General features: G+C 72.8%; 110 protein-coding genes, 1 pseudogene and 1 riboswitch (1 of these 112 cut by a window edge). Of the genes and pseudogenes, 55 read left to right on the top strand and 56 right to left on the bottom strand.

The window, feature by feature from the left end:
- The 3 genes in view from ACIA6A_RS19630 to ACIA6A_RS19620 are tightly spaced (at most 23 nt apart) and all read left to right on the top strand, a layout consistent with a single transcriptional unit that may run on beyond the window.
- Positions 1-2,038, top strand: the 3' portion of a protein-coding gene (locus tag ACIA6A_RS19630; protein ID WP_396099131.1) for a putative bifunctional diguanylate cyclase/phosphodiesterase. It extends 143 nt beyond the left edge of the window; 2,038 of the gene's 2,181 nt are visible here — the last part of the coding sequence; its start codon lies off the left edge, out of view; it ends in the stop codon at positions 2,036-2,038.
- A complete protein-coding gene (locus ACIA6A_RS19625; RefSeq protein ID WP_396099130.1) occupies positions 2,035-2,676 on the top strand; it encodes an HAD-IA family hydrolase in 642 nt (213 codons plus the stop codon). Before ACIA6A_RS19630 ends, ACIA6A_RS19625 begins: the two co-directional genes overlap by 4 nt.
- Positions 2,677-2,699: 23 nt before the next feature.
- Positions 2,700-2,906 carry a hypothetical protein gene (locus tag ACIA6A_RS19620; protein WP_396099129.1) on the top strand — a complete coding sequence of 69 codons (207 nt, stop codon included), beginning with the start codon at positions 2,700-2,702 and terminating at the stop codon, positions 2,904-2,906.
- Between the two features lie 27 nt (positions 2,907-2,933).
- Here the strand turns inward: ACIA6A_RS19620 and cydC are convergent, their stop codons facing one another.
- From cydC to ACIA6A_RS19605, 3 genes are read right to left on the bottom strand one after another with little or no spacing between them, the layout of a single operon-like run.
- A complete protein-coding gene (cydC, locus tag ACIA6A_RS19615; protein ID WP_396099128.1) occupies positions 2,934-6,389 on the bottom strand; it encodes a thiol reductant ABC exporter subunit CydC in 3,456 nt (1,151 codons plus the stop codon).
- Positions 6,386-7,366 (bottom strand): cytochrome d ubiquinol oxidase subunit II, encoded by a 981-nt coding sequence (gene cydB / locus ACIA6A_RS19610; RefSeq protein ID WP_396099127.1) that lies wholly within the window; start codon positions 7,364-7,366, stop codon positions 6,386-6,388. The genes cydC and cydB overlap by 4 nt, the downstream gene beginning before the upstream one ends.
- A gap of 9 nt (positions 7,367-7,375) precedes the next feature.
- Positions 7,376-8,764 (bottom strand): cytochrome ubiquinol oxidase subunit I, encoded by a 1,389-nt coding sequence (locus tag ACIA6A_RS19605; RefSeq protein ID WP_396099125.1) that lies wholly within the window; start codon positions 8,762-8,764, stop codon positions 7,376-7,378.
- A 75-nt stretch (positions 8,765-8,839) separates the two neighbouring features.
- Between ACIA6A_RS19605 and ACIA6A_RS19600 the strand changes: the two genes are divergently transcribed.
- The 4 genes from ACIA6A_RS19600 (at position 8,840) to ACIA6A_RS19585 (ending at position 12,348) form a co-directional block, all read left to right on the top strand.
- Positions 8,840-9,199 (top strand): BlaI/MecI/CopY family transcriptional regulator, encoded by a 360-nt coding sequence (locus ACIA6A_RS19600; protein WP_396099124.1) that lies wholly within the window; start codon positions 8,840-8,842, stop codon positions 9,197-9,199.
- A complete protein-coding gene (locus tag ACIA6A_RS19595) occupies positions 9,196-10,116 on the top strand; it encodes a M56 family metallopeptidase (RefSeq protein WP_396099123.1) in 921 nt (306 codons plus the stop codon). Before ACIA6A_RS19600 ends, ACIA6A_RS19595 begins: the two co-directional genes overlap by 4 nt.
- Before the next feature lie 135 nt (positions 10,117-10,251).
- Positions 10,252-10,388, top strand: a riboswitch (cyclic di-AMP (ydaO/yuaA leader).
- 14 nt (positions 10,389-10,402) lie between these two features.
- Entirely contained in the window at positions 10,403-11,392 is a 990-nt protein-coding gene (locus ACIA6A_RS19590) for an NlpC/P60 family protein (RefSeq protein ID WP_396099122.1), read from the top strand.
- Between the two features lie 71 nt (positions 11,393-11,463).
- Positions 11,464-12,348: an aminoglycoside phosphotransferase family protein gene (locus ACIA6A_RS19585; protein ID WP_396099121.1), complete on the top strand. Its 885-nt coding sequence runs from the start codon at positions 11,464-11,466 to the stop codon at positions 12,346-12,348.
- On the opposite strand, the gene ACIA6A_RS19580 is transcribed toward ACIA6A_RS19585, so the two are convergent.
- Positions 12,345-13,790 carry a diguanylate cyclase domain-containing protein gene (locus tag ACIA6A_RS19580; protein WP_396099120.1) on the bottom strand — a complete coding sequence of 482 codons (1,446 nt, stop codon included), beginning with the start codon at positions 13,788-13,790 and terminating at the stop codon, positions 12,345-12,347. The two genes, ACIA6A_RS19585 and ACIA6A_RS19580, sit on opposite strands and share 4 nt — an antisense overlap.
- 101 nt (positions 13,791-13,891) lie before the next feature.
- Here ACIA6A_RS19580 and ACIA6A_RS19575 point away from each other — a divergent pair, with 101 nt between their 5' ends.
- The 4 genes from ACIA6A_RS19575 to ACIA6A_RS19560 are packed head-to-tail and all read left to right on the top strand — an operon-like array spanning position 13,892 to position 18,103.
- Positions 13,892-14,668, top strand: coding sequence for an SDR family NAD(P)-dependent oxidoreductase (locus ACIA6A_RS19575; protein ID WP_396099119.1), 777 nt, complete (start codon positions 13,892-13,894; stop codon positions 14,666-14,668).
- 41 nt (positions 14,669-14,709) lie between these two features.
- Positions 14,710-16,020 (top strand): AAA family ATPase, encoded by a 1,311-nt coding sequence (locus ACIA6A_RS19570; RefSeq protein ID WP_396099118.1) that lies wholly within the window; start codon positions 14,710-14,712, stop codon positions 16,018-16,020.
- Entirely contained in the window at positions 16,017-17,168 is a 1,152-nt protein-coding gene (locus tag ACIA6A_RS19565; protein WP_396099117.1) for a hypothetical protein, read from the top strand. The genes ACIA6A_RS19570 and ACIA6A_RS19565 overlap by 4 nt, the downstream gene beginning before the upstream one ends.
- The gene (locus ACIA6A_RS19560; RefSeq protein WP_396099116.1) at positions 17,153-18,103 is read left to right on the top strand and encodes a DNA-3-methyladenine glycosylase family protein; all 951 of its coding nucleotides are present in this window, start codon (positions 17,153-17,155) and stop codon (positions 18,101-18,103) included. Before ACIA6A_RS19565 ends, ACIA6A_RS19560 begins: the two co-directional genes overlap by 16 nt.
- Here ACIA6A_RS19560 and ACIA6A_RS19555 read toward each other — a convergent pair.
- On the bottom strand, positions 18,036-19,412 hold the full coding sequence (locus ACIA6A_RS19555) for a sensor histidine kinase (RefSeq protein ID WP_396099115.1): 1,377 nt from the start codon (positions 19,410-19,412) through the stop codon (positions 18,036-18,038). The genes ACIA6A_RS19560 and ACIA6A_RS19555 overlap by 68 nt on opposite strands.
- Complete coding sequence (locus ACIA6A_RS19550) at positions 19,409-20,074, bottom strand: response regulator transcription factor (protein ID WP_396099114.1); 666 nt, start codon at positions 20,072-20,074, stop codon at positions 19,409-19,411. The genes ACIA6A_RS19555 and ACIA6A_RS19550 overlap by 4 nt, the downstream gene beginning before the upstream one ends.
- A gap of 158 nt (positions 20,075-20,232) precedes the next feature.
- Between ACIA6A_RS19550 and ACIA6A_RS19545 the strand changes: the two genes are divergently transcribed.
- Positions 20,233-20,886 (top strand): hypothetical protein, encoded by a 654-nt coding sequence (locus tag ACIA6A_RS19545; RefSeq protein ID WP_396099113.1) that lies wholly within the window; start codon positions 20,233-20,235, stop codon positions 20,884-20,886.
- Between the two features lie 115 nt (positions 20,887-21,001).
- Here the strand turns inward: ACIA6A_RS19545 and ACIA6A_RS19540 are convergent, their stop codons facing one another.
- Positions 21,002-21,562, bottom strand: a complete 561-nt coding sequence (locus ACIA6A_RS19540; protein WP_396099112.1) for a TetR/AcrR family transcriptional regulator — start codon at positions 21,560-21,562, stop codon at positions 21,002-21,004.
- A 139-nt stretch (positions 21,563-21,701) separates the two neighbouring features.
- On the opposite strand from ACIA6A_RS19540, the gene ACIA6A_RS19535 reads away from it, so the two are divergent.
- A complete protein-coding gene (locus ACIA6A_RS19535) occupies positions 21,702-22,283 on the top strand; it encodes a class I SAM-dependent methyltransferase (protein ID WP_396099111.1) in 582 nt (193 codons plus the stop codon).
- Positions 22,284-22,319: 36 nt separating this feature from the next.
- On the opposite strand, the gene ACIA6A_RS19530 is transcribed toward ACIA6A_RS19535, so the two are convergent.
- Both ACIA6A_RS19530 and ACIA6A_RS19525 read right to left on the bottom strand, forming a co-directional pair.
- Positions 22,320-22,712, bottom strand: coding sequence for an SCO5389 family protein (locus ACIA6A_RS19530; RefSeq protein WP_396099110.1), 393 nt, complete (start codon positions 22,710-22,712; stop codon positions 22,320-22,322).
- A gap of 97 nt (positions 22,713-22,809) precedes the next feature.
- Entirely contained in the window at positions 22,810-23,715 is a 906-nt protein-coding gene (locus tag ACIA6A_RS19525; protein WP_396099109.1) for a hypothetical protein, read from the bottom strand.
- A 139-nt stretch (positions 23,716-23,854) separates the two neighbouring features.
- On the opposite strand from ACIA6A_RS19525, the gene ACIA6A_RS19520 reads away from it, so the two are divergent.
- From ACIA6A_RS19520 to ACIA6A_RS19505, 4 genes are read left to right on the top strand one after another with little or no spacing between them, the layout of a single operon-like run.
- Positions 23,855-24,574 (top strand): SGNH/GDSL hydrolase family protein, encoded by a 720-nt coding sequence (locus ACIA6A_RS19520; RefSeq protein WP_396099108.1) that lies wholly within the window; start codon positions 23,855-23,857, stop codon positions 24,572-24,574.
- Between the two features lie 58 nt (positions 24,575-24,632).
- Positions 24,633-25,826: a tryptophan synthase subunit beta gene (gene trpB, locus ACIA6A_RS19515; protein WP_396099107.1), complete on the top strand. Its 1,194-nt coding sequence runs from the start codon at positions 24,633-24,635 to the stop codon at positions 25,824-25,826.
- A complete protein-coding gene (gene trpA / locus ACIA6A_RS19510) occupies positions 25,823-26,641 on the top strand; it encodes a tryptophan synthase subunit alpha (RefSeq protein WP_396099106.1) in 819 nt (272 codons plus the stop codon). The genes trpB and trpA overlap by 4 nt, the downstream gene beginning before the upstream one ends.
- Entirely contained in the window at positions 26,628-27,350 is a 723-nt protein-coding gene (locus tag ACIA6A_RS19505) for a GntR family transcriptional regulator (RefSeq protein WP_396099105.1), read from the top strand. The genes trpA and ACIA6A_RS19505 overlap by 14 nt, the downstream gene beginning before the upstream one ends.
- 4 nt (positions 27,351-27,354) lie before the next feature.
- Here the strand turns inward: ACIA6A_RS19505 and ACIA6A_RS19500 are convergent, their stop codons facing one another.
- Both ACIA6A_RS19500 and ACIA6A_RS19495 read right to left on the bottom strand, forming a co-directional pair.
- Positions 27,355-27,873: a GNAT family N-acetyltransferase gene (locus ACIA6A_RS19500; RefSeq protein ID WP_396099104.1), complete on the bottom strand. Its 519-nt coding sequence runs from the start codon at positions 27,871-27,873 to the stop codon at positions 27,355-27,357.
- Complete coding sequence (locus ACIA6A_RS19495; RefSeq protein ID WP_396099103.1) at positions 27,870-28,466, bottom strand: dihydrofolate reductase family protein; 597 nt, start codon at positions 28,464-28,466, stop codon at positions 27,870-27,872. The genes ACIA6A_RS19500 and ACIA6A_RS19495 overlap by 4 nt, the downstream gene beginning before the upstream one ends.
- A 70-nt stretch (positions 28,467-28,536) precedes the next feature.
- On the opposite strand from ACIA6A_RS19495, the gene ACIA6A_RS19490 reads away from it, so the two are divergent.
- Both ACIA6A_RS19490 and ACIA6A_RS19485 read left to right on the top strand, forming a co-directional pair.
- The gene (locus tag ACIA6A_RS19490; RefSeq protein ID WP_396099102.1) at positions 28,537-29,055 is read left to right on the top strand and encodes a winged helix-turn-helix transcriptional regulator; all 519 of its coding nucleotides are present in this window, start codon (positions 28,537-28,539) and stop codon (positions 29,053-29,055) included.
- A gap of 32 nt (positions 29,056-29,087) precedes the next feature.
- The gene (locus tag ACIA6A_RS19485) at positions 29,088-29,750 is read left to right on the top strand and encodes a pentapeptide repeat-containing protein (RefSeq protein WP_396099101.1); all 663 of its coding nucleotides are present in this window, start codon (positions 29,088-29,090) and stop codon (positions 29,748-29,750) included.
- A 13-nt stretch (positions 29,751-29,763) separates the two neighbouring features.
- Here ACIA6A_RS19485 and ACIA6A_RS19480 read toward each other — a convergent pair whose 3' ends face one another.
- The 4 genes from ACIA6A_RS19480 to ACIA6A_RS19465 all read right to left on the bottom strand — a co-directional run bounded on the left by ACIA6A_RS19480 (position 29,764) and on the right by ACIA6A_RS19465 (position 33,440).
- On the bottom strand, positions 29,764-30,627 hold the full coding sequence (locus ACIA6A_RS19480; protein WP_396099100.1) for an ABC transporter permease: 864 nt from the start codon (positions 30,625-30,627) through the stop codon (positions 29,764-29,766).
- Positions 30,614-31,546, bottom strand: a complete 933-nt coding sequence (locus ACIA6A_RS19475) for an ATP-binding cassette domain-containing protein (RefSeq protein ID WP_396099099.1) — start codon at positions 31,544-31,546, stop codon at positions 30,614-30,616. The genes ACIA6A_RS19480 and ACIA6A_RS19475 overlap by 14 nt, the downstream gene beginning before the upstream one ends.
- A complete protein-coding gene (locus tag ACIA6A_RS19470; RefSeq protein WP_396099098.1) occupies positions 31,543-32,664 on the bottom strand; it encodes an outer membrane lipoprotein carrier protein LolA in 1,122 nt (373 codons plus the stop codon). The genes ACIA6A_RS19475 and ACIA6A_RS19470 overlap by 4 nt, the downstream gene beginning before the upstream one ends.
- An 80-nt stretch (positions 32,665-32,744) precedes the next feature.
- On the bottom strand, positions 32,745-33,440 hold the full coding sequence (locus ACIA6A_RS19465; protein ID WP_396099097.1) for an SDR family oxidoreductase: 696 nt from the start codon (positions 33,438-33,440) through the stop codon (positions 32,745-32,747).
- Positions 33,441-33,513: 73 nt separating this feature from the next.
- Between ACIA6A_RS19465 and ACIA6A_RS19460 the strand changes: the two genes are divergently transcribed.
- From ACIA6A_RS19460 to ACIA6A_RS19440, 5 genes are all read left to right on the top strand, one after another.
- Positions 33,514-34,074 (top strand): TetR/AcrR family transcriptional regulator, encoded by a 561-nt coding sequence (locus ACIA6A_RS19460; RefSeq protein ID WP_396099096.1) that lies wholly within the window; start codon positions 33,514-33,516, stop codon positions 34,072-34,074.
- A gap of 4 nt (positions 34,075-34,078) precedes the next feature.
- Positions 34,079-34,762 carry a response regulator transcription factor gene (locus tag ACIA6A_RS19455; protein ID WP_396099095.1) on the top strand — a complete coding sequence of 228 codons (684 nt, stop codon included), beginning with the start codon at positions 34,079-34,081 and terminating at the stop codon, positions 34,760-34,762.
- Between the two features lies 1 nt (position 34,763).
- Positions 34,764-36,125 carry a sensor histidine kinase gene (locus tag ACIA6A_RS19450; RefSeq protein ID WP_396099094.1) on the top strand — a complete coding sequence of 454 codons (1,362 nt, stop codon included), beginning with the start codon at positions 34,764-34,766 and terminating at the stop codon, positions 36,123-36,125.
- A gap of 88 nt (positions 36,126-36,213) precedes the next feature.
- On the top strand, positions 36,214-36,957 hold the full coding sequence (locus ACIA6A_RS19445) for a YcnI family protein (RefSeq protein ID WP_396099093.1): 744 nt from the start codon (positions 36,214-36,216) through the stop codon (positions 36,955-36,957).
- A complete protein-coding gene (locus ACIA6A_RS19440) occupies positions 36,954-37,511 on the top strand; it encodes a sigma-70 family RNA polymerase sigma factor (RefSeq protein ID WP_396099092.1) in 558 nt (185 codons plus the stop codon). The genes ACIA6A_RS19445 and ACIA6A_RS19440 overlap by 4 nt, the downstream gene beginning before the upstream one ends.
- A 36-nt stretch (positions 37,512-37,547) precedes the next feature.
- Here the strand turns inward: ACIA6A_RS19440 and ACIA6A_RS19435 are convergent, their stop codons facing one another.
- Positions 37,548-38,186 carry an SRPBCC family protein gene (locus tag ACIA6A_RS19435; RefSeq protein ID WP_396099091.1) on the bottom strand — a complete coding sequence of 213 codons (639 nt, stop codon included), beginning with the start codon at positions 38,184-38,186 and terminating at the stop codon, positions 37,548-37,550.
- Entirely contained in the window at positions 38,183-38,545 is a 363-nt protein-coding gene (locus tag ACIA6A_RS19430) for an ArsR/SmtB family transcription factor (RefSeq protein WP_396099090.1), read from the bottom strand. Before ACIA6A_RS19430 ends, ACIA6A_RS19435 begins: the two co-directional genes overlap by 4 nt.
- A gap of 83 nt (positions 38,546-38,628) precedes the next feature.
- Here ACIA6A_RS19430 and ACIA6A_RS19425 point away from each other — a divergent pair, with 83 nt between their 5' ends.
- Entirely contained in the window at positions 38,629-39,456 is an 828-nt protein-coding gene (locus ACIA6A_RS19425; RefSeq protein WP_396099089.1) for a hypothetical protein, read from the top strand.
- Position 39,457: 1 nt separating this feature from the next.
- Here ACIA6A_RS19425 and ACIA6A_RS19420 read toward each other — a convergent pair whose 3' ends face one another.
- Positions 39,458-39,727, bottom strand: a complete 270-nt coding sequence (locus ACIA6A_RS19420; protein ID WP_396099088.1) for a DUF2277 domain-containing protein — start codon at positions 39,725-39,727, stop codon at positions 39,458-39,460.
- Between the two features lie 92 nt (positions 39,728-39,819).
- On the opposite strand from ACIA6A_RS19420, the gene ACIA6A_RS19415 reads away from it, so the two are divergent.
- Positions 39,820-41,463 (top strand): ArnT family glycosyltransferase, encoded by a 1,644-nt coding sequence (locus ACIA6A_RS19415; protein ID WP_396099086.1) that lies wholly within the window; start codon positions 39,820-39,822, stop codon positions 41,461-41,463.
- A gap of 47 nt (positions 41,464-41,510) precedes the next feature.
- Positions 41,511-43,106, top strand: a complete 1,596-nt coding sequence (locus ACIA6A_RS19410; protein ID WP_396099085.1) for a methyl-accepting chemotaxis protein — start codon at positions 41,511-41,513, stop codon at positions 43,104-43,106.
- A gap of 12 nt (positions 43,107-43,118) precedes the next feature.
- Here ACIA6A_RS19410 and ACIA6A_RS19405 read toward each other — a convergent pair whose 3' ends face one another.
- From ACIA6A_RS19405 to ACIA6A_RS19395, 3 genes are read right to left on the bottom strand one after another with little or no spacing between them, the layout of a single operon-like run.
- On the bottom strand, positions 43,119-43,913 hold the full coding sequence (locus ACIA6A_RS19405) for an alpha/beta hydrolase (protein WP_396099084.1): 795 nt from the start codon (positions 43,911-43,913) through the stop codon (positions 43,119-43,121).
- Positions 43,914-43,962: 49 nt separating this feature from the next.
- Complete coding sequence (locus tag ACIA6A_RS19400) at positions 43,963-46,416, bottom strand: AAA family ATPase (protein WP_396099083.1); 2,454 nt, start codon at positions 46,414-46,416, stop codon at positions 43,963-43,965.
- Positions 46,417-46,434: 18 nt separating this feature from the next.
- Positions 46,435-47,754, bottom strand: a complete 1,320-nt coding sequence (locus ACIA6A_RS19395; protein WP_396099081.1) for a S1 family peptidase — start codon at positions 47,752-47,754, stop codon at positions 46,435-46,437.
- A gap of 127 nt (positions 47,755-47,881) precedes the next feature.
- Between ACIA6A_RS19395 and ACIA6A_RS19390 the strand changes: the two genes are divergently transcribed.
- Entirely contained in the window at positions 47,882-50,689 is a 2,808-nt protein-coding gene (locus ACIA6A_RS19390) for a BTAD domain-containing putative transcriptional regulator (RefSeq protein WP_396099080.1), read from the top strand.
- Here the strand turns inward: ACIA6A_RS19390 and ACIA6A_RS19385 are convergent.
- Positions 50,676-51,440 carry a SigB/SigF/SigG family RNA polymerase sigma factor gene (locus tag ACIA6A_RS19385; protein ID WP_396099079.1) on the bottom strand — a complete coding sequence of 255 codons (765 nt, stop codon included), beginning with the start codon at positions 51,438-51,440 and terminating at the stop codon, positions 50,676-50,678. The genes ACIA6A_RS19390 and ACIA6A_RS19385 overlap by 14 nt on opposite strands.
- Positions 51,441-51,604: 164 nt before the next feature.
- On the opposite strand from ACIA6A_RS19385, the gene ACIA6A_RS19380 reads away from it, so the two are divergent.
- Together ACIA6A_RS19380 and ACIA6A_RS19375 are read left to right on the top strand one after the other, a co-directional pair.
- Positions 51,605-53,344: a cytochrome D1 domain-containing protein gene (locus tag ACIA6A_RS19380; protein ID WP_396099078.1), complete on the top strand. Its 1,740-nt coding sequence runs from the start codon at positions 51,605-51,607 to the stop codon at positions 53,342-53,344.
- 4 nt (positions 53,345-53,348) lie between these two features.
- Positions 53,349-54,629 carry a hypothetical protein gene (locus ACIA6A_RS19375; RefSeq protein WP_396099077.1) on the top strand — a complete coding sequence of 427 codons (1,281 nt, stop codon included), beginning with the start codon at positions 53,349-53,351 and terminating at the stop codon, positions 54,627-54,629.
- Here the strand turns inward: ACIA6A_RS19375 and ACIA6A_RS19370 are convergent.
- Entirely contained in the window at positions 54,609-54,986 is a 378-nt protein-coding gene (locus ACIA6A_RS19370) for a DUF427 domain-containing protein (RefSeq protein WP_396099076.1), read from the bottom strand. The two genes, ACIA6A_RS19375 and ACIA6A_RS19370, sit on opposite strands and share 21 nt — an antisense overlap.
- Before the next feature lie 57 nt (positions 54,987-55,043).
- Here ACIA6A_RS19370 and ACIA6A_RS19365 point away from each other — a divergent pair, with 57 nt between their 5' ends.
- Positions 55,044-55,502 (top strand): aminoacyl-tRNA deacylase, encoded by a 459-nt coding sequence (locus ACIA6A_RS19365; RefSeq protein ID WP_396099075.1) that lies wholly within the window; start codon positions 55,044-55,046, stop codon positions 55,500-55,502.
- On the opposite strand, the gene ACIA6A_RS19360 is transcribed toward ACIA6A_RS19365, so the two are convergent.
- The gene (locus ACIA6A_RS19360; RefSeq protein WP_396099074.1) at positions 55,486-55,956 is read right to left on the bottom strand and encodes a hypothetical protein; all 471 of its coding nucleotides are present in this window, start codon (positions 55,954-55,956) and stop codon (positions 55,486-55,488) included. The two genes, ACIA6A_RS19365 and ACIA6A_RS19360, sit on opposite strands and share 17 nt — an antisense overlap.
- 117 nt (positions 55,957-56,073) lie before the next feature.
- On the opposite strand from ACIA6A_RS19360, the gene ACIA6A_RS19355 reads away from it, so the two are divergent.
- The 6 genes from ACIA6A_RS19355 to ACIA6A_RS19330 all read left to right on the top strand — a co-directional run bounded on the left by ACIA6A_RS19355 (position 56,074) and on the right by ACIA6A_RS19330 (position 62,336).
- Complete coding sequence (locus ACIA6A_RS19355) at positions 56,074-56,271, top strand: hypothetical protein (RefSeq protein WP_396099073.1); 198 nt, start codon at positions 56,074-56,076, stop codon at positions 56,269-56,271.
- Between the two features lie 9 nt (positions 56,272-56,280).
- Positions 56,281-57,237, top strand: a complete 957-nt coding sequence (locus tag ACIA6A_RS19350; protein WP_396099072.1) for an HAD-IA family hydrolase — start codon at positions 56,281-56,283, stop codon at positions 57,235-57,237.
- A gap of 27 nt (positions 57,238-57,264) precedes the next feature.
- Positions 57,265-57,432: a hypothetical protein gene (locus ACIA6A_RS19345; protein WP_396099071.1), complete on the top strand. Its 168-nt coding sequence runs from the start codon at positions 57,265-57,267 to the stop codon at positions 57,430-57,432.
- 60 nt (positions 57,433-57,492) lie between these two features.
- A complete protein-coding gene (locus ACIA6A_RS19340; RefSeq protein ID WP_396099070.1) occupies positions 57,493-58,371 on the top strand; it encodes a hypothetical protein in 879 nt (292 codons plus the stop codon).
- Between the two features lie 149 nt (positions 58,372-58,520).
- Positions 58,521-61,682 carry a LamG-like jellyroll fold domain-containing protein gene (locus ACIA6A_RS19335; RefSeq protein WP_396099069.1) on the top strand — a complete coding sequence of 1,054 codons (3,162 nt, stop codon included), beginning with the start codon at positions 58,521-58,523 and terminating at the stop codon, positions 61,680-61,682.
- Between the two features lie 12 nt (positions 61,683-61,694).
- Positions 61,695-62,336 (top strand): GNAT family N-acetyltransferase, encoded by a 642-nt coding sequence (locus ACIA6A_RS19330; protein WP_396099068.1) that lies wholly within the window; start codon positions 61,695-61,697, stop codon positions 62,334-62,336.
- Positions 62,337-62,338: 2 nt separating this feature from the next.
- Here ACIA6A_RS19330 and ACIA6A_RS19325 read toward each other — a convergent pair whose 3' ends face one another.
- Positions 62,339-62,959: an ADP-ribosyltransferase gene (locus ACIA6A_RS19325; RefSeq protein ID WP_396099066.1), complete on the bottom strand. Its 621-nt coding sequence runs from the start codon at positions 62,957-62,959 to the stop codon at positions 62,339-62,341.
- Positions 62,960-63,103: 144 nt separating this feature from the next.
- On the opposite strand from ACIA6A_RS19325, the gene ACIA6A_RS19320 reads away from it, so the two are divergent.
- A complete protein-coding gene (locus tag ACIA6A_RS19320; RefSeq protein ID WP_396099065.1) occupies positions 63,104-63,712 on the top strand; it encodes a hypothetical protein in 609 nt (202 codons plus the stop codon).
- Between the two features lie 29 nt (positions 63,713-63,741).
- Here the strand turns inward: ACIA6A_RS19320 and ACIA6A_RS19315 are convergent, their stop codons facing one another.
- The 4 genes from ACIA6A_RS19315 to ACIA6A_RS19300 all read right to left on the bottom strand — a co-directional run bounded on the left by ACIA6A_RS19315 (position 63,742) and on the right by ACIA6A_RS19300 (position 71,039).
- Positions 63,742-64,677 (bottom strand): aminoglycoside phosphotransferase family protein, encoded by a 936-nt coding sequence (locus ACIA6A_RS19315; protein WP_396099064.1) that lies wholly within the window; start codon positions 64,675-64,677, stop codon positions 63,742-63,744.
- On the bottom strand, positions 64,671-66,149 hold the full coding sequence (locus ACIA6A_RS19310) for an SDR family NAD(P)-dependent oxidoreductase (RefSeq protein WP_396099063.1): 1,479 nt from the start codon (positions 66,147-66,149) through the stop codon (positions 64,671-64,673). Before ACIA6A_RS19310 ends, ACIA6A_RS19315 begins: the two co-directional genes overlap by 7 nt.
- 1,007 nt (positions 66,150-67,156) lie before the next feature.
- Positions 67,157-70,006 carry an MMPL family transporter gene (locus ACIA6A_RS19305; protein ID WP_396099062.1) on the bottom strand — a complete coding sequence of 950 codons (2,850 nt, stop codon included), beginning with the start codon at positions 70,004-70,006 and terminating at the stop codon, positions 67,157-67,159.
- A 55-nt stretch (positions 70,007-70,061) separates the two neighbouring features.
- The gene (locus ACIA6A_RS19300) at positions 70,062-71,039 is read right to left on the bottom strand and encodes a hypothetical protein (RefSeq protein WP_396099061.1); all 978 of its coding nucleotides are present in this window, start codon (positions 71,037-71,039) and stop codon (positions 70,062-70,064) included.
- 192 nt (positions 71,040-71,231) lie between these two features.
- Here ACIA6A_RS19300 and ACIA6A_RS19295 point away from each other — a divergent pair, with 192 nt between their 5' ends.
- Together ACIA6A_RS19295 and ACIA6A_RS19290 are read left to right on the top strand one after the other, a co-directional pair.
- The gene (locus ACIA6A_RS19295; protein WP_396099060.1) at positions 71,232-71,816 is read left to right on the top strand and encodes an FKBP-type peptidyl-prolyl cis-trans isomerase; all 585 of its coding nucleotides are present in this window, start codon (positions 71,232-71,234) and stop codon (positions 71,814-71,816) included.
- Between the two features lie 12 nt (positions 71,817-71,828).
- Complete coding sequence (locus tag ACIA6A_RS19290) at positions 71,829-73,091, top strand: phosphatidylserine/phosphatidylglycerophosphate/cardiolipin synthase family protein (protein WP_396099059.1); 1,263 nt, start codon at positions 71,829-71,831, stop codon at positions 73,089-73,091.
- A 9-nt stretch (positions 73,092-73,100) separates the two neighbouring features.
- Here the strand turns inward: ACIA6A_RS19290 and ACIA6A_RS19285 are convergent, their stop codons facing one another.
- On the bottom strand, positions 73,101-73,679 hold the full coding sequence (locus ACIA6A_RS19285; RefSeq protein WP_396099058.1) for a WHG domain-containing protein: 579 nt from the start codon (positions 73,677-73,679) through the stop codon (positions 73,101-73,103).
- A gap of 85 nt (positions 73,680-73,764) precedes the next feature.
- Between ACIA6A_RS19285 and ACIA6A_RS19280 the strand changes: the two genes are divergently transcribed.
- Positions 73,765-74,550: an SDR family NAD(P)-dependent oxidoreductase gene (locus ACIA6A_RS19280; RefSeq protein ID WP_396099057.1), complete on the top strand. Its 786-nt coding sequence runs from the start codon at positions 73,765-73,767 to the stop codon at positions 74,548-74,550.
- A gap of 9 nt (positions 74,551-74,559) precedes the next feature.
- Here the strand turns inward: ACIA6A_RS19280 and ACIA6A_RS19275 are convergent, their stop codons facing one another.
- The 3 genes from ACIA6A_RS19275 to ACIA6A_RS19265 are packed head-to-tail and all read right to left on the bottom strand — an operon-like array spanning position 74,560 to position 77,385.
- On the bottom strand, positions 74,560-75,336 hold the full coding sequence (locus tag ACIA6A_RS19275) for a YaaA family protein (protein ID WP_396099056.1): 777 nt from the start codon (positions 75,334-75,336) through the stop codon (positions 74,560-74,562).
- Between the two features lie 9 nt (positions 75,337-75,345).
- Entirely contained in the window at positions 75,346-75,690 is a 345-nt protein-coding gene (locus ACIA6A_RS19270) for an STAS domain-containing protein (protein WP_396099055.1), read from the bottom strand.
- A gap of 48 nt (positions 75,691-75,738) precedes the next feature.
- Positions 75,739-77,385 carry a copper resistance protein CopC gene (locus ACIA6A_RS19265; protein WP_396099531.1) on the bottom strand — a complete coding sequence of 549 codons (1,647 nt, stop codon included), beginning with the start codon at positions 77,383-77,385 and terminating at the stop codon, positions 75,739-75,741.
- A gap of 158 nt (positions 77,386-77,543) precedes the next feature.
- Here ACIA6A_RS19265 and pgm point away from each other — a divergent pair, with 158 nt between their 5' ends.
- Together pgm and ACIA6A_RS19255 are read left to right on the top strand one after the other, a co-directional pair.
- Complete coding sequence (gene pgm / locus ACIA6A_RS19260; protein WP_396099054.1) at positions 77,544-79,187, top strand: phosphoglucomutase (alpha-D-glucose-1,6-bisphosphate-dependent); 1,644 nt, start codon at positions 77,544-77,546, stop codon at positions 79,185-79,187.
- A 42-nt stretch (positions 79,188-79,229) separates the two neighbouring features.
- A complete protein-coding gene (locus ACIA6A_RS19255) occupies positions 79,230-81,551 on the top strand; it encodes a putative bifunctional diguanylate cyclase/phosphodiesterase (RefSeq protein ID WP_396099053.1) in 2,322 nt (773 codons plus the stop codon).
- Between the two features lie 98 nt (positions 81,552-81,649).
- On the opposite strand, the gene ACIA6A_RS19250 is transcribed toward ACIA6A_RS19255, so the two are convergent.
- Positions 81,650-82,084, bottom strand: coding sequence for a hypothetical protein (locus ACIA6A_RS19250; protein ID WP_396099052.1), 435 nt, complete (start codon positions 82,082-82,084; stop codon positions 81,650-81,652).
- Positions 82,085-82,263: 179 nt separating this feature from the next.
- Here ACIA6A_RS19250 and ACIA6A_RS19245 point away from each other — a divergent pair, with 179 nt between their 5' ends.
- Complete coding sequence (locus ACIA6A_RS19245) at positions 82,264-82,575, top strand: type II toxin-antitoxin system PemK/MazF family toxin (protein ID WP_396099530.1); 312 nt, start codon at positions 82,264-82,266, stop codon at positions 82,573-82,575.
- Between the two features lie 16 nt (positions 82,576-82,591).
- On the opposite strand, the gene ACIA6A_RS19240 is transcribed toward ACIA6A_RS19245, so the two are convergent.
- From ACIA6A_RS19240 to ACIA6A_RS19180, 13 genes are all read right to left on the bottom strand, one after another.
- On the bottom strand, positions 82,592-83,089 hold the full coding sequence (locus ACIA6A_RS19240; RefSeq protein ID WP_396099051.1) for a flavin reductase family protein: 498 nt from the start codon (positions 83,087-83,089) through the stop codon (positions 82,592-82,594).
- Positions 83,082-83,612 (bottom strand): NADPH-dependent FMN reductase, encoded by a 531-nt coding sequence (locus tag ACIA6A_RS19235; protein WP_396099050.1) that lies wholly within the window; start codon positions 83,610-83,612, stop codon positions 83,082-83,084. Before ACIA6A_RS19235 ends, ACIA6A_RS19240 begins: the two co-directional genes overlap by 8 nt.
- An 11-nt stretch (positions 83,613-83,623) precedes the next feature.
- Positions 83,624-84,073, bottom strand: a complete 450-nt coding sequence (locus ACIA6A_RS19230) for a hypothetical protein (RefSeq protein ID WP_396099049.1) — start codon at positions 84,071-84,073, stop codon at positions 83,624-83,626.
- A 35-nt stretch (positions 84,074-84,108) separates the two neighbouring features.
- The gene (locus ACIA6A_RS19225; RefSeq protein ID WP_396099048.1) at positions 84,109-84,504 is read right to left on the bottom strand and encodes a riboflavin kinase; all 396 of its coding nucleotides are present in this window, start codon (positions 84,502-84,504) and stop codon (positions 84,109-84,111) included.
- The gene (locus ACIA6A_RS19220) at positions 84,501-85,733 is read right to left on the bottom strand and encodes an MFS transporter (RefSeq protein ID WP_396099047.1); all 1,233 of its coding nucleotides are present in this window, start codon (positions 85,731-85,733) and stop codon (positions 84,501-84,503) included. The genes ACIA6A_RS19225 and ACIA6A_RS19220 overlap by 4 nt, the downstream gene beginning before the upstream one ends.
- Positions 85,733-87,067 (bottom strand): NtaA/DmoA family FMN-dependent monooxygenase, encoded by a 1,335-nt coding sequence (locus ACIA6A_RS19215; protein WP_396099046.1) that lies wholly within the window; start codon positions 87,065-87,067, stop codon positions 85,733-85,735. The genes ACIA6A_RS19220 and ACIA6A_RS19215 overlap by 1 nt, the downstream gene beginning before the upstream one ends.
- Positions 87,064-87,711 carry a cysteine hydrolase family protein gene (locus ACIA6A_RS19210; protein WP_396099045.1) on the bottom strand — a complete coding sequence of 216 codons (648 nt, stop codon included), beginning with the start codon at positions 87,709-87,711 and terminating at the stop codon, positions 87,064-87,066. Before ACIA6A_RS19210 ends, ACIA6A_RS19215 begins: the two co-directional genes overlap by 4 nt.
- A complete protein-coding gene (locus ACIA6A_RS19205) occupies positions 87,708-88,757 on the bottom strand; it encodes an LLM class flavin-dependent oxidoreductase (RefSeq protein WP_396099044.1) in 1,050 nt (349 codons plus the stop codon). Before ACIA6A_RS19205 ends, ACIA6A_RS19210 begins: the two co-directional genes overlap by 4 nt.
- 41 nt (positions 88,758-88,798) lie before the next feature.
- A complete protein-coding gene (locus tag ACIA6A_RS19200) occupies positions 88,799-89,908 on the bottom strand; it encodes an ABC transporter substrate-binding protein (RefSeq protein ID WP_396099043.1) in 1,110 nt (369 codons plus the stop codon).
- Positions 89,909-89,955: 47 nt separating this feature from the next.
- Positions 89,956-91,047 carry an ABC transporter substrate-binding protein gene (locus ACIA6A_RS19195; protein ID WP_396099042.1) on the bottom strand — a complete coding sequence of 364 codons (1,092 nt, stop codon included), beginning with the start codon at positions 91,045-91,047 and terminating at the stop codon, positions 89,956-89,958.
- An 83-nt stretch (positions 91,048-91,130) separates the two neighbouring features.
- Entirely contained in the window at positions 91,131-91,928 is a 798-nt protein-coding gene (locus ACIA6A_RS19190; protein ID WP_396099041.1) for an ABC transporter permease, read from the bottom strand.
- Between the two features lie 71 nt (positions 91,929-91,999).
- A complete protein-coding gene (locus ACIA6A_RS19185; protein WP_396099039.1) occupies positions 92,000-92,809 on the bottom strand; it encodes an ABC transporter ATP-binding protein in 810 nt (269 codons plus the stop codon).
- Positions 92,810-92,957: 148 nt separating this feature from the next.
- Positions 92,958-93,788, bottom strand: a complete 831-nt coding sequence (locus ACIA6A_RS19180; protein ID WP_396099038.1) for a transglutaminase domain-containing protein — start codon at positions 93,786-93,788, stop codon at positions 92,958-92,960.
- Between the two features lie 239 nt (positions 93,789-94,027).
- Between ACIA6A_RS19180 and ACIA6A_RS19175 the strand changes: the two genes are divergently transcribed.
- Positions 94,028-95,461: a SpoIIE family protein phosphatase gene (locus ACIA6A_RS19175; RefSeq protein WP_396099037.1), complete on the top strand. Its 1,434-nt coding sequence runs from the start codon at positions 94,028-94,030 to the stop codon at positions 95,459-95,461.
- 57 nt (positions 95,462-95,518) lie between these two features.
- The gene (locus tag ACIA6A_RS19170) at positions 95,519-96,289 is read left to right on the top strand and encodes an SDR family NAD(P)-dependent oxidoreductase (protein WP_396099036.1); all 771 of its coding nucleotides are present in this window, start codon (positions 95,519-95,521) and stop codon (positions 96,287-96,289) included.
- On the opposite strand, the gene ACIA6A_RS19165 is transcribed toward ACIA6A_RS19170, so the two are convergent.
- On the bottom strand, positions 96,282-97,391 hold the full coding sequence (locus tag ACIA6A_RS19165) for a serine hydrolase domain-containing protein (RefSeq protein WP_396099035.1): 1,110 nt from the start codon (positions 97,389-97,391) through the stop codon (positions 96,282-96,284). The genes ACIA6A_RS19170 and ACIA6A_RS19165 overlap by 8 nt on opposite strands.
- 84 nt (positions 97,392-97,475) lie before the next feature.
- On the opposite strand from ACIA6A_RS19165, the gene ACIA6A_RS19160 reads away from it, so the two are divergent.
- From ACIA6A_RS19160 to ACIA6A_RS19150, 3 genes are read left to right on the top strand one after another with little or no spacing between them, the layout of a single operon-like run.
- Positions 97,476-97,880: an NUDIX domain-containing protein gene (locus ACIA6A_RS19160; RefSeq protein WP_396099033.1), complete on the top strand. Its 405-nt coding sequence runs from the start codon at positions 97,476-97,478 to the stop codon at positions 97,878-97,880.
- Between the two features lie 38 nt (positions 97,881-97,918).
- Entirely contained in the window at positions 97,919-98,680 is a 762-nt protein-coding gene (locus ACIA6A_RS19155) for a DUF3152 domain-containing protein (RefSeq protein WP_396099032.1), read from the top strand.
- 21 nt (positions 98,681-98,701) lie between these two features.
- Positions 98,702-99,841 (top strand): PQQ-binding-like beta-propeller repeat protein, encoded by a 1,140-nt coding sequence (locus ACIA6A_RS19150; protein ID WP_396099031.1) that lies wholly within the window; start codon positions 98,702-98,704, stop codon positions 99,839-99,841.
- 6 nt (positions 99,842-99,847) lie between these two features.
- Here ACIA6A_RS19150 and ACIA6A_RS19145 read toward each other — a convergent pair whose 3' ends face one another.
- The 4 genes from ACIA6A_RS19145 to ACIA6A_RS19130 all read right to left on the bottom strand — a co-directional run bounded on the left by ACIA6A_RS19145 (position 99,848) and on the right by ACIA6A_RS19130 (position 101,595).
- Entirely contained in the window at positions 99,848-100,171 is a 324-nt protein-coding gene (locus ACIA6A_RS19145) for a hypothetical protein (RefSeq protein WP_396099030.1), read from the bottom strand.
- Positions 100,172-100,276: 105 nt separating this feature from the next.
- Positions 100,277-100,411 (bottom strand): hypothetical protein, encoded by a 135-nt coding sequence (locus ACIA6A_RS19140; RefSeq protein ID WP_396099029.1) that lies wholly within the window; start codon positions 100,409-100,411, stop codon positions 100,277-100,279.
- 301 nt (positions 100,412-100,712) lie between these two features.
- Positions 100,713-101,177: a hypothetical protein gene (locus ACIA6A_RS19135; RefSeq protein ID WP_396099028.1), complete on the bottom strand. Its 465-nt coding sequence runs from the start codon at positions 101,175-101,177 to the stop codon at positions 100,713-100,715.
- 1 nt (position 101,178) lies between these two features.
- On the bottom strand, positions 101,179-101,595 hold the full coding sequence (locus tag ACIA6A_RS19130; protein ID WP_396099027.1) for a hypothetical protein: 417 nt from the start codon (positions 101,593-101,595) through the stop codon (positions 101,179-101,181).
- Between the two features lie 247 nt (positions 101,596-101,842).
- Between ACIA6A_RS19130 and ACIA6A_RS19125 the strand changes: the two genes are divergently transcribed.
- The gene (locus ACIA6A_RS19125; RefSeq protein ID WP_396099026.1) at positions 101,843-102,700 is read left to right on the top strand and encodes a hypothetical protein; all 858 of its coding nucleotides are present in this window, start codon (positions 101,843-101,845) and stop codon (positions 102,698-102,700) included.
- Positions 102,701-102,719: 19 nt separating this feature from the next.
- On the opposite strand, the gene ACIA6A_RS19120 is transcribed toward ACIA6A_RS19125, so the two are convergent.
- A complete protein-coding gene (locus ACIA6A_RS19120) occupies positions 102,720-103,562 on the bottom strand; it encodes an MEDS domain-containing protein (protein ID WP_396099025.1) in 843 nt (280 codons plus the stop codon).
- A 142-nt stretch (positions 103,563-103,704) separates the two neighbouring features.
- Here ACIA6A_RS19120 and ACIA6A_RS19115 point away from each other — a divergent pair, with 142 nt between their 5' ends.
- Positions 103,705-104,430 carry a class I SAM-dependent methyltransferase gene (locus ACIA6A_RS19115; RefSeq protein WP_396099024.1) on the top strand — a complete coding sequence of 242 codons (726 nt, stop codon included), beginning with the start codon at positions 103,705-103,707 and terminating at the stop codon, positions 104,428-104,430.
- Between the two features lie 43 nt (positions 104,431-104,473).
- Positions 104,474-104,683 carry a hypothetical protein gene (locus ACIA6A_RS19110; protein WP_396099023.1) on the top strand — a complete coding sequence of 70 codons (210 nt, stop codon included), beginning with the start codon at positions 104,474-104,476 and terminating at the stop codon, positions 104,681-104,683.
- A 144-nt stretch (positions 104,684-104,827) separates the two neighbouring features.
- On the opposite strand, the gene ACIA6A_RS19105 is transcribed toward ACIA6A_RS19110, so the two are convergent.
- Positions 104,828-105,352: a TetR/AcrR family transcriptional regulator gene (locus ACIA6A_RS19105; protein WP_396099022.1), complete on the bottom strand. Its 525-nt coding sequence runs from the start codon at positions 105,350-105,352 to the stop codon at positions 104,828-104,830.
- A gap of 77 nt (positions 105,353-105,429) precedes the next feature.
- Between ACIA6A_RS19105 and ACIA6A_RS19100 the strand changes: the two genes are divergently transcribed.
- Complete coding sequence (locus ACIA6A_RS19100) at positions 105,430-106,989, top strand: CocE/NonD family hydrolase (RefSeq protein ID WP_396099021.1); 1,560 nt, start codon at positions 105,430-105,432, stop codon at positions 106,987-106,989.
- Between the two features lie 4 nt (positions 106,990-106,993).
- On the opposite strand, the gene ACIA6A_RS19095 is transcribed toward ACIA6A_RS19100, so the two are convergent.
- A complete protein-coding gene (locus ACIA6A_RS19095) occupies positions 106,994-107,881 on the bottom strand; it encodes an LLM class flavin-dependent oxidoreductase (RefSeq protein ID WP_396099020.1) in 888 nt (295 codons plus the stop codon).
- A 25-nt stretch (positions 107,882-107,906) separates the two neighbouring features.
- Positions 107,907-109,337 carry an MFS transporter gene (locus tag ACIA6A_RS19090; protein WP_396099019.1) on the bottom strand — a complete coding sequence of 477 codons (1,431 nt, stop codon included), beginning with the start codon at positions 109,335-109,337 and terminating at the stop codon, positions 107,907-107,909.
- 263 nt (positions 109,338-109,600) lie between these two features.
- Between ACIA6A_RS19090 and thrS the strand changes: the two genes are divergently transcribed.
- Together thrS and ACIA6A_RS19080 are read left to right on the top strand one after the other, a co-directional pair.
- Positions 109,601-110,875 (top strand): threonine--tRNA ligase, encoded by a 1,275-nt coding sequence (thrS, locus tag ACIA6A_RS19085; RefSeq protein ID WP_396099018.1) that lies wholly within the window; start codon positions 109,601-109,603, stop codon positions 110,873-110,875.
- A 56-nt stretch (positions 110,876-110,931) separates the two neighbouring features.
- A pseudogene (locus ACIA6A_RS19080) lies at positions 110,932-111,451 on the top strand (glycogen debranching enzyme); the annotation flags it as partial.

The raw sequence follows: 111,451 nt of genomic DNA, 5'->3' as shown, positions 1-111,451 counted from the left end.
GCTGGCGAGCATCCGGGCCGGCCGGCGCGGTGACATGTCGGCCTGGCAGATCGTGGCCGCGGGCCGGTTCTTCTCGCTGCTGTCGTTCGCCCTGGCAGCGGTGTGGGCAGCCACCGGCGACGTCACGTTCTGGTGGGCCGGCTGCGTGGCCCGCTACGCCATGTTCGCGCTGCTCTGTGCCGGTCTGCTGTTCGCCCCGGCGCGCCGGATGTCCCGGCGGCAGCGCCTCGCGTTCGCCGCCGAGGCCGTCACCGTGCTCGGCGCCGGGTTCATGGTCGTCTGGTATTTCGTGATCAACCCGACCGTCGGGGCGAGCACCGCGTCCCACGTCTGGGCCGCGTCGATCGGCTACCCGGTGGGTGATCTGCTGCTTCTGGTGGCGGTCAGCGTGACCCTGCTGCGCGGCACCATCTCGCATCTCGCCAGCCCGATGGCCTACTTCGTCGCCGGGATGGCCTGCTACCTCGTCGGCGACGGCCTCTGGTCGGCCCTGCGGGTGCACGGCGTCGGCGCGCTCGACAACCCGGTGGCCTGCTTCTTCGTCGTGCTGGGCTCGCTGCTGATGACGCTGGCGGCGTTGCGTTACGAGCCGGTGCCGGCCACGGCGCCGCCGGTCACCCGGCTCCCGGCCTGGTCGCTGCACCTGCCGATCGCCGCGGTGGCGCTCGGTGGCGGTCTCATGCTGACCGTCACGTTCCGCGAGGACGACCTGCTGCCCTGGGGCGGGCTGGTCTCCGCGCTCATCGTCATGACCGCCGCCATCATGGCCCGCCAGGTCATCTCGCTGCGCGACAGCCGGGAACTCGTGGTCACCGACCAGCTCACCGGCCTCGCCAACCGCACCGCCCTCGACAACGCGATCACCCGGACCCTGCGGCAGCGGGAGGCCGGCACCCTGCTGCTGATCGACCTCGACGGCTTCAAACTGGTCAACGACGCGTACGGGCACCCGGCCGGCGACCTGTTCCTGGTCACGTTCGCCGAGCACCTGCGGGCCAATGTGCGCCACGGCGACACCTGCGCGCGGATCGGCGGCGACGAGTTCGCGGTGTGGCTGCCCGGCGCCACCGACCCCGGGGCCGTCGTCGAGCGCCTGTCCCGGGCCCCGTCGGTCGCGCTCGACGACGACACCGTGCCGGTCCGCGCGTCCATCGGGATCACCACCGGCACCGGCCGGGACACCGTCAAGGACCTGATGCGCCGCGCCGACCTGGCGATGTACCACGCGAAGCGGGCCGGCACGCACACGTCGGCCACCTACGACCCGGCGATGACCGACCGCCGGGCCGAGGACGCCGCGCTGACCGAGGACCTGCAGCACGCCCTCGACCGCGGCGAGCTGGCCGTCGTCTACCAGCCGATCGTCGAGGTCCCCGGTGGCCGGCCGGTGGGCGCGGAGGCGCTGCTGCGCTGGGAGCACCCGACCCGTGGGCTGATCAGCCCGGCCCGGTTCGTGCCGCTCGCCGAACGCACCGGGGCCATCGGCCGGATCGGGTTGTGGGTTCTCGAGCAGGCCCTCACCGTACGGCCGGACGGCAGTTACATGTCGGTGAACCTCTCACCGCGGCAGTTGCAGGACCCGGCCCTGGTGCACGAGGTGCTGGCGGTGCTGCGCCGCACCGGCACCGACCCGCGCGACCTGGTCCTGGAGATCACCGAGTCGGCCCTGGTCGACGCGACCCACGCCCCGGCCATGCAGGCGCTGCGCGACCAGGGGATCCGGGTCGCTATCGACGATTTCGGCACCGGTTACTCGTCGTTGCAGTACCTGACCCGGTTGCCGGTCGACATCCTGAAGATCGACCGGGCGTTCGTCGCCGGCCTGAACGGCACCCCCGAGGGCCGGGCCATCGCCGAGGCGGTGATCCGGCTCGCCCAGGTGCTGCACCTGGACACCATCGCCGAGGGCATCGAGACCACCGCGCAGGCCACCGAACTGCACGGCCTCGGGTGCACCCGGGGACAGGGCTACCTCTACGCCCGGCCGCTCCCGGTCGCGGCGTTCACCGCGACCATGACCGCGAGGCAGGACGCATGAAGCACCTTCTGATCGATTTCGGCCAGGTCATCAGCGCCGAGCAGTCCCGCACCGACCTGACGTCGATGGCGTCGGCGTCCGGCATCCCGATCGCCGAGTTCACCGACCGCTACTGGGAATGCCGCCCCGAGTACGACCGCGGCCGCAGTGCGCTCGCCTACTGGACCGACGTGCTCGGCGTACCCCCGGGTGGTCAGCTCCTCTGTCACCTGGTGGAACGCGACGTGTCCAGCTGGATGCACCTCAACAAGGACACCCTGAGGCTGCTGGAGACGGTGCACGCGGCGGGCGTACCGGTGTCGTTGCTGTCGAACGCCCCGCGGGAGCTGGCCCGCGAGCTGGACCGGCACCCGTCGCTGCGGCCGTTCACCCACCGGTTGTTCAGCGCGGACCTTGCCCTGATCAAACCCGACCCGGCGGTGTTCACCCGCGCGCTCGCGGTGCTCGGCGTGGACCCCGCCGACGTCGTCTTCGTCGACGACCGCGCCGACAACATCGACGCCGCGGTGGCGTGCGGGCTGACCGCGATCCGGTTCACCGGCACCCCGGACTGCCTCGACGCCATCCTGGCCGCGGTGGTCGAGCTGCCCGCGTCCCAGCAGGCCGCTGACCTGCCGTTCGGGGCCCACAACGGGTGACCGCGGCTGGTACGGTGCCGCGCATGACCCGTACCCCCGGCTTCTGTTTCGGCACCGCTGCGGTGGCCGCGCTCGTCAGCGTCTGGCTCCTCTGGACACTGATCCTGGAGGAGGACTTCATCGCCTCCGACAGCGACGGCCTGCAGGACTCGGTCATCGCCGTCACCGTCCCGGCGGTGCTGGCGCTGGCCCTCGTGGTGGCCGGTCTCCGGCTCACCCGCCGGCGCTGATCCTCGGCCCCGCGTTCGGACTCCGTCCTACCCGACCAGGGCGCCCACCGGGGACAGGACGCCGTCGCGCAGCTCGTGCACGTCGTCGACCAGGTCCAGTCCCTCGGTACGGTGCGTCAGCAGCAGCACGGTGCGGCCCCGCGCGGCGCCGAGCAGGTCGGCCATCAGCTCGGCCGCCCCGGCCTCGTCCAGCCCCTCGGTCGGCTCGTCCAGCACCAGCAGCTCCGGACCGGCCAGCAGCGCCCGCGCGGTCGCGAGCCGCCGCCGCTGTCCACCCGAGACGGTGCCGCCGCCGGCGCCCAGCCACGTGTCGAGCCCGTCCGGCAGGCCGCCGGACCACGGGCCGAGCCCGACCCGGAGCAGCACCGCCCGCAGCGCGTCGTCGGTGGCGCCCGGGTCCGCGAGCCGCAGGTTCTCCCGCAGGGTCGACGCGAACACGTGATCGGCCTCGTCGCCGACGAGGATCGTCCGCGCCGGCCGCGACACCGTGCCCGCCCGGGGATCGAGCAGGCCGGCGAGCACCGCCGCCAGGGTCGACTTGCCGCCACCGGACGGTCCGAGGACCGCGGCGCTGCGGCCGTACGCAAGATGCAGGTCGACGCCCCGCAACGCCGGCGGCAGGTCCGGGTCCCAGCCCGCGACCAGGCCCCGCACCCGGACGTCGGCGGACACGGGAACGGGCCCCGAGCTGGACGGCGGCTGCTCCTCGACGGCGGCGAGGCGGATCTCGGCGGCCGCGGCCCGGCGCCGGGCGACGGCGGCGTCCGGCAGCGTCGCGACCGGCTCACCCAGCGCGACCACAGCGAGCAGCAGCACGGCCGTCCACTCGGCGGAGAGCCCGGTGGTCCGCTGCAGCACCACCGCCGTCCCGGCCACCGCGACACCCCATCCGAGCAGGCCCAGCGCGGCGGCGGACCCGGCGGTCCGCGCCGCCCGCGCCTCCAGGCGCTCCAGCACCAGACTGCACCGATCCGGTACGCGCAGAGCCCCGTCCCGGCCCGCCAGTTCCTCGATGCCCTCGACGGTCTCGACGACGGCGTCGCGCAGTTCGGCCCGGGCCCGGCCGGTCGCGGCCTCCACCCGGCCGGCCTGCCACGCGGCGAGGGAGGGCGCCACGAGCGCGGACACGAGGAGCCCGATCCCCAGCGGCACGATCAGCAGCGGGGTGACCCCGACGGCGACCGCGGTGGCGACGACCAGCGTGACGGCCGCGGACAGCAGCGGCAGCCGGCCCCGCAATAGCCCGTCGGTCCGGGCGTCCACGTCGTCGACGATCCGGGTGAGCAGGTCACCACGCCGGCGCAGGCGCGGGCCGGGCACCCGGGGGACCAGCCCGGCGTAGACCGCGGACCGCCACTGCCCGAGCCTCGCGAACGCGACGTCGTGCGCGACCAGCCGCTCGAGGTAGCGCAGCAGCGGACGGGCGACGGCCGATCCGCGCACCAGCACCACGGCGGTGGACAGCGTCAGCACCGGCGGCAGCGTCGCGGCCCGCACCAGCAACCACGCGGCGGCCCCGGTGAGCACGATCCCGGCCAGCGACGAAGCCACCCCGAGAACCACCGCTCCCGGCACCGAGGAACCCAGCCTCCTAGGACGCTCGAGGCGCGGTGACCCGGCTCCCGCCCACCGGTCACCCCCGGCCGGTCCACCCGCATCGTGGGGGGCGCCCGCATCGAGGGGGTCGCCCGCGCCGGCCGGGGCATCGCCGCCGGTTGATGGAACGGTCGTTTCTGGGATGGTCACCGCGCCGGACCGGGCAGCGAGGTCCGCACCCCAAGAAAGAACGGTCGTTCTCGCTGAGGCCGGGGCCGGGGCTGAGGCTGGGGTCGGGGTCGGGGCTGAGGCTGGGGCTGGGGTCGGGGTCGCGGCTGAGGTCGCGGCGCCGGTCTGTGGGCCGGGGGTGAGAGGTGCGGGCGTGGGTGGGTTGACGTCGACGACGCGGTCGGCGGCCGTGAGCAGGGCCGGGCGGTGGGCGACGACCAGGATGGCGCAGCCCCGGGCCGCCGCCGCGCGGAGCTGGGTCACCACCAGGCGTTCGGACTCAGCGTCGAGGTGGGCGGTCGGTTCGTCGAGGAGCAGGACGACCGGTTCGCGGGCCGCCGCGCGCAGCAGAGCCGCCAGCGCGAGCCGCTGGCGCTGGCCGGACGACACGCCGGAGCCGTGTTCGCCCAGCGGTGTCGACGGGCTGAGTTCGGTGTCCAGGCCGACCATGGACAGGGTGGCCCGGATCGCCGCCGGGTCGAGGCCGGGGAAGACGTCGGCGACCGTGCGGATGTGCGGCAGGGCCGGGCGCTGCGGGAGGTACAGCACGCCCGGGCCGGTCAGCTCGATCCGGGCGCCGCCGCCGGGGTGCAGGCCGGCCAGGACCCGCAGCGCCGTGGTCTTGCCCGCGCCGGACGGGCCGCGCAGTGCGACGATCTCGCCGTCGCGGACCGCCAGGGCGTCCAGGGTGAGCGCGTCGACCTCCGCCCCGGGGTAGCGGACCCGCAGGTGGAACGCGAAGGCGGACGGGCGGGGGCCGTGGGCCGCGGCCAGGGGAAGGTATCCGGTGTCGTCGATCAGCACGTCGTCCACATCTCCGATCACCGCGTTCGCGTCCGCGCTCGCGTGGAAACGGGCCGCCATCTCGCGCAGCGGCCGGTAGGCCTCGGGGGCCAGCAGGATCACCAGCAGGGCCGCGCCGAGTTCCATGTCGCCGCTCGCCACCCGCAGCCCGGCCTCGACCGCGATGAGGCCGACCGACAGGGTGCCCACGAGGTCCAGGGCGGTCGAGGAGAGGAACGCGACGCGCAGTACCCGTACGGTGGCGGTGCGGTGTTTGTCCGTCATGTCCCGCACGACGGCGGTCTGGCGGTCCGCGCGGCCGAAGACGCGCAGCGTGCCCAGGCCGCGGACGACATCGAGGAAGTGGCCGCTGAGACGGGCGTCGGCGACCCATGCCTCGTCGGCGCGTTTCTGGGTGGCCCAGCCGACCAGCGCGCCGAGGATCGGCAGCAGCGGCAGGGTGACCAGGGCGATCAGTGCCGAGCCGGGGTCGACCGACGCCATCGCGAGCAGCACCGCCGGGGGCAGCACGACGCCGAGGACCAGGGCGGGTAGATATCCGGAGAACCAGGGGCGCAGCGCGTCCAGGCCGGTGGTCAGCGTGGTGATCAGGCGGCCGGTGCCGAAACTCGCGACCCAGGCCGGGCCGTGGCGCAGGGTGGCGGCGAGGGTGGCCCGGCGCAGTTCGCCGGTGACGCGGGCGGCGGTGCGCTGCGCGACGACCTGTTCGGCCCAGGTGAGGCCGGCGCGCAGGACGAACGCCGTGGCCAGCAGGGCGATCGCGTCGCGGCCGGTGACGACGCGGGCCAGGGCGACCGCGAGGAGCACGGTGGCTGCCGCCTGGCCGGCGCCGATCAGGGACAGGACCCCGATTCCGGTACGCCCGGAGCGCGCGTGCCGTAGCAGCCGCGGGTCGACCGGGCCGCGCGTGGTCACGAGGGGACCCGGGCGCTGGCCACGCGGCGGCGGAAGACCCAGTAGGAGAACGCCTGGTAGACGACGACACCGGGGAGCACGACGACGCCGACGACGGTGATCAGCTTCAGGGCCGACGGGGTGGCGGCCGCCCCGGTCATGGTCAGCGACCAGGCCGGGTCGAGCGTGCTGCGCAGCACCACGTCGCCGTGGTAGGTGAACACCGCGACGACCGCGGTGGCCGCCCCGAGGGCCGTACCGGCGAAGGTGAGCGTTTCCCGGCCACCCCGGGCGGTGAGCGTGACGCCCAGCAGCAGGACCGCGACGGCCAGGGTGACCGGGGAGCCGGTGGCGATCCCGGCGACCGCGACTCCGGCCGTGCCGGCGCCGGCGAGCCGGACCGTCCACCGCTTCGCCCGGTCGTGCACCGGGCCGGTGGTGCGCAGGGTGAGGAAGGCCGCGCCGATCAGCAGTGCGCCGAGGAGAGCGAGGGCGGCGCCGGCCAGTGCCGGGCCGGAGGTGAGCGGGCCGAGGCTGCGGCTCACGCCGGTGCCGGTGACCTGGCCGTCGGCGCCGAGCGCGAGGCCGTGGGTGAACACGCCCAGGACCGCGCCCCAGAGCAGCACGATGCCGGCCGAGCTGGCGGCCAGGGCGGCGTCGCAGCGGCGGCGGAAGCGTTCCCCGTCGCCCTTGCCGCGGAACTCCAGGGCCACGCCGCGGATGGCGAGCAGCAGCAGGATGGCGACCATGGGCAGGTACAGGGCGGAGAGCAGGGCGGCGTACCAGTCGGGGAACGCGGCGAACGTGACGCCGATCGCGGCGACCAGCCAGACCTCGTTGCCGTCCCAGAACGGGCCGACGGTGCGCACGATCGCGCCGCGTTCGTGGTCGTCGCGGCCGAGGACCGGGCCGAGGATGCCGACGCCGAAGTCGAAGCCCTCGAGGACGAAGAACAGCACCCAGCAGAGGACGACGAGTGAGAACCAGAGGGTGACCATCGGTTGCTCCTAGTAGACGGGCGCGTCGGCGCGCTCGGGTGCGGCCTCGGCCGCCGGTGCCAGCGGCTGGCGGGAGAGGTGGCGGATCAGCCGGTACCAGACGACCGCGACGATGCCGTAGATGAGCGCGAAGCCGATCAGGGACGCGATCACCTCGGCGCGGGTCAGGCCGGGGGAGATGCCGTCGGCGACCTTGGAGATGCCGAACGCGATCCAGGGCTGGCGGGCGGTCTCGGTGAAGACCCAGCCGATCGAGTTGGCCGCGGTGGGCAGCAGCGGGATCAGCGGCAGGAAGCGGATCAGCTGGCGGTCGTACCATCGCCCGGGCTCGCGGCCCTTGCGGGTGACCCAGAGGTAGTAGGCCGCGACGAGCATCGCCACCATGCCGATGCCGATCATGAGGCGGAACGACCAGAACGCGACCGGGATCATCGGGATGTAGCTGCCCGGGCCGTACTGGGCGACGTACTGCTCCTGCAGGTTGTTGATGCCCTGCACGGTGGAGTGCGGGTCGCCGGTGGCCAGGATCGACAGCAGGTACGGGATGTCGACGGTGAAGAACGGTTCGCTGCCGTCGAGCTTGCCGAGCGCGAACGCGGAGAACGGCGCGCCGGTGGTGGTCTCGTACAGGGCCTCGGCGGCGGCCATCTTCATCGGCTGGACCTCGGTCATGACCTTGCCGAGGTGGTCGCCGGTGATCGCGGTGAATGCGCCGCCGGCGACGGTCAGCCACGCACCCAGCCGGGCGAGCGTACGGAATCCGGCCTCAGCGGTCGCCTTGAACCGCCAGACCCCGATGGCCAGCAGCAGCGAGCCGCCGACCATGACCGCCCCGGCGAGGGTGTGCGGGAACGCGGCGAGGTTGACCTTGTTGAGCAGCAGTTCGCGGAAGCTGTCGAGGTGCGCCCGGCCGGTGACCGGGTCGAGCGAGTACGCGACCGGGTGCTGCATGAACGAGTTGGCGGCCAGGATGATGAACGCCGACAGGACCGTGCCGACGGCGACGATCACGATGGTGGCGGCGTGCACCGTGCGCGGCAGCCGGTCCCAGCCGAAATACCACAGCGCGAGGAACGTGGCCTCGAGGAAGAACGCGAGCATGCCCTCGATCGCGAGCGTCGGGCCGAACACGTCGCCGTAGAACCTGGCGAAGCTGCTCCAGCCCATGCCGAACTGGAACTCCTGTACGAGGCCGGTGACCACGCCGACCGCGAACGTGACGATGAGCAGCTTGCCGACGAACTTGGTCAGGTCGCGGTACTTGTCGTTGCTGGTGCGCAGCCAGGTGAGGTGCAGCCCGGCCGCGGTGGCGGCGAGGCTGATCGACAGCGGCACGAAGAAGTAGTGGTAGATCGTCACGACCGCGAATTGCAGCCGGGTCAGGTCGAGCACGTCCACGGATGGCCTCCTCTACGACGTCCCGTAGTAGATACTACGCGTCGTAGTACGACGCCGTGCAGTAGAGTGGGTCACATGGCACTGGGCGACCTCGAACGCGACATCATGCGACAGCTGTGGGACGCCGCCGAGCCGCTGACCGTCCGGCAGGTCCACGAACGGCTCAGCGGTGAGCGCGGGCTGGCGTACACCACGGTGATGACCGTTCTTGACCGTCTCGCCAAGAAGGGCGTGGTCACGCAGCAGAAGGCCGACCGGGCCTACCGCTACGCACCCGCGCAGTCGCGCGAGGAGATGACCGCGGCGCTCATGCTCGACGCGCTCGGCACGGCCCCGGACGACGCGGCCCGCGACGCGGCTCTGGCACACTTTGTCGGGCGGATCGACCCGTCCGCCCTGGAAGCCGCGATCGAGGCTGCGAAAAGGAGACCGTGACCGCACTGCTGCTCGGCGCGCTGGGGCTGACCCTGTCGCTCGCCGTGCCCGGGATCCTCGCCCGCGCCCGCTGGACCGCCCGCGCCCCGGCCGCTGCGGTCGTGCTGTGGCAGAGCATCACGCTCACCGGCATCCTCTGCGCGCTCGGCGTGGTGCTCGCCGGCCCCCAGGAGCTGGTCGACGAGCTCGGCTCGGGCAAACCGGCCGGCGCCGCGGCCCTGATCGCCGCGCTCGGCGTGGCCACCCTGATCATCATCCGGCTGCTGGTGTCCCTCGCCGGGGTGAGCCACCGCTCGCGGACCCGCCGCGCCCGCCACCGCATGCTGGTCGACCTGCTCGACACCGCCGAACGCCACGGCGAACTGCCCGCCGAGGTGCCCGCCGGCCTGCGGGTGCTCGACGGCCCGCTGCCGTTCGCCTACTGCCTGCCCGGGCGCCGGCCGCGGGTGGTGCTCAGCGGGGGAGCGCTGCGGGTGCTCGGCACCGACCAGGTCGCCGCCGTGATCGCGCACGAACAGGCCCACCTGCGGCACCGCCACGACCTGGTCATGGAGTCCTTCACGGCGTTCTACCGCGCGGTGCCGCGCCCGTTGCGCAGCCGGGCCCCGCTCGACGCGGTGCACCTGCTGCTGGAGATGACCGCCGACGACGCCGCGCGCACCCGGGCCGGCGCCGGCGCGCTGCACTGCGCCCTCCAGGTGCTCGGCGACGCGGTCAGCCCGGACGCCCCCGACGAGATCGGGGCCGGTGCCGCTGAGGAACGCCGCCGTCGCCTGGACCGGCTGACCGGCCCGGACCCCCGGTCGGTGGCGGTCACCGTGCTGGCGTCCACCTCGGCGGTGTGCCTGCTGGTGCTACCCACGGTGATCCTGGTCGTACCCTGGCTCGACCGTGCGTTGATGGCCTGGCCGCTTTAATCCTTCATTAATTACTGTCCGTCACTGGGTCTTACGTGCCGTTGATGGTGGTAAGGCCGGGTTCAAATCACGGAAGATCCGGAGTACGGTGGTGCCCGGCTCGTCGGTCCCCCCTCGTCCGAACCCGGGCGAACTGACGGGTCACCGCCTAATCGTCGTACACGAACCGGGGACCCACGATCCTCTGGGGTGAAGCCGCAGCACGATCGCGGCCGGACGCGCTTCCCGTCCGAACCCGACAGCTAACCCGGTCGGCGGCTGAGGGAAGAAAGGACACAGCACCTACGTGAAACGGATTGGGGCGCCCCGCGCCGCAGTTCTGCGCAGTCTGCTCTGTGTCGTCGCCGCCATCGGGGTCGTGCTCGTACCCACGGCGGCGAACGCGACGCCGGCACCCTCGACCATCGAGAAGCAGATCGATGAACAGTGGAACAAGCTCGAGCCGCTTATCGAGCAGTACAACAAGGTGCACGGTGAGCTCGGCAGCAACCGGGCCCAGCTGAAGAAGATCGACAAGAAGCTCGCACCGCTGGAGCTCGAGGTCGATCTCGCCATGTCGCAGGTGGGCGCCATGGCATCCGACGCGTACATGCGGGGATCCCCCGGCGCGCTCGAGTCGATGGTCGTCACCGGGTCGCCGACCGGACTGACCGAGAAGCTCATGTTTCTCGACCAGCTCGCCCGGCGTCAGCAGCAAGAGGTGGCGGGCGTCGCCAAACTGCGCGACAAGTACGCGAAGCAGAAATCGGATCTGGCCACCCTGACCGACGCGGTCGCGGCCCGGGACAAGGACCTCGCCACTCGCAAGGACCAGATCCAGAAGAAGGTCGACGACCTGCAGGAACTGCGGATCGAGGCCTACGGTGCGTCCGGTGTCGACGATGGACCGCTGAAGCTCGGCCCCTGCCCCGCGACCTACTCCCAGGAAGCGGGCAACCGGGCGGCGCAGAAGGCTTGCGATCTGATCGGCAAGCCGTACATCTTCGGCTCCGCGGGCCCGACCGGGTACGACTGCTCCGGGCTGACCCAGGTCGCCTGGCGCACGGTCGGTGTCTCCCTGTCGCACTACACCGGCAGCCAGATCGGTGCCGGTCGCAGCGTCAGCCGGTCGAACCTGAAGGTGGGGGACCTCATCTTCTACGGCAGCCCGGTGCACCATGTGGCGATCTACGTCGGCGACGGCAAGATCGTGCACGCCCCGCACACCGGGGACTACGTCCGGATGGCGGACATGGACCGGCCGGGTACCCCGGTCGCCTACCGCCGGCCGGGCTGACACCCCCGTCGTAACCCCTGAGGAAGCCGCCACGGTCGTGGCGGCTTCCTCTTTTTCGCTACCCTCGGGCGATGCTGCCGGACGTGTTCGTCGCCAATGTGGTCGGCAACTGGGGCGAGGCGGGGCGCCGCTGGCTGGATACGCTGCCGCGGACCGTGGCCGCGGTCGCGGGCGACTGGGAGCTGACCGTCGGCGAGCCGTTCCCGCTGACGTTCAACTGGGTGGCGCCCGTGCGCCGGGCCGACGGGTCCGCGGCGGTGCTCAAGGTGGGCGTACCCGGCTCCCCGCACCTGGCCACCGAGGCCGCCGCCCTGACCGGATTCGCCGGGGAGGGCGCCGTGCGCCTGCTCGCCCGTGATCGGGTGCGCGGGGCCCTGCTGCTGGAACGCGCCGAGCCGGGCACCACCCTGCGGGCCCTGGTCCGCGACCACGACGAACAGGCCACCGCGGTGCTCGTCGACATCATCCGCCGGCTGCACCGCCCCGTGGTGCCCGGCGTCGAGGACATCGCCGGCCGGAGCGCGGACTTCGCCGCCCACCTCGAACGGTATCCGGGCGACGACCCGCTGCCCCGCGAGCTCGTCGTCCGGGCCGCCGGGCTGTTCGCCGAGCTCTGCCAGGACGGTGGCCGGGTGCTGCTGCACGGCGATCTGCACCACGAGAACGTGCTCGCCGGCACCCGGGAGCCCTGGCTGGCCATCGACCCGCACGGCGTCGCCGGACCGCCCGGCGCCGAGCTCGCGCCGATCCTCTGCAACCCGCTGACCGGCGACGAACCGACCCTGGCCCTGCTCCCGCGCCGGGTCGAACAACTCGCCGACGGTCTCGGCCTCAGCCTCGACCTGGCACGGGCCTGGGGCTTCGTGCTCGCGGTGCTCTCCGAGGTCTGGGACGCCGACAGCGGCCCGTCCACCCCTGGCCGGGCCCTGCGGGTGGCCCTGGCACTGCGCTCCTAGCTGACGTCCATCCAGGGGGCCTCGACCTCTTCCTCGACGTACACCGTGGCACCGTTGCGGCCGCGGCGCTTCGAGCGGTACATCGCGGCGTCCGCGTGGCGCATCAGGGCCTTGGAGTCCGAGCCGCCCGGGTACGAGATCGCCACGCCGACGCTGCAGCCCACGTCCAGCTTCAGCCCGGCCACCGACGCGTTGCCGGTGATGCCGTCGATGAGCCGCTGCGCCACGTTCAGTGCCTCCTCGGCGTTGCGGACCCGGGTCAGCACCACACCGAACTCGTCGCCACCGAGCCGGCCCGCCGAGTCGGTGTCGCGGGTCGTGCGCTTGATGACCGTGCTGATGGTCTGCAGCAGCCGGTCGCCGACGTCATGGCCGTACGTGTCGTTGACCGCCTTGAACCCGTCCAGGTCGCAGAAGAGCATCGCCACCGGGTGCTGGTACCGGGTGCCCTGCGCCAGGGCCCGCTCCAGGTCGCGCTTGAGCGTCGGCCCGTTGGCGAGGCCGGTGAGACTGTCGTGCGACGCCGCGTACGCGATCCGGTCCTGCACCGCCCGCCGCTCGGTGATGTCGCGCTGATGGCTGACGATCGCGTGCACCGCGGGGTGCGCCAGCATGTTGCGGGAGATGATCTCGTGCCAGTGCCAGGTGCCGTCCGCGTGCCGGACCCGCAGCTCCGCCGAGTGCTCGACGGTGCTGTCGGTCGCCAGCAGCCGGTTGAACAGCTCCATGGAAGCGATCTCGTCCTCCGGGTGGAAAAGCCCGCGCAGCACCTTGCCGCGCAGCTCGTCCGGCTTGTACCCCATGACCGGCTGGGCGGCCGGGCTCACCCACGACACGTTGCCCTCGGCGTCACTCATGGTGATGACCTCGGAACCGTCGCGCACCAGGGCCCGCAACCGGTCCTCGCTGAGCCGGGCGTCCTGCTCGGCCTCCTCGCGCTGGGTGACGAACGCACTCAGCGCCCGGGCGGTGGTCACCGTGCCGATGACGACCAGCGCGGCCAGGGCGTGCGACTGGGTGACGTCCAGGTAGCTGTGCACGAGACCGGCGGCGACCGCGAGCTGCCCGGCCAGGATCGACCCGGCACTGGCCAGTGCGGCCGGCTTCCAGGTACGCGCACCGCCCCGGCGCATGTGCACCGCCAGGATGTGCACGTGCGCCACGGCGAGCAGCGCACCCCAGCCCAGCAGGTACATCGTCGCGGTGGCGACGATCATCTGCAGGACCACGGCCGGTCCGAGCCGGTCCCGCCCGCCGGCCAGCGCGTCCTGGACCCGGGGCTGTTGCAGCACGGCACCGAGCCCCAGCGTCACGACGAACGTCCAGAGCGGGGCCTCACCGCCCACCCCGAGGCCCCGCAGAATCAGGACCACGACCAGTACCAGCAGGGGTTCCAGTCCGTGGCGGGCGAACCGCGTCACGCCGGCCGAGATGGTGTGCATCTACTCGTCGTCTCCCCGTGCGCCGCAGGTCTCTGGTGGTAGCCATCTCAATCGGCCACCACCGCGCGCATCAAAGGAACCGGACGGGAAAACTAGGGTCCATGCGACTCGACCTCAGTGGTAAGACGGCGTTGGTGTCCGGATCGACCCAGGGCATCGGGAGGGCCATCGCGGCCGGGCTGAGCGCGGCGGGCGCCCGCGTCGCCGTCAACGGCCGCGACGCGGCGAAGGTCGCCGAGGTGGTGGCCGGGCTCACCGGCGCGGTCGCGGCCCCGGGAGACCTTTCCACCGATGACGGTACGCAGGCAGTGCTGCAAGCCGTCCCCGAGGCCGACATCCTCGTCAACAACCTCGGCATCTTCGGCCCCACGCCGGCTCTCGAGATCACCGACGCGCAGTGGCGGCACTACTTCGAGGTCAACGTGCTCTCGGCGATCCGGCTCACCCGGGCCTACCTGCCGGGCATGCGCGAGCGTGGCTGGGGCCGCGTCCAGTACCTGGCCAGCGACTCCGCCATCGCCGTCCCGGCCGAGATGATCCATTACGGGATGACGAAGACCGCCCTGCTCGCGGTGAGCCGCGGGTTCGCCAAGGAGGCGGCCGGCAGCGGTGTCACGGTCAACAGCGTCATCGCCGGCCCCACCCACACCGGCGGCGTCGAGGACTTCGTCTATCAGCTCGTCGACAAGAGCCTGCCCTGGGACGAGGCCCAGCGCGAGTTCATGCGCGTGCACCGGCCGCAGTCGCTGCTGCAACGCCTCATCGAACCCGAGGAGATCGCCAACATGGTCGTCTACCTCAGCTCCCCGCTCGCGTCGGCCACGACCGGCGGCGCGCTGCGCGTCGACGGCGGCTACGTCGACGCGATCCTGCCGTGACCCGATTTTCTTGTCGGACGGTCCGGGCATAATCGCTAGTCATGAGCGACGCCCTGATCGACAGCCTCACCGCGGCGGTCGGCGCCCGGCCGGACGACCTGCCGCTGCGCCGGCACCTGGCCGAGCTCCTGATCGCCGCCGGCCGCCGGGCCGAGGCGGTCGCTCACGCCGCCCAGCTGCTCGCCCACGACCCCACCGACCCCGCGACCCAGCAACTCATGTCCGCGGCCCTGACCGCTCCGCCTCCCGCCGCTCCGCCTCCCGCCGCTGCCCCGGCTGTCTCCGGGCCGCCCACCGATCCTGCCGCGACCCCTTCCGCCTCCGAGAAAGAACGTTCGTTCTCCCGTGATCGGGATCGGGATCGGGGCGGCGTGGACTGGGACGCGCTCGAGGGGGAGTTCGACGGCGTCGTGCCGCCGCGGTTCGCCCGCGACGAGGACGCCGCCGAGCCGGTGCGCGGTGACCGGGACCGGGCGTTCGACGTCGAGCGCACCACCGTCACCCTCGCTGATGTCGGCGGCATGCAGGAGGTCAAGAAGCGCCTGGAGATGGCATTCCTCGGCCCGCTGCGCAACCCGGAGCTGCGCCGCCTGTTCGGCAAGAGCCTGCGCGGCGGCATGCTGCTGTACGGCCCGCCCGGCTGCGGCAAGACGTTCCTGGCCCGGGCCGTCGCCGGCGAGATGGGCGCCGCGTTCATCTCGCTGTCGATCACCGACGTGCTCACCATGTGGATGGGCAGCTCCGAACGCAACCTGCACGACCTGTTCACCGCGGCGCGCGGGCACGCCCCCTGCGTGCTGTTCCTCGACGAGATCGACGCGCTCGGCCACAAGCGCTCCCAGCTGGGCTCCTCGGCGATGCGGACGCTCGTGAACCAGCTCCTGACCGAGCTCGACGGCGTCGACGCCAACAACGACGGCGTCTTCGTCCTGGCCGCCACGAACGCGCCGTGGGACATCGACCCGGCGCTGCGCCGACCCGGCCGGCTGGACCGGACCCTGCTGGTGCTGCCGCCGGACGAGCCGGCTCGGGCCGCGATCCTGGAGTATCACCTGCGCGACCGGCCGGTGGCCGGGATCAAGCTGGCGAAGCTGGCCGCGGCCACCGACCACTTCTCCGGTGCCGACCTCGCACACGTCTGCGAGACCGCCGCGGAGTACGCGATGCGCGACGCCATCACCACCGGCGAGGTCCGGATGATCTCCCAGCAGGACATGACCGACGCGGTCCGGGAGATCCGGCCGTCCACCGACGCCTGGTTCGCCACGGCCCGCTCGGTCGCGCTGTTCGGCAACGACAGCGGGGAGTACGACGACCTCGCCGCGTACCTGAAGAAGCGCAAACTGCTGTGAGCGAGGCGTCCCGGCAGGCCCGGGTGCTGATCGGCGCCGGGCGGGACGCCGATGCCGAGGCGCGGCTGCGCGCGGCGCTGGCGGCGGCGCCGGACGAGCCGGAGCTGCTCGTCCTGCTCACGTTCGTGCTGCGGCGCCGGCGTGACTATCCCGGATCGCTGCGGGCCGGTGACGCCGCGGTCGCCGCGGACCCGGGCCGGTCCGACGCGCACGCCGAGCGGGCCGAGACGCTGCTGGCCCTGCTGCGGGACGCCGACGCGGGCGAGGCCGCCCGGGAAGCGGTCCGGCTGGACCCGTACCACCCGGACAACCATTTCGTGCTGGCCCGGGCGCTGGCCGCCGGCCGCCGCTTCGACGAGGCCCGCGCCGCGGCCGGGTACGGCCTGTCGCTGGACCCCCGGTCGGTGCCGGGCCTGCTCACCCTCGCCGATGTGGAACGCGACGCCGGTCACCGCGACGAGGCGGAGCGGGTCGCGCGGGAGGCGCTCGAGCTCGACCCCACCGATCCGTACGGCCGGTGGCTGATCGCGATGCTCGACGCCGAACGGTTGCGGGTGCGCCGGTCCCTGCGCACCTTGCGGGACATGGCCCGTGACAATCCCGCGCGGGCCGACGTGCTGTCGATGACGTGGCCGATCCGCAGCCTGCTGGCCGCCCTGCGCCGCTGGCTGGGCCCGGCCACGCTGCTCGTCGTGCTCGCCGCCCTCGCCGCCCTCGCCGCACGGCGCTGGCCGGTCGTGCTCCTGCCGGGCCGGGTCCTCGCGGTGCTGTTCGCCGTGGTGGTGCTGGGTTTCGGGCTGCGCGTGCTCGTCCCCGCCGGCCGGGTGCCGTGGCGCTGCCTGCGGCTGGTCCCGTGGGTGCTGCGCCGCGCCACCCGCGCCGCGGTGGTCGTGGTGGGCGTCATCGTCACCCTGCTCCTCGGGTACGCGGTCACGGGCGCCTGGTGGCTGCCACTGATCGCGCTCGCGGGTGCGCCGGTGCTCTGGCTCCTGGGCCTGGCGGAGATGGTCGGCGCGCGGATGGACGACCCAGGCTACCTGGAGGCGTTCCGGGATCTGCGCCGCGAGCTGCGCGAGTGGACCGCCGAGCTGCGGCAGTGGTGGGCCGACACCCGCCGCGAGCTGCGTGCGGTGTGGACCGGGAAGTGACCCCGCCGGTCGAGCTGCGCCTGACGTTGCGGCGCCCGTTCCTGCCGGACAGCCTGTTCGGGCACCTGGCCGCCACCGCCGTGCCGGGCGTCGAGGAGTGGCGTGGCGGTGCCTACCGGCGCACGCTGCGGCTGCGGGGCGGCCCGGCGGTGGTGGCGCTGACCCCGCACGCCGGGCACGTCGGGTGCCGGTTGTGGCTCACCGACCCGGCCGACCGTGACGAGGCCGTCGCGCTCTGCCGGTGGCTGCTCGACCTCGACACCGATCCCGCGCCGATCGCCGCCACGCTGGGCGCCGACCCGGTCCTGGCCCCGCTGCTCGCGGCCGCCCCGGGCCGGCGCATGCCCCGCTGCCCCGACGGTGCCGAGCTGGCCCTGCGCACGGTGCTCGGCCAGCAGATCAGCACCGCGGCGGCACGCACCCACGCCGGCCGCCTCGTCGCGTCGCACGGCACCCCGGTCGCCGACCCCGGGGGCGGTCTCACCCACCTGTTCCCGGTCGCCGGCCGCCTCGCGGACGTCGACCCGGACAGCCTCGCCCTGCCGCACGCCCGCCGGGCCACGTTCCGCACCCTCGCCCGCGCCCTGGCCGACGGCGACGTGGACCTCGACCGGCACGCCGACCGGGACACCGCCCGGGCCCGGCTGGCGGCCCTGCCCGGGATCGGGCCGTGGACGATCGAGACCGTGGCCATGCGCGCGTTCGGCGACCCCGACGCTTTCCTGCCCGGTGACCTGGGCGTCCGGGTGGCCGCCGGGACGCTGGGCCTGCCCGCCACCCCGGGCGCGCTGACCCGGCGGGCCGAGGTGTGGCGGCCCTGGCGGGCGTACGCGGTGCTCTATCTGTGGGGCAGCGGCACGCACGCGGTCAACTTCCTGCCGCCGGCAGGTCCAGCCGGAAACACGCCCCCGGCCCGCCGTCGTCGAGGTGGGTGAGGCTGCCGCCGTGTGCCCGGGCCAGGCCGCTCGCGATCGGCAACCCCAGCCCGGCCCCGCCGGTGTGCCGGGACCGCGAGGCGTCACCGCGGCCGAACCGTTCGAAGATGACCGTACGGTCGCCCGGCGCGACCCCCGGCCCGGTGTCGCGTACCTCCAGGTGGATCCGGTCGTCGTGGCGCCGTACGCGGACGGTGATCGTGCCGCCCGCCGGCGTCGCGTGCCGCGCGTTGTCGAGCAGGTTGGTGATGATCTGGCCCAGCCGCACCGGGTCACCGTCCACCTCGCAGCCGTGGCCGGGCACGTCGGCGACGACGGTGAGCGCGGGGGACAGGGTGCTCGCCCGGGCGACCTCCGCCCCGGCCAGCGCGGGCAGGTCCACCCGTTCCGGGAGCAGCGGCATGCCCTGGCCGAGCCGGGCCATGGTGAGCAGGTCGTCGACCAGCCGGGCGGCCCGCCGGGATTCGCGGACCAGCGCGACCGCGACCCGTTCCCGCTCGGCGCGCCCGGGGTTCTCGCGCAGCAGCAGCTCCGCGTTGGCCTGCATGCCGGCCAGCGGGGTGCGCAGTTCGTGCGACGCGTCGCTGAGGAACGAGCGCATCCGGGTCTCCGCCGCCTCCAGCTCGTCGAGCATCGCGTCGAACGCGGCGGCGGTGCGGCCCAGCTCGGAGTCCCGGTCCGGGCTGCCGAGCCGTTGTCCCCGGTCCCCGGCGGCGATCTGCCGGGCCAGGGCGGTCATGTCCTCCAGCGGGCGCAGCGCCCGCCCGGAGATCCGGGCCGCCGCCGCCCCGGCCAGCCCCAGCGCCAGCAGCCCACCGACGGTCTCGAACACGATGAGCCGGTGCAGCGCCTCGGTGATCTGGGTGGTGTCCAGGCTCAGCGTCAGCGTCTCGCCCCCGCGCAGCTCCGCGCGGACGATCAGCACACTGCCGGCGGTCTCGACCGGCAGGTCCGCGGCCTTGCCCGCCCGCCGCACCGGCCCTGTCCGGCCCGGTTCTGTGCCGGCCGGTCCCCCGCGGGCCGGGGGAGCGGGGCCGGCGGCCGCGGTCACGCAGGCCGTGGTTGCCGGGCCGCACAACCGGACCACCACGCCGTCGCCCCGCAGCCGGTCGGCGAGGTGCTGGGCGTCCAGGTCACCCTGCAACTCCCCGGCGAGGGCGGCCCGGTCGGTCAGCCGGGTCCGCGCGTCCGCGTGCAACCGGGCCGACAGCGCCAGGTCGACCGCCACGAACAGCAGCACCAGCACCACCGCGAGCAGTGCCATGACCGCCAGGGTGACCCGCCCGCGCAGCGACGCCGGCCCGCTCACGGCCGCAACACGTACCCCAGCCCCCGGGCGGTGTGGATCAGCCGGGGACCGTGCTGCTCGATCTTGCGGCGCAACGCGCTGACGTGCACCTCGACCAGGTTCGGGTCGTACTCGTCGTAGCCCCAGACCTGGGTGAGCAGCTGCGTCTTGGACAGTACCCGGCCGCGGTGCAGGCTCAGGTAGACCAGCAGCTTGAACTCGGTCGCGGTCAGGTCGAGCGTGCTCCCGGCACGTACGGCGACCCGGGCGTCCTCGTCCACCACCAGGTCGCCGACCTGCACGGTCGCCGGGATCCGGCCCAGCCGGCGCAGGATCGCCGCGACCCGGGCTAGCACCTCCACGGTGGCGAACGGTTTGACCACGTAGTCGTCGGCCCCGGCGGCGAACCCGGTGAGCCGGTCGGCGACCGCGTCGCGGGCGGTAACCATCAGCACCGCGCAGTCGCTGCGCATGCCCAGGGCCCGGGCCAGCGCGAACCCGTCCCGCCCGCCCGGCAGGTGCACGTCGAGCAGCGCCACGTCGGGCCGGAACGCGTCGACGACCGCCTCGAACCCGGTCCCGTCGGCGCACCCGCGGACCTCGTGCCCGGCGGCCCGCAGCGCCGCGGACAGCGGGTCCCGGATCGCGTCCTCGTCCTCGACCACCAGCACCCTCGCGACCATCCGCCGAGTGTCACCGCCGGTGCTGTGCGGGTGCCCTGTACCGGCTGAAGAGCACCTGAAGAGAACGCGGGTCTTCAGGTGCGCCTCAGGTGCGCGGGTGAGCCTGGTCCCCAGGCGCCGCGGTCCCGTGGCCCCCCCCCCGACCGAGGAGTGCTCCCTTGACCCCGACCGATCCCCGGACCAGCCGGATCCGCCGTGTCACCGTCGCCGTCGCGGCCGGCGGTGGCCTCGCGCTCGGCATCACCGGCCTGGCGTACGCGACCAGCGCGTCCGCCGCGGCCCCCTCCGCCGCTGCCCCTTCCGCCGCTGCCCCTTCCGCCTCGACCTCCTCCGCCGCGGCCCCCTCCGCACAGCCGTCCTCGTCGACCGCCCCCGACGGGCAGCGGACCCACCGGCCGCACCTGGACGGCACGGTGACCGCGATCGCCGGCGGGCACGTCGACATCAAGGACCGGGACGGGTTCACCCGCCGGATCAATGTCGCGACCGTCCCGGAGGGCGTCACCACCGGCGTCCGCGTGCACGCCGAGGGCACCGTCAACGCCGACGGCGTGTCCCTCGACGCCACCTCGGTCGTCGTCGCCCCGCAACGCCCCGAGGGTGGCCGCCCGAACGCTGCCCGGCCCGATGCTGCCCGGCCTGATGCTGCTCAGCCTGAGGGCGCGCTACCTGATGGTGCTCAGCCCGAGGGTGCCCGGCCCGATGGCGGCCCCGGCAAGGATGGCCACGGTCCGCGCGGCGGTGCGGGCCGTGGCGAGGCCGCCCCGGATCCCTCGGCCAGCGCCGCGCCCTCGCCATCGGCGACGTCCTGACCAGTGGCTGATCCCCGGGCCGGCACCTGATTCCGGGCCGGCGGCTGATCCCCGGCCAGCGGCTGATAGCCGACCCACGCCTGTGTCCCGGTCCCGCGCCTGATGCCGGGCTGGGTCACGGCCGTGGCGAGCCGTAGCGCAGGCCGTTGACCGTCAGGGTGATGATCCGGTAGGCGCGTTCCTCGGTGCCGGGCTCGTCGTGGGCGAGGCTGATGCCGCTCAGGGCCGCGGCGAGGTCCTCCGAGGTGGCTTCCGGCTGGATGAGTCCGTCGCGTCTCGCCGCCGCCATCAGCTCGTCCAGCGCCGCGAACATCCGGTCGTGACCGGTGCGCAGCGCGGTCGGGTCGGTGGCGGCGACGACCGACTTGAGGGCCATCGCCATGCCTGCCCGGCCCACCGCGAGGCCGATGAAGCGCCGCAGCCACGTCTCGATGGCCTGGTCGGCCGGCATCTCGTCGAGCAGGCCCGCCGCGCTCTCGCAGAACGTCTCGATGTCCTTCACGTAGGCGCCGGCGATCAGCGCCTCCCGGGTGGGGAAGTGCCGGTAGACGGTGGCGATGCCCACGCCGGCCCGGCGCGCGATCTCGTCGAGGGCCACGTCGACGCCCTTGTCGGCGAAGACCTCGAGCGCGGCGGCGAGCACCGCCTCGCGCTTGCGCAGTGCGTCGGCCCGCATCGGGCCACCCCCTTGCTAAGTGGAGGATTCTTCCATATCGTGTGCGGAGGAATCCTCCACTTAATCTAACCCCGCTGCGCCGGGCGTGCCAACCGCTGGGTGCGCCCGCGATGGCGGGCGTCGCGAGTAAGGCGGCCCGATGTCGTTCGTCCTGGAATTCATGCGCAGCCCGCTGACCGTCGGGGCGGTCGCGCCGAGCGGCCCGACGCTGTCCGAGGTGGTCACCGCGCCGATCCCGCGCACCGGGGACCCGGTGGTCGTCGAGCTGGGGGCCGGCACCGGATCCTTCACCGCGGCCATCCAGCGCCGGCTCGCCGGTCGCGGCCGGCACGTCGCGGTCGAGGTCAACGAGCGGTTCGCGGCCCGGCTGGCGGTGCGTCACCCGCACGTCGAGGTGGTCACCGGCGACGCGGTCCGGGTCCGGGAGATGATCACCGACCGCGGCCTCGGGGGTGCCGACGTCATCGTCAGCGGCCTGCCCTGGGCCGCGTTCACCCCCGGCCACCAGCGGGACCTGCTCGCCGCGGCGGTCGGCGCGCTCACCGCGGAGGGGGCCTTCACCACGTTCGCCTACGTGCACGCGCGCTGGACCGCCCCCGCCCGGCGCTTCCACCGGGCGCTGCAGGCGCGCTTCGAGGAGGTCGTCCTCGGCCGTACGGTGTGGTCGAACCTGCCGCCCGCGCTGGTCTACCACTGCCGCCGCCCGATCCCCGGGTTCTGATCGGGCGGCGATTCTGATCGGGCGGCGGCGGTGGCGTCAGCAGTTGCGCAGTTCCGGGGACTGGTTCAGCAGCTGGCCGCGCGGCGAGACGAACGCCCGGTGCCGGTCGCCGCCGACCGCGTCGCAGCGGAACGCCGCGACCCGGTGGCAGTTCTGGAACGCGAGCCGGGCGCCGAAGTGCCGTTCGAGCCCGCCCCGGATCGCGTCGCTGGCGAGGGCCCGCAGCAGCTGGCCGCGTTCGGCGTCGGACGGCGGCGGGATCTCGTGGTCGGCGAAGTCACCGCCGTCGCGGGCGAGGTCGGCCATCACGCCGCTGACCACGTCCCACGCGTAGGGCAGGGAGGTGCGCACGCAGTCGACGAAGTCCGCGTCGGAGACCTCGCCGCGCTCGGCGACGGCGAGCAGATCGGGGGACACGGTGAGAGACATACGGGTTCCTTTCCGGAGAAGACACCGCCGGGTGGCGGCGGAACCATCTTGTTGGAAACGATTTTCAGTTGCAAGCACGCCACGCCGGGCCGCGGGTTCACGAGCGCATGAGGGCCCAGCTGCGGCGGTCGCCCCAGATCGACCAGGGATCCAGGTAGGGCCGGGCGAGCGTCATGAGCTCGCTGTCGCCGTACCCGTGCAGCTCGTCCTGGGTGATCTTGCGAACCGTGCCGGCGAGAATGTCGGCGAGCTGGACCCGCGGCTCGGCCTCGGCCGCGGCCAGCTCGACCCGGGCGAGGTGCAGGTGGTCGCGGCGCAGCTGGAGCTGGAGCCGGGCCACCCGCTCCGGCGGCAGCATCGTCTGCCGGTCGTGGACGATCGTCACCGGCGTGCCGTCGCGGCCCCAGCGCGCCACCGCCCGCATCAGCGCGGGGATCAGTGGATCCAGCAACGACAGCCCCGGATCCTCGCGCAGCCGCCCGCGGAACGCCTCGGCCCGCTCCCGGCCGGCGAGCCCGCCCGCGATCCGGAAGAACGCCTCGACCGGCCCCGCCACGTCCTGCCGGTCCCGGCCGCGCAGCAGATTGTTCGCCGCGACCAGGAAGTCGTGGCTCGTCCCGTCGCTGTAGAGCGCCTCGGTGACCGCCCGGGCCCGGCCGTCGGGGGCGAGCCCGGTCTCCACCGGCTCGCTCAGCAGCAGGTCGGTGAGCTTGCCGAGCACGAAGTAGACCTTGTCGATCAGGAACACGTGCGCGCTGCGGAACAGCGGGCTGGACGGCCCGAGCAGCCAGACCAGGACCGGCCGGTGCTTCTCGCGCAGCAGGTGGTTGGCCTTGTACTCGGTGGCCGGGGAGCGGATGCGCTCCCGCAGCTCGGCCAGGCAGTCGGCGGCGACCCCGACGGGTAGCCGCACCCCGGCGTGCGCGAACACGTCGGTGGTGGTGTCGATCAGCCGTTCGCCTTCGTACCCGGATTCGTCGCACGCGATCTCGAGTGCCTGCACCCCACCATTATCGCCGACAGGCAGTGTTCCGCATCGATTTGTTCCCCACCGGCCGGCGGGAAAACGTGAATCGGGGTCAGTTCCACGCCGCGCCGGCCGAACGGTTCTGTGGAGGCTGATGATGCGGTTGAGCGGGCGAGTGACGACAGCGGTGGCGACCGCTCTGCTGGTGGCGTCGTGTTCGGCCGCCCCGCCGCCGGCCGCTCCCCTGGGCACGGCGCCGCAGCCGGTCCCGGTGACCACGCCGCCCCCGGCGACGAAGGCTCCCATGGTGCGGATCATGCCGCTGGGGGACTCGATCACGGCCGGGGCGAGGTCCAGCGACGAGAGCGGATACCGTACGGACCTGCTGCGCCTGCTGACCCGGGCCGGCTGGCGGGTCGACATGGTGGGTTCGCAGGAGTCCGGCGACGGCCCCGACCCCGACCACGAGGGGCACTCCGGCTGGACGATGACCCAGCTCGCGCGCCGGCTCGACGGCTGGCTCGCCCGCTCGCGCCCGGACGTGATCCTGCTGCACGCCGGCACCAACGACCTGCGCGACGACCAGGACGCCCAGCTCGCGCCGCAGGTGCTGACCCGGATCCTGGCCCGGATCGCCCGGGACCGCCCGGGCGCGCAGGTGTTCGTCGCGCAGATCATCGGCAACCGCGACCTCGGCGACGGGGCGGTGCGGCAGCGGCGCGCGGACGCGTACAACGCCCAGGTCCCGGCGATCGTCGCGGCGGCCGGCCCGAACTTCCACCTCGTCGACCAGCGTGCGGTGCGGGGCCGGGACCTGGCCGACAAGCTGCATCCCGCCGACCGCGGTTACCGGCGGATGGCCCGGACCTGGTTCGCCGCCCTCCAAGAGTTATAGAACTATCGCCGCAGTTATGACATGATGCGGCAAGAGTTCTATAACTTTGGAGGTCGTCATGACCCTGACCACCCCGCGGCTCGTCCCGCGCGCCATGCCCGAACCGGCGACCGGCGGCCGGTTCGGTGCGTACGGCGGACGGTTCGTCCCGGAGTCCCTGATCCCGGCCTGCGCCGCCCTCGAGGAGGCGTTCCGCGACGCCTGGGCGGACCCCGGGTTCCGCCGGCAGCTCGACCTGTTCCGGACCGTGCACGCCGGCCGCCCCACCGCGCTGACCCCGGCCTGGAACCTCTCCGCGGAGCTCGGCATCACGCTGCTGCTCAAGCGCGAGGATCTCGCCCACACCGGCTCCCACAAGATCAACAATGTGCTCGGCCAGGCCCTGCTGGCCCGCCGGATGGGCAAGACCCGGCTGATCGCCGAGACCGGGGCCGGTCAGCACGGCGTGGCGACGGCGACCGCGGCCGCCCTGTTCGGCCTCGGCGCCACGATCTACATGGGCGAACGCGACATCGAGCGCCAGGCGCTCAACGTGTTCCGGATGGAGCTGCTCGGCGCCGAGGTCGTCCCGGTGACGACCGGCACCCGGACCCTCAAGGACGCCACGAACGAGGCCATGCGCCAGTGGGTGGCCGCCGTCGACGACACCCACTTCTGCCTCGGCTCGGTGGCGGGCCCGCACCCGTACCCGTGGATGGTCCGGGAATTCCAGAGCGTCATCGGCGAGGAGGCCCGCCGCCAGTGCGCGGCCGAGCTCCCCACCGCGGTCCCCGACGTGGTGGTGGCCTGCGTCGGCGGCGGATCGAACGCGGCGGGCACGTTCGCGGGCTTCGCCGCCACGACCGCCCGGCTCATCGGCGTCGAGGCGGCCGGGGGAGCGGCGATGACCGACGGCGCCCCGGGTGTGGTGCACGGCTCGCGCTCCCTGGTCCTGCAGGACGCCGAGGGCCAGATCGGCGAGGCCCACTCGATCGCGGCCGGCCTGGACTACCCCGGTGTCGGCCCGGAACACGCCCACCTCGGCACGACGGGCCGGGCCCGCTACGTCACGGTCACCGACGACGAGGTCCTGGTGGCCCTCCGGCGCCTGGCCCGCACCGAGGGGATCATCTGCGCCCTCGAATCGGCCCACGCGGTCGCCTGGGTGCTGCGCGCGGCCGGCACCCCCGACCTGCCCGCCGGCTCCACGGTCCTGCTGACGCTCTCCGGTCGCGGGGACAAGGACATGGCCCAGCTCCAGGAGATGTCATGACCCTGCGCCTGCCCACCGACCGGCCGCTGCTGGTGCCGTACATGACGGGTGCCCTGACCGACGACTGGACCGACTACCTGCTCGCCTTCCAGGAGGCGGGAGCGGACGCCATCGAGGTCGGGCTGCCGTTCTCCGACCCGATGCTGGACGGCCCCACGATCCAGCGGGCCGCCGACCGGGCCCTGTCGCGGGGCGCCACGATCGAGGCGATCCTGACCGACCTCGAGGCGGCCCGCCCCGCGCTGACCGTGCCGATCATCCTCTTCGGATACGCCAACCTGCTGCTGCGCATCCCCGTCGACCGGATGACCCGGGCCGGCGTCTCCGGCCTGATCGTCCCCGACCTGCCCCTCGAGGAGTCCGCCGCGCTCGAGGCCGCGACCCGGGCCGCGGGCATCGACCTGACCCTGCTGGCCACCCCCGCCACCCCCGACGACCGCCTGCGGGAGATCTGCCGCCGGTCCCGCGGATTCGTGTACGCCGTGAGCGTCATGGGCGTCACCGGTGAACGCACCACGCTCGCCCCCGGCGCCCTCGACCTGGCCGCCCGCCTCAAGACGCTGCTCACCCCCGCGCCGGGGGGTCCGCAACGGTTGCCGGTGCTGATCGGGTTCGGGGTGTCCACCCCGGAACAGGCCGCCGCGGCGGGACGCGCCGGGGACGGTGTGGTCGTGGGCGCGGCGCTGATGCGTAGGGTGCTCGACGGGGCCACACCCGCCGATCTCCGGCACCACGTCGCGGCCCTGCGCGCCGCGCTCGAGCTGGGGGTGTCCACTGCAACGCCGTACGCCGAAATATCAGGTGATCGCCGATGACCTGACCGCGAAGATCCGGGCCGGGGAGCTCGCCCCGGGCGCCATGCTGCCCCCGCAGAAGGAGCTGAGCTCCCGGTACGGGGTGACGCTGGTGACGCTGCGCCAGGCGTTGCAGCGCCTCGAGGACGAGGGCCTGCTCTCCCAGGAGCCGGGCCGGGGCACGTTCGTGACCTCGCCCCGGCTGATGTACCGGCTCGATTCGCTGCGCGGCCTGGCCGAGGACCTGCGGGCCCAGGGCCAGAGCGTCGCGACCCTGATCGTCGCCCAGGAGCTGCGCCGGCCCCCGGCGTGGGCGGCGGCCCGGCTCGACATCCCGGCGACCCGGCGGGTCCTGCGCCTGGAACGCCTGCGCCTGCTGGCCGGGCGCCCGGCCGTGCACCAGCTGTCCTGGGTGCCGCAGCCCGCCGGGGTGCCGCTGGCCGAGCTCGACTACAGCGACGCGTCGTTGTACGCGATCCTGGCCGACCACGACATCGTGGTCCACCGGGCCTCGGAGGTGCTGCGCCCGGGAACGCTGGACGAGGAGACCGCCGCGACGATGCGCCAGCCGCCGGGCACCCCGGTCTTCGTGTCCGAGCGGGTCACGTTCGGCCTCGACGACCGCCCCGTGCTGGTGGACCGCGCGACGATCCTCGGCACCCTGATGGAGATCCGCACCGAACGCGGCGCCACCGGCATGTCGATGCAGTGGAGCCGCCATCAGCACTGACACGTCACGCGGACAGGCGTTGCTCCAGCACCTGCGCGGGCCAGCCGTCGACATCGAGGGAATGCGTACGCGTGAAGCCCTGGCTCTCGTAGTAGCCGACCAGTTTCCCGTCACCGCCGGCGAAGCAGTCCACCCGCACCAGTGACACGCCGGACTCCCGGGCGATCCGGCGCGCGTGCTCCAGCAGCTCCCGCCCGATGCCCCGGCCCTTGCGGGACCGGTCGGTGACCAGGAGCCGTACGAAGACCTCCGGTTCCCCGGCGGCCGGCATCGTGGGCAGCGCCGGGCCCACGGCGAGGGCACCGACCACCTCGTCGCCGGGCTCCTCCCCGGTCGTGGCGATCCACAGGCCGTCCATGGCGACGTACCCCTCGACCTGCCTGATCCGCCGCGGGGAGTCCGACTGCCGCGCGGTGCCCCACTGACCGGTCCGGCCCTGCGAGACCAGCCACGCGGTGGCCCCGTCCAGCAGGTGCAGCACCGCGGCCACGTCATCGGCCGTCCCGCGCCTGATCACCGTCATCGGACCACCCGGTAGGTGACGTGGGAGACGAGCGAGGCGGTGCGCCCGGAGATCTGCTCCAGCGTCAGCGGGGGCACGCCGTCGAACAGGCGGTCGCCGGTGCCGAGCGTGACCGGGGCGACGTGCAGCCGCAGCTCGTCGATGAGGCCCGCGGTGAGGAACTGGTTGATCGTGGTGGCACCGCCGGCGATCGAGACGCGGCCGTCGCCGGCGACCTCACGGGCGCGGCCGAACGCGTCCTCGACCCCGCCGGTGACGAAGTGGAACGTGGTGCCGCCCCGCATCTCGAGACTGTCGCGCTCGTGATGGGTGAGGACGAAGACCGGCTTGTGGTACGGCGGGTCCTCGCCCCACCACCCGGTCCACTCCGGGTCCCACTCGCCGCGCCCGGGGCTGAACATGTTGCGGCCCATGATGAAGGCGTCCGCCGCGGTGATCGCGTCGAGTTCCGCCTTGTTCTCGTCGGGCGTCTCGATCATCCAGCGGGTCAGCACGTCGACGGCGCCGTCACCGAACGGCCGGTCGAGCCGCTGGCGGGGCCCCGACGAGAAGCCGTCCACCGAGACGGCCAGGTCACAGGTCACGTATGTCATGATTTGGACCGTACCGACAACCGGTTGTAATGTGCAAGTGGTGTAGGGGTGATGCGGTGGAAGGGGTGCGGTGGACGACGACCATCGGTCGGGATGCCCGATCAACCTGTCGCTCGAGGTGCTCGGCGACACATGGTCGCTGCTGATCATCCGCGACATGATGTTCGGCGACCGGCGGCACTTCCGGGCGCTGCTCACCCGGTCCGAGGAGGGCATCGCCTCGAACATCCTCGCCGACCGGCTGCGGCGGCTCACCGCGCAGGGCATGCTCACCTCCGCCCCGGACCCGGGCCACAAGCAGCGGATCCTGCTGAGCCTGACCGAGCCGGCGATCCAGCTCGTGCCGGTGCTCGCCCACCTGGGGGCCTGGGGCCGGCGGCACCTGCCGGTCACCCCCGAGCTGGCCGTCCGCGCGGAGCTGCTGGAACGCGGTGGCCCCGCGCTGTGGGAGGAGTTCATGGCCGAGCTGCGCGAGCTCCACCTGGGCGTTGCCCGTCCGCCGGGCACGGCATCGGTGCTCACCCGGCTGACCGGTGCCTACCTCGCCGAGGTCGCCGCCCGGGAGCGGGGCCCCGTGACGCGGCCGTGAGCGGGCCCGGCCCGGCCGATATCCTCACCGGCATGCCCGTGGCCCAGGATCTCGCATCGTTGCCGTACGCCCGGTTCCTGCGGCCCCTCACCGGGGAGCTCGAACGCGACGGCGACTACACCGAGGTGCACCTCGACGCCGCCGAGATCGACGGGGCCGAGGCCGGTGGCGCCCGGTTCGCGCAGAGCGCGCTGACCGGGATGACCTTCACCGGCGGCGACTTCGGCCGGGTGAGCTTCAGCGACGTGTGGATCGCGCGGAGCCGGTGGATCGGCACCAGCTGGGCCCGCGCGGACCTGATGGACGTCACGGTGCTCGACGGGGTGCTGGCCGGGGTGGAGGCGTTCGGCGGCGGGTGGCGCCGGGTGGTGGTGCGGGGCTGCAAGATCGACAGTCTCAACCTGCGCAGCGTACGGCTGCAGAACGTCGAGTTCCGCGACTGCGACCTGTCCGAGGTCGACTTCGGTGGCGCGACCCTGGCCGGGGTGACGTTCCCCGGCTCGGCGATCCGGCGGGCCCGGTTCGGCAAGGCCGTCGTGCAGAAACTGGATTTCCGCGGCGCCCGGGAGCTCGACATCGCCCAGGGATGGGACGACCTGCGCGGGGCGCTGATCGACCACGACCAGCTGGCCGAGGCCGCGCCCGCGCTGGCCCGGGCGATGGGCCTCGTGGTCCGGGACAAGGGGCGCGGCTGAGCCGCACGGTGACTCAGCTGGTGACGTCGCGCCCGGCGAACCGGGCCCAGGCCGCCGACAGGAACACCACGATGTAGGCGAGGGCGGTGAGCAGGCCAGGCCGCAGGGCGCCCAGCGAGACCGGGTCGCGCAGCAGCTCGCCGAAATCGCGCCAGTGCTGGGTCAGCAGGTACGGGTGGAGCCAGTCGAGCTGGGGGACCTGCCCGAGCACGAAACTCGCCACCGTGAGCATGGTCAGCGCGATCGTCGCACCCATGGGCTGCTCGGTCAGCGTCGACAGGAACAGGCCGACGGCCCCCAGGGCGGCCAGGCACACCCCGAGGTACACGCAGACGGCTAGCAGCCTGAGCAGCGCCGCGCCGAGACCGATCCGGCTCCCCGAGAGGGTGGTCACGTCACCGCCGCCGAACAGGAGCAGGCCGGAGACGACGCCCGAGGCCGCCACCACCAGCGGGGCGAGGAACGCGCCGAGCAGGATCCCGGCGTACTTGACCGCCAGCAGCCGGATCCGGCCGACCGGGACCGTCAGCAGATACCGCAATGTGCCCTGGCTGGCCTCACCGGCCACCGCGTCGCCGCACAGCATGGCGACGGCGATCGGGAGGAACAGCGTGAGCTCCACGCTCAGCCCGGCCAGGGCGACGAAGAAACCGTTGCCGGCGATCTGGGCGAAGAAGTCCGGGCCCGCCCCGGGACCACCCTGCCGGTCCGGCGCGGCCACCTTGATCGCCACGGCCAGCACGACGGGCACCGCGGCCAGGGCGGCGAGCCCGGCCTGGTTGCGGCGGCGGGCGGCGATGAGGCGCAGCTCCGAGGCGAGGAAGCGGGCGGAGAACCGGCCCCGCACCACGGGCGGGGCGGGTTCAGCCGGAGACATCGAAACCCTGTCCGGTCAGGTGCACGAACACGTCCTCGAGGCTGGGCGCCTGGACGGTGAAGCCGCGCACCGGGACGCCGTCGTGGACCAGGGTCGCCACCACCTTCTCCGGGGCCACCGTGCCGAGCCGGCCGGAGGCCTCCGCCGCGGTCTCGGTGAGGCCGGTGAGGCCCAGGGCGCGCAGGACCGTGGCGGCCGCGGCCGGCTGGTCGGTGAGCACCCGGGCCCGGGGCTCGGCGTCTGCCCGCAGGTCACCGAGCCGCTGCTGGGCGACGAGTGCGCCGCGGTGCATGACGCCGACGTGGGTGCAGACCTGTTCGACCTCGGCCAGCAGATGGGTGCTGAGCATGACGGTCGCGCCCTCCGCCGCCAGCGTGCCGATCAGGGTGCGCACCTCACGGGTGCCCTGCGGGTCGAGCCCGTTGGTCGGTTCGTCGAGGATGAGCAGGTCGCGGGGGGTGAGCAGGGCCGCCGCGAGGGCCAGTCGCTGCTTCATGCCGAGCGAGTAGGTCCGGAACCGTTTGCCGGCCGCCGCGGACAACCCCACCCGGTCCAGCGCGGTGGCGATACGGGCGTCCGCGGTCCGGCCCGCGGCGGTCCGGTCGGCCGCGTCGACGCGGCGCAGGTTGTCCCGGGCCGACAGGTACGGGTGGAAGCCCGGCCCCTCGACCAGCGCGCCGACCCGCGGCAGGACCGCCGCGGCGTGGTCCGGCATCCGCTCGCCGAGCAGGGTGTGGCCGCCCGAGCTGGGGGTGATCAGCCCGAGCAGCATGCGGATCGTGGTCGTCTTGCCGGAGCCGTTGGGGCCGAGGAAGCCGTACACCGAGCCACGGGGGACGGCCAGGTCGACGGTGTCCACCGCGACCTGGCCGCCGAACCGCTTGGTCAGCCCGTGCGAGGCGACCGCGAGGTCGGTCATCTACCCGCTGCCTCGTACAGCTTCTCCGGGGCGACCGCACCGACGAGGATCCGGCCGTCGTCGGTGAGCAGGGCGCTGAACAGCGCGCTCTGCAGCAGGCGACCGCTGCCCCACGCGCCGCTCACCTCGGGCAGGGCCCCGGTGACGGCGTCGAGCTGCGCGGCGCCGGTCTTGCCGCCGGTCTTGGCGTCGTCCTTGGGCAGGGTGGCCACGAGGACCGAGGTCCAGCCCGTGCCGACGACCTTGGTGCCGGCCGGCGGCGCCGAGGGCTTGCCCTGGTGGGACCGCGGGGCCTGGCCGGCGTCCGCCGGTGCGGCCTGCTCGGTCACCTCGGTGCCGGGCGGGGCGTTGAAGACGAACTGCTCCGGGTCCGGCGTCTCGAAGCTGACCTGCTGGAACGCGATGCGTACGGCCGGGCTGTCGGCGTCCTTGGCGTACACGTCGACACCGAGCGGGATGTGCTTCTCGCCGTCGATCGCGAGGCGCACCTGCCCGACCAGCGACGCGGTGTCGCGCGGCGTGAGGACCAGCTCGTACGCGTCGCGGCCGGCCACCCGGGCGGCCCCGGTCGTGGTGATCGCGGTGGTCGGGTCGATCGCGGCGAGGGCCGCGTCGGCGGCTTCCTGCGGGGTCGACGGCACGCCCTGCGGCAGCGTCGTCTGCTTCCGGCCCCCGAGGGCCTGCGCGGGCAGCGTGTAGTGCGCCGCGGTGTTGCCGGAGCTGCGCCACAGCCACACGTCGGAGCCGTTGCGGATCACGTCGGTCTCGCCGAGCGTGCCCAGCAGCGCGAGGCGCACCTTGTCCTGCCCGGCGTACCAGACCCGGGCGGTGTTGCTGCCGGCGACGAGGTTCATCAGCTCGGCGCCCCCGGCGCCGCCCCCGGTGAGCCCGGGCAGAGCGGGCAGGCCCAGGTCGGCGGTCTGCACGACGGTGCCGGACAGTCCGTCGACCTTGGCGTTCTGCACGTCGACCAGCAGCTGGGCGGCGCTGCGCTCGGGCAGTGTGGGGTCCGCGCTGGCCGCGATCGTTCCCGCCGCCGCACCGCCCCCGATGACGACGACCGCAGCAGCGGCCGGTACGAGCCAGCGCAGCGCCGGCCTCGTCCTGAAGACACTCACGATGTCCACCTCCCGTGTTGTTGTGCCGCCATCGTGCTCCCGGCCGCCTGTGACGCCGCTGAGAAGGCCCCCTAAGGGTCTCACCCCTGAGCTGTCGGGCGGACCACGATCTCGTTGACGTCGACGTCGGCGGGTTGATCGATCGCGAACGCGACGGCCCGGGCGATGGCGTCGGCCTCCATGGCGATGGACTTCCACCCGGTGGCTGCGGCGGGCACGAAATCGGTGTCGGTGACACCGGGGGAGACCGCGGTGACGCGGATCGCCGGGCCCATCTCCTGGCGCAGGCCCTCGCTCATCGTGCGGACCGCGTTCTTGGTGCCGGCGTACACGACCTGACCGGGGACGATCCTCAGGCCGGAGGTGGACACGACGGTGACGAAGTGGCCGCTGCCCTGGGCGCGGAAGACCGGCAGGGCGGCCGCCACGCCGTACACGAAACCTTTGATGTTGACGTCGATCATGTCTTCCCAGTCGTCGACACCGAGGTCGTCGACCGGTGCGACGGTCGCGACGCCCGCGTTGGCGACCAGCACGTCGAGGCGGCCGAAGCGCTCCTGGGCGAGGCCGACCAGCGCGGTGAGGTCGTCGCGGCGGCGCACGTCGGTTCGCGACCACGCGACCTGGCCCCCGGCGTCGGTGATGCGTCCGGCGAGATCGGCGAGGCGGTCCTCGCGGCGGGCGCCGAGCACGACGGCGGCTCCGGAAGCGGCCAGCCGCAGTGCGGTGGCCGCGCCGATGCCACTGCTCGCGCCGGTGATAGCGATGATCTTCATGAGGTCTCCTATGATTAACCGGACAGCTGTCCGCAACGTTAGCGGACACGTGTCCACTTAGCCAGGGAGAGTCATGACACCACCGCGCGCCGACGCCGAACTCAACCGTGGGCGGCTCCTGGAGGTGGCCCGCGCGGCCCTCACCGAGCGCAGCGACGCGACCCTGCAGTCGATCGCGAAACAGGCCGGTGTCGGGCAGGGCACGCTCTACCGGCACTTCCCGACCCGGGAGGCGCTGCTGCTGGCCGCCTACCGCGAGGACGTCGTGGAGCTCATCGACGCCGCCCCCGCGCTGCTCGCCGCGCACCCGCCGGTCGCGGCGCTACGGCTGTGGTTCGACCGGCTGGCGTCGTACGGGAGGATCAAGCACGGGGTCGCGGAGGCCGTGCACGCCGCCACCCGGGCCGAGATCTCCGGTGACTACTACCCCCGGGTGACCGCGGCCATCACGCTGCTGCTGGACGCCGGCGCCGCGACCGGCGACCTGCGCGCCGACGTGACCGCCGACGACGTGCTGCTGCTCGTCGGGTTCCTGTGGCGGCTCGACAACGACGGGTGGGAGTCGCGCGCCCGGCACCTGCTCGACGTGGTCATGGACGGTTTGCGTGCCCCTGGGGCCGGCGTGCCAAGGTAGACGGGTGCGAGTTCTGGTGGTGGAGGACGAGGAGCGGCTGGCGGCCGCGCTGCGGCGAGGGCTGCAGGCCGAGGGATTCGCCGTCGACGTCGCGGCCGACGGGCAGGACGGGCTCGAGCTCGCCCGGCACGGCGACTACGACGCGATGATCCTCGACGTCATGCTGCCCAGGCTCTCCGGTTACCGGGTCGTGCGGCAGCTGCGGGCCGAGCGCAAATGGCTGCCGGTGCTCATGCTGTCGGCCAAGGACGGGGAGTACGACCAGGCCGACGGGCTCGACTGCGGTGCCGACGACTACCTGACCAAGCCCTTCTCGTACGTCGTCCTGCTCGCCCGGCTGCGCGCGCTGCTGCGCCGGGGCAGCCCGTCGCGCCCGGTCGTGCTGCGCCACGGTGACGTCGAGCTCGATCCCGCCGAGCGCCGGGTGACCGTCGCCGGTGCCGAGGTCGTGCTGACCGCGCGGGAGTTCGCGCTGCTGGAATACCTCATCTCCCGGCCCGGCGAGGTGGTGTCCAAGACCGAGCTGCTCGACCACGTGTGGGACGCGGCGTTCGAGACCGCCGCCAACGCCGTCGAGGTCTACGCCGGCTACCTGCGCCGCAAGATCGGCCGGGAGCGCCTGGAGACGGTCCGGGGCGCCGGTTACCGCCTGGCCGCCGCCGTGCCGTCACCCCCGCCCGGGACCTGACATGGGCTGGTTGCGCCGGCTCAGCCTGCGGGCGCGGCTGCTGCTCGTCTCGGTCGTCACCCTCGTCGTCGGGCTGGCCGGCGGCGGTGCGGTGCTGGTCGCCACCATGCACTTCGCGCTGCTGCGCACCGCCAACACCGAGGCCCTCGAGACCGCCACCGCGGTGGCCGGCCTGGTGAATTCCGGGTCGCTGTCCGAGGTCATCCCGGTCGCCCCGACGGTACGCGTGCAGGTGGTCGACGCGAACGACAAGATCCTGGCCGGCTCGCTGGGTGCCGACCGGCTGACCCCCATCCTGTACGACCGTGAGCGTGCGGAACTGGCCGACCGGGACGGCACGTACATCCCCGGGGCCCGGATCGGTCTCGAGGGCCGGGTGCGCGTGGTCGCCGTCGCCGCCGGCCCGGCCGGCCGGCGGGTGACCGTGCTCGTCGCCCGCCCGGCCGGGGACCTCGCGCAGAGCGTGCACCTGCTGCGCACCGCGCTGCTGGTGACGTTCCCGCCGCTGGTGGCGCTGCTCGCGCTGGTGTCGTGGCGGCTGCTCGGCGCGGCGTTGCGCCCGGTCGAGTCGCTGCGCGCGGGCGCCGAGGAGATCACCGGCGGGGCGCGGCCGGGACGGTTGCCCGTACCCGACTCCGGCGACGAGGTGCACCGCCTGGCCGTCACCCTCAACGACATGCTGCACCGCCTGGAGGCGGCCCGGGCGCGGCAGCGCTCGTTCGTCGCGGACGCGGCGCACGAGCTGCGCAGCCCGCTGACCAACATGCGCACCGAGCTGGAGGTCGCGCAACTGCTGCCGGACACCACCGACTGGCTCGCGCTGTCCGCGGACGTGCTCACCGACGTCGAACGGCTCAGCCGGCTGGTCGACGACCTGCTGCTGCTGGCCCGCGCGGACGACGCGACGACCCGGGCGCCGGCACCGCGCACCGAGGAGATCGAGCTCGGGCAGCTGCTCGGCGAGGTCGCGGCCCGCTACCCGGACGTCGAGTACGAGCGCCCCGCGGTGCCGCTGCTGGTCGCCGGGGACCGCGACGCGCTCGCCCGGGTGGTGGCGAACCTGCTGGACAACGCGACGAGGCACGCGGCCCGGGCGGTACGGCTCACCGTCGCGCCCGACGGGGCGTACCGCAAGATCGCGGTGACCGACGACGGCCCGGGCATCCCCGCGGCCGACCGGGACCGGGTCTTCGACCGCTTCACCCGCCTCGACGACGCCCGGGCCCGTGACGCCGGTGGCTCGGGGCTCGGCCTGGCCATCGTGCGGGAACTGGTGCGCCGCCACCACGGGACGGTCGCGCTGCGCGGCACGGTCCCGCCGCCCGGTCTGCGCGCCGAGGTCCGCCTGCCGGCAAGGTTGTAGGAAGTCGCGGGAACTTTCCGCGCCCGGGCATCGACCAATGCTCCGAGCCCGGCGCCGCCGCCGGGTGGATCCGAGTGGAAGGTCTGAGATGTCCCTGCTGAAGCGTTCGGGTGTGATCGGCGCGACCGTCGCCGCGTTCACCCTCGCCCTTGCCGTTCCCGCGTCCGCGCACGTGACCGTCAACCCCGGCACGGCCACCCAGGGCGGCTACGCGAAGGTCACGTTCCGCGTGCCGAACGAGATGGACACCGCGAACACCACCAAGGTCGAGGTCAACCTGCCCACCGACACCCCGCTCGCGTCGGTGTCGCTCAAGCCGGTCGCCGGCTGGACCGTGGTCGCCGAGAAGGCGAAACTGGCTACCCCGGTCGAGGTGCACGGCGCGCCGCTGACCGAGGCGGTCAACAAGATCACCTGGACGGCGACCGGGGACGCGGCGATCAAGCCGGGCCAGTTCCAGGAGTTCGACGTGTCGGTCGGCCCGCTGCCCGAGACCGGCCAGGTGGTCTTCAAGGCGCTGCAGACCTACTCCGACGGCACGATCGTGCGCTGGATCGACGAGCCCACCACCGACGGCACCGAGCCCGAGAAGCCGGCCCCGGTCCTCAAGCTCACCCCGGCCGCCGCCACCGACGCCCCCGCCGCGGCCACCGGCCCGACCGTGGACGCCTCGGCCGCCGACGACGAGGGCGACGGCAACGGCACCGGATTCGGCATCGCCGGCATCGTGCTCGGCCTCGCGGGCCTGGTGCTCGGGCTGCTCGCGTACCGCCGCTCGGGAGCCACCACCGCCCCGGTCGCCACCCCCGCCGCCCCGACCAAGGCGGAGTGACCGACGACGAGGTGACCCGGTGGGCGCTGGCCGCCGGCCGCGGCGACGCGGACGCGGCGGCGGCGTTCATCCGGGCCACCCAGCGTCAGGTCTGGCGCTTCCTGCGGCACCTGGCCGGTCCCGGCGACATCGAGGACCTCACCCAGGAGACCTACCTGCGGGCGCTGCGCAGCCTGCCGGGTTTCGCGGGCCGCTCCACCGCCCGCACCTGGTTGTTCACCATCGCCCGCCGGGTCGCCGCCGACCACGTCCGGGCGGCGGTCACCCGGCCCCGCACCGCGACGGTCGAGGACTGGCAGAGCGCGGCCGACGCCGCCACCGCCGCGGACCGGCCCCGCTTCGAGGAGGACGTCGCCCTGCGCGACCTGCTCGCCGGTCTCGCCCCGGAGCGGCGGGAGGCGTTCGTCGCCACCCAGCTGCTGGGACTCTCGTACGCGGAGGCGGCCGAGGTCTGCGACTGCCCGGTGGGCACGATCCGCTCCCGGGTGGCCCGGGCCCGCGAACAGCTCATGGTCACCCTGGCCGAGTCCGGCCACGACCGCCGGGTGGTTTAGCCGCTCGCCGACGGGCTCCCGCCCGCCGGCCCCGGCCTACTCGGTCGCGGTGTACGCCTCGTAGGTCCGCCCGGCGCTGGCCCGGGCGGCCTCCGGGTCGTCACCGTAGGCGATCGCGGCCGCGGCCCACGCGTCGGCGGTCAGCCGCATGAACTCCTTGCCCTGCGCGGTGGCGACCCAGGCCATGGCCACCCTCGGGTCGAGCTCCGCGGCGGGGTCGCCGGACAGATAGTTGGCCAGACCGAGGAAGCCCGAGTCCCAGCCCATGCCGACCGCGGCCGGACCGTACAGGTCCCACAGCTCGGCGGCGACCGGGGCGACATGCTCCAGCTCGAACCGGGTCCGGCCGGCACCCTCCGGGACCAGCCGCACCTCGACCCAGCTGATCTGGTCGCCCATCTCCCACGTCGCGGCATACCCGTTCGGCTTGTCGCAGCTGGTGATCGTGCCACCGGCGTTGCCCTCGAACTGGAACCGGCCGCCCTGCACCAGGTCGCCGGAGACGGGCAGGAACCAGCGCGGGATCCGCTCGGCGCTGGTGACCACGTCCCACAGATCATCGAGGCCGGTGTCGTAGACCTGGCTCAGGGTCACGACCCGGGCCTGCCCGGCCTCGAGGGTACGGTCGCCGAGTGTGCGCCGGACGGCGTTGACCTGCTGCTTCACATCGGTCATGCGGGATCTCCCGGTTCGTTGTCCGCCGCTGCGAGACGGCGTTGTCGTTTACCACGGGCCACCTCGGTGGCCATCGCGTCGAGGTGCGGCGCCCAGAACCGCCGGAACCGCCCCAGCCACACGTCGGCCTCGCGCAGCGCGGTGTCGTCCACCGCGTAGAGCCGCCGCGCCCCGTCGGCCCGCACGGTGGCGAAACCGTTGTCCCGCAACACTTTCAGGTGCTGGGAGACCGCCGGCTGGGAGATCCCGAACTCGGCCCGGACGACCTCGGTGACGGCCCCGGAAGCCTGCTCACCGCCGGCCAGCAGCTCCAGGATCCGGCGCCGCACGGGGTCGCCGAGCACATCGAACGCGTGCACGGACGCCACGATATCAGGCCACACTTATATAAGCGATGTCTTAATCCCCGGCGGGTCGCAGCCGTCCCTGCCAGGCTGAACCCATGCGACCAGCCGGCCCCCGACCCCCGGCGCCCCGGCCGTGGGTGGCCGGGCTGCGCATGGCCGGACTGCGCATGGCCGGGACGGTCTGGCTGCGGATGGTCTGTCTTGCGGTGTGTCTGGGCATGCCGGCGGGGTGTGGCGATCCGGACCCGCGGCCACCGGCAGCGGCCGGGTCGCCCTCCGCTGTGCTGCCGTCACCCTCGGCGAGTTCCGCGGCGACCTATCCGGCGGAGACCTCTCCCGCGGCCACGTCGGCGGCGACCACCCCGGTGCCGGAGCCGGCCGTGACCGTGAGCCGGGGGTGGGAGGTGACCGTCTACTACACGGCGGTGGAGAAGTTCCATGACGGGGCGGAGACGACGGTGACCGGGTGCCCGACGATCAGCTGTGCCAACGGTGACGACGACCTGGGGGCGTACCCGGAGGATTTTGTCGCCGCGGTCGAGGAGGAGGGCACCGGGCGCACGGCCGACGGGACGTACCTGAACTGGTCCTACGACACCGGGTACTGGCTCGACACCGCGCCCCGCGACACCGCCGGGCACGCGCTGCGGGCGTTCGCCTCGGCCGCCGCCGACCCGGGGGTGCTGGTCCGGGGCACCCGCTTCCGGATCACCGGCTGCGGCACCGCCGACGACGGCTCACGCCCGGCCGCCGAGGTCTGTGCCGCGTTGCGGGACGCCCGGTGGGAGGTCACCGACGAGTTCACGCCCGGGCTGGGCGGCAGCCGGCACATCGACGCCTACATCGGCGAGGAGACCGGGCCCGGGTTCACCGACTCGGCGTGGTACCTGACCCTGAGGAACGCGACGCTGGGCGTCGGGTGAGTCAGGACGCGTACCGTTCCCGGGAGCGTTCGCGGGCCTTGGCGGCCTCCACCTCGCGGTCCTTCGGCGGTGCGGCGGTGACCAGCTCCTCGAGCAACGCGGTCGTCGCCGCGGCCACCGCCGCGACGGCCCGGTCGTAGGCGGCCTGGTTGCGCTGCGAGGGCTTCGCCGCCCCGCCCACCTTGCGGACGTACTGCAGCGCGGCCGCCTGCACCTCGCCGGGCGTCGCGGGCGGCTCGAAGTTGTGCAGCTGACGGATGTTTCGGCACATGACCCGAGCGTAAACCCTCAGCCGGGCGGCAGCCGGCGGGCCGGGCCGACTGTGCCAGGGACGTCGGAGGGCGGGGCGGGTAGGTTCGCCCGGTGACCGTGGAGCTTCAGGAGCCTGTGACCGATGTGCCCACCGCCGGCGGGCGGTCCCCGGGGCGGCGGCGGTGGGTGGTGGCGCTGCTCGTGCTCGTGCTGCTGGGGCAGATGGCGGCGGTCATGATCATCACCGCGGTGCAGCAGACGCCGACGATCGACGAGCCGGTGTACGTCGGCACCGCGGTCACCTACCTCGAACAGCACAGCCTGCGCTACAACCCGGAGCATCCGCCGCTCGGCAAGCTGATCATGGCGGCCGGGCTGGCCGTGGTGCAGCCGAGGCTCGATCCCGCGTTCCGGGGCGACCAGAGCGCGCTGGGTCGGCACGTGCTGTATCAGGCGGGCAACGACCCGTACGAGATGATGTTCTGGGCCCGGTTTCCGATCATTCTGCTCACGCTGCTGTTCGGCCTGGTGGTGTTCCTGTTCGCGCGGGATCTGACCGGGCCGGGCGGGGGGCTGGTCGCGCTCGGGCTGTACGCGTTCTCGCCGGACGTCGTCACGCACGGTTCGCTCGCCACGCTCGACGTGCCCGCGATCGGGTTCCTGCTGACCGCGGTGTGGCTGACGTGGCGGGCCCGGAGCACGCGGCCGGTGCTGTGGCTGGGGCTGGCCGGGGTCGCGCTGGGCGCTGCCATCGGTACCCGGATGAGCGTGCTTCCCGCCGTACCCGTCGTCATGGTCCTGGCATTTCTGGCGGTGCGGAAGCGGGGGTGGCCGCGGGCCGCGGGCATCACGGTCGGGGTGGCGGTCGTCGCCGTGGCCGTCGTGTGGCTCACCTACCTGGCCGTCGACCCGCGGCTGCGCTTCCTCGAGCCGATCGGCATGCCGCAGGTCCACGGGTTGCGCGGGCTGTTCGTGAACCTGTTGCCGCTGCCCGAGCCCTACCGCGACGGCATGCGGATCCAATTCGGGTTCGAGGACTCGACGTTCAGCGGGTTCCTGTTCGGGCAGCGTTACGAGGGCTCGCTCTGGTATTACCTGCCCGCGGCGCTGCTGGTGAAGACGCCGCTCGGCATGCTGGTGCTGTGGGTGGCCGGGGTCGTCTCGGTGCTCGTGGTGCCGCGGCTGCGCCCCGCCGCGCTGTACGTGCTGGTGCTGCCGGCGTTGCTGCTGGCGCTGGCGATGACCGGGGCCCGGGATTTCGGCACCCGCTACGCCATCTTCCTGCCGATCTTCCTGGCGGTCGCCGCGGCCGGGGTGGTGACGCTGCGCTGGAGGTGGGCCCCGCTCGCCGCCGGGGTGCTGGTCGTGTTCGTGGCGGTCAGTTCGCTGCGGACGTTCCCGTACTACCTGCCCTACTCGAACGAGGCGTTCGGTGGGCCGGCGAACACGCACCTCAACCTGCACGACTCGAACGTCGACTGGGGCCAGGACCTCGGGCGCCTCGCCGACCACCTGCGCGCGGAGTACCCCGGCGAGCCGGTCTGGCTGGTCTACAAGGGCGCCGGGCTGCCCTCGGCGTACGGGATCGAGGGCCGCAACCCGCTGCGGGTGCCGCCGGCCGACGTGCACGGCCTGCTGGTGGTCTCGGACAGCTCGGTCGCGAAGGCCACCGGGGCGCTGAAGGCGCTGCTCGCGACCAGCGGCGAACCGGTCGACGAGGTCGGGCACTCGATCAGCATCTACCGCCGCCGGTAGCGCGGAAACGCCCTCGTGGTGGCGGATCCGTGCCGCATAGTGAAGCCGTGGTGGGCAGAGCGTTCGGGAACCTACGGGTCGGTGTCAAGATCGGGCTCGCGGTGGCGGTCGCCCTGCTGGCCGGGGGGCTCATCGCGGCCCTCGGGCTGATCGGGCTGAGCCGGGCGAACGACAACGCCCGCGAGATCTACGAGGGGAACCTGCGGCCCTCGGTCACGCTCGCCGAGGCGCAGGGCGCGTTCGACGACGAGATCTTCGACCTGTCGATGATGAACATCGCCGCGACCACGGCGGACACCGAGCAGCGGCGCAAGGGTGCGCTGGCCGACGACGTGACCGCGCGGGCGCAGCTGACCGCGTACGCGGATCTCGGGGTCGACGCCACCCAGCGTGCCGCGCTCGACCAGGTCACGCAGGCGCTGGACGATTTCGCGACGGTGCGCGACGGGCAGCTGATCCCGGCCGCGACCAGCAGTGACAACGCGGCGTTCGAGAAGGCCTACGACACCGGCGCCGCGCCGATCGTGGACCGGGTCAACGTAGCCCTCGACGCGTTGGAGGCGTTCGAGGCCAGGAGTGCCGCCGAGGCGGTCGCCGCCACCGCCGCGACGTACCGTACGAGCCGGAACCTGGTCTGGGCCTGCCTGGTCGCCGGCGTCGTGCTCGCCGCCGGGCTGGGGATGATCACCGTACGGCGCATCACCCGGCCGCTCGGCGAGGTCTCCGCGACCCTGAGCCGGGTCGCGGACGGCGATCTCACCGGGTCGGTCACGGTGCGCTCCGGCGACGAGGTCGGTGCGATGGCGGGTGCGCTCAACCGGGCCACCGGCAGCATGCAGGGTACGGTCCGGGCGCTGGGTGGCGCCGCGCACTCGCTGGCCGCGGCGGCCGAGCAGCTGCAGGCCACGAGTTCGCAGATCGCCGGCAGCGCCGAGGAGGCGAGCAGCCAGGCCGGTGCCGTGGCGGCCGCCGCGGAGCAGGTCAGCCGCAACGTCGACACCGTGTCGGCGGGCTCGGAGCAGATGGGCGCGTCGATCCACGAGATCGCGCAGAACGCCAACCAGGCCGCCGAGGTCGCCGGGCAGGCGGTGACGATGGCGCAGACCACGAACGAGACGGTGTCGCAGCTGGGGGTGTCGTCGGCCGAGATCGGCAACGTGATCAAGCTGATCACCGCGATCGCGGAGCAGACCAACCTGCTCGCGCTCAACGCCACCATCGAGGCGGCCCGGGCCGGGGAGATGGGCAAGGGCTTCGCGGTGGTGGCCAGTGAGGTCAAGGACCTGGCCCAGGAGACCGCCCGGGCGACCGAGGACATCGGGGCCCGGGTGACCGCGATCCAGAACGACACCGGGACGGCGATCACCGCGATCGGGGAGATCAGCGAGATCGTGGCCCGGATCAGCGACTACCAGACCACGATCGCGGCGGCGGTCGAGGAGCAGACCGCGACGACCGGTGAGATGAACCGCGGGGTCAGCGAGGCGGCCGGTGGGATCAACGAGATCGCCCGGGGCGTCGAGACGCTCGCGGCGGCGGCGACGATGACGACCGAGGGCGTCGCGGACTCGCAGCGCGCGGCCACCGAACTGGCCCGGATGTCCGGCGAGCTGCAGAGCATGGTCGGCGCGTTCCGGGTCTGACGGAGAGCATGCCTAGGCAGCGGTGCGGAGCCAGCCCAGGACGTGGTCGGCGACGCCGCGCCAGCCGGAGTCGACGGTCAGCGAGTGGCCCCGGCCGGGGAACTGCTTGAGGTCGGTGGTCGAGGTGGAGTTGCCGTACAGCTTGTAGGTCGCCCGGGTCACCACGTCCGGGACGGTGTGGTCCTCCTGGCCCGAGACGGGCAGCAGCGGGCCGCGGGCCGCACCGGTGTCGACGGCGGCGGGCGAGTTCGGACTGACGTTCGCGAACGCCGCCTCGAACAGCGGGCGGCCCGGCGACGGGATGGTCCACCGGTCGTACAGCTGCTGGGACTCCTCGGCGGTGATCGCGTTGCCGAAGCCGTACCGGAACTGGGCGGCGGTGAGCGAGACCGCCCGGCCCTTGTTGGCGGGGTTGCCCAGCACCGGGAAACCGGAGCGCAACTGCGCGAACGGCAACGGCCTCACGCCCTTGATCTGCGCCGGGTCGATGGCGACCCCGGCCGCGCCGAGGCCCTGACCGAGCAGTTTCTGTACGATCAGGCCACCGAACGAGTGTCCGACGAGGATCGGCGGGGACGGTAGCGCGCCGATCACGGCGGCGTAGTGGGCGGTGACGGCGTCGATGCCGACGCCGGCCACGGCCGCGGGGTCCCGGCGGGCGGCGGCCACGGTGTCGGGCTCCCCGGGCCAGCCGGGCGCGACCGGGGTGTAGCCCTCGGCGGCGAACAACTCGCCCCACGGTTCCCACGACGAGGCATGCAACCAGAGACCATGGATGAACAGGACCGGGGTACGCGGCTGAGTCATGCCGGGAACTCTCGTCGCGCAGTCATCACGCCGGGATCCGTCACCTGACCTAATCGAGCGCGTCGCGCAGGGCCGCGCGCGACGTGATGCCCAGTTTCGGGAAGATGCGGTACAGGTGGGCGCCGACCGTGCGCGGGGACAGGAACAGCCGCGCGCCGATCTGCTTGTTGCTCAGGCCGGTCGCGGCCAGCTCGGCGATGTGACGTTCCTGGGTGGTCAGCTCGGCCCGGGCCGGGACCCCGGAGGCCAGCTCGTGGCGGGCGCGTTCGCTCCAGGACGTCGCCCCGAGCGCGGCGAACGTGTCGTGGGCCCCGGTCAGCACCGCGCGGGCCTCGACGACGCGCCGCTGCCGGCGCAGCCACATGCCGTGCGCCAGCGCGATCCGGGCCCGCTCGAACGGGAACGCGGCCGCGGCCGGGTGCGCGGCCACCGCGGCGTACGCCTCGTCGCACGGACCGGTCATCGCGAGCGCGCCCAGGGTCAGCAGCGCGAGACGCGGGGAGATCCGGTCCAGGCGGGCGTCGCGGGCGGCCTCGGCATGGGTCCGGGCCGGCCCGTCGCGCCCGGTGTGCAGCCCGGCCTCCACCAGGTCGAGCAGGGTGCGCGGGGCCTGCTGGGCGTACGGCGCGAACTCGCCCGGGGTGGCCAGGCCGGTCGCGTACGCCCAGGCGGTCTCGTAGTCCCCGATGCTCTCGGCGTACCCGACGAGTTGTCCCACCCGCCGGGGCCGCGCCCACCGGTCCACCGTGGCCTGCAGCTCCGTGGCACGGGCGAGCTCGCCGCGCTGGGCGGCGACGAGCCCGAGGAAGACCCGGAACTGGTGGCCGAACAGCTCGTAACCGTGCTCGGCGGCGAGGCCGATCCCGCGCTCGCCGATCCGCACCGCCTCGTCCCACCGCCCGGACGCGGTGTGGTCGAGCATCGTCAGATGCATCATGGTCATCATGTTGGTGATCGCCCCGGCGTCGCGTTCCCGGTCGACGATCCGGGACAGGTACGGCCGGAAGTCCGCCAGCGCGTCGACCCGGTAGGCGCACACCCCGAGCCGCATCACGTGCCACGGCGGGTTGTCGTCGAGCGTCGCCGCCGCCCGGTGCAGCCTCTCGGCCACCCCCGCGCCGCGCCGCACGATGTCACCCCAGGTGTCCCGGAACAGCAGCGTCGTGGCGGGCAGCCGCCCGGCCAGCTCGTCGACCAGCTCGTCGGTCTGCGCCCACAGCACCGGATCGGTGGCGAACTGGGCGATCGCGAGCAACAGCGTGACCAGCCAGTCCACGGTGTCGTCGCCGGCCGTCGCGGCGTGTGCCCGCAGTGTCTGCGCGACGCTGCGGTGCAGCGAGACGTCCCCGTCGCGGTAGAGCCCGACGTATCCCGCGCTGAGCACCGCCGCCGGGGTGGCGACCTCCCCGGCGGCCCGCGACAGCGTCTCGGCCCGGGTCAGCAACCCGGCCTGCCCGGCGATGAACGCGGCGTCCCCGAGGCGCCGCGCCCGGTCGGCGGGCCGGTCGCTGAGCTCGGCGGCCCGGGTCAGCCACCCGACCGCGGTCGCCGCACCGCCGCGCCGGGTCGCGGCCTGCGCGGCCCGTTCCAGCGTGTCGGCGACGACCGGATCGGGGTCGACGGTCGCGGCGGCCAGGTGCCCGGCACGCCGGTGCAGGTCGTGGGGGTACCGCGCGGCCAGGTCGGCGTGTGCCGCCCGGCGCTCGTTCGGCGAGGCCAGCTGCACCACCGCGGAGCGCACCAGCGGATGCCGGAACCCGATCCGCCCGGTCGCCGGGTCCACGTCGAGCAGTCCGACCGCCCCGGCGCGCGGCTGGTGGCCGCCGACCGGCCGGTGCCCGTCGAGCGCGGCCCGCAGCAGGTCCGCGCGTTCGCCGTCGGGCAGCTGCCGGATCCGGGCCGCGAACACCCGCTCCAGGCGCCGGGGCAGCGGCAGGTGGGTCATCGCGGTCAGGTCGGCATCGTCGCCGATCGCCGCCGGCAGCTCGACCAGCGCGCCGAACGGCTCCCGCTCGCGGACCCCGACCGCCACGCTGATGCCCTGCTCGCCGAGCCGCCGGGCGACGAACGTCAGCACCTGCACACTCGGTGCGTCGAACCACTGCCCGTCGTCGGCGATCAGCAGCAGCGCCCGCTCGGCGGAGGCCAGCGCCAGCAGATCGAGAACGGCGATCCCCAGCGCCATCACCGACGGCGCGTCCCCGGTGCCGCGGAACGCGCCGTCGAGCACGGCACGCTGCGCGGGGTCCAGCCGGTGGGTCAGCGGCAGGAAGGTGTGCACCAGCTGATGCAGCGCCGCGTACGGGATCCCGGTCTCCGCCTCGACGCCGGCGGCCCGGACCACCCGTACGCCCCGGTCCCGGGCCACCCGCGCCAGCTCGTCGAGCAGCATCGTCTTGCCGACCCCGGCGTCCCCGCCGACCAGCAGGGCCCCGCCGGTGTCGAGCAGCGCCCGCAGCCGCGCCCGCTCGTCGGCGCGCCCCACGATCCCCGGTCCCGGCACGCGCGCATCGTAGCGTTGTCAGTCGGCGGTGCCGCAGACCACCGAGCTGCTCGCGGAGTCGCTGCCGGAGGAGTTGCTGACCGTCACCTTGACGGTCATCCGCTGGTTCTTGCGGCAGGTGCGGGTGAGGTTGGTGTCGTTGTCGACGACCGCCACCCCGTTGACGGTCCAGCTGATCTGCTGCGGGTCCGGGTGGTACGCGTTCACGTCACATCCGAAGTGGAGCAGCGGCAGGACCTCGCAGTTCAGCCCGAGGATCGTGGGCGGGGTGGTGGCGCCGGCCGCGGTGGTGAGCCGCAGTCCGTACCGGGCCAGCGTCGGGATCAGCGGCTGGTAGTACGACTCCCCGGTCGTGGTGCAGCCGACCACGCCGCCGGACAGCGTGCCCTGGGCCTGCGACCCGGTGAGGAACGGGCCGCCGGAGTCACCGTGGCCGCGGCAGACGGTCGTCCGGGTCAGGCCGGTGACCGTCTGCCCGCCGGCGTAGGTCACCGTGACGTTCTTCGCCTGGATCGTCCCGCACGTCCAGCCCGAGGTGAACCCGGACGCGCACACCGCCGACCCGATCGGTGCCTCGTTCCAGCCGGTGACCGCGAGCGTGCCACCGTCGTACAGGTCGACCGACGGCTGGGAGGTCCAGTCGCCGGTGGCCTGCACCCAGGCGAAGTCGTTTCCCGGGAAGGCCGAGGCCGAGAAACTGCCGCTCGGGTCGGACGTGACCGTGCCGGTGGTGCCGCAGTGGCCGGCGGTCACGAAACCCGGCGTGCCGGGTGCGCTGATCGGGGAGACCGAGAAGCCGACCGAGCACGCGGCGGACGCGGTGTCGAACCGGTCGCCGCCCCGGATGCCGGCCAGCGGTGTCGCCCGGTCGCCGGTGGTCTCGACGCGGGCCAGCGACGGGTCGGCCAGCCGGGCGGCCACGAACCGGGCCGCGGCCGGCGCGCCACCGGGTTCGGTGCGCACGACGACCTGGTCGGTGGGGACGTCGACGTACCAGGAGGTGACCGCCGCGGGTGGGGTACCCGTGTCGAGGGCCTTCTTCGCGGTGTCCAGGGCGGCGGCGCTGTGCCGGACCACCCGGGCCTGTCCGCCGTGCTCCCGGACCAGGGCGGCCCGGGCGGGATCGGTGACGGCGACGATCAGCGGGCCGCCGTCACCGGGGAGCCAGGCCCCGGCGAAGTCCGGCCCGAGCGCGGCGCGCAGGTCGTGCTCGGTGCGCCCGGCGGCCAGGTCCGAACCGGCCCGGTCCGGTCGAGGGGCGGCGGTCGCTGCCGGGGCGGTGGTCATCACGGTTGCGAGGACGGTGAGCGCCACTGTGGTGGCTCTGAGGATATGCATGGCCAGACAGTGCGCCGGGGACGTTGCGGGTTTGCTCGGAGAACGTGGAATCCGCAGCCCAGATACACAATGGCCGGATGCCGACAGAGCCCTCCCGGGCCAGGATCCGGCGGGGCAGCCTCGGGGGGTGACGATCGAGGTGCGCCTGTTCGGCGACGTGGAGGTCCGGTCCGGCGGCACCCCGCTCGACGTGGGGCACGCCCGGCAGCGCACGGTGCTGGCCGCGCTGCTCGTCGACGCGAACCGGGCGGTGCCGGCCGGCGGACTCATCGAGCGGGTCTGGTCGGACCGCCCGCCGCAACGGGCCCGGCCCACCCTGTCGAGCTACCTGTCCCGGTTGCGGGCCACCCTGACCGGCACCGGGCTGGCGCTGCGCCGCACGGGCGCCGGCTACCTGCTCGACGTGGAACCCGAACTGGTCGACCTGCACCGGTTCCGGGCCCTGGCCGCGGCGGGCCGGCACGACGAGGCACTGCGACTGTGGCGGGGCGAACCGTTCGGCCCGCTGGACACCCCGTGGCTGGCCGGCGTCCGCGCGGGCCTCGAGGCGGAACGTCTCGCCGTCGAGCTGGACCGCAACGATCTCGCGCTCGCCGAGGGCCGCCACGCCGTCCTGCTGCGCGAGCTTCCGGACCGGGTGGCCGCCCACCCGTACGACGAACGGCTCGCCGGGCAGCTCATGCTCGCGTGGCACCGCTCCGGCCGGCAGGCCGACGCGCTGCGGGTGTTCGAACGGATGCGCCGCCGGCTCGCCGAGGAGCTCGGCACCGACCCCGGGCCCGCGCTGCGCCGGATGCACCGGCACATCCTCACCGCGGAACCGCAGTTCACCGCCCCGGTGCCCCGCCAGCTGCCGCACCCGCCGCGGGCGTTCAGCGGTCGCACCCGCGAACTGGCCCGTCTGGACGAGCTCACCGGCGGCGCCGCGGCGGTGGTCACGGTCTCCGGCACCGCGGGCGTCGGCAAGACCACCCTCGCCGTGCACTGGGCGCACCGCGCGGCCGCCCGCTTCCCCGGCGGCCAGCTGTACGCCGACCTGCGCGGTTTCGACCCGCACGGCCCGGCGGCCGACCCGGCGCTGGTGGTCCGCGGCCTGCTCGGCGGCCTCGGCGTACCGGCGACCCGGCTCCCGGACGGCACCGACGCCCAGGTCGCGCTGTACCGCAGCGTGCTGGCCGGCCGGCAAGTGCTGATCCTGCTCGACAACGCCCGCGACGCCGATCAGGTCCGTCCGCTGCTACCGGGCGCGCCGGGCTGCTGTGTGGTGGTGACCAGCCGGCTGCGCCTCACCGGTCTCGCCGCCCTCGACGGGGCCCACGACCTGCCACTGGATCTGCCGTCGGAGCCGGAGGCGTACGCGCTGCTGGCGGCCCGGATCGGCGGCGCCCGGCTCGCGGCGGAGCCCGGCGCGGCGTACGAGACCATCGCCCGCTGCGCCCGGCTGCCGCTCGCCCTGGCCGTCACCGCCGCCCGGGCCGCCGCCCGCCCGGGCCACCCGCTGGCCACGGTGGCCGCCGAACTGCGCGCGACACCGGCGCTCGACGTGCTCGCGGGCACCGATCCGGCCGCCGACCCGCGCGCCGTCTTCTCGTGGTCCTACCGCGCGCTGCGCCCGGCCGCGGCCCGGATGTTCCGGGTCCTCGGCGCGCTCCCCGGGCCGGACACCGGCGGGCCGGCGGTGGCGAGCGCGGCCGGCGTCGCGATGCCCCGCGCCCGGCGGCTGCTGGCCGAACTCGTCGAGGCCCACCTGGTCACCGAGCCCACGCCCGGCCGTTACACCGCCCACGACCTGCTGCGCGAATACGCCGCGGAACTCAGCCGGACCCACGACCGCGCCGGCGAGGTGGGCTGCGCCGGCGAGGTGGGCTGCGGCGGTGAGGTGGGCTGCGGCCACGAGGGCGAGGCGGGTGGCCGGGCTGTCGTGCACCGGCTGCTCGACCATCTCCTGCACAGCACGCAGGCCGCCACCATCGCGCTGCACGGCCCGGCCGAGCGTCTCGACCTGCCGGCGCCCCGGCCGGGGGTCACCCCGGAGGCGTTCGCCGGGGAACGCGATGCCACGGCGTGGTTCACCGCCGAGCTCCCGGTGCTGCTCGCCGCCGGTGATCATGCCGTGCGGCACGGCTTCGACACGTATGCGTGGCAGCTCGGCGCGACGCTCGCGTGCTTCCTCGAGATGCAGGGCCGGCTGGCCGACTGGGTGGTGGTCCAGCGCGGTGCCCTGGCCGCGGCCGCCGGACCCGGCGGACCGGCCCAGGCGGGGTACGGACCGGCCCACGCGGGGTACGGACCGGCCCACGCGGGGTACGGACTGGGCCGCGCCCTGGCCGCCCTCGGCCGCTACGAGGAGTCCCGCGAGCACCTGAGCCGGGCCGCCACCGCGTACGCGACGCTCGGTGACCGGGCCGGTCAGGCCCGCACCGATCGCCAGCTGGGCCTGGTGTGCAGCCGGATGGACCGCGATCGTGACGCGGTCCCGTACACCCGGCGGGCCCTGCGGGGTTACCGCGTGATCGGTGACCGGCACGGCGAGGCGATCACGCTGAACAACCTGGGCTGGTCCCTGGCCCGGCTCGGGGAGCACGAGCGGGCGCTCGACGCGTGCGGGCAGGCGCTGTGGCTGGCCCGGGAGCTGGACGACCGCTGCAGCCAGGCCACCGCGTGGCACAGCCTCGGGTACATCAGTCACCGGCTGGACCGTCTGCGCCAGGCCGCGCAGTGTTACCGCAACGCCCTGGAGCTGTATCGCAGGCTGGGCGACCGCAGCTATTACGAGGCGCAGGTGCTGTCTGACCTGGGTGATGTGCTGGCCGCGGGTCCGGCCTCGGGTGACGCGCGCGCGTCGTGGCTCGACGCGCTGGAGATCTTCGAGCGCCTCGAGCACCCCGACGCGGCCGGGGTGCTCGAGAGGCTCGGCGGGATCAGCCGGCGCTGAGCTCGGTGCGCAGCTTGGCCAGGGCCCGGGTGATCAGCCGGGAGACGTGCATCTGGGAGACACCGATCCGCTCGGCGATCTCGGACTGGGTGAGGTTGCCGAAGAAGCGCAGCGACAGGATGGTGCGCTCGCGTTCGGCCAGGGTGGCCATCGCCGGGCCCAGGGCGATGTGCAGCTCGGCGAGCTCCATGTCGTGGTCGGTCTCGCCGAGCGTGTCGCCGAGGGTGGTGGTGCCGTCCTCGGACAGCGGGGTGGACAGGCTGCGGGCGCTGTAGGCGCGGGCACCCTCGAGGCCCTCGAGCACCTCGTCCTCGGTGGTGTGCAGGTGCGCCGCGATGTCGGCGACCGTGGGGGAGCGGCCCAGCGACTGGGTCAGCGTGTTGTTCGCGTCGGTGATCGCGATCCGCAGCTCCTGCATGCGGCGGGGGACGCGGACCGACCAGGTGCGGTCGCGGAAGTGGCGGCGGATCTCACCGAGGATGGTGGGGATCGCGAAGCCGGCGAACTCGATGCCGCGGGTGGTGTCGAACCGGTCGATGGCCTTGAGCAGACCCACCGACGCGGTCTGCAGCAGGTCGTCGTCGGGCTCGCCGCGACCGGTGTAGCGGTGGGCCAGGTGCCGGGCAAGGGGGAGCCAGGCCCGGACCGCCTTGTCACGCAGTGCGTCCCGTTCCGGGCCGGCCGGCAGGTCGGCCAGCTCACGGAGCAGGTCGGAAGCGCTGTCGGGCACCCGGGTGATGGTCTTCGTCATGTCGCATCCTCTCAGCGGAGCGGACGAGAACTACCCGTCTTCCACGACAGTAAACGACGCAGCAACCGACGCAACCTTTTCGGGCTGTGATGCTCCTGATGCCAACTTCGTCCAGGGGGTTCCCCTGAGCCCCCTGATAACCGCATAGTGATCGAGGGGGCACTATGAGTGAACATGACTTGCCATCGCGGGTGCTGACCGAGATCGGCAGCCCGGTCAAGGAGAACCGCCTGACCGGTGTGGACGAGCTCGCCCGGATCGCCGCCGGCGACACGATCACCGTGGCGGCCGCCGCGCGGGACGCGCTCATGCGTCTCGCGGAGGACGACAGCCGCAGCGTGTCGGCCGCCGCCGTCGCCGCGCTCGAACGCACGGCGGTGCGGGTGCGGCCCGACCGCGTCGACTTCGGGCAGGTCCCGGCCGGCACCCCGCAGCTGCTCGCGGACGTGTTCGTCGGCGGGCCACCGCTCGCCGTGGCCACCACCACGGTCACCGTCTCCGGCCCCGGGCTGCGGGCGATGATGGTCGGCCGCCGGCTGCGGATCCTCTGGCTGCCCGAGTCGGACTGGCTCGACGGGTCGGTCACCGTGCACGGCCCCGCGGGCTGGGCCGACGTCCGGGTCACCGGCCAGGTCGCCGCCGCCGAACCGGTGCCGCGGGCCGAGGTGGAGAACCAGCTCCGCACCGGGATGCCGGGGACCCGGCTGACCGTTCTGCCGCCCGAGGCGGCCCCGGCCCCGGCGCACCGGCGCCGTCGCGGGGCCCGGGGGACCGTACTCATAGCCGGATTTGCCGCCTTTGTTCTTCTGGGTGGGGCCGGCGTCGCGATGGCGATGACCCGCGCCGGCGACTCGACGGCCGCGGCGCCGCCACCGGCGGAACACCAGCACTCCACCTCGGCCGAAGGCCTGGCCGAAGCCCCGGCCGGTGCCCCGTTGACGGTCGCCCCCGGCCCGCTGCCGACCCTGATCGACCGGGTGCCGCTGGCCCGGGGGATCAAGAGCGTCGGCCGTCCGGTCGTGGTCGCCACCATCCGCGTCGGGGCCGAACCGGAAGGCGTCGCGGTCTCCCCGGACCACCGGACCGTCTACGTCGCCAACCAGAACTCCCACGTGCTGTCCGTGATCGACGCCCGGACCCGCAAGGTGACGCCGGTGAAGCTGCGGTCCACCCCGCGGTTCGTCGCCGTCTCCGGCGACGGCGACAAGGTCTTCGCCAGCATGTACGAGGACGACAGGACCGGCAGCGGCCTCGCCGTGATCGACGCGAGAACCCGCCGGGTCGAACGGTACGTGACCACGGGCGTCCAGCCGTACGCCCTCGCGGTCGGCCCGGACAACCGGGTCTGGGTGCCGATCCACAGCCAGCGCATGGTCGAGCTGTACGCGGTGAGCGACCAGCGCCCCGACGGCCGGATCCTGGTGCCGCCCAACCCGCACGCGGTCGCGTTCTCCACCGAGTTCTCCCGCGCGTTCACCCCCAACCACGAGTCGAACGCGGTCGCGGTCATCGACATGCGCGACGGCTCGATCGTCGGATCCGTGCCGGTCAGCACGTCACCGCACCACCTCGCGGTCTCCCCGGACGGCAAGGTGGTGCTGGTCGCCGGCTACGACGCCGGCACCGCCGACCTGATCGACGCGCGCACGCTGCGCCGCTCCGGGCCGTTCAAGGTGGGTGCGAAACCGCAGAGTGTGGCCTTCGCCACCGACGGCGCGCACGCCTACGTCGTCAACGAGGGCGACGGCACGGTCTCCGTCGTCGACGGCCACACCGGGGAGATCACCGCGACGGTACGGGTCGGGGGCAGCCCCCGCTCGGTCGCGGTGTCACCCGACGGCAGCTTCGCGTACGTCACCAACGGCGCCGACGACACCGTTTCCGTACTGCGGGTGGGGGAGTGATCCGATGACGTACGGGAGCCTGGTAGCACTGTCGATCGCCGTCTCCGGCTGCCTGCTGTACGCGACCGCCTCGATCCTGCAGGCGCTCGCGGCCCGCCGCAGCACCAGCACGGTCACGATGCTCCGGCACCCGCTGTACCTCGGTGGCGTCGCCGCCGACATCCTGGCCTGGGGCGGCTCGATGGTCGCGCTCAGCGTCCTGGCCGTCTACGTCGTCGAGTCGATCCTCGCCAGCTCCCTGGCCCTCACCGTGCTCGGCGCCCGGCTCTTCCTGCGCGCCCACCTGCGGCGCGTCGACGTCGCGGCGGTTGCGGTCACCATCACCGCGCTCGCGGTGCTCGCCATGTCGGCCGGCCCGCAGCACGCCGTCCTGGTCTCCGACGTGCTGCGCGTCGGCTTCTGCACCGCGGCGGTCACCCTCGCCCTGACCGGCTGGACCGTGGTGCGCGCCGGCGCCCCCGCGGGTGTCGTCGCGGCGGTCGCGGGTCTCGGCATGGGTGGCGCCGCGGTCACCGGGCGGGCACTGCCCGTCCCCGGCGCGACGCTCCTGGACAAGGCCCTCGCCCTGGTCACCGAGCCGATGGCCGGCGCGCTGCTGGTGTTCGCCGTGACCGGCATGCTGCTGTACGCCCAGGCGCTGCAACGCGGCCAGGTCGGCCCGGTCACGGCGGTGCTGTGGATCGCCGAGGTGGTCGCCCCGTCCGCGGTCGCGATCCTGCTGCTCGGCGACCGGGTCCGCCCCGGCTGGGAACTCGCCGCGGGCACGGCGGCCCTGGTCACGGTCGCGGCGGCGGTGCTGCTGTCGGCGGCACCGGCGACCGGGGCCACCGACGCGACCGTCGAGCAGCTGCCCGCCGCGCGCCCGGCCCGCGTACACATCCTGGCGACGTCGGTCCCGGGCGCCTGGCCGGGCCAGTCCGCGGGCGCCGACGCCGTGCGCCGGGCCGCGGCCCGGGTCATCTGGTGGGGCGCCCCGCCGGTCTGGAAACCCCCGGCCCGCGCCCTGGGCGCCGCCCCGGCCGCTTCGCCTTCGCCGGCCGTGCTGGACGCTTCGCCTTTGCCCGCCGTGCTGGACGCTTCGCCGGCGCAGGCCGTGCTGGACGCTTCGCCGGCGCAGGCCGCGCTGACCTGGAGTCCGCCGTTGGTGCTGCCGGACTGGGCGTCCCCGCAGCCCGCGGACGCCGACTCACTTCCCGCACCGGCCCCGGTCCCGGCGGCCCGGTGGACGGCCCCGGCGGCCGCCCACCCCTGGCACGACCTGAGCTCAGTCGCCGATGGTGATTGAGTCCACCCGGTCCGGATAGAAAGCGACGTGGTCCTTGATCTCGGCCACGGCGTCGAACGGCTGCTCGTACACCCAGATGGCGTCGACCGACCGGTCCCCGCCCGCCGGGATCGAGTAGTAACTGGCGTCACCCTTGAACGGGCAGTACGTCTCGGTCGCCGAACGCTCCAGCAGCGACGTGTCGACGTCGGCCATCGGGATGTACTGGGCACCCGGATACGTCGACTCCTTCAGCGTGAGCGCCCTGGTGGAGTCGGCGACGACCTTTCCCGCCACCGTGACGACGACCCGGCCGGGCGTCGGGGTCACCGTGATCGGGTGGTCGGCGTTCGGGAACAAGCGCGGCTTGTCAGCCATGTGATCCTCTTTCCGTCTGCTGATGCCCCCATTATCCGCCGGGCTATCGTGATCACCGTGTCAGCCGCCATCACCGCCGTCTCGGCCGCCGGTCTCCCGCACACCGTCACCCGGCACGGCCCCGTGTCCAGCGTCGCCGAGGCCGCCGCGGCCCAGGGCGTCGACATCCAGGACCTCGTGAAGAGCCTCGTGGTCCGCCGAGCCCCGGACGACTACCTGTTCGTCCTGGTCCCCGGCGACCGCCAGATAGGGTGGCCCAAACTGCGCACGCTGCTCGGCGTCAACCGCCTGTCGATGCCCGACGCGGCCACGGCCAAGGAGGTCACCGGCTACGAACGGGGCACGATCACCCCGTTCGGCTCGCTGCGCCCCTGGCCGGTCATCGCCGACGAACGCCTGCGGGGCCGCACGATCAACCTCGGCGCGGGCGAACGCGGCGCCGGCCTGCGACTGGCGGCGGACGACGCGGTCACCGCCCTCGGCGGCACCTGGGCGGACGTCACCGACCCGGCGTAGTCTCCCAGGCCTTGACGTCCATCGGCACGACATAATCCGGGAACGCGACCTCGTCACCCTCCGGGACCGGAGCGCCGGCGGAGGTAACCCGCAGCGCGACGGTGTCCCCGTCGCGGGTGGTGACCCGCAGGCCGCAGGGCTTGAGCGCGGTGCCGGCATAGCCGACCGTCTCCCACGCGGCGAAGGGCTCGGCGACCTCCAGCAGATCGGCGACCAGCTTCACCAGGTGCTGGGCCCGATGCCGGTACGACGTGAGCACCCCGGGCAGCGGCTGCGGCTGCGCAACCCCGCTCGCGATCCACAGGTATCCTTCCGCCCCGGACCGGTACCGGATCCCGATCCCGTCCGGGGACAGCGCGTTACCCTGCCCGTACCGGTAGACCTCGGCGATGTCCGGATGCGCACTGATCCGCAGCAACGTCTCGAGCACGTCCAGAACCACACCGTTGCGCATGATCTCCCCCGAATTCCACCCATCAGGAATCCGGGAGCCTAGGGCCCCGCTCACGGCCCGTTCCGCACAACCGGTGCGACGCCGTTCATTCACGCCGCCCGCTGGGCAACCGATGCTGTGGCCACGCTCGGGGGATCCGCGGCACTGGTCAGCAGCGTCGCGGACGCCGACCGGTTGCCGGCGACCGGTGGGGCGGGCATCCTGGCCCTGCTGGCGTCCGCGGTCTTCCGCCGTGACCCGAGGGCCGCGAAGCGCCTGGCTGACGTGCTGGCCGCCCGGCGCCGTGACGGAACGCCCGGTGGCGCGACGCGATAGTTTGGCGGGGTGACTGTGGCGGCGCTGATCTTCGATTTCGACGGCCTGCTGATGGACACCGAGACCACGCTGCTGGACAGCTGGCGCTGGGAATGGCGGCGCCACGGGCTGGAACTCGACGCGGCGACGTTCTTCGCCGACCACGGCGGTGACGCGAACGAACCCCGCTATGCCGAGCTGGCCGCGGCGGTCGGGCGGGGCTATGACCGTACGTCCAGTCACGAGCTCCGGATGGCGTACCGTGCGGAATTGAACGCGGCCCTGCAGCCGGCGCCGGGCATCGTGGCCTGGCTGGACCGGGCGGCCGCGCTGGGATTGCGGCTCGCGGTGGCGAGCAGCTCCCCGGCCCCGCACGTGCGCGCCCTGCTGGCGCAGGCCGGTCTGCTGGACCGGTTCGAGGTCCTGGCGACCGGCGAGGAGGTGGACGCCCACAAACCCGACCCGGCCGTGTATCTGCTGGCCCTGGACCGCCTCGGCCTCCCGGCGACCGGAGCCGTCGCGTTCGAGGACACCCCGCACGGCGTGACGGCGGCGCAGGCGGCCGGCTTACGCTGCGTGGCGGTCCCGAACCCGTACGCCGACCACGCCCGCTTCCCCCACGCGGACCTGCTCCTGCCCACCGCGAAGGCCCTGCCGCTGGACGACGCCCTGGCCGCGCTGCCCGACGAGCTCACCCTCGCCCGCCGCCGCTTCCCCGTCGGCGACCGGGTCCGCGGCCGGGTGAGCGCGGTGCCATGGGGCCCGGGCCGCACCGGCCTGTTCGTGGACCTCGGCGCGGGGCCGGACGGCTTCGTCGACGTGCTGCACCTGCCCGAGGACGACAGTCGCTGGCCGGCGGTCGGGCACGAGGCCGTCTTCGAGATCCTGCAGCACCGGCCGGGACAGGTGCGGCTGCTCCCGCTGGACCCCGCCGTCCCGCCCGCGACCCGCTCCGGCGAGGAATGGGCGGCCATCGCCGGAAAGTAACCGGTAGGCACCACGGTCACCGCCACCGTGTCCGATGTCTACCCCAGCGACCGGACGTACACCGTCCGCTTCGGTGAGTGCTGGTCCCTGGTCGAGTACGACGGCCCGCCCCCGACACCCGGCACCCTCGGCACATACCTGGTCACCAGGCATCTGGAATGGACCCGGCGGATCCTGCTCAAGCCGTTGTCGTGATCAAGACATTCATCATGCTCAGCGCGCTTCCGTCGGCAAGCAGCCGGTAGGTTCGGCTCCATGGGTGTCAGGAAATGGATCAACCTTCGCGTCGAACAGGCCCGTGACAGCTATCTCGGCGCTGCGTCTACGCTATCTGATGGGCTATCGGACAGGGACATGCTCGGCCAGTTGATGCTCGGTGCGGGCTTCCTGTTCTCGCTGGTTTCTGTATCGCTCGCCATCGCGCCGACCAACCTTCCTTTCCTTCGGGTCGACGGCACACCGGTGGCACTGATCAGTGTGGGTCTCCTCGTTGTCGGTGGCATCCTCCGGTCCGATTTCGTGGGCGCCGCCGAGCGCGCCACCCGCCGGGGTGTCGATATCGGTGAGTTCCGCGGAGGTGTGTACGTCGGAGAGGGAATGACCGGCGAGCTGCACGTCAACTACCCGGAGGGGTACAACCCGGCTCAAGATGTCCTGGCCCAGCAGCTTGCGCGATCGGCGGAAGGGCTCCGGAAGCAGGAAGCTATTCTCCGCGAGATCTACACCCTGGGTCTGGTGCAGGCCCGGCTCAGTTTCAATCTCAGTATGTTCTTCGCCGGGGTCGGCGCAGCTCTGCTTTTTGCCGGTGTCGGACTCGCCGTTTTCCGGGCGCCCACCGACGGTGCTGAATATGCGTCGATCGTCGCGGCGCTCTCCGGGGCGGTTGTCACCCTCACCTCCGCGCTGTTCTTCGCGCAGACCAACTCGACCCGGAAGAACATGGTCTCGCAGGCCGTCCATCTGCGCGAGGAAAGCCAGGACGATCGTCGGATCTCCACCGCCAGGGAGTTGGTCGTGGCCGTCACCGAGGAGGCGACGCGGAATGACTTGCATGCCGACATGGCGCGCTCGCTGATCGACAATCTGGTCGGCCGTCCTACTGAGCCGCGTTCAACCGGCGCGGCCTCGGCGTAGGTCAGCCGACGAGCGGTTCGGCGCGTCCGGCAGGGGCAAGTGCCGTCTGGATTAGCGAAAATGTCCGTTCCTGTTACCTTCTGTTGACATAGCGCATGCACTGGCGTCAATGTGGCTGTGTCATATCGTTGCCTGGAGGGACACCGCCGATGCCACGATCACCCCTGCGGCCACTGCTTGTGGTCGCCCTGCTGGTTCTCTCGATCTTCGTGATACCGCGGGGGGCCGCCGCGGCCACTGTGCACGGTCTGAAGGGGGAGTATTTCCGGATGTCCGCGCCCGGGGCCCGGGATTTCGCCGAGCTGGGCGGGGTGCTGCTCGATGCGGACATCGACCTTCCCGGGCTGGCCGGGACGTTCGGGTCGCTGACCGGGCGGACCGAGCACACGACCGCTCGGTGGACCGGCCGGATCACCGCCCCGGCGACCGGGGACTACACGTTCTCGATGGTGGGGGACAACGGGTTCCGCTTCCTGATCGACGGTCAGCCGGTCATCGATCACTGGGTCGGGGACTGGGACGTCGAGCAGACCAGTGCGCCGGTGCGGCTGGTGGCCGGTGCGGCCCATGACGTACGGGTCGAGATGTTCCAGGATGTCGGCGGCGCGAATCTTCATCTGCGCTGGGCCGGTGCGGGAATCGCGAAGCAGCTGGTGCCCGAGTCGGCGTTCACGCCGCCGGACGGTTTCCAGGTGTATCCGGTGGATCTCACCGTCGATCGGGCCGGCACGACGGTGGTCGCCGCTTTCGAGGGCGCGATTGACAACGTTGGCAGCGCCGCCGGGCACCTGACGGTGGAGGCCGATACGACCCCGATGCCGATCAGGTCGGTGCGGGTTTCAGGGAGCAGGCTCGTCGTGACGCTGTCCGAGCCGATCCAGCTGGCGCAACGGGTGCGGGTTTCGTACGACGGCAATGGTGGCCTTGTCGCCGGTGGTGCCGTTGTCCCGCAGATCGTGCGCTCCGCGGTCAACAATTCCACCCACCGGCTGACCACGCGGTGGGGCGACAAGGTCGATGCGAAAAAGCCACTGCAGGAATACCCCCGGCCCCAGCAGGTACGCGACGAGTGGCTGAATCTGAACGGCCAGTGGGAGTTCGCCGGTGCGACGGCCGGTGAAGTGCCGGTGTTCGGTACCGCCCTGAAGGAGCGGATCACCGTGCCGTTCCCGGTCGAGTCGCTGCTGTCCGGGGTGGAACGGCACGAGGACCACATGTTCTACCGCAAACTCGTCAGCATTCCGGCGACGTGGTCCGGGCAGCGCCTGAAACTGAACTTCGGCGCGGTCGACTACACGGCGAAGGTCTGGGTCAACGGGACCCTCGTCGCAGAGCACACCGGCGGATACATAGCCTTCACCGCGGACATCACCGACGCCGTACGCGGTCGTGGCCGGCAGGAGATCGTCGTCGCCGTCTCGGACACGACCGGGCCGGATCAGCCCATCGGGAAGCAGTCCACCAATCCTGGTGGCATCGTCTACACGCCGTCGTCGGGGATCTGGCAGACCGTGTGGATGGAGCCGGTGCCCACCGTCGCCGTCGACGACATCATCACCACACCCGATCTGGCGACCAGTTCCCTGACCGTTCTGGTGACGTCGGCGACCGCACCGGCCACCGCGAAGGTGACCGCCACCGCGTTCGACAAGAAAGGCAGGAAGGCCGGCACGGTGACCGGGGCCGCCAACACCTCGCTGCGGTTGCGCATCGACAAGCCGCACCTGTGGAGCCCGGACGACCCGTACCTGTACGACCTGGACGTGAAGCTGAGCAATGACACCGTCCGCGGCTATTTCGGGATGCGGTCGGTCGGCGTGCAGAACGTCGGCGGGTTCCCGAAACTGGTGCTCAACGGCAAGCCGATCTTCTCCCTCGCCACCCTGGACCAGGGCTTCTGGCCGGACGGGCTCTACACCGCGCCCAGCGACGAGGCCTTGCTGTTCGACCTGAAGGCGACGAAAGCGCTCGGTTTCAACGCGGTGCGCAAACACATCAAGGTGGAACCGGCCCGCTGGTACAAGCACGCCGACGAACTGGGCCTGCTGGTCTGGCAGGACTTCGTGTCCGCCACGATCCGCACGACCGCCGGGCAGCAGGCATTCCTCGATCAGGGCCGCCGGGAGATGCGGCAGTTGCACAATTCGCCCGCGGTCATCGGGTGGGTCGTGTTCAACGAGGGCTGGGGCGAATGGAACCGCGAGGAGACCGGGCGGATCGCCGCATCGGTGAAGGCCGCCGATCCCTCGCGCATCGTGAACGCGCACAGTGGGGTGAACTGCTGCGATTCCAAGGGCGACTCCGGCAAGGGTGACGTCATCGACCATCACGACTACCTGAACCGGGAAGCGCCCTATCCGGACGCGACGCGGATCGCGATGGACGGCGAGCACGGCGGTTTCACCCTGCGCACCCCCGGACACATGTGGCCCGGCGCGCCCGCGGCCATCTACAGCGGGGTCGCGGACAAGGCGGCGCTGACCGCCAAGTACGTCGACAACACCGAGACGTTCTACCGGGAGGCGGCCGGCGCGGAATTGTCCGGCTCGGTGTACACCCAGATCACCGATCTGGAGAACGAGCTGAACGGCCTCTGGACCTATGACCGGCGCGAGATCAAGGTCGACCGGGCAGCCGTACGGTCGGTCAACCGCACGGTGATCGCGGCCGGTGCCGACCCGGGTCTGTCCTTTCCCGGCCGTGGCGACTGGAATCTGGACGAGGGCCGGGGAACGACGGCCCGCGACAGCAGCACCAGCCACCGTGATCTGACGCTGAACGGGAACCCGGCGTGGGTGCCGGGAGTGACCGGAACGGCGCTCGCTTTCGACGGCGACGGCGATTCCGCGGAGACCGGTGGCCCGGTCGTCGACACCACCCGCGACTATTCGATCGCGGCCTGGGTGACGCTCGACGAACTGCCGGGCAATTACGCGACCGCGATCAGCCAGGAAGGGCGCCGGACCGAGAGCCCGTTCTACCTCCAGTACGGACAGGGCGCCTTCGCGTTCAGCACCCCCGGCGGGAACCGGGCCAGAATGGTGGTCACACCCGACCTGAACCGCTGGTACCACCTGGTCGGGGTGCGCGATCACACCACCGATGAGGTGCGCCTGTACGTGGACGGTGAGAGGGCCGGCACCGCCCCGGCCGGACCCGATGTCGTGAGCACCGGTGCGCTGTCGGCCGGCCGGGCGACATACGCGGGCGCGAGGACCGACCACTGGTCCGGCTTGATCGACCAGATCCACGCCTACGACCGGGCACTGACCGACGAGGACGTGGCCACGCTGTACGCGAACCGGACATGATCTACTCCCCGGGTGACTGATCTGCGAGAACACGTCGTGAGCTGGCAGCGCGGCTGGGGAGTGGCCCGGGCGCTCCCCGCCGCCGTCGACGTCGGTGGCGGCCTGCGGGTGCACTGCGCCCAGAAGAGCCGCGAGATCGAGTACGTCGCGTACGACGCCGGGTCGGTGCGGGAACTCGCCGGCCGGGTCGCCGAGGAGGAAGCGGTGACCTGGCTGACCGTACCCACCACCGACCCGGCACGGGCGCTCGCCGATCTCGACGCGGCGGGTCTGACCCTGCTCGCGCGCGCGGAGTGGTTGATGATCACGGACCTGCGCGCGCACCCCGTCAGCACGGTCGCCGAGCCCTACCACCTCCGGCAGCGCACTGAGGGTGGCGTGCTCAGAGCCACGGTCGAGCACCCGTCATGCGAGGAGGCCGCCCGCGCGACGATGGGCCTCTGCGGTACGGACGCCGTGGCCGACAAGGTCCGCACCGCCCCGGAGCACCGCCGCCAGGGCCTGGGCGCCGCGGTCATGGGCACCGTGGCCCGCACCGCCGTCGGCCGGGGCGCCGTCCGTGGTCTGCTCATCGCCAGCGACGAGGGCCGGCTGCTGTACACCAGGCTGGGCTGGCACCCGGTCGCCGAGGTCCTGATCGCGGCCAAGCCATAGCGTCAGTGCCAGGGCCGGTAGTACGGATTGCTCTCGCAGTCGCTCATGATCTCGACCTTAGTGACCTTGTCGACCGGGCACACCCCGATGATGTACTTGCGCCGGATGCCGCCGGGGAACGCGACCTCCACCTGGGCCGCCCACTGGTGGGTGTCCCCGATGGTCTCGTTGACGTCCACCCCGCCGGGGGCATCGATGTAGTAGTTGAAACCGGACTTGTACCAGATCTTGTACAGGTCGTGGTCGTAGGTTGTGGACACGTACGGTGAAGGCTGGTTGACGAGCACGTACTTCTCGATGTCGTACTGCCCGGTCACCACGTCCTTCGGCGCGAAACCCTCCTCGAAGACGATGTCCGGTCCCCGGCTGTCACTGCGGTACAGCGTGCCGCAGCTGGTGCGCCACACCGGTTCCGGCGTGATCCGCTCAGGATCGACCTTCCGGTTCACCGCCGCCTTGACCTTGTTGTCGAACTGCGGGCACTCCGGCGCCGCGGCGGCGAGCTGCCGGGCCCCGGGCCGGGCCTCGGACGCCGCGGCGGGCGTGACGACCGGAGCCGCGAGAACGGTGCCGAGACAGAGCGCCGCGGCCAGGAACCGCCGCCGGGTCACAGTAATGATCATGACCAGCACGATGTCGGCCCGTCCCCACGCCACGATGGACCGTCACCCGGTTGCCGCGTGTCCACCCAACCTCCGTCCGGCGCGACCCGGCGATGGTAGGGACCGCACATCCACCGTCCGGTGAGGGCGTCTAGTCTTCGCGGCATGGCGTTACGACCGGACGAGTTCTACGACCATGCCCTCGCCGCCGCCGACGGTGAGCATCGGCTCCCGCTGGCCCGGATGACCGGCTGGGAGATCAGCCCGTTCGAGGCCGGCGGGCTTCGGGTCGCCCCGTTGCGCCCGCCGGTGCTGCCCGAGCCGCCCCGGCACGGCGAGGACCCCGCCGACTGCGTCTCCTGCCGCCACCGCGACGACGGCCTCTGGCTCAACGACAACTGGCGGCTGACCCGGGTCCCGGGGGTCGGCGTGCCGCTGGTGCTCATGCTGCACCCGCGCGACCACCACGACATGGCCGACCTCCCCGACGAGCTGGCCGCCGAGCTCGGACTGCTGAGCACCCGCATCGTCCGGCACATCCAGGCGCTGCCGCACATCTCGCGCGCCCACCTCTATCGCATCGGCGACGGCGGTGCCCACCTGCACATCTGGTTCTTCGCCCGGCCGCTGGGCCAGTCCCAGCTGTTCGGGTCGTGGCTGGTCGTCTGGGACGACCTGCTGCCGGAGTACCCGGCCGACATCGCCGACGCGGACGCCGCCCTCGTGGTGGACGCTCTCCTGGCCTCCCACGGCGGCACCCGCCCGGTCCGGTAAGGACCGGCCGAATCAGCAGAGGCGGCCGGTCAGCAGAGGCGGGCGAGCAGTGCGGCGCCGGCCATCTCGCTGGTGCCGTCGCGGTCGTGGTGGGCGAGCCAGAGAGCGGCCTCGACCTTGCGGGCGACGGCCCAGGCCGCGATGCGGCCGGGATCAAGGTCGAGTTCGGCGGCGAGCACGGCGATCCGCTCACGCAGGGAACGGTCCGGATCAGGCTCCGCGTACGGGTGCCCGGTCTGATCGAGCAGCGGCCAGAGATCGTACGCGGGGTCGCCGATCAGTGGTTTCGGGTCGATGGCCACCCAGTTGTCACCCGAGGACAGGATGTTGCCCGGGTTGAAGTCGCCGTGCAGCACCACCTCGCGGGGCGCCGACGCGGGGAGGTCGTGCAGCAGCCGGGCGCCCTGCTCGACCAGGCCGGGATCGAAGCCGGCCGGCCGCAGCCGCGCCATGCGTTCGGTGACCAGGTCGCCGAGGTCGCCGGCCACGTCGACGAGGGGCTCGATGGTGCCCACGTCCTGGGTGGGGCGCAGCTCCGGCACGCCGGCCGACCAGAGCCGGCGCAGCACGTCCGCGGCGATGCGCAGGCTCTCCGCCGGCCGCAGGATCTGGGCGGCGAGCTGTTCGCCGGGCAGGCACCGCTCCAGGACCAGCGCGTGCCGGCCGGGGTCGTGCCGGAACAGGCGGACCGCCCCGTGACCGTCCCAGAGGCGCAGCGCCGCGGGTTCGGCGTACATCTCGCGGTGCGGCCAGCCGATCTTGAGGATGACCTCGGTGCCGTCGGCCAGCGTGGCCGGGGCGACCCAGCTGCACGACCCGCCGTGCAGCGGCGGCCCGAGGACCAGGCCGAAAGCGTCACTGACCTCGTCGATCAGCCGGGGCAGCGTGGCCAGCCAGCGGCGCCCGGAGACGGTGCGGGACAGCTCACGGACGACGGGGAGATCGCCGGGGACGGTGGTCACCACGCGACCGGGGCGTAATCCTTGAGGAAGATGCCGTACAGGTCCTCGCCGGCCTGGCCCCGCACGATCGGGTCGTAGACCCGGGCCGCGCCGTCGACCAGGTCGAGGGGCGCGTGGAAGCCCTCGTCGGCCAGGCGCATCTTGGTCGGGTGCGGCCGCTCGTCGGTGATCCAGCCGGTGTCCACACTGGTCATCAGGATGCCGTCGGCGAACATGTCCTCGGCGCTGGTACGGGTGAGCATGTTCAGCGACGCTTTCGCCATGTTGGTGTGCGGGTGACCGGCACCCTTGTAACCGCGGTTGAAGATGCCCTCCATCGCGGACACGTTGACCACGTACCGCCGCGGGAACGACGATTGTGTCATCGCCGCACGCAGCCGGCTGACCAGGATGAACGGGGCGGTGACGTTGCACAGCTGGACCTCGAGCAGCTCCAGCGCGCCGACCTCGTGGACCCGGTCGCTCCAGCTGTTGGTCGGCGCCAGGTCGGGCACCAGGCCACCGGCGTCGATCGCGGTCAGCGCGGCCACCCGCGCGGCGGTCGCGGACCCGCCGGTCAGCGCCAGGGCGGTGAGGTTGTGCGGGCTGAACGTCTCGGCGCTGTCGACCGACCCGGCGCCGGTCAGCGCGGCCGGGTGCAGGTCCGAGGCGTGCCCACCACCGAGATACTCCAGCTCGGGCAACGGACCGGACGGCAGGGGAGCCGCCTCGGCGGCCGCGATCGCCGCGTACGAGCCCGCCGACCTGCGTACCGTCTGGGCTGCGTTGTTGATCAGGATGTCGAGCGGCCCCTGGGCCGCGACCGAATCGGCCAGGGCGACCACCTGGGCCGGGTCCCGCAGATCGAGACCGACCACCCGCAACCGGTGCAGCCAGTCGGCACTGTCCGGCATCGCGGCGAACCGGCGCACGGCGTCGTGCGGGAACCGGGTGGTGATCGTCGTGTGGGCGCCGTCCCGCAGCAGCCGCAACGCGATGTACATCCCGATCTTGGCCCGGCCACCGGTGAGCAGCGCCCGCCGCCCGGTCAGATCGGTGCGGGCGTCCCGCCGGTCCCGGTTCTTCGTCGCACAGGACGGGCAGAGCTGATGATAGAACGCGTCGACCTCGACATAGCGCTGCTTGCACGTGTAACAGCCCCGCGGCTGGCGCAACACCCCCGCGGTCTGCCCCGACGTCCCGGTGGCCAGCGGCAACCCGGCGGTCTCGTCGTCGATCCGGGTCGGCGCCCCGGTGGCGGTAGCTTCGGTGACGGCCCGGTCATGGGCGAGAATCGCGTCCCGCCGCTCCCGGCGGCGCTGCAGCTTCGTGGTCTTGAACAGGGCCGCGGTGGCCCGCCGGACGGCGACCGCGTCAGGGTGCTCCGGATCCAGCGCCTCGGCCTCGGCGATGACATCCAGGCACAGGGCCAGCCGCCCGGGATCGATGCCCGCCGCGCTCGGCGTGGTCGCGGTCTCGTCAGCTGTTGCGGTCATGCCCATCCCGTCCCGGTAGAAGCCGGCTGATACCGCCCGGCGGGCCAGAATAGCCGTTTCCGCCCCCACCCCGCCAACCGGCAGCCCTCACCCACCCACGCCACGGCTGCCTCACACCGCTCACCCACGTGCGCCCATCGCCCGCCCCGGCCCATCGCCCGCCCCGCTGGTCGCCCGCCCCGCTGGTCGCCCGCCCCGGCTCATCGCCCGCCCCGGCTCATCGCCCGCCTTAGCCGGTCGCCCGCCTGCGTCGGCTGTTTGCCCTCGCCTGCTGCCCGCGCCGCAGCCAGCCGGCCCGAGCCGGCTGCTTGCCTCGCTGGTTGCCAACGCACTCCTGCCACCCAACCTGGGCGCCCGCGTACGCCGGCGGCTTCCCCCGGACAACCCTCACCGCCCCATGGCTCGCCTGCCTCGGCCGCTTGTCCTCACCAGCTGTTTGCCCTCACAGGCAGCCCGCCCGGACAGGCCGCTTGCGCTGCGGCTCGCTTGCCCGGGCCGCTCGCGTCGTAGTCCGCCGTTCTCGCCGGCCACCCGGCGGCGCCGCAGCCACCTGCGTTGGCCGCTTGCTTATCAGTCCGCCCGTTCTCGCAGGCCAGTCAGTCTCGCCGCAGACTGCCGGCCTTTCGCTTCCGCCGCTGTCTCGCCTCTGTCGGCCGCCCGCTCCTGCCGATCACCCCGGAACCGCAGTCTCCACCACCCGCACCGGGCCAGCTCCGCGGGCGGCGGATGTCGGTGGTTCGGTCACGCGTTGCGGGCTGAGAACGAGGTCCGATTTCCGCCAGCGCGCGGGCCGTGGATGTGGTGGTTGCTCATACCTGGGCTGCTGCGCCGCAGGTCACGGACGTGCTATCCGGCGCGGTGATGGAAAGTTGCGCGGAACTCGCACCATTCGCAACGTCCTGCTGCCTGATCGGGGTGCGGCGCAATATCGAGTCCGAGCATCACATGTATGCCCCCTGCGTTCATCACCCGTTGTGACGTGACGAACGCAGGGAGGCAGTGCGCGTTCAGGGGGTGGGTTCGTCCGGGTCGCGGTTCGGGCCCGCCGGCAACGCCCAGCGGGCCGGGGCCGCACCGAGCTGGCGCGGGCCCTCGGGCGGGGCCTGGTGGCCGAGCACCACCTGCGCCGGACCGGGGCGGGGAGCCGACCCCGCGAACGGCAGCTGCGGCATCGGTGCGGACCCGGCCACCGGCATCTCCGGCAGGGACGCGGACCCGGCCACCGGCATCGACGGCAGCGGGGCTGAGCCGGCCACGGGCAGTTCGCGCATGGGCGCGGAGGGCAACGCGCGGGCCGGACCGGAGGGCAGTTCCAGCATCCGCCGGTGTCCCGCGGCCGGGGAGCCGCCGGGTCCCGCCGGTGAGGCCAGGGACGGCCCCGGTCCGGCCGAGGGCAGCTCGAGCATGGGGTGTCGCCCGGCGGGCGGCCGATCGGACAGCCCGGCAGTGGGCCGGTCAAAAGCGGGCCGGTCGAGGGCAGGCCGGTCAAAAGCGGGCCGGTCGAGGGCGGGCCGGTCAAGGGCAGACCCGGCAGCGGGCCGATCGGACAACCCGGCCATGGGTAGCCCTGCAGCGGGCAAACCTGCAGCGGGCAAACCGGCTGTGGGCGACCCGCTCGTGGGGCGGTCGGTGGTGGCGGGCTGGAAGGCTACCGAGATTGCCGGGGGCGGGGTGGCCTGGAGGAACTCGGGGGTGAGGCCGGGGGACGCCGGTGCCGGGGCGGCGTGCCTGCCTGTGGGTGCTGGGGCCGGGTCGTCGTCGGTCTCGGTCAGGCCGGCTCGTTGCTGGAGGCGTTTGAGGGGGCCGGGGGCCCACCAGGCGGCGTTGCCGAGCAGTTTGAGGACCGCCGGGACCAGCAGCATGCGGACCACCGTCGCGTCCAGGAGCAGGGCGATGATCATGCCTACGCCGATGAAGCGCATGGTGGTGACCGAGCTCAGGGCGAAGGCTCCGGTGACCACGATCAGGAGCAGGGCCGCCGCGCTGATCACGCGGCCGGTGCGGGCCAGGCCGGTGGTCACCGCCTCGGTGGTGGAGGCGCCCTTGGTGCGGGCCTCGACCATGCGGGACAGCAGGAAGACCTCGTAGTCGGTGGACAGGCCGAAGACCACGGCGGCCATGAGGACCACGATGCCCGACTCGAGGGGCATGGGGGTGATCCGCAGCAGGTCCGCGCCATGGCCGTCCTGGAAGATCCAGACGAGGACGCCGAACGTGGCGGTGAGGCTCAGGGCGCTCATCACCACGGCCTTGACCGGCAGCAGGATCGAGCCGAACGCGAGGAACATCAGGATCAGCGTCGCGCCGGTGAGCAGGCCGATCATCAGGGGGAGCCGGTCCGCGGTGGCCCGCAGGCTGTCCATGTTGCGGGCCGTGGTGCCGCCGACCAGCATCTCCGCGTCCAACGGTGGCAGCAGGTCGCGGATGCCCTGGACCGCGTCGCGGGCCGGGGTGCCGAACGGGTCCTTGCCGGTGAGGGTGGCGGTCCAGGAGACCACCGCGCCGCCGGAGCCGGCCGGGGTGACCGCGGCGACGCCCGGCACCTTCGCGATCCGCTCGGCGAACGCTGTCACGGCGTTCTCGGCCGGGGGTGCGCCGTGCGGGCCGCGCAGCACGACCAGGACGCCGGCGCTGCTCAGGGCCGGGAAGTCCGCCTTGAGGGTCTCGACGGCGGTCCGGGCGGGTTCTCCGGCGGGCAGGACACGCTCGTCGTTCTCGCCGAAGCGGACGCCGGCGATCGGGGCCGCCAGCACCAGCAGCCCGGCCAGGATCGGCACCGCGAACAGCACGGGGTGCTTCAGCACGATACCGGCGAGCCGCGCCCAGCCCGTACCGTCGCGGGGTGCCCGGGACCGTCGCGGCAGCCGTACCGGAAGCTTGTCGACCCGGGGACCCAGGACGGCCAGCAGCGCGGGCAGCAGCGTGAGCGACAGCAGGGCCGCGAGACCGACGGCCGCCAGGCCGCCGTAGGCGAGTGATTTGAGGAAGCCCTGCGGGAAGAGCAGCAGACCGCCGAGGGCGATCATCAACAGCGAGGCCGAGAAGACGACGGTACGGCCGGCGGTCGCGACCGTGCGCCGCACCGCCTCCGCGGGGGTGCGCCCGGCCGCCTGCTCCTCGCGGAACCGGCCGACCATGAACAGGCCGTAGTCGATGGCCATGCCGAGGCCGAGCAGGCTGGCCACGTTGACGGCGAACGAGTTGACCTCGTGGGTGTTCGCGACCGCGTGCAGCACGCCGAGCGAGCCCAGCACCGCGCAACCGCCCACCAGTACCGGCAGTGACGCGGCGACCAGCGAGCCGAACAGGAACAGCAGCAGGACCAGCACGATCGGCAGCGAGATCATCTCGGCGAACGCGAGGTCGTCGGTGGACCGGGTCGCCGAGGCGTCGTTGAGCGGGGCGGCGCCGGCCAGCCGCACACTCGCGCCGGGGACCGCGAAATCATCCGAGATCTTGCGGTACGACTCCAGCTTCGCGCCGTCGTCGGCCCCGGCGAGCGTCACCACCGCCACGGCGCTGAGGCCGTCGGCGGCCGCGAACTGCGCGACGTTGCCCGGCCAGTAGCCGGTGACGCCGCTGACCGTGGACGACGGCAGCTCCCGCAGGCGGGCCTCGATGCGCGCGCCCAGCGCGGCGTCGTCGATCGTGCCGGTCGTCGGGCGGTAGATCGCGATCAGGTCGCCACCCGGGGCGCCCAGCTCGGAGCGGACCGCCTCGGCGGCGCGGCTGGACTCACTGCCCGGATCGGTGTAGCCGCCCTCGGAGAGCTGGCCGAAAACGCCCAGACCCCACACCCCGGCGGCCACGACCGCCACGACCGCGGTCGCCAGCACCGGCCACCGGAACCGGGCCACCCAAGATCCCCACGCGGCGAACACACTTCCCCCTCACGAACCCGTACCCGACCCGTCAGCGCAGCGTCGCCGCCTCGAGCGCCACCCCGCCGCAGTCGTCGTCGAACGAGTCGTCGGTGACCCAGCTGAGGGTGAGTCTGCCGTTCTTCGGGGCCCGGTAGGTGACCACGAACGCGGTGGTGGCGAGGTTGTTGCTGCGCTCGGTGAAGGTACCCGTAGCGGTCGGGCCGCCGGTCGAGAGCTTCGCGGTGAGTTTGCCACGGGCACCCCGGGCCCCCACGTAGACCTTCAGCGTGCGCGGCGACGTCCCGGCCGGCGCGGACAGCGTGAAGCCGTTGCCCTTGTCGCAGGTGCGGATGCCGGTCGGCGTGCCGTCGGAGTGGTCCACCGGTTTCCCGCCGGTCCAGCTGAACCGCTGCGGGCTCAGCCCGTGCCGGAACCGGGGCGCGGTCGGCGCACCCTCGAGGATGGCGAAACCGCCGTCGGCCTTGCGTTCGAGCGAGAACGTGCCCTGCTCACCCCAGTGCACCCAGTCGCGGCTGCCCTCGGCGGTCAGGTCGACCAGCGCCGGGACGCCGGTGCTGGTGACGGCCACCGCGCCCTCGAAGCGTTCCTTGCGCGACGGTGCGGTGGCGCTGGTGCGGCTCGGCGCCGGTGTGGTCTTCGACGGGCTCGGTGACGGGGTGGGTGAGGGGGTCGGCGACGGCGAGTCGCTGGCCAGGGGGATCGGGAACTGGTCGGCCGGGTTCAGCGGGAAGTCGCCCAGCGCGGGCGGCTGCGCCGCCGGGAGCTCCGGCGTGCTGTTGCTGGTCGCCGCGCGGCTGACCACGAATCCGGCCGCGACCACGACCAGCACCCCGGCCAGGATCACCGCCGCCGGCACCAGGAATTCGCCGAGTCGCCGCGACCGGGTCTCCAGCAGCATCGGCGGGACGGGGGCGCCCCGGCGGCCGGTGCTGCGATAGCCGTAGCCGCCGCGGGGGAGCGCCGACCCGTCCGGACCGCTGTTGCCCGGTCCGTTGTCGTCCGGCACCCCGGCCCTCCTTCGAGTCGTGTCCCAGAAGATCACACCGACCTGTGGGGAGGTACACCGTCTCACCTTGCGTGAGTGACGGAGAAGAGCGAAATGAGTAACCGGGCGATTCGGCGAGTGATCGCGCCGGGACGGCGAGTACCGTGTCCGAAGTTTCCCCGGCGTCCCATCGATGAGGAGAAGTCTAAAATCATGAGTGTCCAGGACAAGACCGCAGGCAAGCGTCGCGGCCAGGCGCTCACCGGCGCGCTCGCCGGGGTGGCCGTGATCGTGGTGCTGATCGTCGTGTTCATCGCGATCCAGACCTCCGGCGACGACAAGAAGGACACCACCCCCGCCGCCGCCCCGCCGGCCACCGCACCGGCCACCTCCGCGGCGGCCGAGCCGGCGCCGCAGACCGCGATCGACCCGGCGCTGCAGGAGAAGCCGGCCGTCGAGGCGGGCGGCGCGGGCAAGCTGGACAAGCTCGTCGTCACCCCGATCATCGTCGGCACCGGCCCGAAGGTCGTCGCCGGTCAGACGATCCAGGCGAATTACATCGGCGTCACATACCCCGACGGCAAGCAGTTCGACTCGTCGTGGGACCGGGGTCAGCCGGCCACGTTCCCGGTCGGTGCCGGTCAGCTGATCCAGGGCTGGGACCAGGGCCTGGTCGGCGTGCCGGTCGGCAGCCGGGTGCAGCTCGACATCCCGTCGGCGCTGGCCTACCCGAACCCGCAGAACGGCCAGCCGGCCGGCGACCTGCGCTTCGTGGTCGACATCCTCGCGGCCCAGTAGCACATGACGGGGATGAGCGGACGCCGGTGGCCGGCGATGGTGGCGGCCCTGGTGATCGGGGCTGCCACGGTGGTCGCGGCTCCGGCGGGGCCGGCGCTCGCCGTGGTGGCGCCGTACACCCATGCGGTCTTCACCGACCCGGTCGGTGACACCGCGGCGAAGGACCGGATCTTCACCCGGCTGGTCGAGTTGATCGACGGTGCGGAGACCGGCTCGACCATCCGGGTCGCCACCTACAAGATCGCCTCCCGGGTCGTGCCGGACGCGCTGGTGGCGGCGAAGCAGCGCGGCGTCAACGTGCAGATGATCGCCGACTCGGACACCAAGCCGAACACGCTCAGTCTCGGCCTGCTCAGCGACGGGCTGGGCACCGATCCGACCAAGGCGTCGTTCTTCCTGGTCTGCCCGGACGACCGGGGCTGCATCGCGAACTACGCCGACTGGTCGATCATGCACAACAAGTTCTACCTGTTCACCCGGACCCTCGGCGTGGACAACGTGGTCGTGCAGACGAGCATCAACCTGGGTGGCACCACCTGGCGGGACGGCGGGATGGGCTGGAACGACGCCCTGGAGGTCACCGGCAACACGGCGCTGTCCGACTCCTACACCGGCTACTTCGGTGACCTCAAGGCCCGCAAGGCGAACAACAACTACTACGACACCCGGGTCCCGGTGCAGGCCGGCGCCGCCAAGGTGTTCTACTACCCGCGGGCCGGCTCGTCGCTGACCGGGGACCCGGCCGAGGACACCGTGATGACGGTCCTCAACAACACCGAGTGCTTCGGGAACACCACCGTCGGCACCACCGACGGGACGAACCGGACCATCATCCGGGTCACGGCGACCGAGCTGGCGCTGCCGTACATCGCCGACAAGCTCGTCGCCCTCGACGCCGCCGGCTGCTACGTCGTGGTGAATCTGCGGTACGACCCGGCGAACGACGGGCAGGGGACCGCACTGCGCAAGCTGCTCACGAAGACGTCCAGCGTCTACAACGGTGTCGTGGTCCGCTACTACTGCACCGACGATCCGATCTGGATCCACTCGAAGTACTTCACCGTCGAGGGGAAGTACTACGGCCGGGGCGACCGGAAGATCGTCTGGACCGGCAGCCTGAACTGGAAGGGCGGCAGCCTGCGCGGTTCCGACGAGACGATGCTCCAGCTGGAGGACGCGGTGGTGCACGCCGCGTACGTCCAGCAGTCCAGGGCGGAAGCGGCGGCCGCCACACACCAGCCCGCGAACACCGACGACGCCACCCCCACCTGCTGAACCGGCGGGTCAGGGCAGTTCGTCGATGAGGTGCTCGGCCTCGCTCTCGGGGTCCGACACCCAGCTCTGGTCCGGCTTGTGCACGCGGAGCGACACCAGCCCGTGCAGGCCGGACCAGAGCCGTTCGGCCCGCACGGCGGCGTCGTCCCTGGTCGCCGCGCGGGCTTCCAGCAGGGCCCGGGTCAGTCCCAGCAGCTCGCTGGCGGCGTCGGCGTCGAGGGTGCTGTCCGGGTCGAGCTGGTCCGCGCTCTCGAACAGCAACTGGTACATCCCCGGATTCGTCAGGCCCCAGCGCACGTAGGCGCGGGCGAGGCGGCGCATCCGGGTGTCGACGTCCAGTGCCGGGTCGTCCGCGCGCAGCACGGCCGTCTCGATCTCGGTGAACCCGGCCGTCAGCAGTGCCCGGGTCAGCGCCGCCTGCGACGGGAAGTGCCGGTAGACCGCGGCCGCCGAGACGTCGCAGGCCCGGGCCACGGCGCGCAGTGACGGGATCGCCACCGGCCGCGGGGTCGCGGCGAGCGCGGTGGCCGCGGCCAGGAGCTCCCCGCGCAGTTGATCGCCTTCCCGCCGAGGTTTCGTGGTTGCCATGGACACCATTCTGCCCGATGTGGTTGACAGCTGTTCACCGGATCTGGTTAACATGTGTTCACCAACTCTGGACAGGGGAAATTCTGTGCGTTACCACGGCAAGACAGCACTCGTGACCGGTGCCAGCTCGGGCATCGGCGAGCAGTTCGCCCGTGACCTCGCCGCCCGGGGGACCGGCCTGGTGCTCGTCGCCCGCCGGGCCGACCGGCTCGAGGCGCTGGCCGGCGAACTGCGCGACGCGCACGGCGTACCCGTCACCGTGCTCGCCGCCGACCTGGCCCGGCCTCGCCCGGGTGCATCGGTGCGCGCGGCGCTGGCGGACCGGGGCATCGCCGTCGACATGCTGGTCAACAACGCGGGATTCGGGTCCATCGGGCCGTTCGCCGCGGCCGACGAGGCCTCGCTCAGCGACCAGATCGCGGTCAACGTGGCCGCGCTGACCGACATGACCCGGGCGTTCGTGCCCGACCTCGTCGCCTCGGGCGACGGGGTGCTGGTCAACGTGGCGAGCTTCGTCGGCTACCAGCCGGGGCCGGGCATGGCGGTGTACGCGGCGACCAAGGCGTACGTGCTCAGCTTCACCGAGGCGATCGCCCACGAGCTGCGCGGCGAGCCGGTACGGGTGCTGGCGCTCTCACCCGGGTCGACCCGCTCCGAGTTCTACGCGACGGCTCAGGGCAGCGAGGCGGGTCTGGCGTTCGAGACGCCGGAGCAGGTGGTGGCCACCGGGCTGCGGGCGCTCGACGCGGCCCGGACCCCGGCCCGGGTGATCTCGGGCCGGCGCAACCGGATGAACCACGCGATCCTGCGCGGCCTGCCCCGCCGCCTCGTGCTGGACATCATGGCCCGCAACACCCAGCCGGCGCACTGACAGCGGGGCTCAGAGCTCGCGGACGATCACGTCGGCCTGACGGGCCGGGCCCGGGCGTTCCTCCACGGTCCACTTCAGGTCACGCAGCGCGCCGAGCAGCTCGTCCACCGATGACGGGGCGACGCCGGCGAGCGCCAGGTCACGTACCATCCGGCCCTTGGTGGCCTTGTTGAAGTGGCTGACGACCGAGCGGCGCGGCTCGCCGTCGACGATCCGTTCGTGCAGCACGCGCAGCGCCAGGGAGCGCGGCCCCGGCGCCCACATCGCTGCGTAGGCGCCGCTGCGCAGATCGAGGACCAGCTCGTCCGCCGGCATGGCCCGGGTCAGGGCCGTCCTCCAGTACGGCGTGAGCCCACCGAGCCCGGGCAGCGTCACCCCGGCGGAGCACCGGTACGCGGGGATCCGGTCGCCGAGCCGCACCGCGCCCCACAGCCCGGAGAACACCACGGCCCGCTCGTCGACCCAGCCCCGGGCGGGACCGGGCAGCCCGGCGTGGTCGAGCGCCTCGTAGAGCACCCCGGTATACACCGAGGCGGCGGGCGCCGCGGCGGCGGTGACCAGGGCCGCGTTGCGGTGCAGTTCGTCGCGCTGACCGGCGCTGAGGCCCAGCGTCGCCAGCGAGTCGGCGACCGCGCGGGCACTGGTGCGCCTGCTCAGCGTGACGAGCCGGCTGAGCACCCGTTTGCGGGCGGTGGCGAGCCGGGGCAGCCAGAGCGTGGTGAGATCGGTGGGTTCCCCGGTGGCGGGTGCGGTCTTGCCCTCGGAGGGTGGCAACAGGATGAGCACGCCGAGACGTTATCGCCCGTCGTGCCCGCCCAGCGCATCGGCCACGGTCGGGTACACCACCAGCGCGGGGGACAGGCCCGCGGACTCCATCAGGCTGTGCAGCCAGGCGCTGGGCGCGGCCAGCCGGACCCAGCCACCCGTACGGTCCGCGGTGGTGTGGGCCACCACGAACGAGCTCAGGCCGGTGGAGTCGCAGAACTCGACCCCGGACAGGTCGACCACGATGTGCGGCGCCGGCCGGTCGAGGATCTGACCGAGCGTGGTGGACAGGACCGGGGCGGAGTCCAGGTCGAGGTTGCCCCGCACGGTGACGACGACGGACTCGTCCGGGTTGCCGAGGACGGACACGTGCACGGCGGGCCTCCAGGCATCGGCGGGTGTGGAAGCCCTTCTTCTGCCCACTCAGGAGCCCGGCGGAACCTGCGGCACGGTGATCGTCGTCTTCACCGTGGCCTGGTCGATCTCGGTGGTCCGGACGGTGAACGTGACCTCGTACGTGCCGGGGAGCGGGAACGTCAGCGTGCCCATCGCGTCGTTCCGGGGCGCCAGCGGCAGCATCGGCGCCGAGTACGCCTCGACGTCCTGGTCGCGCAGCCGGGTGGTGACGGTCCACTCCTGGGCCGCGAGCGGGCTGCCCTCGGGCGTGTAGGTGAACCCGTGCACGGTGTTGTTCTCCCCGATCTCGACGGGGTACACGGAGTACTGCAGCGTGAACAGGTCCGAGGTCAGCGTCTGCGAGACCCCCTTGGTCACCGGGCGGTTCTTCTCGTCGGTGACGTTGCGGCCGGGCGTGGTCTGCACCAGGACCGAGCTCAGGCCGAGCACCACGACGGTCGCCGCGACCTCGATGCCGACCGAGCGCCGCAACGCCGCCGGGCCGTGCGTGACGACCCGCGACCCGAGCACGAACCGGCGGGCCAGCGCGGCGACCCCCAGCACGGCGGCCAGCACGACGATCTTCGCGAGCAGGAGCTTCCCGTACGCCGTGGTCCACAGCGCCCCGACCGAGCCGACCTGGACCACGGCCTGCACCGCGCCGGCGCCGACCAGCCAGACCACCGACAGCGCGGCCCAGCGTGACCAGACCGGCAGGATCCGCCCCAGCACCCGGGGGTGGGCCCGGCGCAGCAGGAACACCGACAGCGTGACCAGTCCGCCCAGCCAGACCGCCATCGCGGCCATGTGCACGACGTCCGCGCCGACGATCACGGCCGGCAGCGGGGACTCGCCGGCGTGCCCGGTCAGCGGCCAGGTGGCCAGGCCGCCCAGACCGAGACCGATCAGGACGAGGGACCGCCACCGGCGCTGCTGCCCGCGCAGCACCGGGGGCAGCAGCGCGGCGACGGCGACCAGCACCGCGAGCCGCGCGAGCAGCGTCAGGCCGAACGGGCTGCCGAGCACGTCGGCGAGCTCCATGACCGAGACGTCCCAGAGCGGCGCGCCGCTGGCCGCCGGGGCCTGGACCCACAGAGCGCCGAGCGTGGCCACGGCGGTCAGCGCGAGCCCGGCCCGGGTCAGCAGGACCGGGCCGCGCCGGGACAGCCGCCGGGGCCAGAGCAGCGAGAGCAGCAGCGCCGGCCCGATGATCAGCGTCAGGCCCGCGTACCCGAGGGTGCGCAGCGTGGGCGTCGCGGCCGCGACCGACGGATGCACGCCCAGCGGATCGCTCTCGGCGGGCCGCGCCGAGGGTGCGCCGACCGAGAAGATCATCGCCCCGCCGACCGGATGGCTGTCGGCCGAGACGATCCGGTAACTGACGAGGTACGTGCCGAGCGGCTGATCGGCCTTGCGCAGCTGGATCCGCAGCAACGGCCCCTCGGTGGTGACCGTGCCGGTGACCCGCTTGCCGTCCGGCGCGAGGACCTGGGTGCGCCCCGGCACCACGGCGATGGTCTCGGAGAACCGCACCACGATCTCGTCCGGCGCCGACCGCACCACACCGCCCGGCTCGGGAACGGCGCTGAGCAGGGCGGCGTGCGCACTCGCGGGGGCGGCGGGCAGCACCAGCGCGGCGAACACGATCGTCAGCAGCGTGGCAAGACGGAACATCACAGCGGCCCCCCGACCGCGCACAGGTGTCACGGCAGGTAGTTCGGATCATCGGCGGGAAAGGTTCAATCCTGGCGTGGCGGCTTACCGATCGCCGGTGCCGGGTACGGGCGAGGATACGATCCCGGGCAGCAGCACGCCCACAAGGAGGCCCCTCGATGTCCGTGCACCCCCGCGCCGGCACGCCCGCCGATTCCCGCGACACCATCGATGTGCCCCGGGTGATCCTCAACTACTACACCGAGCACCCCGACCCCGGGGAGACCGCGCAGCGCGTCGCGTTCGGCACGTCCGGGCACCGCGGGTCCAGCCTGCGCACGGCGTTCAACGAGGACCACATCGTCGCCACCAGTCAGGCGATCGTCGAGTACCGCCGCGACCAGGGCACCGACGGCCCGCTGTTCCTCGGCCGCGACACCCACGCGCTGTCCGAGCCGGCGACGATCTCCGCGCTGGAGGTGTTCGCCGCCAACGACGTCACGGTGCTCATCGACAGCCGCGACGGTTACACCCCGACGCCGGCGGTGTCGCACGCGATCCTCACCTACAACCGGGGCCGCACGAGCGGGCTCGCCGACGGCGTGGTCGTGACACCGTCGCACAACCCGCCCGACGACGGCGGTTTCAAGTACAACCCGCCCAACGGCGGCCCGGCCGACACGGATGCCACGAAATGGATCCAGGACCGGGCCAACCAGCTCATCGCCGGGGGCCTCAAGGACGTGCGCCGGGTCAGCGCCGCCCGGGCCCGTACCTCCGATCTCGTCTCGGGGTACGACTTCCTGGCCACGTACGTCGACGACCTCGGCTCGGTCATCGACATGGACGCCATCCGCGCGGCCGGTATCCGGATCGGCGCCGACCCGCTCGGCGGTGCGTCGGTCGCCTACTGGGGCGAGATCGGCTCCCGGTACGACCTCGACCTGACCGTGGTCAACCCGGACGTCGACCCCACGTTCCGGTTCATGACGCTGGACTGGGACGGCAAGATCCGGATGGACTGCTCGTCGCCGTACGCGATGGCGTCGCTGATCGCCCAGAAGGACCGGTTCCAGCTGGCCACCGGCAACGACGCGGACGCCGACCGGCACGGCATCGTCACCCCCGACGCCGGGCTGATGAACCCCAACCACTACCTGGCCGTGGCGATCGACTACCTGTTCCGGGCCCGCACCGACTGGCCGGCCGCCGCCGCGATCGGCAAGACGCTGGTCTCCTCCTCGATGATCGACCGGGTCGCCGCCGACCTCGGCCGCCGCCTCGACGAGGTCCCGGTCGGCTTCAAGTGGTTCGTGCCGGGCCTGCTCGACGGCTCGGTCGGCTTCGGCGGTGAGGAGAGCGCCGGCGGGTCGTTCCTGCGCCGCGACGGCAGCCCGTGGAGCACCGACAAGGACGGCATCCTGCTCGACCTGCTGGCCTCGGAGATCCTCGCGGTCACCGGCCGCACGCCCAGCGAGCACTACACCGACCTGACCGCGAAGTTCGGCGCGCCCGCGTACGCCCGGATCGACGCCCCCGCCACCCCGGCGCAGAAGGCGGTCCTCGGCAAGCTCTCCCCGTCGCAGGTCAGTGCCAAGGAGCTGGACGGCGACCCGATCACGGCGGTGCTGACCACCGCGCCGGGCAACAACGCCCCGATCGGCGGCCTCAAGGTCGTCACGGAGTCCGGCTGGTTCGCCGCCCGGCCCTCCGGCACCGAGGACGTCTACAAGATCTACGCCGAGTCCTTCAAGGGCCCCGACGCCCTGGCCCGGATCCAGGAGGAGGCCAAGGCGGTCGTCTCCGCGGCCCTCGAGGGGTAACCGAAGTCTCAGCTCGGGCGGGGTACGGCCGACTGTTACACCGTGACCGCAGACGTTGCGCGCCGCCCGGGCCGACCCCGCCCCGTACCGCTGATCATGGCGGTGCTGGCGGTGGCCGGGGTGCTGGTGTGGCTGCTGACCGGTCACCCCGGGGCGCTGCGCCTCGGCTACGCGGGCGGCCCGGTGGCGCTGGCCGCCGCGTTCGTCGCGTGCCGGGGGATCGGTGCCCTGAGCGACGTGCCCGGGCCGGTCCGCGAGTTCTGGCGGATGTTCTCGTGGGCCGCGCTGAGCGTGGGCACCGGCGCCGGCGTCAGCTTCGCGATCAGCAACAACAAGCCCGGTCTGTCACCGTTCGTGGCCGTGCCGCAGGTGCTCGGCGTGGTCTTCTTCGTGCTCGCGTTCCTGCTGCTGCCCCGGGAACGGCGCAGCGCCCAGGCCTGGGCCCAGATGCTGCTCGACGGTCTCACCGTGTCGCTCGCCGGTGGCCTCATCTTCTGGTACGTCATCCTCGACCTCGCCGGCCCGTCGACCGACGCCGTCACCCAGCACGGTGCGGCGGCCGTCGGCGTCGGCGGCCTGATCGCCCTCGTGGTGATCGGGCGCGCCGCGATGAGCCCGGCCAGCGTCGTCGACGCCGTGGCGCTGCGCATCCTGGCCATCACCCCGCTCGCCGCCATCGCCGTCGCGGTGCTGCTCATCGCCGGCGGGGAGGCCGGCCGGTTGTGGATGTCGGTGCTGGCGGCGCCGGTCGTGGGCGTGTCGATGTGCCTCGCGGCGTACCGTCAGCGGGTCGTCCTGGCCCGCCCCGGCCGGTCCGTCGCGGCACCCGGCGGGCGCCGCCTGTACAACGCGCTGCCGCAGGTGGCGGTCGTCGCGACCGCGGCCCTGGTCGTCTTCGTCTCGGCCCGCCAGCTCGGCTGGGACCAGCGCATCGTCATCATCGGCGCGGTGCTGATCGCGGCGTGCGTGGTCGCGCGGCAGCTGATCGGGCTGCGGGCCACCGACCGCCTGCTGGTGGACATCCGGCGCCGGCAGGCCGAACTCACCCACCTGGCCCTGCACGACCCGCTCACCGGCCTCGCGAACCGCCACCGCTTCGCCACGGAACTGGCCGCCCGCCTCGCCGCGCACCGCCCGGCCACCGTGCTGCTCATCGACATCGACGACTTCAAACTGGTCAACGACACCATGGGCCACGTGGTCGGGGACCGGCTGCTGGTCGAGGTCGGCGAGCGGCTGCGCCAGAACTGCGCGGACACCCACCTGCCGTCCCGGCTCGGCGGCGACGAGTTCGCGGTGCTGCTCGGCGACGGCCCCACCACCGCCGAGGACGTGGCCGCCGGCCTGCTCGCCGCGCTCGCGGTGCCGTTCGTGGTCGGCGAGCACCAGCTGCTCGCCGGCGCCAGCCTCGGCATCGCCCCGGCCGGGCCCGGTGACAGCGGCGACGAGGTGCTGCGCAACGCCGACATCGCCATGTACGCCGCCAAGGCCGCGGGCAAGGCGGGCTGGGCCCGCTTCGAGCCGGAGATGCGCAACGAGGTCGTCAACCACGCCCGGGTCGGCAGCGAGCTGCACGACGCGCTCGTGCGCCACGAGCTGTACCTCGTGTACCAGCCCGTCTTCGACCTCACCACCGGGCGGATGTCCGGCGCCGAGGCCCTGGTCCGCTGGCACCACCCGGTCCGTGGCCACGTGTCCCCGGCAGAGTTCATCCCGGTCGCCGAACGCTCCGGCCTGATCGTCCCGCTCGGCGCCTGGGTGCTGCGCGAGGCCTGCGAACAGCTGGCCGCCTGGCGCGAGCGCTACGGCGACGCGTCCATCTGCTCGATCAACGTCAACGTCGCGGCCCGCCAGCTGCGCGACCCCCGCTTCGTGGACGAGGTCGCGGCGGTCCTCAACGACGCCGGCCTGCTGCCGGTCGACCTCGTCCTCGAGGTCACCGAGTCGTCCGTGGTCGAGGGCCGCCACGTCCGCGAGACCCTGACCGCGCTGCACGAGCTGGGCGTGCGCCTCGCGCTCGACGATTTCGGTACGGGCCAGAGCAGCCTCAGCCTCCTGCGCGCCTTCCCCGTCGACGTCCTCAAACTCGACAAGTCCTTCGTCGACGGCATCTGCGACGGCGAGGACCGGGGCAGACTGGCGGTCGCGGCGGCGGTCGCCCAGCTCGCGGAATATCTCGACCTGTACACCGTGGCCGAGGGCATCGAGACGGCCGCGCAGATGGAACGCCTGCGCACCATGGGCTACCGTCTGGGCCAGGGCTACCACATGGCCAGACCCCTGCCCCCGGCCGAGATGGCCGACCTGATGACCACCAACCTGCGAGCCGTCTCCCCGGCCACGGGCGCCGTCGCCGCGGGCTGAGGTACGACCACCCGTCGCCTGGCGTTGTCGAGCGGGGTTGACGGGGGCACGGTGTGCTGCTCGGGAAGACGACCAGTCAGCCGGCTGCCGGGACGGGGCTATCGGGCCGGTGGCAGGGATGCCGCGTGCAGGACGCGGGGGAGCAGGGCGCGGTGCGCGGCCGACAACGGGGGCCAGGCGTGGCGGGCCAGGCGGTGGCGGTAGTGCACGAACGTTGTCACCGTGACCCGGCCCGGGGTGGTCCGGGTGATGAGGTTGGCCGACAGCAGCCAGGACGTGGCCTCCATGCGGATCCAGTCGTCACCGCGGCCGCTCACCTGCCAGCCTGCCACGGTGGACGGTGCCCGCCGGCGGTCCAGGCGGAAGCCGAGGATGCCCCGCCAGATCACCAGCTGGCCGGCGTCGGGGACATCGCCGAATGTCGCGCGGGCCCATTGTTCCGGCGTGGCGGCCCGGTCTGTCTCCCGGGTGAAGCGGTCGGTGTAGTCGATGCCGGGCAGGGAACTGAGCTCGCGCGTGTCCGAGGGGCTCACCGCACGAGTCTAGGTCCCTGCACTGTGGTGCATTCGGCGCGACGGCCTGCGCGGTGACCGTGGGTTGACCGGGCGCAGGGCCCTCCAGCTGGGATTGTGCACCCGCGGGCGGGCACGGCGGATCGACGGCCGACGGCGGCGCGGTGCGAAGATCGGTCCAAAGGTACGCTCGCAGCGTGATGCGCGGCGAGATCTGGACCATCGGCAGCCGCACCGACCTGCGCTACCGGGTCCTTGTGCTCTCGGCCGACAGCTACAACGAGCGGGTGAACGCGTCGCCCTACTGTGCCCCGATCGTGCGCCAGCGCGGTGTCACGGAGCTCCCGCCGTACGCGGTGGCCCTCACCGAACAGGACCCGATCACCGGGGTCGTCGTGATCAACCGGATGCGGCGGCTGCCGGCCTCCATCGGTGCGGAACGGATCGGGATGGTGACCGGGGCGAGCATGGCCCGGCTCACGGAGGCGATGCGCAACCTCTTCGAGCTGTGAGCCGGGCCTCGCGTCATCAGGCGGCCCGGGTGCCGCTGAGGTGCTCGTAGGAACCGTTGAAGAACAGCAGCGGCTGGCGTCCCGGGGTGCTGTCCAGCTCCAGGACCCGGCCGATGGTCAGGTAGTGGTCACCGGTCTCCAGCTCCTGTTCGAGCCGGCAGTCGATGGACGCGAGCGCGCCCTCGAGCAACGGGCTGCCGGTGACGCCCGGGCGCCACTCGACGCCGCGCCACTTGTCCGTACCGGAGCGGGAGAACTGTTCGCACAGCGGGCGCTGGCTCGCCTCGAGGATGTTGACGGCGAACGAACCCGACTGCCGGATCCGCGGGTACGACGTCGAGTTGAGCGACGGCGAGAACGCGATCAGCGGCGGGTCCAGCGACAGGCTGAAGAACGACTGGCAGGTCATCCCGACCGGCTCACCGTCGACGACGGCGGTGATGATCGTGACGCCCGAGGCGAAACCGCCCAGGACCCGGCGGAACTCGCGGCTGGGGATCGGGACATCAGGCACGGCCGGCCTCCAGGCGTCCCTTGATGGCCGCGCGGAGCACGGTGGCCGCGCCCTCGCCCCAGGCCGCGGTGATCTCGTCGAGCTGGTCCATCCTCGGCATCACCATGTACAGGCCGCGGGCCGGCACGGTGGCGCCGAGCTCGACCAGCAGCGGGCGCAGGAAGTTCTCCACGCTCAGCGCGTGCAGGCTCGCGGCGCCGGTCATCACCGGGATCGCGACGACGCCGGCCAGGCCGTCGTTGCCGTAACGGTCGAGGAACGCCTTGAGCAGGCCGGTGTACGTGGCCTTGTACGTCGGCGACGCGACGATCAGCACGTCACTGCCGGCGACGGCCCTGCCGAGCTCGTCCACCGTCTCGTCCGGCCAGGTGAACAGCGACCCGGCGACCTCGGCGAGGTCGATGACGAGCCGTTCGGTGGTCTCACCCGGCAGCAGCTTCTCCACGACCGCGGCGACCGATTCGGCGGTCTGCAGGGTGCGGGACTGCGGCTTGGGGTTACCCACCACGATGGCGATCTTCATAGTGCTTTCCTTTACGTGAGGGGCCGTACTAGCGTCTCGAGCTTTCCGTCGCCGGTGTAGACGCGGACCTCGATGCCGAGGTCGCGCGCGGCCTTGGTGCTCCACCCCGAGGGGCTGAAGACCTGGGCGACCGTCTCGGTCACGCAGAGCACGATGCGGCTCTGCGGGAACAGGGCGGTGCGCAGCCAGGTCAGCTTGAACATGTCCGCGAGCACCTTGTTGCGGTGCTGGGACCGGAACGTGCCCTGGTTGCCGATCATCTGAATGAGCACGGTGTTCGCCTCGTCGGCGCCCTCGATCTCGAGCCAGGTGCCGTCGTCCAGGTCGATGGACCGGGGCCGCAGCTCGACGCCGAACGTCGTGCTGAGCTCCAGCAGCATGGCCCGCTCGATACTGTCGGGGCCGAAGCGCCGCCAGCCTCGTTCGGGTACGGGACCTGGTTCGTTGGCGTCCTCTGACATGGTCATCAGACTACGGCTCCGCACCAGGATATCGATCATCGCAGCCCCTCGGCGAGCATCCGCCGGCCCTCACGCTCGTCGGCCAGCATCTGTTCGACCAGGGCTGCTGTCGACTCGAAGCGGACCTGCCCGCGGATCATCGTGATGATCTCCACTTCGGCGGCGCTGCCGTACATGTTCTCGTCGACGTCCAGGACGTAGGCCTCGGCGGTGCGCCCGCCGGGGCCGAATGTCGGGTTGGTACCCACCGAGAGCAGTGCCGCGGTGGGTGATTCCCAGCCCGCGAGGCGGAACCACGCGAGGTACACGCCGTCCTCGGGCAGCAGGTGGGGCTCGGTCACGTCCAGGTTCGCGGTCGGGAAGCCCATCGGCTTGCCCCGCCCGGCGCCGTGCACCACGCGCCCGGCGATGGTGATCCGTGCGGCGGTCACCGTGCACCGGCCAGGGCCGGGACGCGGCGGGGGAGTGCGACGATCAGGCCCCCCACGGAGACGACCACGAGGACGGCCAGCACCGCGCACGCCGCGAGGTTGCCGGCCACCCCGGCGACGGCGAACACCGTCACCGGACCGACCGCGGCGCCCAGGTCACCGGCGGTCCTGGTGAGCCCGACGATGCCCCCGGCGGCGGCCGCCGGGAAGGCGTCCCCGGTGATCACCCCGGGCAGGATCCCGGCCACGCCGGTGCCGACGGAGTACACCACGATCGCCGCCGCGAAGCCCACCGGCACGTGCAGCAGCGGCAGCACCGCGAGTCCCGCACCGGCGGCGAGCCCGGCCGGGAGCAGCAGCCGGGTCCGTGCCCCGCGGTCGACCCACCGGCCGACCAGCGGCATCGCCGCGAGGCTGACCAGGGTGCCGGCCGCGGTGGCCAGCCCGAGCGTGAACGGGGTCAGCCCGCCGGTGTCGTACGCCATCACCGGGACCAGGCCCTGCTCCCCGGCGAAGCGGGCGAAGAACGTCGCGAACGACAATCCGCAGAGCGCCACCAGCAGCGGGGTCCGTCCGGTGCCCCGCCAGCTGCCCTTCGTGACGCCGGACGGCGACGCCGCGGGGGCGGGGGCGACCCAGTAGTGCGCCGCCGGCCGGGCGGCGTCCCAGAGCAGGCACGCCAGGATCGGCAGCGCCGCCACCGCGAACGTCCAGGCCGGCCCGATCAGGCCGACGATCGCCCCGCCCAGCACCGCCCCGGCCGCCGCGGCGCTCATCTGCACCACGGTGGCGGTGGCCATCACCGAACCGCGCTTGCCGGCCGGGGCCCCCGCGACCAGCACGGCGAACCCGATCGTCACCGCGGCCCCACCGAGCACACCCGCCACGAGCCGCAGCCCGATCAGCGCGGCACCCGTGTGGGCCAGCCCGGTCAGGGCCGTCACCGCGGCGAGCGCGAGCGACACCACCCGCAGGTACGGCCGGGCGGACAGGCGCCGCAACGCCAGCCCGGCCGGGATGTTGGCGATGACCCGCCCGACGCCGAACGCGGTGACCACGGTGCCGAGCAGGCCGGCCGCGATGCCGTAGCTGTCGAGATACAGCGGCAGCACCGGGACGACCACGCCCCAGGTCATCTGGGCCGTGCCGATCATGGCGCAGATCAGCACGGTCTGTTCGAGGCTCGGCGTGGACGCCGCCGGCGGTGGTGCGATCGTGGCGCTGGACATCAGACCGCGAGGTTCTCGCGCAGGGTCTTGCCGGGGTAGCGGGGCGCCAGTGCCCCACGGCGGCGCAGCTCCGGCACCAGCAGCTCGGAGATGTCGGCGTACCCGCCCGGCATGGCCAGCGGGCTGGACAGCATGTAGCCGCCCCGCGCGCCGGTCGCCGCGAAGTTCTCCTCGAGGATCCCGGCGACGGTGCCCGGGTCGCCGCACACGGTGTGGTCCATGCCGGTGGCGCTGGTCCAGCCGTGCTCGAAGAACTCGGTGCGGCTCATCGTGTAGTCCTCGCCGTGCTCGCCGATCAGCTTGCCGATCAGCCCGCCCGGGGAGGCGTTCGCCGCGGCCGCCTGCGCCTTGAGCTCGCCCAGCGGGAACGACGCCGGGAGCTGGGAGAAGTCGATACCGGCGTTGTGCGCCAGGTACGCGCCGACCGCCTCCTCGCTCCAGAAGTTCAGCACCTCGCCGCGACGGGCCTCGGCCTCGTCCTTGGTCCGGCCCACGATGACCTGGGTGGCCCAGAGGATGCCCACGGCCGCCGGGTCCCGGCCCTGCTCGGTGAGTGCCGTGTCGAGCATGGTGCGGTGCCGCTGCTGCGAGGCCAGGTTGCCGCCGAACCCGAAGATCAGGTCGGCGAACCGGGCCGACGCGGCGATGCCCCGCGGTGAGTTGCCGGCCTGGACCAGCACCGGCGCCACCTGCGGGCTGGGCACGCTGGGCAGCGGGCCCTTGACGTCGAAGAAGCGCCCGTGGTGGTCGATCGCGCGCACCTTCGCCGGGTCCGCGAAGCGGCCGGTCTCCCGGTCCCGCACGATCGCGTCCGGTGCCACCGAGTTCCACAACGCCTGGCAGACGTCGATGAACTCTTCCATCCGCTCGTAGCGTTCACCGTGGGCCATGAGCTGCTCGAAGCCGTAGTTCGCGGCGTCCGCGCCCCGGGTGGAGGCCACCACGTTGAACGCGATGCGCCCGCCGGTGACGTGGTCCAGCGAGTTGAGCAGCCGGGCCACGTAGAACGGGTGCATGAACGTCGACGAGTACGTCAGGCCGAAGCCGATGTGTTCGGTGGCGGTGGACATGGCCGCGATGATCGGGCTCATGTCGTGGCGCGGCCACTGGACGCCCCACTCGACGGCGGCGTCGATCGAGCCCTTCCAGGTGTCCGGGATGCCGGTGCCGTCGCCGAAGAAGAGCATCTCGATGCCCGCGCGCTCGGCGGTGCGGGCCAGCTCCATGTACATCCGGGTGTCGGGGAAGTCCATCCCCACCCAGGAGCCGGTCCGGGCCCACTTGCCCTCGGTGTGCGAGAAGGAGAGGTCGAGCGCGAGGTGCATGCCGCTCATGGGGTGACCTCCTTCGCCGCGAACAGTTTGGTGAGCTCGCCGCTGTCGGTGAGGACGGCGACGTTGAGGGCGAGCTGCGCGAGGGCGGCCTCGTGCACCTCCGGGTCGTACGCGGCGACCGCGTCCTGAGGGATCAGGACCGGCCACTCCAGCTGGAACGCGTCGGTGGCCGTGGCGGCCACGCAGCACTCCGTGGTGAGCCCGCAGACCGCGAGCCAGCCGATGCCGGCGTCGCGCAGCTGCTGCTCCAGGGTGGTGCCGAGGAAGCCGCTGTAGCCACGCTTGACGACCCGGATCTCGTCGTCCTGCGGGGCCATGCCGTACCACTCGGCACCGGTGGTGCCCAGCACACAGGGCTCCTCCGGACCGTACGGGGCGTCCGGGTCCCCGCCGCGCAGCCACTGACTGGCCCGCCAGCGGTTCTCCGGCTCGCTGCCCAGCTCCACCCACACCACCGGCACGCCGGCGTCACGGGCGATCCGGACCAGGTCCGCGATCCCCTCGACGGCGCCGGCGACCGCCTTCAGGTCGGGCTGGTAGTCCGCGATCATCACCGGGTCGGCGAAGGAGCGCTGCACGTCCACCACGACCAGGGCCGGCCGGGCCGGCAGCGTCGCGAGCTGCTGGTCGCGCAGCGCGCTCACTGCGCTGCTCGTAGCGCCGGCAGGACGGTCTCGCCGAACGGGAGGAGATCGGCGTGGTAGTCCGGGAAGATCAGCATGAGGCCGTCGAGCTCCGCCTCGGTGGTGATCCGCTGGATGTGCTCGGTGACCTTCTCGACCCCGCCGGTCACGTACGGGCTCTGGAAGGCCTCCTTGCCGCTGGCGCCCTCGGCCCACGCCCGCGCGGTGTCGGCCGGGATGCCCCAGGAGGTACGCATGTTGAACAGCGCCTCCTTGTCGAGACCCTCGCTGTACCGGGCGGCCTTGGCCTCGGCCGCCGCGTCGGTCTCGTCCAGCACCACGGTCAGCATCGAGTACGTCTTGACCGTGCGCCCGTGCTCCTCGGCCTTGCGGTGCACGTCGCGGCTGAAGTCGCGCATCTGCTCCATGCTGTCGGCGCTGAGGAACGCACCGTCGGCGTACTTCGCCTGGAAGCTGCGGCCCTGCTCGGAGCGGCCGGCGCTGATGATCGAGGGGCGGGTGGCCGGGTGCGGGCGCGACTCGCACTCGTCGAGGGTGAAGAAGTCACTCTTCATCGTGACCTTGTCCTCGGTCCAGAGCCGTGACACGGCCTGGGTCCACTCCTCGGTCATCCGGTACCGCTCGGCGTGCGAGAGCGTCGGGTCCCAGAGGCCCATCTGCTCGAACTCCGCCGCGTACGCGCCGTTGACGATGTTCATGCCGGCCCGGCCACCGGAGACGTCCTGCAGCGTGGTGAACATCTTCGCCGCGATCGCGGGGTGATGCACGTTGGCGTGCATCGTCGCCCAGATCTTGACCGTCGAGGTGGCCTCGGCGAGCGCCGACATCAGCGTCATCGACTCGAGAGTCTGACCCCAGTGGTCGGTGGTGCCGCCGAAGCCCTTCCACTTGGCCATCGACATGATGAAGTCGAGGCCGATGGCCTCGGCGTCCACGGCTACCTTGCGGTTGTAGGCGTAGGTGGCCTCGGGGTGCGGTGCTGTCTCCGAGAGCATCCATCCGCCGTTGCCGATGGGCAGGAAGACTCCGTATTCCTTCGCCGACATGGGGTCCGGCTCCTTTCGTGGTTCCGCTGGTCCGGCCCGTGTTACGGGGCGGGCCAGATCAGCTTGTCGCCGTCGTAGATGTTCTTGATGTACTGCGGCGAGAAGTCGCCCTGCGCGTCTTCCGGGCTGATCTTCGTGTTGGCGTACTCGTTGAGCATGTTCGCCAGCGCGGAGACGTTGTCCGTGTCGATCGTGCCGAGTGGGACACCGGGCTTGCGGTTGTCCTGGACGACCTTGGACTCGGTCTGCCAGATACCGGTGTTGGCGCCTTCGTCGTACGGGAACTCCGCGTAGTCGGCCTTGCTGTACCCGGCCGCGGCGCTGACGCATTCGGCGGCCTTCTGCACACAGTATTCGTACGCGTGCAGAGCGGCGCGGAGTACGTCCTCGACCGCGGTCGGGTTCTTCTCGGCGAATTCCGGGTTGACCGCCATGGCGCCCATGGACGCGGGCACCTGGTAGTCGTACGGGCGCCACACGGTGACGTCCTTGCCCTGCGCCTTGAGCTGGGCCGGCTCGTTGGAGATGAAGCCGGTCAGCGACTTGACGTCGCCGGCGGGCAGCACCGACGGGTCGTACCCGACCGTGGTCTGCTGGATCGAGTCGTACTTCGCGCCGGCCTTGACCAGCATGGCCTGGACACCGAGGGGCATGGCGCCCTTCTGGCCCAGGGTGCTGTTGTTGAGCTTCTTGAGGTCCTTCACGTCGGGCATGGTCATGAGGATCTCGAGACCGACGTTGGAGTAGGACGAGATGCCCTGGATCTCGATGTAGTTCGCGTTCGAGAGCAGCACGTCCTCCTGGCTGACCGGGCTGAACTGAACCTGGTCGGCGGAGAGGAGCTTGGTGTTGCGCACGGTGTCGCCTGTGCCCCCCTGCAGGGTCACATTGAGGCACAGGTCGTCGAAATAACCGAGCTTCTCCGCCGCCGCGTACTCCAGGATCGACGCCGAGGCCTGCCACTGGTAACCGGACAGGTAGACGATCTCGCCGGCGGCCTTGTTCTTCTCGCACCGCTCCGGCGAGATCAAGGCCCCGGGTGACCGGGTCGATCCTGACCCCGCGTCGCCCGAGGTGCAGGCGGCGCCTGAGGCGACCAGGACGGCCGATGTGGCCAGGGCCAGCGTAGTGCGGATGCGATTGGCCGACATGGTGTCCGGCTCCCTTCTGTTGCCTTACTGGAGAGCTGCCTGACGCCTTACGGTGCGGGCCAGATCAGCTTGTCGCCGTTATAGATGTTCTTGATGTACTGCGGAGCGAATTCTGCCTGAGCGTCCGCGGCGACAATTTTGGTACCCGTGTAGGTGTTCAACATCTCCACGAGCGCGTCGATGTTGGCGGTGTCGATGGAGCCCAGCGGCGTGCCGGCCTTGACGCCTTCCTTGACGACGCCGACCTCGGTCTCCCAGATGCCCTTGTTCGACTTCTCGTCGTAGCCGGCGCCGGTCAGGTCGGACGCGGCCTTGACGCACTCGTCGGCCTTGGTGCCGCAGTACTCGTACGCGTGCAGGGCCGCGCGGAGCACGTCCTCGACCGCGGTGGGGTTCTTCGCGGCGAAGTCGGGGTTGACCGCCATGGCGCCGAGCGAGCCCGGGACCTGCTGGTCGAACGGGCGCCACACGGTGACGGCCTTGCCCTGCGCCTTGAGCTGGTTCGGCTCGTTGGAGATGAAGCCGGTCAGCGACTTGACCTGGCCACGCGGCAGGATCGACGGGTCGTAGCCGACCACGACCTGCTTGATCGACTTGTAGTCCGCGCCGGCCTTGACCAGCATGGCCTGCACGCCGATCGGCATGGCGCCCTTCTGGCCCAGCGTGGTGCCGTTGAGCTGCTTCAGGTCGGTGACGTCGGGCATGGTCATGAGGACCTCGAGGCCGACGTTCGAGTACGACGAGATGCCCTGGACCTTGATGTTGTTGGCGTTCGCCGTGAGCACGTCCTGCTGGCTGACCGGGCTGAACGTGACCTGGCCGGCGGCGAGCAGCTTGGTGTTCTGCGCGGTGTCACCGGTGCCGGGCTGCATCTTGACGTTGAGGCACAGCGACTTGAAGAAGCCGAGCTTGTCCGCCGCGGCGTACTCCAGGATCGAGGCCGAGGCCTGCCACTGGTAGCCGGACAGGTAGGTGATCTCGCCGGCGGCCTTGTTCTTCTCGCACCGCTCGGCGGAGATGGCGGACCCGGCCGAGGCGGCGGGCGAGCCCTCGGCGTCGTCGTCCGTCGAGCAGGCGGCGGTCATGAGCAGCGCCGCTGACGCTGCCACGGCCACGGCGGCACGGATCGGGTATCTCATGGTTGGAACTCTCCCGGGGGGTTTTGTGCGGGCAGGACGAACCTGCCGCCCATCGTGGGCGGCAGGCTTGTTACGAGGGGACGTCAGCTGCCGGCGCCCTGCCGGGTCTCGTGCCAGTGCAGGACGCGCCGTTCGAGAACGGTCACGCAGAGCAGCAGCAGCGAGCCCAGCAGTGCGAGGATGGCGATGGAAGCGTAGACAGCGGCCAGGCGGTTCATCGAGGAGGCGAGGCTGATAGCCGTACCGAGCCCCTCGGACGAGCCGGCGGCGGAAAGTTCGGCAACCACCGCACCCACCACGGAGAGTGGGAAGACGATGCGCAGTGCGGCGAACAGGTACGGCATCGCGTGCGGGATCCGGATGAACCAGAGGGTCTCGAGGCGCGACGCGTTCACGGTCTGGTAGACCTGCAGCACCGGTTGCGGCACCGTGCGCAGGCCCATCGACGTGTTGATCAGGATGGGGAAGAAGCAGATCAGCCCGGTCACGATGAGCTTGGGCGCCGGGCCGAAACCGAACGCGACGACCAGCGCGGGGGCGATGGCCACCAGCGGCGTGACGTTGAGGATCACCGCGACCGGCATGATCGCGCGCCGGGCGAGGGGGAACTCGCTGATCACGATGGCCAGCACGAACGCGGCGAGCAGCCCGAGCCCGAGACCGCCGAGCGCTTCCTTCAGCGTCACCCACGCGTTACGCAGGTAGTAGTCGGCGTCCTCGGACAGCGTCGAGCCGATGTCACCGAGCGGCGGGAGAAGGTACGGCATGGAGCGCGCGCCCCACGTCCACAGCGCCGCCAGCACGGTGAGCATGAGCACCAGCGGCAGCCACATCGACGGGCGCAGGAAGCCCAGGCTAGGGCGCCAGAGCGGCTTGCGCACCGGTGGGACTACGGTAAGTTCAGGTTCGGTCACGGTGGTGGGTTCCTCGGTCACGGTCATGCGGCGGCCCGTCACGCGGCGTTCGCGTGGAAAGCGCCACGGAGGCGGTCTCGGACGAGGTCCTCGTAGTGGTGGAACTCCGGCGTCTTGAGCAGCTCCGCCCCACGCGGCCGGGGCAGGTCCACCTGGATGACGTCGGTGATGCGTCCGGGCCGCGGTGCCATGACCACGATCGTGTCCGACAGGCGGACAGCCTCGGTGACCGAGTGCGTGATGAACAGGACCGTGGACTTCAGCTCGTCCCACAGGTCGAGCAGCTGCTCCTGCAGGCTCTCGCGGGTGAACTCGTCGAGCGCGGAGAACGGCTCGTCCATCAGCATCACCTCGGGGCGCAGCCCGAACGCGCGGACGATCGCCACGCGCTGCTGCATGCCGCCGGAGAGCTGGGACGGCAGCTTGTGCATGGCGTCCTGCAGGCCGGCCTTGCGCAGCAGCTCCTCCATCGAGGGGCCGGGCACCGCGGCGCGCTTGCGGCTCGCGGCCCGGTTGACCCGCAGCGGCAGCGTCACGTTCTTCAGCACCGACAGCCACGGCAGCAGCGCCGGCGCCTGCGGGACGAGCCCGAGCAGCTTGGCGGCGGCGGCGTCCTTGGGGCTGAGCCCGGAGACGGTCACCTCGCCCTGGTCGGGGCTCTCCAGCCCGGCGACCAGGCGCATGAGGGTGGATTTGCCGCAGCCGCTGGGCCCGATGACGCTGACGAAGCTGCCCGCGCGGATGGTCAGGTCCACGTTGTTCAGCGCGACCAGCTCAGCGCCGCCGCGAACCTGGTACACCCGTCTCGCGCCGGCGACCCGGATCGAGTCTCGAGCAGGAGCATGCATATGCGGTCTCCAGACATGGGGCTAACGTCAATGGAGCCGGAGAGCGTGCGAAGCGAATACGAGGATATGCGTCGCGAGACCCGAGCTGGAGAGAAAACTAGAGATGTCTTGATTCTGGCGCAAGTAAGCTCGGTTTCCGATTTGTAAACTACATCAGGTTCGCGACGGTTACTTTGCGTGAGCCTGTCAGATTTCCGCCCGGTGCGCCGACGTATGTCCCAGATGTGGGGGCTACCTCGGCGTAGTCACGCCCGAGTGCGACCGTGAGATAGCCGTTCCCGGCCCGCCGCCCGTGGCAGGGGTCGAAGGCCAGTGCGACCACCGCTCCCGAGCGGGGGACCAGCACCTCCACCCATGCGTGGGTGCCGCCCTGGCCGACCAGGTGACCCGAGACATATCGGGACGCAATGCCCAGGGCCCGGCACGCCGCGAGCATCACGTGGGCGAAGTCCTGGCACACGCCCCGGCCCGCCGCGAGGGCCTCGGCGGCGGTGGTCGAGACGTTCGTCACACCGTACTCATATGTCAGCGCAGCGTGAGTAAGCATGCACGCACGTTCGGCCATCTCCTCGCTGTCGCCGCCTGCACAGCGGTCGGCCAGCTCACGGATCGCCTGGTCGGCGGTGGTGAGGCGGGTCGGCCGGCGGAACCGGGGGTCGGCGGACGCGTCCGGCGGCAATATCGGCGGACCGTCACCGACGACCCGGTCCAATGTGGCCGTCAACCGGAACTCCACCGCCCGCTCGACCCACGCCGCGGACACCCGCACGACCGTGTTGCCGGCGGCGTCCACCCGGGACCGCCGCACGTGCTCGGCGCCGAGGACCTCGAGACGATGGGTACGCCGGTACAGGTCGCCGTGCCGGCGGCGCGGCACCACCACGAGCCGCTGGGCGAGCGAGGTCACCGGGGCGTCGTAGGAATACCGGAAACTCTGCTCGACGCGGAACTCGATGCGCTCCGCCGAGTCCAGGTCCATGCGGCAATGATCCGCCACCTCTGTTTCCCGCACGTGTCCGCGGTCGTCCTTACGGGTGACGTGGTGCCGCTGCGCCGCAGGTGGGGCACGCGCGGGGGTGTTCGGGGGATGCCGTCACGACGCCCGCAGGCGTATTCAAGGAGGTGACAGGCGGGCTGGGCGGACGGAGGCGGGGATCTCGGATGGGCGGGCGGCAGGCTTATGTCCAGGCGCAACAGGGCCCTCGGACCGCGGCGCGCATGCCCGCCGACGACACCGCGCGGGCCACCATGGACCGCGCCGTCGGCCTGCTCGCCGGGCGCACCCGCTGCCGGCTCTCCGACGCCTGGCGCCACCTGCTGCACATGGCGGCCGACCAGGACCGCGGCGTCGCCGACGTGGCCGGGGGCATCATCGCGCTGCTCGACACCGCCGATCCGGTCATGCCCGCGGACCCGGAGTTCTGGCTGCGCCCCGAAACCGGGCCGACCCTCACCGGGCCCGACCTCATGGAGCGCATCGCCGGCACCGAGCGGCTGGGCAACCTCGGCTGGGGCGAGTGGGACCTGGTCAGCGGCGAGGTCCGCTGGTCCGAGCAGATGTACCGGATCTACGAGCGCGACCCCGCGCTCGGCCCGCTGACCCTGCGGGAGTCGGCCGCCCTCGAGGTCTCCGCGGAGCTGCCGCTGCGGGCCGCCGCCGTCGACGCGTTCCAGCTCGGCGACCGGATCGACGTCACCACCCGGGTCCGGATCGGCGGCCGCGGCAAATACCTGCGCACGGTCGCCGACGCGGTCCGGGACGCCACCGGCACCCCGGTGCGCATCACCGGGATCGTGCAGGACGTGACCGCCCGCGAGCTCGGCGCCCAGCGGCTCGCCGAGGCCGAACGTCAGCTCGCCGAGCAGCGCCGCTCGCTGGCCGCCGAGCACGAGCTCGCCGCCCGCCTGCAGCAGATCATCCTGCCGGTCCCCGCCGAACCCCTGGACCTGCCCGGCCTCAAGGTCGCGGTGCGGTACCTGCCGGCCAGCCAGGAGGACCTCGTCGGCGGCGACTGGTACCACGCGGCGACGCTCGGCGACGGCTCCGTGCTGCTCGCGGTCGGCGACGTCGCCGGGCACGGCACCCAGGCCGCGACCACGATGGCCCAGCTGCGGTACTCATTGCGCGCCCTCGCGGTCACCACCGGCGACCCGGCCGCCCTGCTCGGGCACCTCAATCAGCTCATCTGCGACCTGGCCGGGGAGTCGCTGACCGCGGAGACCACGGCCACCGCGATCGTCGCCCGCTTCGACCCGTCCCGCCGCCGGCTCACCTGGGCCCAGGCCGGGCACCCGCCGCCGCTGCTGTCCCGCGACGGCCGCACCGCCCCGCTGCCCCGCCCGTCCGGCCCGATGCTCGGCGTCGTCGACCACGCCCGTTACGGGACCGCGGTCCTCGACCTCGCGGTCGGTGACCTGCTGCTCTGCTACACCGACGGTCTCGTCGAGCACCGCCGCGGCGGCCCGGACGACGGCCTGGCCTCGGTGATCCGGGCGGTCGACGAATCGGTCGCGGCGGCCCCCGGCCGGCCCCTCACCGAGCTGCTCAGCCGCCTGCGCCAGGCCAACCCGGCCGACGACACCTGCGTGCTGGCCGCCCGCCCGATCAGCGAGGAGACCCGCGACCTGCGCCGCTACCTCGGCCGCCGCTGAGGGATACTGCCCGATCGACCCACCCCGCCTGTTCACCCACCCCGCCTGGAGGTCGCCGTGCCCGCATCCACGAGGGGCGTACTGGTCACCGGCGCGTCGCGGGGGATCGGCCGGGCGGTCGCGGTGGCGTTCGCCGCGCTCGGTGACCGGGTGGCCGTGCACTACGGCTCGTCACGCGCGGACGCCGAGGAGACGCTGCGCCTGCTGCCGGGCGACGGTCATGCCCTGGTCGCCGGTGATCTCGCCGATCCGGCGGTGGCCCACGACGTGACCGGTGCCGCCCAGGAGGCGCTCGGCGGGATCGACGTCCTGGTCAACAACGCGGCCACCGCGCCCACCGCGGGCAACCGGCACGCGATCGCCGACGTCACGTACGCGGACTGGCAGCTCGCGTGGCGCCGGATGACCGACGTCAACCTGATCGGCGCCGCGAACGTCACGTACCTCGTGGCCCGGCACCTCATCGGCCGGGGCGCGGGCGGCAGCGTCGTCAACGTCGGGTCCCGGGGCGCGTTCCGCGGGGAGCCGGACTACCCCGCCTACGCGGCGACCAAGGCGGCGCTGCACGCGTTCGGCCAGTCGATGGCCGTCGCGCTCGCCCCGCACGGGATCTCGGTGACGTCGGTGGCACCCGGGTTCGTCGCGACCGAGCGGCAGAGCGCCAAGCTGGCCGGTCCGGTGGGGGACGCGCTGCGCGCCGAGAGCCCGTTCGGGCGGGTCGGCACGCCGCAGGAGATCGCCGCCGCGGTCGTGCACCTGGCCGCGCCCGGGGCCCGGTGGGCCTCGGGCACGATCCTGGACCTCAACGGGGCGTCGTACCTCAGGTGAGGGCGGCCGTGATGATCCGGCGCGCGCGATCGGGCTGGTCGCCGCCCATCGTCAGGGTGTTGACCGAGTAGACGACGCGCCGGGACAGGTCCCGGGTCGCGCCCATGCCGTTGTTGTAGCCGGGCCGGTCGCCGGACTTGCCCCAGATCACCAGGCCGCCGATCTCCAGGCGGTTCAGCCCGGCCGAGTACGCCGCCGGCGCGCCGTCGGGCATGGTCACCTCCGGGACGGTGAACATCTCGGCGAGCTGGGCCGCGGGCAGCAGCCGGCCGGAGAACAGCGCGACCATGAGCCGGTCCAGGTCGCCGGCGGTGGAGATGATCGACGCGGCCGACCACTGCAGCGTGGGGTTCGCCAGGCTCACGTCGCGCCGGCCCCGGTCGGTGGCCTCGTAACCGTGCGCGTGCGGGCCGGGGATCCGGATGTCGTCGCCGGGCACGCTGGTGCCGCTCAGCCGCAGCGGCCGGATGACGCGGCGGGTCACCTCGTCGGCCCAGGTGTGCCCGGTGACGTGCTCCACGACCAGCCCGGCGGCGATGTAGTCGGCGTTGCCGTAGCGCTGGAACGTGCCCGGCGCGAACGCCAGCGGCTCGGTGAGGTCCAGCTGGCTGCCGGGTGCCCAGTGGTCGTAGCGGTGCGCGAAGAACCACCGTGGCGTCTTGTGCGGCACGTCGACGCCGTTCAGGCCGCTGGTGAACGTGAGCAGGTTCCGTACGGTGACCGGGGCGTAGGAGGCGGGCAGCAGACCGGGCACGTACTGCTGCACGGTCCCGTCCAGGCTGAGCCGGCCCTCGGCGGCGAGCTGCAGGACCACGGTGGCGGTGAACACCTTGGTCATCGAGCCGATGCGGAAACGGCTGCCGGGTACGGGCGGGCGCGGATCGCGTACCGAGACCCGGCCGGAGGCCCCCGACCAGCTGCCGGCGGCGCCGCGGACCTGGACCAGCGCGGCGCTCGCCTCGGTGTCGGGCAGACCGGCGAGCGCCGCCCGCAACGCGGCCGGACGCAGCGGGGGAACGGGTGGGGGTGCGGCGTGGGCGGTCCCCGGGACGGCGGCGACGGCGAGGGCCACGGTGCTCAGGACGGCCGGCAGAAGTCTCATCCGCCGAGCCTCGCGTCCACAGTGGCCCCAGATCCTCCGGTAATTCCCCTGACTTGTCCCGGATCCGGCGGCATCATGGTCGCCATGTCCGACACCCCGAGGGTCTCCTGTGTCTTCGTCTGCCACGACGGTCAGGGCCGTGTCCTGCTGGCCCGGCGCTCCGCGGGTGCCCGCGACGAACCCGGGACGTGGGACAGCGGGGCCGGTGCGCTCGAGTTCGGGGAGAGCTTCGCGGACGCGGTCACCCGCGAGGTCGGTGAGGAGTACGGCGCGACCACGCTCGACCTGCGGATGGCCGGGGTCCGCAACGTGATCCGGCCCGCGTCGCACTGGGTCGCCCTGGTCTTCTGGGTACGGGTGGACCCGGCCGTCGTGGTCAACGGCGAGCCGCACAAGTTCGACGAACTCGGCTGGTTCCGCCCGGACGCGTTGCCGGCCCCGGCGCACTCCCAGCTCGCGGCCACGCTGGAGCTCGTCCTGGCCGGCTGAGCAACTTTTCCGCGGGGCGGTCCGTCATAGGGACCGAGATGACCACGACATCGATGTTCCGCCTCGCCGCCGCCGCTCTCGTTGCCACCACGCTGAGCGCGTGCGCCCCGGCACCCGTACCCGTCCCCGCTCGGGTCCTCGTGCCCCGGGCCGTTCCCGTCCCGCCCTCGGCGCGCCCCTCCGCCCCGGCACCGCCCGCGGAGATCAGCTTCCCGGCGTCCGGGGCGCGGCGCTGGACGGCCGCCGCCGCGCAGACCGGCCCGGCGGCCGGGACGACCGGGCGCACCCTGCGCTACCGGGTGCTCGTCGAACGTGACATCAAGGGCGTGCGGGCGGCGGCGTTCGCGAACGACGTGGCGGCCACCCTGGGCGACGGGCGCGGCTGGACCGCCGGCGGCCGGTGGCGCTTCCGCCGGGTGGCGCTGGACCGGCCGTACGACTTCACCGTCTATCTGGCCACCCCCGGCACCCGGGACCTGCTGTGCGCGGACGGGCCGGACGGGTACACGTCCTGCCGCAAGGGCGACAAGGTGGTGCTCAACGCCGCCCGCTGGGCGCGCGGCGTCCCCGGTTACGGTGCCGGCCTGGGCACGTACCGCCGGTACATGGTCAACCACGAGGTCGGCCACCGCCTGGGCCACGGCCACCAACGGTGCCCCGGCGCCGGTGAGCCCGCCCCGGTGATGCAACAGCAGACCCTCGGCCTGCACGGCTGCGAACCCAACGCCTGGCCGTACCCCGGCGGCAGCCTCTACCAGGGAGCCTCCGGGCAGTACGACGACCCGCTCCCGCCCGGATAGCGGTCCGTTAAGCTGCGCGGGATGGCAAGGACCTGGCCCCTGATGGCCGCCGCTCTCCTGCTGGCGGGATGCACCGCCGGCGACCCGGTGCCGCGACCGTCGCCCCCGCCGGCGGTGGTGCCGACCGGTGTGCCGACCGCCGATGCCGCCCCGCAGCGGCTCCCGTTCGGCGCGGAACCGCTCTGGAGCACGACGGACGGTAAACAGAACCGGGTCGAGCTGGCCGGCGACGCGCTGCTGACCTTCCGCGGCGACCGGCTGCGGGTCAGCGACGCGCGCACCGGGGCGATCCGCTGGTCGGTGAGCACCGGGGACCCCGCTCCCGGGGGCGGCACCTACTCCGCCCCGGGATCGGCGCGGGTCATCGGCGACCCGGCGAGGGACTGGAGCGTCGTCACCGCGTACCGCGACGGTGGTGAACGGGGTCTGATCGGCCTGTCCGGGGCCGGCGGCGACAAGCTCTGGCGGATCCCGGCCGGGCGGACCGGCGACCTGAGCCTCGGTCCCGCCACCAGCCGTACCGCGACGGCCGTGCTCACCACGGCCGGGCGCACCCGCACCGTCGCCTACGACCTCGACACCCGCGAACAGGCCTGGACCGCCGCCGGGGTGCGCCCCGCCGCGATCCAGGACGACCTGGTGCTCGTGGAACGCACCGGCGCGAAGGCGACGCTGATCGCGCTCGACCGCGAGACCGGCAAGGAGAGCTGGAGCCTGGCCGCCCGCTACCCGCGCAGCGCCCTGGCCTCCACGGCCGGCTCGACCCTGATCGTGGACCGTGGCGAGGGCGCCGCCGTCGTGGACACCCTGACCGGGCGGGAACTCACCACCTGGCCCGCCCGCCTCACCGACTGCGGCAGCAGCGCGACCATCCTCGCCTGCGCCGACACCGGCGCCGGCCCCCAGGACGACCAGGCCGTGACCATCACCACCGTCGACGACGCGGCGAGCGTCTCCACCGTCCCGGGCAGCACCGGATGCCGCCGGCTCCGCGTCTGGGAGGACCTCATGTACTGCTCCGGCCCGGACGGCACCGCCCGCGCCATCACCACGACCGGCGGCACCGCGGACCCCGGCCTGCCCGGCATCCCCGAGGCGATCGACGCCCGCTTCGCGGTCTTCTCCGACGGCACGACCCTGTCCGTGTACGCCATGAGCTGACCCGCCTCAGCCCGCCAGACACACTCCACCGGGCAGCAGCCCCACGAGGTCCCGCGGGCGCACCCCGACCGTGTACTGCACATAGGCGACCGCGCAGACGTCCCCGGCCAGCCGCACGCCGTAGACGACGGTCCCGTCCGGTGCCGGATCCCGCGCCCCTGCCAGCCGGACGACGGCCGGGGGATCCCCCGCGTCGATCAGCGCCTGCCGGACCACCGCGACATCGGCGGCCCCGGCATCGGGCCCCGGCCCGGTCAGCCCGGCCCGGTCGCACACGTTCGCCACCCGGCGCGCGCAGAACGCCTCGTGCACCGCGGTGTGCAGGCGCATCGCCTCGGCCCTGCCCAGCGCGTCCGGTCGCGGCGTCCGCCGGGCGGCGTCCAGCGCCTCCCGGTCACACAGCTGCCGCTGCCGCTCCTGCTGCTCCGGCGGCCCTCACATCCCGCAGACATAGCCGGTGGCCGGCTCCTGTTCCTTCGGCCAGGCGAAGCCGATCGCCCCGGCCGCCCCGACGCCGGCAACGGCCAGCCCGGCCAACCACCGGCGACCCGGTTCGCTGAAGACAGACACGGCGACCATGCTGCCCCCGCCCGGTTGCCGTCCGGTGGTCACCGGGGTGCGCCCCGGTTCACGGCGATCCGCCACCCCGGCGGTCCGGCATGATGGATCGTGGTTCCCTGCAGGTGCTGCTGGACGAGCCCATCCCCATGCCGCCTACTGGCACCGCTCCGCCGTAGAGGACCGCTGAGCCCGTTACCCGGCCGGTTGACGGACCGGGTGTCTGTACCCGTGGATACCACCTGGCAGAGAGTGGCGGACAGGGTGGCGAACGGCGAGTGCTGAGATGCCTGGTCCCAGGAACCCTCCACGCCTACCCCGTACCCGGGTCGTCCGGATTCTCGGTGGTGGCGTCGTTGTTTTCGGCTTCGGATCCCGGTGATCCTGTCGATTCCTCCGCCGTATCGGGGTTTCGCCGAGGCCGCGGAAGCCGGGGTGGCATGGGTGCCGGAACATATTGTGCCGTTATGAAGGCGCTGACGATCGCAACAAGGCTGGTGCCGGCGAGAATCGCCGCGACCCAGGCATACCCCAGCACCGCCAGAACGACGACTGTCATGAGCATCATCGACAGGGAGATCAAGCCCATGACCTGACCTTGGAGCACGAGCTTCTCGCGTCTTTCCTGTTCCGCCATCCAGACCCGCATGGCGTCCTTCGTCACCACCTCCTGAGGCACGAGGTCCTCGGTCCGCGGCAGGTTGCGAAGCTGGTCCCGGGCAGTCGTGTCCTGCTGCGACTGCGACTGCGACTGCGGCTCCGGAGGCTGCAGGCTCACCTCACGCACCCTCCTGATCGGTGGACTGCACCCGGGCGTCGGTGTCTCCGCCCTCCCTGGGCCGTCTGTCGTCCGAGCCGGCGTCCCATCGTGGACCTCGGTTCCGGAACATCTTCATCCGGGCGTCGGCCTGGCCGCGAGGTCGCGGTGCGTCGTCGTCGGGAAGGTGCCGTTCCGTCTCGGAGTAGCGGCTCACCGGTGCTCTGCGCGCCCGGGTCATCGTCGCGTTCATCCAGGTCGCCACCGTCATGATCTGGGGCCGGACGGTGAGTATCTTTTCGAGTTCGGGGAATTTGCCGGGATCGGTGACCAGCAGATTGTTCTTTCGCAGAAGCCGGCCGGTTGGATCAAATACGCTGAGAAAACCGAGCAGCCTCGGGCTGTGATATGTCCATGTCAGGCGCCGCGATGAAGGCATTGGCCTCCTAAAGCCGAGTTCTCACGAAATCGTTTGAAGATATCACCGTGCCGGGGCAATGGTATAGGTTTCACCGCGCCACCCTGATCCTTTCGATGACCCTCGCAGGTGATCATTTGTCTTCATTGTTGATGAAGCGGCGCAGGCTGATTGTCATGGTCCGACCGATCTGATCGTGCGACAGGTTTCGGTGTGCCGGTGGGTGAGCGTGCCGGGTGGCCACCCTCGGTCTGGCACGCTGGGCGGGGTGAGATCACCGATGCCCCGGCTGGACCGGGCCACCCGTGCGTTCTGGCGTGTCAAGGGCCGTCCTGTCGATCTTGCGGGGCGGGAGCGGTGGCTGGCCGCTCCCATGCATGACGGGCCGTTGGTCGGGGACGGGTGGCTGGCGGACGCGGCCGCGAGTTACGGCGGGACGGTGCGGGAGAGCGAGCCCGGGGCCGGGCTGCTGGCCGACATGGCGGCGCTGGACGGGCCGGGGTTCCGGGCCTCGGCGCTGCGGCCCGAGGTGCGGGCGTTCTACGAGCACACCTCCGGCTGGCGGATGGAGGCGTGGACGCAGTGGAACCCGGTGTTCCAGCCCGGTGGGGAGCTGATCTCGCGGTATTTCGGGCGGCGGGTGCAGCAGCTGGCCCTGCCGACCCGGCCGCTGGACGTGGCGCTCGGGATGGACAGCCGGGTGGCGACGATCGTGGACGCGGCGGGCCGGCAGCGGGCCGCCGGCTGGATGCGGACGCTGCGGTCGACCGGGGAGTACGTGTACAGCGGGTGTTACTCGACGCGGGTGCTGCCCGGGAGCCGGCAGCCGAGTGTGCACGTGGCCTTCCCGCTGCAGTCCGGGAACGTGCAGGTCTTCCTGCGGCCCACGGTGCTCGCCGGTGGGGCGCTGGGGCTGACCTCGCCCGCCGGGCCGTTCGGCCGGGACGGCGCGTACGTGGTCGTCGAGGAGAGCGGGCGCACCCATGCCGCGCGGGCGCCGATCCACGAGACGTTCCGGGTGTACGTCGACCCCGAGGGCGTCCTGCGTACCGATCATGTCCTGCGTCTGTGGTCGGCGACGGCGGTGCGCCTGCACTACAAGCTGACACCGGTCACCGGCGGGTGAAGCGTCCCGGGGCAGCCGCTCAGAGCAGGCCCGGGACGGCGGCCGCCCCCACCATGGTGAGCAGGCGGTGGATCTGCGGGCGGGCGCCCCGGGTGCGCAGGCGGCCGTGGGCGCTGCGGCCGGTGTCGACGATGAGCTCGCAGGTGGACGCGTCCGCGAACCGCAGGTCGGCCAGGTCGATGGTGACCGCCGGCGTCGTCGTGTCCTCGAGGAGATGGCCCAGCAGGGTGGCCAGCGAGTCCCGGTTGGACAGGTCGGCCTCACCGGACAGGCGCAGGCAGGCCGCGTTGCGGACCATGCGCAGCAGCGGCTCGCGGTCCGGCGGACGGGCGGTCACCGTGTACGGGTGGGCGCGCGCCACCCGCGTCAGCAGGTCCGCGCCGCAGCGCCGCCGGTCGTACAGGCAGACGGCCATCCCGTAGCCGTCCGCGAACACCCGGTTGAGCTGTTGCTCGAACCAGCCGATCCGGTCCGCGCCCGGGACCGCCCCCGCGGCCCAGCTCATGTCGCCCAGCGCGTGCAGGCCCGCGTACCCCTCGGCGCGCGCGTGCCGGACCGCCGCGTTCCACCGGGCGTGGGTCTGCCCGGCGTCGAACACGCCCCGGCTCAGGTAGGCCGCCGCCGACGTCATGACCTGCAACTGCCCGGCCCGCAACGCCGGCGCCACGTCGATGCCGTCCGCGGCGAGCCCGGCCACCGCGGCGTCGCGGTCCGGCCCGTCGGCGAAGTACACGACCCGGTGGTGGTCGCGCAGCCCGGCCCGGACATAGGCGCCGGTCACCTCGCGGCGGGCCCGGTCCGAGGCGTACGTCCAGCAGACGTGGTCACCGGGCTTCAGCCGGTCGACCAGGGAAGCTTCCATCACAGCCATCCGTTCGGCGAGCATCGGTCCCGGCCGACGGTACGGCCGCACCGGGCCGGTCGGTGCCCCTGACACCCGCCCGGCGTACCGGTGTCGCCCGCGCGCGGTAGGCCGGACGGCCATGCCGGCCTAGGCTGCGAGGATGCCGGACGCGATTTTCGCTCATCCCCGTCTTGCCGCGCTGTACGACACCTTCGACGGGGTGCGGGAGGACCTGGACGCGTATGTGGCCCTGGCCGGCGAGCTGGGTGCGGCCTCGGTGCTCGACGTCGGGTGCGGGACGGGGAGTCTGGCGGTGCTGCTCGCGCGCTCGGGACGTACCGTCATCGGGGTCGACCCGGCGGCTGCTTCCCTGGCGGTGGCCCGGGGGAAGGACCCTTCGATCACCTGGATCGAGGGGGACGCGACGACCCTGCCGCCGCTGCGGGTGGATCTGGCCACGATGACCGGGAACGTCGCTCAGGTCTTCCGCACCGACGACGACTGGGCCCGGACGCTGCTGGGCATCCGCGCGGCCCTGGTGCCGGGCGGCCATTTCGTCTTCGAGACCCGGCGCCCGGAGTTCCGCGCCTGGCAGGAGTGGGTGGCGGACACCGGGCCGGTCGTTCTCGACGTGCCCGGGGCCGGCCCGGTCGAGCAGCGCCGGGAGGTGACCGCGGTGGCTCTGCCGCTGGTCTCGTTCCGGTACACCTACCGGTTCCCGGACGGCACGAGCCTGACGTCGGACTCGACGCTGCGCTTCCGGGAGCGCGCCGAGCTGGAGTCCTCCCTGGTCGCCGCCGGTTTCCGGGTCCTCGACGTGCGCCCGGCCCCGGACCGCCCGGGGCGGGAGTTCGTGTTCGTCACCCAGCGGGGAATGTCTGGCTGATCGGCTGGTGGGCCCGGGCCGGGGGCCGTGCGAGATTGGCGCGATGCCGGATGAGCCACCGATCGACGAGGCGTTGCACGCGTACGCCGCCGGGCACGCCGACGGTGCCGCCGGGCGCCCCGATCCGGGGCGGGTGGTGGATCCGGCGACCGGGCCGGACTACCGGGTCGGTCTGGCCGACGGCAGCGTGACCGTGTTCCAGACCGAGCTGCTGAAGCAGGTACGCCGGCTGCTGGGTGACCCGCCCGCTTAAGGACACTGCGATCCCGGTCGAACGGGTGGGTATGAGCTGGGCGGATTTTGCCGAACCGGTGGTGGCCGGGCTGGCCGGGGTGCTCGGGGTGCTGGCCACCGAGCACGTGCTGCGAGCCCTGCGGCGCCGGGCCGGGGAGCGCGATTAGCGGGTCCGGAACAGGCCGTCCAGCATCAGGTCGACCGAGCGGTCCGCGGCCTCGTCGCCGACGCCCTGGAGCATGGTGACCAGGAGCATGACGTCGTGCGGGACGAGGTCGTCGCGGACGAGACCGCGCGCCTGGTCGCGGCGCATCGGGCCGGCCAGGGCCGCCGTCAGCTGGTCCTGGTAGCGCCGCAGGGTGACCGGGTCGAGCCGCTGGGCGAGGACCACCAGCGGTCGCATCATGATCTGGCGGCGCAGCACCTCGTGCAGCAGGACCCGGAACGGGGTGGTCGCCGCGCAGCGTTCCAGCTCGCGCAGGTGGTGGTCGATGACGGCGGCGGCCAGCGCGTACCGGTCGGGGAAATGGCGGTACAGCGTGGCCTGGCCGATCCCGGCCCGCCGGGCCACCTCGGGCATCAGGGCGATCTGCCCGGTGCCGGTCAGGACCGCGCTCGCGGCCTCGACGATGGCCGCGCGGTTGCGCCGGGCGTCGCTCCGGCGGGCGGTCGGGGCACCGTAGAGCACGAATACTGACGTTACCGGCCGGTAACGAGAATGTCATCATCTTCAATTTATCGGTACGCGCTCCTACGCTGCCGCGCATGGCCTCCCGTCGCGCTCTGATCTGCTTGTTCACCGCCCTGATCCTCACCCTCGTGGCGGGTCCGCCACCGGCCTCGGCGGCCGCGGCGACCACCGGTCCGCGCTTCGTCGACATCACCTCCGCCGGGGTGGTGCTGAAGGCCAACGTCGTCGCCCCGGCCGCCCCGGGCCGCTACCCGGCCGCGATCCTGCCGTCCAGCTGGGGACTCAACGACGTGGAATACGTCGCCCAGGCCAGGGCACTGGCCGCCCGCGGGTACGTCGTCGTCTCCTACACGCCGCGTGGCTGGTGGCTCTCCGGCGGCCAGATCGACACCGCCGGCCCGGCTGACCTGGCCGACCTGTCCACGGTCATCGACTGGACGATCGCCAACACGGACGCCGACCCGGCGCGGATCGGGGCGGCCGGGGTCTCGTACGGGGCGGGGATCAGTCTTCTCGGGGCCGGCGCCGACCCCCGGATCAAAGCCGTCGCGGTGCTCAGCGGCTGGAGCGACCTCGGCTACTCGCTGTACGGCGACGCGACCCGGCACCGCCAGGCCGCCGACCTGCTGGGCATCGCCGCGCAGGCGGTCGGCCACCCGGGCGCGGACCTGACCGGCAAGCTCGCCGACTTCGCCGCGAACCGCAACATCGACCAGGTCCTCGCCTGGTCACGGCAGCGCTCGGCGGCCACGTACGTCGACGCGATCAACGCCAACCAGCCCGCCGTGCTCATCGCGAACGCGTGGGGCGACTCGTTCTTCCCGCCGAACCAGCTCGTCGACTTCTTCGGCCGGCTCACCGGGCCCAAGCGCCTCGAACTGCGCCCCGGCGACCACGCGATCGCCGAGCTCACCGGTCTGATCGGGCTGAGCAACGAGGTGTGGAGCAGCATGTACCGCTGGTTCGATGAGTACCTCGCGGGCACCGGTGGCCCGGCCGGGCCCGCCGTCCAGATCGAACCGCTCAACGCCGCCGCCGAGCAGTACCCGGACTGGGCCGCGCTGACCACGACCACCCGCCGCTACGGCCTGGGCGCGATCCGGGCGCTCGACGGCACCGGCCTGCTCGGCGGCGCGGCGAGCAGCGGCTGGAGCAAGGCGCTGCCCACCGACCGCGACACCGTGGCCAACGGGGGAGTGGTGCTGCTGACCAACGGCGCCGCGGCGTTCACCGGTCAGCGCCCCTGGGTCTGGTTGCCCGCCGTCGACCGCTCCCGCGCCGGGGTCTGGGCCGCCGAGCGGCCCGCGACCGTCCAGCGCCTGCGCGGCATCCCGAGACTGCACCTCGACCTGACCGGCACGGCGGCCACCGGCACCCTGATCGCGTACCTCTACGACCTGGACCTCGTGGGGAACGCCTCGCTGATCACGCACGCGCCGGTGTCCTGGACCGGCACGACGACCGGTGACCGGACACTGGAGGTGAACCTGCAGGCGACCGCGTACGACCTGCCGGCCGGCCACTCGCTGACCCTGGTGACCGACACCGTCGACCCGCTGTACTACGAGGAGAACGCCCCGAACCGTACGGTCACCGTCACCGGCGGCTCCTACCTGGACGTTCCCCTCCACTAGGATCCTAGGACGCTTCAGGCGGGGTGGGCCGCAGCACCGACAACGCCTCCACCACCTGGCCCAGGGGATCGGCGCCGAGCGGGCGCAGCACGACGGTCGCGGCCCCGGCCGCCGCCAGCTCGGCCACCCGGCCGGGGGCGGTGGCGGCCGGGCCGACCAGTGTGAACAGCTCCGACGGGGGCACACCGAGCCAGGCGGCGTGGCCGGTGAGCACCTCGGTCACCGCCGCGGTGGGCTCGTCGGTGACGTTCAGGAACGAGAAGACGATGAGCTCGTGGCCCGGCCGGTCACCGGCGGCGGCGCCGGTGCCGATGAGCGCGCGGGCCGCGGCGATACGGGCCGGGCCGGTGCCCTCGACGATGATCGTGCCGTCCGCCACCCGGCCGGACAGCTCCAGCGAGCGCGGCCCGACGACGCCCGCGACCAGCGGCACCGGCGCGGCCGGCGGGTGGACCAGGGTGAGCCCGTCGACGGTCACCGCGCGGCCGTGCAGCGTGACCCCGGACCCCGCGAGCAGTCCCCGGACCGCGTCGAAACTCTCCTCGAGCAGGGCCAGTTTGGTGGCGCTCTCCGCGCCGACCTTGCGCATCCAGTCGGGTACGCCGTGCCCGAGCCCGGCCACGAGCCGGCCCGGGTGCACCCGCTCGAGGGTGGCCAGTTCCATCGCGAGCAGCGCGGGATTGCGCAGCGGCACCGGCGCGATGCCGATCCCGACCCGGATCCGGTGGGTGGCGGCGAGCGCGAACGCCGCCGCACTGATCGACCCGGCCCAGCCGAGGTCCTCGACGACCCACAGGTCGTCGGCCCCGGCCTGTTCGACGGCACGGGCGAAAGCGGGCAGGCCCTCGGGCGGAAGGTCACGGTCATACAGCACACCGATGCGTACGGACATCGTGCGACTGTATCGGCGCGTGCCGTCAGGCGGGGTGGGGAACCGGTTCGCCGGGCTCGACGCGGGCGGCGGTGGCTCTCGCGCGTGCGGAGGTGGTGAGCACGCCGAGGGTGAGGATGATCAGCCCGGCGGCGAAGATCAGCCACCAGGCCGGGTGGGAGGCCTCGGCGAAACGGGCCGCGGTGGCGGTGCCCAGGCCGGTGGCGACGATCGCGCCGATCACCGCCACGCCCAGCGAGCTGCCGACCTGCCGGCTGGTGGAGGCGATCGCCGCCGCGACGCCGGCCTGGGCGCGGGGCAGCCCGGACACCGCGGTGTTGGTGATGGGGGCGTTGACCATGCCGAAGCCGAAACCGAACAGGACGTAGCTGACCGCGAGCACCGCGACCGGGGTGGTGGCGGTGAGCCGGCTCAGCGGCAGCATGGCCAGCGCGATCGCCGAGCCGGCCAGGATCAGCGGGAGGCGGGGGCCGCGGCTGCCGACGATGCGCCCGGAGAGCGGGGCGACGACGGCGGTGGTGAGCGCCATCGGCAGCGTGTACAGGCCGGCGTGCAGCGCGGACAGCCCGCGGGCGTCCTGCAGGTACAGCGCGTTGAGGAACAGGAAACCGCCGAGGCCGCCGAACGCGAGGACCGCGATGAGCGCGGCGCCGGTGAACGGCACGCTGCGGAAGACGTTCAGGTCGAGCAGGGGCTGCGCACGGCGTTTCTCGTACGGGACGAGCACCGCGAGCGCCACCGCCCCGGCGACGAAGCAGCCGAGGATCTCCGGCGAGGTCCACCCGGCGGCCGGGCCCTCGATGATGCCGAACGTCACGGTGGCGAGCAGGAGCAGCACCAGCGCCTGCCCGGCCGGGTCGAAGCGGCGCGGCCGGGGGGCACGCGACTCGGGGACGAACAGGGCGGCCAGCACGATGGCGGCGACGCCGACCGGGATGTTGACCCAGAAGATGGAGCGCCAGCCGAGGCTCTCGACGAGGACGCCGCCGAGCAGCGGGCCCATGGCCATGCTGAGGCCGACGACCGCACCCCAGACGCCGATGGCGCGGGCGCGCTCGCGGGGTTCGGTGAACGTGTTCGTGATGATGGACATGGCGACCGGGTTGAGCATGGACCCGCCGACGGCCTGCACCGCCCGGAACGCGATGAGCCAGCCGAGGCCGGGTGCGACGCTGCACAGCAGGGAGCCGAGCGTGAACAGGGCGAGCCCGGTCTGGAAGACCCGCCGGCGCCCGATCCGGTCGGCGGTGGAGCCGGCGAGCATCAGCAGGCTGGCCAGCACGAGGGAGTAGGCGTCGATGACCCACTGCAGGCCGGACACCGGGGCGTCGAGCTCGTCGCGCAGCGAGGGCAGCGCGATGTTCACGATGGTGATGTCGAGCCCGACGATGAACAGGCTCATGCAGCAGATCGCGAGGACCAGCATCCGGCGGCGGGGGGTCAACGGTGGAGCCATGCCGTCTTTCTACCGCCAAGAAAGCTGCAGTATGCAGGATCTCGGCAGGTAGCTGCGTCACACCGGTAAACCGGTGGCGGGCGGCGGCGCGGTGGCCGTACGGTGATCGCATGAATGTCAGGTCTGTGACGACGACGCCGGGATGTCCCGGCGAGGTTTCGCGCTGACCTGATCCACGCGTCGAAACGGCCCCGGGCGGATGTCCGGGGCCGTTTCCGCGTGTCCTGGGGTGTCCGCCGGGCCCGCACCCCAGGAGGAAATCCATGTCCGCCGACCACCGCAGACTCGGCCGCGAGCTCGACATCTTCGACTCCGACCCGCTGATCGGCGCCGGCCTGCCGTTCTGGTTGCCGGCCGGCGCCGCCGCCCGCTACGAGGTGGAGACCTATCTGCACGAACTGGAGCGCCGGGCCGGCTACCGGCACGTGTACTCGCCGGTGCTCGGCAAACGGCAGATGTACGAGCTGTCCGGGCACTGGAGCCATTTCGCCGGCGACATGTTCGCGCCGATGGCCATGGGCGACGAGCAGCTCGTGCTGCGGCCCAGCATGTGCCCGCATCACGCGCTGATCTTCAAGGCGCGCCAGCGGTCGTACCGTGATCTGCCGTTGCGGATCGCCGAGCTGGGCCCGATGTACCGCGCCGAGCGGTCCGGGGTGCTCGGCGGCCTGGCCCGGGTGCGGTCGATCTCGCTCAACGACGGGCACACCTTCTGCGCGCCGGAGCAGATCGGGCAGGAGGTCGGCGACGTGCTGGCGCTGATGGCCCGGGCACATGCCGCGCTCGGGCTGCGGGTGTCGTCCTACCGGCTGTCGCTGCGCGGTGCGAAGGGCGAGTACGCCGGCGACGACGCGTCGTGGGACCGCGCGGCCCGGCTGCTGCGCGACGCGCTCGACCGGGCCGGGGCCGATTACGAGGAGGCCGCGGACGAGGCGGCGTTCTACGGGCCGAAGATCGACGTGCAGATCGTCGACCCGGCCGGCCGCGAGTCCACCCTGTCGACCGTCCAGATCGACTTCCACCAGCCGGAGCGGTTCGACCTGTCGTACCGGGACGCCTCCGGCGGGCCGGCGCGGCCGGTGATGGTGCACCGCAGCCTGGTCGGCTCCATGGAACGGCTGTTCGCGGCGCTGCTCGAGGTGCACGACGGGGCGTTCCCGGTCTGGTACTCGCCGGTGCAGCTCAGCGTCCTGCCGGTCGGCACCGGGCAGGGTCCGGCCGCCGGCGCGGTGGTCCGGGAGGCGGTCGGTGCCGGGCTGCGGGCCGAGGCCGATCACGAGGGGTCGCTCGGCGCGCGGATCCGGGACTCGGTCCGGCGGCGGATCCCGTACGCGGCGGTGACCGGTCCCCGGGAGGCCGCCGCCGGCCTGGTCGCGCTGCGGCAGCGCGACGGACGTCAGCTGCCCGCGATGCCCGTCGACGCAGGCCGTCGCGCTGATCCGGCAGGAGGCGGACGCCCACCGGTGACCGGCACGGGTATGTCGCAGCCCCGGGAGGTACCCAGCACGGGGCGGCGACATACCCACTTCGGTATGTGATCTAGTTCGGGCCGGTAGACGCTGCAACCGATTGCCGAACCTGGTCTTATTAGCGGATGAAAATCTGGCCGGGGAACCCCTACCCGCTCGGCGCCACCTATGACGGCGGCGGCACGAACTTCGCGCTCTTCTCCGAGATCGCCGACCGCGTCGAGCTGTGCCTGTTCGACGACGACGGCACCGAGACCCGGGTGGACCTGCCCGAACGCGAAGCCCTGGTCTGGCACGGCTACCTGCCCCGGGTCGTGCCGGGACAGCGGTACGGCTACCGCGTGCACGGCCCCTACGACCCGGCGAACGGGCTGCGGTCCAACCCGTCGAAGCTGCTGCTCGACCCGTACGCCAAGGCGATCGAGGGGCACAACGAGTGGGGCAACGCGCTCTTCTCGTACGACTTCAACGATCCCTCCCAGCGCAACGACGAGGACTCGGCGCCGTTCGCGATGCGCTCGGTCGTGGTGAACCCGTGGTTCGACTGGGGCAACGACCGGCCGCTGCGGGTGCCGTGGCACCAGACGGTGATCTACGAGGCGCACGTCAAGGGCATGACCGCGCGCCACGCGAAGGTCCCCGAGG

The sequence above is a fragment of the Actinoplanes sp. NPDC051494 genome, from assembly GCF_044454705.1.
Lineage (GTDB): Bacteria > Actinomycetota > Actinomycetes > Mycobacteriales > Micromonosporaceae > Actinoplanes.
This window is presented reverse-complemented; position numbering and strand designations above follow the sequence as displayed.

Bases quoted from the DNA above. Each gene is read 5' to 3' on its own strand.
- ACIA6A_RS19625 (WP_396099130.1), top strand. From the start codon at position 2,035: ATGAAGCACCTTCTGATCGATTTCGGCCAGGTCATCAGCGCCGAGCAG.
- ACIA6A_RS19620 (WP_396099129.1), top strand. From the start codon at position 2,700: ATGACCCGTACCCCCGGCTTCTGTTTCGGCACCGCTGCGGTGGCCGCG.
- cydB (WP_396099127.1), bottom strand. From the start codon at position 7,366: ATGGTCACCCTCTGGTTCTCACTCGTCGTCCTCTGCTGGGTGCTGTTC.
- ACIA6A_RS19600 (WP_396099124.1), top strand. From the start codon at position 8,840: ATGGCACTGGGCGACCTCGAACGCGACATCATGCGACAGCTGTGGGAC.
- ACIA6A_RS19585 (WP_396099121.1), top strand. From the start codon at position 11,464: ATGCTGCCGGACGTGTTCGTCGCCAATGTGGTCGGCAACTGGGGCGAG.
- ACIA6A_RS19580 (WP_396099120.1), bottom strand. From the start codon at position 13,790: ATGCACACCATCTCGGCCGGCGTGACGCGGTTCGCCCGCCACGGACTG.
- ACIA6A_RS19575 (WP_396099119.1), top strand. From the start codon at position 13,892: ATGCGACTCGACCTCAGTGGTAAGACGGCGTTGGTGTCCGGATCGACC.
- ACIA6A_RS19570 (WP_396099118.1), top strand. From the start codon at position 14,710: ATGAGCGACGCCCTGATCGACAGCCTCACCGCGGCGGTCGGCGCCCGG.
- ACIA6A_RS19550 (WP_396099114.1), bottom strand. From the start codon at position 20,074: ATGGTCGCGAGGGTGCTGGTGGTCGAGGACGAGGACGCGATCCGGGAC.
- ACIA6A_RS19540 (WP_396099112.1), bottom strand. From the start codon at position 21,562: ATGCGGGCCGACGCACTGCGCAAGCGCGAGGCGGTGCTCGCCGCCGCG.
- ACIA6A_RS19535 (WP_396099111.1), top strand. From the start codon at position 21,702: ATGTCGTTCGTCCTGGAATTCATGCGCAGCCCGCTGACCGTCGGGGCG.
- ACIA6A_RS19530 (WP_396099110.1), bottom strand. From the start codon at position 22,712: ATGTCTCTCACCGTGTCCCCCGATCTGCTCGCCGTCGCCGAGCGCGGC.
- trpB (WP_396099107.1), top strand. From the start codon at position 24,633: ATGACCCTGACCACCCCGCGGCTCGTCCCGCGCGCCATGCCCGAACCG.
- trpA (WP_396099106.1), top strand. From the start codon at position 25,823: ATGACCCTGCGCCTGCCCACCGACCGGCCGCTGCTGGTGCCGTACATG.
- ACIA6A_RS19500 (WP_396099104.1), bottom strand. From the start codon at position 27,873: ATGACGGTGATCAGGCGCGGGACGGCCGATGACGTGGCCGCGGTGCTG.
- ACIA6A_RS19495 (WP_396099103.1), bottom strand. From the start codon at position 28,466: ATGACATACGTGACCTGTGACCTGGCCGTCTCGGTGGACGGCTTCTCG.
- ACIA6A_RS19485 (WP_396099101.1), top strand. From the start codon at position 29,088: ATGCCCGTGGCCCAGGATCTCGCATCGTTGCCGTACGCCCGGTTCCTG.
- ACIA6A_RS19480 (WP_396099100.1), bottom strand. From the start codon at position 30,627: ATGTCTCCGGCTGAACCCGCCCCGCCCGTGGTGCGGGGCCGGTTCTCC.
- ACIA6A_RS19475 (WP_396099099.1), bottom strand. From the start codon at position 31,546: ATGACCGACCTCGCGGTCGCCTCGCACGGGCTGACCAAGCGGTTCGGC.
- ACIA6A_RS19465 (WP_396099097.1), bottom strand. From the start codon at position 33,440: ATGAAGATCATCGCTATCACCGGCGCGAGCAGTGGCATCGGCGCGGCC.
- ACIA6A_RS19460 (WP_396099096.1), top strand. From the start codon at position 33,514: ATGACACCACCGCGCGCCGACGCCGAACTCAACCGTGGGCGGCTCCTG.
- ACIA6A_RS19450 (WP_396099094.1), top strand. From the start codon at position 34,764: ATGGGCTGGTTGCGCCGGCTCAGCCTGCGGGCGCGGCTGCTGCTCGTC.
- ACIA6A_RS19445 (WP_396099093.1), top strand. From the start codon at position 36,214: ATGTCCCTGCTGAAGCGTTCGGGTGTGATCGGCGCGACCGTCGCCGCG.
- ACIA6A_RS19435 (WP_396099091.1), bottom strand. From the start codon at position 38,186: ATGACCGATGTGAAGCAGCAGGTCAACGCCGTCCGGCGCACACTCGGC.
- ACIA6A_RS19425 (WP_396099089.1), top strand. From the start codon at position 38,629: ATGCGACCAGCCGGCCCCCGACCCCCGGCGCCCCGGCCGTGGGTGGCC.
- ACIA6A_RS19420 (WP_396099088.1), bottom strand. From the start codon at position 39,727: ATGTGCCGAAACATCCGTCAGCTGCACAACTTCGAGCCGCCCGCGACG.
- ACIA6A_RS19405 (WP_396099084.1), bottom strand. From the start codon at position 43,913: ATGACTCAGCCGCGTACCCCGGTCCTGTTCATCCATGGTCTCTGGTTG.
- ACIA6A_RS19395 (WP_396099081.1), bottom strand. From the start codon at position 47,754: ATGCATATCCTCAGAGCCACCACAGTGGCGCTCACCGTCCTCGCAACC.
- ACIA6A_RS19385 (WP_396099079.1), bottom strand. From the start codon at position 51,440: ATGACGAAGACCATCACCCGGGTGCCCGACAGCGCTTCCGACCTGCTC.
- ACIA6A_RS19380 (WP_396099078.1), top strand. From the start codon at position 51,605: ATGAGTGAACATGACTTGCCATCGCGGGTGCTGACCGAGATCGGCAGC.
- ACIA6A_RS19375 (WP_396099077.1), top strand. From the start codon at position 53,349: ATGACGTACGGGAGCCTGGTAGCACTGTCGATCGCCGTCTCCGGCTGC.
- ACIA6A_RS19370 (WP_396099076.1), bottom strand. From the start codon at position 54,986: ATGGCTGACAAGCCGCGCTTGTTCCCGAACGCCGACCACCCGATCACG.
- ACIA6A_RS19360 (WP_396099074.1), bottom strand. From the start codon at position 55,956: ATGCGCAACGGTGTGGTTCTGGACGTGCTCGAGACGTTGCTGCGGATC.
- ACIA6A_RS19340 (WP_396099070.1), top strand. From the start codon at position 57,493: ATGGGTGTCAGGAAATGGATCAACCTTCGCGTCGAACAGGCCCGTGAC.
- ACIA6A_RS19335 (WP_396099069.1), top strand. From the start codon at position 58,521: ATGCCACGATCACCCCTGCGGCCACTGCTTGTGGTCGCCCTGCTGGTT.
- ACIA6A_RS19325 (WP_396099066.1), bottom strand. From the start codon at position 62,959: ATGATCATTACTGTGACCCGGCGGCGGTTCCTGGCCGCGGCGCTCTGT.
- ACIA6A_RS19320 (WP_396099065.1), top strand. From the start codon at position 63,104: ATGGCGTTACGACCGGACGAGTTCTACGACCATGCCCTCGCCGCCGCC.
- ACIA6A_RS19310 (WP_396099063.1), bottom strand. From the start codon at position 66,149: ATGACCGCAACAGCTGACGAGACCGCGACCACGCCGAGCGCGGCGGGC.
- ACIA6A_RS19295 (WP_396099060.1), top strand. From the start codon at position 71,232: ATGAGTGTCCAGGACAAGACCGCAGGCAAGCGTCGCGGCCAGGCGCTC.
- ACIA6A_RS19290 (WP_396099059.1), top strand. From the start codon at position 71,829: ATGAGCGGACGCCGGTGGCCGGCGATGGTGGCGGCCCTGGTGATCGGG.
- ACIA6A_RS19285 (WP_396099058.1), bottom strand. From the start codon at position 73,679: ATGGCAACCACGAAACCTCGGCGGGAAGGCGATCAACTGCGCGGGGAG.
- ACIA6A_RS19265 (WP_396099531.1), bottom strand. From the start codon at position 77,385: ATGTTCCGTCTTGCCACGCTGCTGACGATCGTGTTCGCCGCGCTGGTG.
- pgm (WP_396099054.1), top strand. From the start codon at position 77,544: ATGTCCGTGCACCCCCGCGCCGGCACGCCCGCCGATTCCCGCGACACC.
- ACIA6A_RS19245 (WP_396099530.1), top strand. From the start codon at position 82,264: ATGCGCGGCGAGATCTGGACCATCGGCAGCCGCACCGACCTGCGCTAC.
- ACIA6A_RS19235 (WP_396099050.1), bottom strand. From the start codon at position 83,612: ATGAAGATCGCCATCGTGGTGGGTAACCCCAAGCCGCAGTCCCGCACC.
- ACIA6A_RS19230 (WP_396099049.1), bottom strand. From the start codon at position 84,073: ATGTCAGAGGACGCCAACGAACCAGGTCCCGTACCCGAACGAGGCTGG.
- ACIA6A_RS19220 (WP_396099047.1), bottom strand. From the start codon at position 85,733: ATGTCCAGCGCCACGATCGCACCACCGCCGGCGGCGTCCACGCCGAGC.
- ACIA6A_RS19215 (WP_396099046.1), bottom strand. From the start codon at position 87,067: ATGAGCGGCATGCACCTCGCGCTCGACCTCTCCTTCTCGCACACCGAG.
- ACIA6A_RS19205 (WP_396099044.1), bottom strand. From the start codon at position 88,757: ATGTCGGCGAAGGAATACGGAGTCTTCCTGCCCATCGGCAACGGCGGA.
- ACIA6A_RS19200 (WP_396099043.1), bottom strand. From the start codon at position 89,908: ATGTCGGCCAATCGCATCCGCACTACGCTGGCCCTGGCCACATCGGCC.
- ACIA6A_RS19195 (WP_396099042.1), bottom strand. From the start codon at position 91,047: ATGAGATACCCGATCCGTGCCGCCGTGGCCGTGGCAGCGTCAGCGGCG.
- ACIA6A_RS19185 (WP_396099039.1), bottom strand. From the start codon at position 92,809: ATGCATGCTCCTGCTCGAGACTCGATCCGGGTCGCCGGCGCGAGACGG.
- ACIA6A_RS19180 (WP_396099038.1), bottom strand. From the start codon at position 93,788: ATGGACCTGGACTCGGCGGAGCGCATCGAGTTCCGCGTCGAGCAGAGT.
- ACIA6A_RS19175 (WP_396099037.1), top strand. From the start codon at position 94,028: ATGCCCGCCGACGACACCGCGCGGGCCACCATGGACCGCGCCGTCGGC.
- ACIA6A_RS19165 (WP_396099035.1), bottom strand. From the start codon at position 97,391: ATGAGACTTCTGCCGGCCGTCCTGAGCACCGTGGCCCTCGCCGTCGCC.
- ACIA6A_RS19160 (WP_396099033.1), top strand. From the start codon at position 97,476: ATGTCCGACACCCCGAGGGTCTCCTGTGTCTTCGTCTGCCACGACGGT.
- ACIA6A_RS19155 (WP_396099032.1), top strand. From the start codon at position 97,919: ATGACCACGACATCGATGTTCCGCCTCGCCGCCGCCGCTCTCGTTGCC.
- ACIA6A_RS19150 (WP_396099031.1), top strand. From the start codon at position 98,702: ATGGCAAGGACCTGGCCCCTGATGGCCGCCGCTCTCCTGCTGGCGGGA.
- ACIA6A_RS19145 (WP_396099030.1), bottom strand. From the start codon at position 100,171: ATGCGCCTGCACACCGCGGTGCACGAGGCGTTCTGCGCGCGCCGGGTG.
- ACIA6A_RS19130 (WP_396099027.1), bottom strand. From the start codon at position 101,595: ATGCCTTCATCGCGGCGCCTGACATGGACATATCACAGCCCGAGGCTG.
- ACIA6A_RS19120 (WP_396099025.1), bottom strand. From the start codon at position 103,562: ATGGAAGCTTCCCTGGTCGACCGGCTGAAGCCCGGTGACCACGTCTGC.
- ACIA6A_RS19115 (WP_396099024.1), top strand. From the start codon at position 103,705: ATGCCGGACGCGATTTTCGCTCATCCCCGTCTTGCCGCGCTGTACGAC.
- ACIA6A_RS19110 (WP_396099023.1), top strand. From the start codon at position 104,474: ATGCCGGATGAGCCACCGATCGACGAGGCGTTGCACGCGTACGCCGCC.
- ACIA6A_RS19100 (WP_396099021.1), top strand. From the start codon at position 105,430: ATGGCCTCCCGTCGCGCTCTGATCTGCTTGTTCACCGCCCTGATCCTC.
- ACIA6A_RS19095 (WP_396099020.1), bottom strand. From the start codon at position 107,881: ATGTCCGTACGCATCGGTGTGCTGTATGACCGTGACCTTCCGCCCGAG.
- ACIA6A_RS19090 (WP_396099019.1), bottom strand. From the start codon at position 109,337: ATGGCTCCACCGTTGACCCCCCGCCGCCGGATGCTGGTCCTCGCGATC.
- thrS (WP_396099018.1), top strand. From the start codon at position 109,601: ATGTCCGCCGACCACCGCAGACTCGGCCGCGAGCTCGACATCTTCGAC.